This is a genomic window from Burkholderia torrens, from assembly GCF_984668525.1.
On sequence record NZ_OZ480213.1, the window covers coordinates 171,875 to 285,320 of the forward strand.

Here is a 113,446-nt window from a genome sequence, read left to right on the forward strand (position 1 = left end):
TCCTGTTCGAAGTGCCAAGCAACCTGATCCTGCATCGCGTCGGTGCGCGCCGCTGGCTCGCGCGCATCATGCTGACGTGGGCCGTGATTTCCGCGAGCTTCGTGTTCGTGAAGTCGCCCACCGTGTTCTACGTGCTGCGGTTTCTGCTCGGTGTCGCCGAAGCGGGTTTTGCGCCGGGCGTGATCCTGTACCTCACGTACTGGTTCCCGGCGGCGCGTCGCGCAAAGGCATTGTCGCTGTTCTTCATGGCGATTCCGCTCGCCGGGATCATCGGCGGCCCGCTGTCCGGCGCGATCATGCACTCGCTGCACGGCGCGATGTCGCTGGCCGGCTGGAAATGGCTGTTCCTGCTCGAAGCGCTGCCTTCGCTCGTGCTGGGTGTCGCGATCCTGCTGTATCTCGACGACGGCATTTCCGGCGCGAAGTGGCTGACCGATGCCGAAAAAGCCTTGCTGGCGCGCAACGTGTCGGCCGATGCCGAACACACCACCGCCCACCTGTCGATCCGTACGTTCGTCGCAGACCGCCGCCTGTGGCTGATGGCCGCGATCTACTTCTGCGTCGTGCTCGGGCAGTACGGCCTTACGTTCTGGCTGCCGACCATCATTCGCAAGGCCGGTGTCGCCGATCCGCTGTGGGTGGGGCTGTTCACTGCGATTCCGTATGCGTGCGCGATCGTCGCACTACCGCTGATCGGCATGAGCGCCGATCGCCGTCGCGAGCGCCGCTTCCATCTCGCGGTGCCGATGCTGGTCGCGGCGGCCGGTTTCGCGACGTTGCCGGTGCTCGGCAGCGTCGGCGCGTCGATCGTGTGCCTGAGCATTGCGTCGGCCGGCATCCTCGCGTCGTCGTCGCAGTTCTGGTCGCTGCCGACGGCGCTGCTGGGTGGAATGTCGGCGGCAGCGGGAATCGCCGCGGTCAACTGCTTCGCGAACCTGGCGGGCTTCTTCTCGCCGGCGATCGTCGGCTGGCTGAACGACCTGACCGGCAAGTCCACCGCGGGGCTGCTCTTCATCTCCGTCGCGATCACGGTCGGCGCACTGCTGGTGTTCTTCGTGCCCCGAACCGTCAATCGCTGATTCGTTTTCCATACCCGTTTCTTTCGACCCGATACTGGAGTTATCGATGGATACCGAAACCGTCCATGAAGCGGTCACGCTTGCCGAGCGCGCGTACCGCATCCGCAGAAACGCCGTGCTGATGGGTGAAGTGCAGGGCCAGGGCTATGTCGGCCAGGCACTCGACATCGCCGACGTGCTGGCCGTCGCATACTTCGGCGCGATGCGCTATCGCCCCGACGATCCCGAGTGGGAAGGGCGCGACCGCTTCCTGCTGTCGAACGGCCACTACGCGATCGCGCTGTACGCGGCGCTGTTCGAAGCCGGCATCCTGCCGGCCGACGAACTCGAAACCTACGGCAGTGACGACAGTCGTTTGCCCATGTCCGGGATGGCGAGTTATACACCCGGGATGGAGATGTCCGGCGGCTCGCTCGGGCAGGGGCTGACGATTGCGGTCGGTCGTTGTCTCGGTCTCAAGCGCAATGGCTCGGATGCATTCGTTTATACGCTGTTCTCGGACGGCGAACTCGACGAAGGCGCGATCTGGGAAGGGTTGATGTCGGCCGCGCACTGGAAGCTCGACAACCTGATCGCGATCGTCGACGTGAACAACCAGCAGGCCGACGGTCCGTCGACGCAAGTCATGGCGTTCGAGCCGCTGGTCGACAAGCTGGAAGCGTTCGGCTGGTATGTGCAACGCGTGGACGGCAACGACATCGACGCGGTGAAGCGCGCGTTCGACAACGCACGCCTGCATGACGCGCCGCAGCCGCGCATCATCGTTTGCGACACGAAGATGGGGTGCGGCGTGCCGTTCCTCGAAGCACGCGAGAAGAGCCATTTCATTCGCGTCGATGCGCACGAGTGGAAGCTCGCGCTCGACGCACTCGAAGCAGGGAGACACGCATGAGCACCGTCGACAACAAGCCGCGCCTGAAGACTTCCGCGATGATCGCGTCCATCGCAGCCGACGGGCAGGCGACTCGCGCCGCGCCGTTCGGCCATGCGCTCGTGAAACTCGCGCGCACGAACGGCAATGTGATCGGCATGACCGCCGATCTTGGCAAGTACACCGACCTGCACATCTTCGCGAAGGAATTTCCCGAGCGTTACTACCAGATGGGGATGGCCGAGCAGCTGCTGATGGGGGCCGCTGCCGGATTCGCGCACGAAGGTGCGCAGCCGTTCGTCACGACCTACGCGGTATTCGCGACGCGCCGCGCGTACGATTTCATCCATCAGGCGATCGCCGAGGACAACCTCGATGTGAAGCTGGTGTGCGCATTGCCGGGGCTCACGACCGGCTACGGACCGAGCCATCAGGCCGCCGAGGATCTCGCGCTGATGCGTGCGATGCCGAACATGACCGTGATCGATCCGTGCGACGCGCTGGACATCGAGCAGATGGTGCCGGCGATTGCGGCGCATAAGGGGCCGGTGTACGCGCGCCTGCTGCGCGGCAACGTGCCGGCCGTGCTCGACGAGTACGACTACCGGTTCGAGCTCGGCAAGGCCAAGCTGCTGCGCGACGGCAACGATGTGCTGCTGATCTCGTCCGGGATCATGACGATGCGTTCGCTGGAGGTTGCGAAGGCGCTCGAAGCCGATCGCGTCGATGTGGCGGTGCTGCACGTGCCGACGATCAAGCCGCTCGATACGGCGACCATCGTTCGCGAGGCGGCACGCAAGGGGCGCATGGTAATCGTTGCGGAGAACCATACGGTGATCGGCGGGCTCGGCGAAGCGGTCGCGACGGCGTTGCTCGAGGCCGGTGTCGTCGTACCGTTCCGCCAGATCGCGCTGCCGGATGCGTATCTCGCCGCGGGTGCGTTGCCGACGTTGCACGACCGCTACGGGATCTCGGCCGGCGCGATGCGAGCGAATATCAGGTCCTGGCTCGGATGAGGGTGCGGAATCGCCGGTGTGCCGGGGGAGCGGCGTCTCGCGCGGCGGCGATGTGGCGTGGGTGCCCGGCAGCGCCGAGTTAAAGCGATGCACCGCCGCACATGACGATCTGTTGGCCGGTAATTGCGCTTGCGTCGGGGCTCAGCAAGAAGCCGGTCAGCGCGGCGACTTCCTCGGGCGTGATGAATCGCCCGATCGGTGGAAGCTTCGGGGGGGTTGCCGCGCGCGCCGGACCACGCAGGAACGGCGTGTCCGTTGCACCGGGCGCGACGACGTTGACGGTGATGCCCTTCGGAGCGAGTTCGGCCGCCCACGATCGCGCGAGGCCCACCAGCGCGGATTTGGTCGCCGCATACTGGCTGCGCGTGGCCGCGCCGTTGGCGGTGCGGCTGCCGAGCAGCACGACGCGTCCGCCGGCCGGCATTCGAGGCACCAGGCGATCGGCAAGAAAGGCGGCGGACTCGACGTGCAGGCGCCACATGGCCGCGCCGTCCTCGTGCGAAAGCTGACCGAGCGACGCCGTGCGCATGAAGCCGGCCGCATGCACCAGCGCATCGACCGCACCGAGCTCGTCGCAGACGGGCCCGAGCGCCGCAAAGTCGGTGACGTCGACCGGCTCGATGTTCAATGCATCGTGAGTCGTCGAAACGGGCGAGCGGCACAGTCCCGTGACACGCCAGCCGTCGGCGAGCAGCCGATCGACGATCGCGCGCCCGATTCCCGACGACGCGCCCGTGACCACGGCATGGCGTGAAGCCAGGCCCGACTGCTCTCTTTGACCCACAATCGCTCCTGCTACGTTTGAACCTGCGCCGAATCGCCGGGTAGCGACGTCGACTTCGTGCTGACGGCATGCACGGTAATCCGCGCCTGTGAATGGAACGGTTCGAGTTGCGCCTGCCCGGCTGCATCATCCGTCACGAGCGTCCAGTCGCGCTCGAGAGGCGTCCAGTGTTGCTGGCTTGCGCGCCCGAGCTTGTCCGCCGTCACGAGCACGAAGACCTCGGCGGCCTGCCGCATCACGCACTCCTTCAGATACGACTGCTCGCTGCTTGCCTCGCACAAGCCCAGTTCGGCGACCACGCCGTCGGCGCCGAAGAAGGCCTTGTCGACGCTCAGCCGGCTCAGCGCGATCTGCGCGAGCGGCCCGAGCGTGCTCATGCTGGACGACCGCACGTCGCCGCCAATCACCGTCACTGGCACGCCCGACGATGCGAGCGGACTCACGACGAGCAGGTTGTTGGTGACCACGTGTACATCTGTCCTGCCGGCAAGCAGGCGCGCGAGCGCCGCCGTCGTGGTGCCGCCGTCGAGGAACACGGTGTCGCCGTCTTCGACGAACGCGCTCGCCGCGTGCGCGATCGCTTCCTTCTGCTCCTGCGAGCTGATGCGCCGTTCCTCGAGCGACGCCTCCGGCTCGTGGCCGCCCACCGCAGCGGCACCGCCGTACGTGCGAAGAATGCGGCGGTCGCTCGCCAGCGCCCGCAGGTCCCGGCGCACCGTCGCTTCCGACATCCCGAAGTGCTCGCACAACGTCGCTACGTCCGTCATGCCACCGAGCACGGCTTGCAGCATCGCCTCCCGGCGCCTGGTCACTTTCATGTGCGTGAATTCCTGGTCTGATCGAATGGGCGCGCTGGTCCGCGCCTCGCGACCGACAAGTTTATCCAATTGCCGCAGTGACCGACCAGTTGCCGAGGCGGGCATCATCGACCGCGAACCCACGCTTCTTCGACCCGCACGTACTTGATCTTCTGGCGGAACCAGGTGAACGCGACGTGCAATGCGCCGTCGTGCGACTGCACGATCGATGGATACGAATATTCCCGGTTGCGCCGATCTGCCGAATTGTTGGTCATGCAGTACCCGTCACCGATTTCCAGGTTGCGGCGGCGCCGCCATGTCCTGCCTCCATCGTCGGAGATGGCCAGCGACATCGGAGCACGCGGCGCGCCCCAGAAGGCGGCGCCGCGCGCGGACGCCTTCTGGTCGCGCAGCTCGCCGCCGTCCTCGGAGTCTTCGATATCGTCGTACAGTGACGCCCGACGTGCGTTGCCGTGCGACGCGTCGCTCTCGTTGAACACGAGCGCGAGGTGACCGTTCTGCAGCACGGTGAATTGAATCGAAGAGTTGTTGTTCGGGACGTCGGTCGGCTCGGGCACGCTCCATGTGCGGCCGTCCGTCGAGCGGCTCGCATAGATGAAGTCGGCCCAGCGGCTGCGGTAGAGCGCCAGCAGCGAGCCGTCGTGCAGCACGTGAACGTTCATGTGCACGCACCCGACGCTGTCCGGCACTTCGTGAAGCGTCCACGACGCCCCTTCGTCATCGGACACCATGACCGCGCTGACGTCATTGTTGCCGACCCAGCGCTCGCCGGGCTCCGTGCGGCACAGGAAGATCGGGCAGATCCATGTGCCGTTGTCGAGCGCTACGATCGGCTGGCGCACGAACGTGCCCGGGCGGTCGAACAGCGTTTCGACCGGGCCCCACGTGACGCCGCCGTCCGTCGACACGCGGCGGCGAACGATGGCGGTGTTCTGGTGGCCCGACAGTTGTGCGGTGTAGATCAGCCACAGGCGGCCGTCCGGTGCGGTGAACAGCACGGGATTCTGTTCCGAGCGGGTCGGGTCGTCCGACAGTTTCCGGGGCCGCGACCACTCGCTCGTCCCAGTCGGGAGGCGCGACATGTAGATGGACACGTCGGGAATGCCTTCCTGGGTGCCGCCGAACCAGACGCACAGCAGGTCCCCGTTCGCGAGGGGGTGGAGGTTGGCCGCGTGGTTCTGCACGCAGTCGGTAGGCAGAAACGCTTCTTGCCGTTCCGCGTCGGCATACGCCGTGCGAACGCAATGGTCCGACGCGGCGCTCGCCGCTTCAACGAGGTGCATGCTCATGAAATATCCCTGAGGTTGCGAGGTTAGTGCGATTCGCGATGCGTGAGGCGCTTGTCGCGCAGGTTCGCTTCCTCGCCATGAAACAGCAGCTTGCCGATGACCAGCGCGATGGCGGGCGTCACGAGTGCGATGTACATGTTGTCGATGCCGAAAGGATTGCCCAGCAGGTACCAGAGCGTCGTGGCGATCGTCGCGGCGACGAGGGCCGACACGGCGCCGCGCTTGCCGCTGAAGAACGGCAGGTAGATGCCGATCAGCGCGACGATCGAGACGGACAGGCGAAGCGCGCGGCTGAAAAAAGACAGAGCAAGGATCTGCGGGACGAACAGCACGAAGATCAGCGGCAGGAAGCCGACGACCAGCGAGATCCAGCGCGTCATCCTCAGCTCGACGTCGGGCGTCGGATGAAAGCGAGGTACGTAGAAGTCCTTGACGATCAGCGACGCGATGGCCAGCGCCACGGTGCAGACGCTCACGAAGATCGATGCCACGAGCGATGTCGTAACGATGCCGGCCAGGATCGGGTTCATGTGCTGCAGGAACACTGGCAGCGCGTACAGGCTCTTGACGCCGGGGTACAGGTACTTGGCCGCCACGCCGATAAAGCCGAGCGCGAGGCCGATCGGCACGCACAGGAACGCGGCGATCAGCGACGACGCGCGTGCGCCCTCGGGGCTGCGGGTGGCCGAGATGGCCTGGATGATGAACTGCGTCGAGAAGATCGCGCCGGCCGTGCCGATGATCCAGGCGCCGATCGTGCCGCCCGACAGCGCACCGCTCCACGTGAAGTAGTGCGCGGGCATGTGCTGCGCCATCGGCGCGATGCCGCCCGACAGCTTCCACGCAACGCCCACCAGGATCGCGATGCCGAGCAGTTTCACCGCGCTGTGGACGACCGTTAGGTATGCGACGCTCTTGAGTCCGCCCCAGACGAAGTAGACGGTGCTGACGATCGCGGTGATGACGGCGGCCGTCGGCAGGTTGATGCGCATGACCGTGGAGATCGCCGCCGCACCGCTCACGTAGTTGCCGACGTTCACGACGAACAGCGCGTAGATCATGATCGCCGAGACGGCGAGCTTCGCGCCGCCACCATACCGCTGCGCGATGAAGCCGGAGATCGTGAACTCGCCGGACGCATACAGACGCTTGGCCATGAACAAGCCGAACAGCAGAAAGCCGATGGCGGCCGCAAGGACCGACCACGATGCCGCGATGCCGGCCGAAAAGGCTTCCTGCGAGGTCCCGACCGTCGATTTGGCGCCGATGAATTCGGACATCAGCAGGATGGCGACCACCAGCGCCGGCATCGATCGCCCGGCCACCATGAACTGTTCGGAATTGCGACTGCGCAAACGAATGCTGATCAGGCTGGTAATCACGATGTAGGCGACAACCATGCCGATGATGGTGGCTGTATCCCAATAACTGAAGGTGGCCATCGCTTGTCTCCACGTTACCTTCGGTTGATGTACGTTCGGGTGCGTCGATCGATCCGGCATGTGTCTGCCGGTATCGCTCGCGGGTCGATGCGTGTCTTGCTCGCGCCGCTTACGCGGCGGTGGCGACAGGCGATGCCTCGTTGCGGCGCGTGGCGAGATCCACGGCCTGGCGGAAGGCCTCCAGCAGGCTGCGTTCGTCGGCGATGCCCTTGCCCGCGATATCGAACGCGGTGCCATGATCGACCGATGTGCGGATAACGGGCAGGCCGACCGTCACGTTCACGCCGGCTTCGAGGCCCATCACCTTCACCGGTCCGTGTCCCTGGTCGTGATACATCGCGACGACCACGTCGAAATCGCCGCGGCCCGCGCGGAAGAACAGTGTGTCCGCCGGCAGTGGGCCTTCCACATCCCACCCGCGCGCTTGCAGGCGCTGCACGGCCGGTACGATCTTCTCTTCTTCCTCGCCGTAGCCGAACAAACCGTTCTCGCCGGCATGCGGGTTGATCCCGCACACGCCGATGCGTGGATTTGCGATGCCCGCGCGAACCAGCGTGTCGTGCGCACGTTCGATCGTGCGTTGCACGAGGCCCGGCTCGATCTTGCGAATCGCGTCGAGCAGGCCGATGTGCGTCGTCACGTGAATCACGCGCAGATTCGGCGCGACCAGCATCATCGACACCTCGTCGATGCCCGTGAGATGCGCGAGCATTTCGGTGTGGCCGGGGAAGATATGGCCGCCGGCATGCAGCGCTTCCTTGTTCAGCGGCGCTGTGCAGATCGCATCGAGCTCGCCTCTCGACGTCAGCTCGACGGTGCGGGCGATGTATTGATAGGCTGCATCACCCGCGATGGGAGAAAGCTTTCCGTACGGCAGGTCTGCCGGAATGAGCGCGAGGTCGATGCAGTCGACGATCCCCACGCGGAACGCGCCTTCGGACGGCTGGGTGACCGTGCGGACCTCGAGATCGACGCCCGCGCGGCGACCGGCGTCGCGCAAGCGCGCGGCGTCGCCGATCACGACAGGCTGGCACTGCTCGTACACGGACGCATGCGCGAGGCTCTTCATGATGATTTCCGGTCCGACGCCGGCCGCGTCGCCCATGGTAATGCCGATAATGGGACGGTTGTCCATGGCAGTTCCCTTTACTGATTGGATTGCGCGGTGTCGGCCGTCTTGCGCGCATTCGCAAGCCGACACCAGGCGTGATGGATCGACTCGGGCCGGCCGAAGCCGCCCGCCTTGGTCACGACGGGAAGCGTCTTGCCTTGCAGGTGGCATTCGAGCAACGGCATGCCGTCCTCGATTTCGCCGACGACCCGCAACGCACTCGCGCCGGCCGCGGTGAGCAGTGCGCGCGCCGTCTCGCCGCCCGTTGCGATGATTCCGCCTGCATAGTGCACGGCGGGCGCCAGCAAGGTCGCGAGACGGTTGCAGAACAGCAGCCCGTCCTTCACGTCGCCGCGCCGTGCCTGGCTCAACGACACCACCACATGCCGGCCGCGACGAAGGGCCTCGCATACGGCCGTCGTCACGTTGTTGCGCGGGTCATCGAGCGCGGACAGTGTGATTTCGAACGCAACGAGGCCGGTGCCGGTGTTCGCCTTCAGGCGCTCCAGTTGCGCATGCGAGATGCTCGACATGCTGCCGACTACCGTGAGCACGGGACCTTGCGAATCCTGACTGTCGACCGCGTTGCCCGTCATGCCTCGGGGCGGCTCCAGCGCTTCGATGACGGCAGGCGCCAGGCCCGCCGAACCCACCCAGAAGATGTGCTCGAGCGTGACGGAGGCCCGGGCAATGCGGCGCAGATCGTTGTCGGACTCGGCGTCGCATACGACGGCTTGTGCGCCATCCGATTGCAGCTGCCGCAGGTGTGCCGCGAGCGCGTCCGGTTCGCCGCGCACCGTGCCGATTGCCGCGTATGCGACGCGCAGATGTTCGGCGGACAGCATCGCAACCAGATCGGCGTCGCCGGGAATGTCTTCATTGCGCCAGTATTCGCTTGCTTCGACCGGCATGCCGCGCACCCATTGCCGTCCATCGAGCGTGGTGCGTCCGGATGCCGGGTAGGCCGGGCACACGATTGCCATGCCGAGATGCGACGTCAGAGCGGCGACCTCCGCCGCGACGTTGCCGCGCAGCGTGGAGTCCACCTTCTTGTAGATGCGCGTGCCGGTATCCGCCAGCGATTCGACGGCCGCGACGGTGCGTCGGGCTGCGACTTCCTTCGACGCGCGGCGCGAGTCCACGTCGACCGACAGGATGTCGATGCCGTTTGCAGGCGCCGATGCGCGCTCCGCGTCGAGCAGGACCATCGCCGTCAAGCCGTGACGCAATCCGGCCACCGCGCAATCGGCCGCGCCCGACAGGTCGTCGGCGACGATCAGGAGCCGTGCTGCGTGTTGTACGACCGCGCTCATGGCAGCAGGCGGCTGTAGATGGACTTCATGTCTTCGAGCGTCAGCGCCTTCGGGTTGTTGCCGAGCAGGCGCTTGACCTTCGATGCGGCGACCGCGAGCGCGTCGAGGTGTTCCTCGGACACGCCGAACTTGCGCAGGTCCTGCGGAATGTCGACGGCCGCCGTCCATTCCTCCATCTTTTCGATCAGCTTGCGTGCCGCGACCGGATCGGAATCGGCTTTCGACGCCAGGTCGAGTGCGCGTGCGACGTTTGACAGCCGGCCTTCGATCGCATCGAGATTGAACGCCATCACGTGCGGCAGCAGCATTGCGTTCGCGACGCCATGCGTGACGTTGAACATGCCGCCGAGCGGATAGGCGAGTGCATGCACCGCTGCCGTGCCGGCGGCGGTGAGTGCGAGGCCGCCGTACATCGACCCGAGCATCATCGCCTCACGTGCTTTCAGCGACTGGCCGTTTTCGTACGCTTCGACGATGTTCGCGCCGATCAGGCGCATCGACTCCATCGCATACATGTCGCTGACCGGGTTCGCCTTCGTCGAGATATACGACTCGAGCGCGTGCACGAACGCGTCCATGCCGGTTGCGGCCGTAATCGGCTTCGGAAGACCGAGCGTCAGCTCCGCATCGAGAATGACGATCTGCGGCAGGAGGTGACGGCTGACGATTCCGACCTTCAGCGATTCGTCCGGCAGCGTCACGATCGCATTGGGCGTGACTTCGGAGCCGGTGCCGGCCGTCGTCGGCACCAGGATCATCGGCACGCCCGGGCGCTTGATCAGGTCGATGCCCAGCCAGTTGCGCAGCGGTTCGTCGTTGGTCAGCCGCACCGCGAACAGTTTCGCTGCATCGAGCACGCTGCCGCCGCCGATCGACAGAATCGCCTGTGGCGCAAACGGCTCGATCTGCTCTTTGTATACCGTCTCGACGTTGCCGATGGTCGGCTCCGGCTCGACGCCGCGAATGATGCGAACCTCGACGTCTTTCGCGTTGAGCGATTCGATCACGCGAGCGGCGATGCCGAGTTTCTCCATCGCAGGTTGCGTGATCAGTGCAATGCGCTCGACCGGCGTATCAAGCAGCGACAGCTTGCCGGCAAGCGTGTCGAGGCTGCCGGCGCCGTGGACGATGTGCTTGACGGTCTGGAAGTGATAGGTAGTCATGCTGGTGACCCGTTTCAGTGGCCGCGCGCGGCGTCGTGGTAAATGGAGAGCGCTTGCGCCAGGCGTTCCCGGGTGCTGGCGTCGAGCGGCTGGGCGGGTGACCGCGCGGGGCCGGCAGGCATCCCTAGCATCTGTGCGGCGGTTTTCAGCACGACGGGCATCGTGCCCAGCGCGAACGCATCGCGCAGCGCCCGCAGCGATTCCTGTGCGGCGCGTGCGCCCGCGATATCGCCAGCCTGGAACTTGTTCCAGATCGACATGACGACCTGCGGGACCGCATTGGTCGTCGCGGCCACTGCGCCGTCGCCGCCCGCGATCAGTGTCCAGAGAATCATCGAATCGGTGCCGGTGAAGACGGCGAAGTCGTCGCGCCGCAGGTTGATCAGTTGCAGCAGGCGGTCAAAGTCGCCGCCGCTGTCCTTGATGCCGCGAATGTTCGTAATCTCGGAAAGGCGGCGCACGGTATCGACGGTCAGCGTGATGCCCGCTTTCGCGGGAATCGTGTAGAGCATGACCGGTAACGGCGTCGCGTCGGCGATCTGCTTGTAGTGTGCGTAGAGTTCCGGCTGCGTGGCGCCGTTGAAATACGGCGTGATGACCGATACGGCGTCTACGCCGACATCGCTCATCTTCCGGTTCAAATCGACCACGTCACGTGTCGCATAGGCGCCGGTGCCGGCGATCACAGGCACGCGCGAACGGGCCTGGTTGACCGCGATGCGGGCGATGCGCAGCTTCTCTTCTTCGTTAAGCGCGATGAATTCGCCATTGGTACCGAGCACGAATAGGCCGTGTACGCCCGCTTCGATCAGCCGGTCGACCAACGCGCGCAGGCCGTCTTCATCGACGTTCTCGTCGGCCGTCATCGGCGTGATCAGCGCGGGAACGATTCCCTTGAACGAAATTGACATGCTTGCTCCATCGCGGCTGGGACGGCCGGCGGAATTGCCGTCTCCATGGGTTGTGTCGACATCGGCGGAGGCTGTGCGCCGGCGGTCGGGATTGCACCGCCGGACACGTCATCCGGCGCAACGCGTGGGGGAAACACGCCGCCCGATATCCTTCAATTTATTTGCTCGGTCCAATCACAAAACTGATCGATGTGCGCATTTTAGATGAATATATGAGCGTTTCAGTCAATGAAAACCCTAATGTGACCGAATCGGTCATTCTGTGGTGCTGGGGCGCGACAGGGTTCAGCGTCGCACGCGGCGTGCCGTGCACTGCCGCAATCGGGGGGCCAGAAGGGTGGCCCGTGACGGTGGGCGCCCGGACTAGCCGCGCTCGACTTGCCGGACCCACTACGGGTAAACGCTCTCCTTCAGTCTGTTGACAGCGAAATTTGAAGCGCAGAGCATTTGACTTATACGTATAAGTCGCTGTTCAGTCTCGTGGCCGTCTCAGGGCGACTGCCGGAGGCCGAGCCCCCATCATGCTTTGAGCAACGAAGTGGAAGGATGTCTGGAATGGAAAGTCATATTTCGCGCCGATCTGGAAGTCAGGCCGCTATTTCGTCAGCAGAGTTTGCTGGTGCGAATCCGCCTGAAAAAAACGCCGGGAAAAATGAGTCATCCTTGAAATTGAGCCGCGAACTAAGTGTGCTCGATTTGATCGTCTACGGCATGGTGTACATGCTTCCGATTGCGCCATTCGCACTTTACGGAATCATCTCCGATGTGAGCGGCGGTATGGTGCCGCTGGTATACATCGTGAGTGTCGTGGCCATGATGTTTACGGCCCGTAGTTACCAGATACTCAGCAAGGAATTTCCGGCAGCCGGGTCGGCATATACCTATGCTCAAAACGGCATCGGCGATCTTGCCGGCTTTCTGGCCGGGTGGCTGGTGTTTCTCGACTACATCATCGCGCCGGGATTGCTCGCGGTTGTCAGTGCGGTTGCGATGAACAGCCTGGTGCCGGAGATCCCCCGTTCCATCTGGGTGATCGGATTCGTCGGCCTCGGAACGATTCTGAATCTCGTCGGTATATCGGTAACCGCGAAAGTGAACCAGGCATTCCTCGTGATCATGCTGGTCATTCTCGCCGCGTTCGTCGGTGTCGGTCTCTTTGCGCTTTACAGCGGCATGGGGCATGGCCGGCTCACGTTCGGTTCGCTCTTCAATGTCCATACTTTCACATGGGCGGGGCTCGGAACCGGCATCCTCATCGGTTCGACGAACTTTCTCGGCTTCGACGCGATCACGACGCTCGGAGAGGAAGTCAAGAGCGAGAAGCGGCATCTGGCCAGCTTTGCCGGGTTGGCATCCCTGGTCATCATCGCGATCCTGTTCGTGCTGCAGACGTGGATTGCCGCCGATCTCGCGCCCGGCGCGAGGGTACTGTCGCCGGATAGCGCTTTTTACGACATATCGGGCTACGCAGGCGGCCACTGGCTATTCGCGATGACGTCCATCAGCACCGCACTGGCATTCGGCGTACCGTGCACGATCGTCTGTCAAATGGCAATCGCCCGCATCATTTTCGCGATGGGGCGCGACCGGCAGCTTCCCAAAGTGTTTTCCCGGCTGTCCCGCAGATCGAAGCAACCGTATGTGGCGAACATTTTCGTTGCGTCCATCTCGCTGATCATCGCACTGGTCTTTCAGGATCGTCTCGACGACCTGGCCTTGTTCCAGAACTTCGGCGCATTCTCTGCATTCATCCTGGTCAATCTTTCCGTCATCGGCTACTTCAAGATCAAGAAGAGGTCGAAGGACACGTGGAATCACGTGGTTCTGCCGTCGATCGGATTTCTCGTCATCGTTGCACTCATGGTCGCAATGAGGGCCGCCACGTTGAAGATGGGCATCATCTGGCTCGTGCTGGGGCTCGTCTATTACTTTGTCATGCGTCATGTATTTGGCCGCAGTGCGGCACTGAAGATCTGAGTTCGGCATCGATGATTCCGTCTATCGGGTGAAGTCATCGATTGCAGGCCTGATGTGCGATGACTCGACGCCGGCCCCTCGTGACAAGGGGCTCGTCGGGTCATTTTTCGTTGTCGATGCGTGACAGGACATGTCTATTTCATGAGCACTTTCGCAGTCGGTGGCCGGTCTGGCGGTGGCGTCCGGGAACGCCTCTCGACAAGAGCCGGCTTTTATTCGTTTGGCTTCGTTCTTTCCGCGTGGGCGCCGCTCGCCCCCCTTGCGAAATCCCGAATTGGCTTGAGCGATAGCGGCTTCGGTCTCGCGTTGCTGTGGTTCGGGGTGGGCAGTCTTGTTGCGATGCCCATCGGTAGCGCAGCCGTCGCGCGCATGGGATGCAGGCGGATCATCCTGTTGGTTGGTCCGATCACGTGTGCATGCCTGTTTGGACTCGCGTCGACCGACCGTGCTGACATCTTGTCCGCGTGTCTCTTTCTATTCGGTTTCGGTATCGGCGCCACGGAGTCGGCGATGAACCTGCAGGCTGCCGTGGTACAGCGTATGCACGACGAGCCGCTCATGTCGGGATTTCACGCATGGTGCAGTGTCGGGACGATCGCCGGTTCTGCCGGCGTCAGCACGCTGTTATCCCTGCAGATTTCGCCTGTCGGGGCGATAGCGTGCGTCTTGGCGGTCATGGTAGTCCTTTGGTGTGTCGTCGGTCGGCATTTCATCGGACGGGTTAGTGCTTCGCAAGCGCATGGACTCGCACTTCCTGCGTTGCATATCGTCTGGATCGGAATACTGTGCTTTGTCGCATTTCTGGCGGAAGGGGCCGTACTCGACTGGAGCGGTGTGTTCCTGGTAACCGAAAAAGCGTTCCCGCAGGCCAGTGCGGGCTACGGTTACGCTGCGTTCGCCTTGGCGATGGCGATCGCCAGGTCGACGGGCGACCGCCTGACTCGCGTATTCGGAGTGCGATCGATTCTCGTCGCCGGTTCGGTCGGGACCGCGGCTGCCCTTGTCGCGCTGGTTTTCGCGCGACACTGGATGATTCTGATCGGGCTGTTTGCGGCGGTCGGTTTCGGCTTGGCCAATATCGTCCCGCTGTTCTTTTTACACGTCTCGCGGCAACGCCAGATGCGGGTCGAGCTGGCAATGCCGATCGTCGCGACACTAGGCTATGCCGGCATGCTTGCCGGGCCGGCCGTTTTGGGCGCGATAGGAGAGATGGCGGGGCTTTCGGTTTCGCTTCTGACGATCGCCGCGATGCTTCTGCCGATAGCGTTGTCGGCGCACACCATCGTCGTGCGCGACGCAGGCTAGGAGAGCGGCCTGCCGCGCGAACACGATCGCCGGTGTTCAAGCGGTGGTGACCCGGTGGACCACCGGGCACTTGCTTATCCCTCGCCGCCCCACAGAACGGTCGATTGATCGCCGGTCATGTAGTCGCGGATCTCCACAGGCAGGGATCTGTCCGACGGCAGCAGTACCGTCGCGTTGCGCAGGTGCTTCCTTTGCATGTGTCCGCGGTCGGCAAAATTCAACGCGATTCGCGTCGAAAAGGGCTGGCGAAACGACGACGACGCCACACCGGTGACCACGCCGTACAGGAAGCGAATCGGGCGACGGTGTTGAGGCGTCAGGACCGAGAACGTCATTTCGTTCTTCTGCCGCCCTTCGAAATCGATCATGAAGATCCGGTCTCCCATCAGGAAACAGAAGCCGTGGTATTTGAACGAATAGCCGACCTTGCCGTCCTGATCCAGTAACGGGAAACGCTCCACGGTCACGTACTGCACCACCGAATCGCGCTCGTAGAGGCACGTCACCGAGCGCAGGATGCGCCCCTTGTAGATCGACGAGTTGTGGTACCGGTAGTACACCCCGAGAAAATCCTGCAGCGCGGCGCTCGACGACTTGATCAGCGGCAGAAACCGCAGAAAGCTCGGTGCGGACTTCAAATCGAACGGCAGTTCGTATTCGAGTCCTTCATAAAAACTGCGGAATTCCGGCGGCGCCCGGAACAGGTCGGCCGGCTCCATCAGAAAAAACTTGGCGATCTTCAGAAGAACCTTCTGCGACGGAACGTGGTGGCCCGCCAGATATTTGTTGAACTGCTGACGATTGATGTTCAGCTTCCGGCAGAAATCCGCGATGGAGTCGAAAGACGCCACGAGCAGCGACAGATTGCTGGCCAGGTTTGAAAGGTCGTGCTGACGATCCATGTTGTTTCTGAAGAAGTGATCGAGGGGACCAGCGATGAACGGCGACCCGGCGCGCAGCGCGGTCGACCGTGCGTCGATTCGCCGATTCCCGTGCGGGATTTTCCGTATGGAAACCGAAGGAATTACGGCTTCAAGCGCATCGGTGCGGCATCTGAAGCGTGGGCCGTCGCACTGCATTCACGCATGATCGAGTGTACTGCGTTTTGTGCGTCACTGTGCGTCTCTTTTGAGTGCTCCGCGAAATTGAGCACGTGTTTTTAGCGGCAAATACTCCAGCCACCGATCGCATGATCCTCACACGGTCATGCACGGAACGAGCGGCACCATCGGGATATGACACGTGGTGATGCCGCAAGCATCGCGTGACCGTATCAGGAGAAGGGGGAGCGCATGAAAGCAGAAACCACACGGAGATTCGAGATGTCTTTGTCCCCAGGAGGCGGCATCCATGCCGGATCGCTCAGGCCGCGACGCCGCCGGTTACGCGCGAGCCCGGCGGCACTTACGCTGGCGCCGAGTGTCGTCGTACTGTTGATCGCCGTTTACGTATTCATCGGATGGTCGATCGTCATCTCGTTTACCAATTCAAAGTTCGCGCCGAATTACGACTTCGTCGGTCTTGCGCAGTATGCGCGGCTATGGGATTCGGATAGATGGAATGTCGCGGTGACGAACCTCGGTGTGTTCTCGATTGCATTCATGCTGATCTCGCTCGTGCTGGGGTTACTGCTCGCGATTTTTCTCGACCAGAAAGTACGGGGCGAGGGGGCGTTCCGGATGATCTATCTGTATCCGATGGCGGTGTCGTTGATCGTCACCGGCACGGCGTGGAAGTGGATCCTGAATCCTGGCCTCGGACTGGAAAAGCTGCTGCAGGATCTCGGCATGACCGGCGTCCATGTCAACTGGCTGATCGACCCGCAGATGGCGGTCTATACGCTTGTCGTCGCCGCCGTCTGGCAAACCGCGGGCTTCGTGATGGCGATCTTCCTGGCGGGCCTGCGCGGGATCGACGGCGAAATCATCAAGGCGGCGCGCATGGAAGGCGCCGGCACCCTGCGCATCTACCTGACCATCATCATCCCGATGCTGCGCGCGTCGGTGTTCAGCGTCGTCGTGATCCTGATCTACCAGGCGGTGCGGTCGTTCGACCTTGTCGTTGCGCTGACGAACGGCGGGCCGGGTTTCTCGAGCGATCTGCCGACGACGTTTATGTACAACCTGACGTTCAGCCGCGGCCAGCTCGCGCAGGGCGCCGCCAGCTCCGTCATGATCCTGTTCGTCGTGATCGCCCTTACCGTCCCGTATCTCTACTCGGAGTTCAAGCGTGAACACAACGACAGTCTCTGACCTGACCCGGCATGCGCTGCGCGTGTCCCGCCCGTCGAGCACGGCGATGCGTTATGCCGCGCGTACGCTGATCTATGCGATCCTCGTCGGCAGCGCGGCCTTCTTCGTGATGCCGCTGCTCGTGATGGTCTTCGCTTCGTTCAAGGACATGGCGGAGATCCGGTCGACGTCGATTCTGTCCTTTCCGCTCGCGCCCACGGTTCAACCGTGGATCGATGCATGGCAAAACGCATGCGTCGGCATCGACTGCGTGGGGTTGAACGGGTTCTACGTGCGAACCGTGCTGATCGTCGTGCCCGCCGTCGTGTTGTCCACGCTTCTTGGCGCATTGAACGGCTACGCGTTGACGAAATTCAATTTCAGAGGATCGAAGTTCGTCTACGCGGTGATCCTGTTCGGCACCTTCACGCCATATCAATCCGTGTTGATACCGCTTGCGAAGACGCTCGGCGTACTCGGCTTGTCGGGCAGTCTTGCAGGGCTCGTGCTCGTTCATACGGTCTACGGCCTGCCATTCACGACGATGTTCTTTCGCAACTACTTCATGACGGTGCCACAGGATCTCGTGAAGGCGGCGCGGGTCGACGGAGCGGGTTTCTGGACGACTTTTGGATACATCATCCTGCCGCTGTCGGTACCGATGATCGTCGTCACCGTGATCTGGCAGTTCACGTCGATCTGGAATGACTTCCTCTTCGGCGTGTCGTTCACGAGCGGTCAGAACACGCCCATCATGGTTGCGCTGAACAACATGGTGAGCGCGAGCGCGGGCGAACGTCCGTACAACGTCCATATGGCCGGTGCGTTGCTGGCTGCTCTTCCAACGCTCGTCATTTATTTCCTGGCGGGCAAGTATTTCGTGCGCGGCTTGATGGCCGGCGCGGTCAAGGGGTAATCATGGCTTCTCTCCATATTCGCGATGTCCGCAAGAACTACGGCAGCGTTGCTTGCCTCAAGGAAATCAATATCGATGCCGATGACGGCGAGTTCCTCGTGCTGCTCGGTCCGTCCGGCTGTGGGAAGTCGACATTGCTGAATGCGATCGCGGGGCTCGAACCGGTCAACGACGGCGAGATCGTCATCGACGGCTCGGTCGTCAACGACGTGGAATCCGCGAAGCGCGATATCGCGATGGTGTTTCAGTCGTATGCGCTTTACCCGACGATGACGGTGCGCAAGAACCTGACGTTCGGGATGCGTGTGCGTGGGGCATCACGATCCGAGCAGGAGGATGCGGTCAAGCGGGTCGCGGCGATCCTGCAGCTTGATCAGTTGCTCGACCGCAAGCCCAGTCAGCTGTCGGGCGGGCAGCGCCAGCGCGTCGCAATGGGGCGCGCGATGGTACGGGAACCCAAGATCTTCCTGTTCGACGAGCCATTGTCGAATCTCGACGCGAAACTGCGCACGGAAATGCGCGCGGAAATCAAGAAACTGCACCAGCGTGTCGGCACGACGACGGTCTACGTGACGCACGACCAGATCGAAGCGATGACGCTTGCGACGAAGATCGTGGTCATGCGGGGCGGCGAGGTGCAACAGATCGGCACGCCGGAAGACGTCTACGACCGCCCGGCGAACCTGTTCGTCGCGCGCTTCATCGGGTCGCCCGCGATGAATTGCCTGAAGGGCGTGCTGCGCGGCGGCGACACCCGCGCCGTGTTCATCGGCGGGGACGGCAGCGGGCACACGCTCGAGATCGCGCTGGGCTCGCTCAGCGACGCGCAACGATGCTACCTCGATCGGGAAGTCGTACTGGGCGTTCGCCCGGAATGGCTCGCGCCAGGCGTAGGGTCCGCAAGCTTCCAGGCAACGGTCGACGTCGTGGAGCCGACGGGCGCTGACAACTTCGTGCTGTTGTCGGTCGCGGGAGAATCGATCATGGCCCGCTTTGCGCCGGGTGTCGGGCGCGTTGGGGACGTGATGCAGCTCGTCGTCAATGCCGACAAGGCACTCATTTTCGACCCGGCGACCGAACAACGCGTCGTATGAAGGGGCATGCCGGTCGGTATTGCGGTGTGCCCGACCGGCCCGTCTCGGGACGATGAACGTTGAGCGGAATGAGGAACATTCGATGACGGGACCGATGTCGAGTATCGACGAACAGTACTATCGGGACACGGTGATCGATCTCTGCGACCTGGCTCGCACGCTGTGCGGTGCCGTGGCGCATGACACGCTCACCATTACGCGAAAGCGCGATGCGTCGCCCGTCACCGAGCTCGACAGGCGTATCGAGCTGACACTACGCACCCATATTCAGGCGCGGCACCCGCTGGATTCCATCGTCGGCGAGGAATTCGGCGTGATCGAGGGACGAGCGGGCGGGGCAACGAACCGGAGATGGGTAATCGATCCGCTTGACGGGACGCGAGCCTTCGTGACGGGCAGTCCATTATGGGGAACGCTCGTCGGCGTACTGTGCGACGGTGTACCATGGCTCGGCGCGATCGACATGCCGGCTCTCGGACGGCGGCTGATCGCAAGCAGCACCGATGCCGCGACGCACGTCGAGCCGGCTGCCGGCACGGCTGTGCCGCTGTCGGCGGCGCGCATGTGCACGACGACGCCGGACAAGTTCACGCCCGACGAGAAATCGGCATACGCCCGGCTCGTCGCGCGAGTCGCCGTCCATCGATATGGCGGCGATTGCTTCAATTACGCGGCACTGGCCAGCGGGCGGTGCGACCTCGTCGTTGAATCGGGACTCGCCCCGCACGATTTCCTGCCGATCGTCCCGATCGTCGAAGCGGCCGGCGGCCGGATGACGGACTGGCGCGGACAACGTTTGAGCGAGCGCTCGGCCGGCGATGTCGTCGCGGCGTCGAGCGGAGCGCTTCATGCGAGCGCGATTGCATTGCTGGCCGGATCGAATGCGTGAAGGATCTGGCGTGTATCCCTGTAAAATGCGGCATTGCCAGTCCACAGGCGGATGCCTTCCCATCGATGAAGCGTGCCGTATCAATGAAGGACGTCGCATTGGCCGCCGGCGTCTCTCAGCCCGCGGTCTCCTATGCGTACAACAAGCCGTCGGAAATATCCGAGGCGCAGCGCGAGCATATTTTCGCCGTGGCGAAAAAGCTCGGCTATCCCGGGCCCAACGTACGCGGGCGCAGCCTGCGCTCCGGGCGGGTCGGTGCCGTCGGCCTGATGATCATGGACGAGTTGCCTTACGCATTCGCCGACCCGGCGACAACCTGTCTGCTGCGCGGGATCGGTGAAATCAGCGAACTCGCGAACGTCGCGCTCGCGCTTTTCCCGCTGCAGAAGGATCTGGCGAATCATGCCGGCGACGCCGAGAACGGCAGCCTCGCGGTACGCGGGTTCGTCGACGGCCTGATCGCCTACTCGCTGCCGGACCGCTATCCTGTCATCGAGGTCGCGCGCCGGCAGGGCATCCCGGTTGTGATCGTGGACGCACCGATCATCGACAAGGTGCCGTTCGTCGGGATCGACGATCTGCAGTCCGCCATCGTCCAGATGCGTCACCTGATCGAGCTCGGCCACCGGAAGATCGGCATCGTGGCCGACCGGTTGCGGCCGGACGGCATCAAGGGCATCGTCACCAGGCAGCGCTTCCAGGAAGCCACGGAAAACGTGGTGCGAGCCCGCATCGACGGCTATCTGCACGCGGCCGAAGCAGTGGGGCTCGGCTTTGACGACCTGTTGATCGTCGAGGCTGGTGGATTCGATCGTGCATCGGCCATCTGGGCGGCAGCACAGATCCTGCAGCATACGAACCTCACGGCTGTGGCGGCGACGTCGGACGTGATGGCGCTCGCGCTGGTGCAGGCGGCGCGTGAGCGCGGTGTGGCGGTACCCGATCGCCTCTCCGTGGTCGGTTTCGACGATATACCGGAAGCAGCCGGTGCAGGGCTGACGACCATCCATCAACCGCTGATCGAGAAAGGCCGCCAGGCCGCGCAACTTCTCAGCGAACTCCTCAGTGGCGCCGCCTCCCGCAAGCCGCGGGTGCCCAGGGTGCTCCTGCCGACGGAGCTGGTGGTGCGATCGACGACGAAGGCGCCGGCCGCGGCAAGATGAGCGCGGCCGGCGTAGCGCGACGTATGGGCAGGCTACGCTTCAGTGACCGACGAACTGCCTGGCCACACGAAGCGCATTCGCGGCGATCGTGAGCGCCGGATTGACCGCCGCGGATGACGGGAACCACGAACTGTCGACGATCCAGGCGTTTTCCACGTCGTGAAGCCTGCAGTTCGTGTCGAGCACGCTCGTACGCGGATCGTTGCCCATCACGGCCGTGCCGCATTGATGCGAGTTGGTCGCAATCCCCATGCGCTTCGTCAACACGAGCGGATACCCGGCCCGCCGCATCATCGCGACCGTCTTCTTCACGAGCGCCCGGTGTGCCCGCAGATTGTTGGCGCGCCACCTGATGCGGATGCGACCCGACTGCGGGTCGACGGTGATGCGGTTCTCCGGATCGGGAAGATCCTCGCTGGTCAGGTACAGATCGACGCTATGGTTGGTCATGTAGCGCGAAATGGCCTTTGGCAGCCATGGATACATGCCCGTCACCATCGGTTCGCGGATCTTGCCGAGCATCTGCACGTTACCGAGCGGGAACGCGTTCTGCGGGGAGCGCAAATACCAGTCGTTGACCGCGAGCGTTTTCTGGAAAAGCACGTCGTTGGCTCGACGCGGATCGACGGCGAGCATGAACGTGCTGTTGTGAACCATATAGTTTCGGCCGAGCATGCCCGAACGGTTGCCGATGCCGGCCGGATGCGCGCGATCGGCCGATCGCAGCAGAAGCGCCGCCGAGTTCACTGCGCCGCACGCAAGGACGAACCGCTTGGCGCGGATGCGAACCGGTTGCCCGTCGCGAACGCCGACTGCCTCCTCGATGCGCGTGCCGTCGGCCGACATGACGAGACGATCGATACGGGTGCGCACCATCAGCCGTGCGCCGCCTCCGCCGACGAGCGGCCTCAGCACGGACACTTCGGCATCGCCTTTCGCATCGACGAGGCATGGATAGCCGTCGCAGGTCGAGCAGAGCACGCACGGCCGTTCGCGGCCGTAGTTGACGGCCGCTGGCATCACGAACGGACGAAGGCCTTGCGCACGCATGGCCGCATCGAGCGGCCACAACGCAGGGTCGTGTTCCAGCGCGGGAAACGGATAGTCGCCGGAGCGCCACGGATCGGTCGGATCCTGGCCGCTCGCGCCATGGACGTTGTAAAGCCGCTCCGCGGCCGCGTAGTACGGCTCCATGTCGGCGTAAGTGATCGGCCACGCGGGCGAGATCCCTTCGGCGTGCTGAATCGCGCCGAAATCGGCTTCCCTGAACCGTGGAAGCATGGCACCGAAGACCTTCGTGTTGCCGCCGACGTAGTAGAAGACCCCGGGTGAAAACGGCTTGCCGGCGTCGTCGACCCACGACTCCGCGTTGCGGTAGCGTCCTTCGCGAAATACGGCCTCGGCCTGCCAGTTCTGGATTTCACGAGGCAGGAAATCGCCACGCTCGACGATAAGCACGTCGAGACCGTGACCCGAGATGCCCTGCGCGAAACTCGAGCCGCCCATGCCGGATCCCACGATGACCACGTCGCAGGTAATGATTCCATCGCTGCCGGGCACGACCGTCGGGACTTCGCGCCGGAGAACCGGCGCGAAGCTGGACAGATCGGACGCCGGGCGATGAACAAGCGTTGCATCGCTCATGCGCTGACTACCTTACAGATGTTGCTCTGATTTGCGGAATTGTGCGTATTCTTCCTGTCGCTCGTCGTCGATATAGGCCGGAATCGGGAAATCCCACCAGCCCGGCACCCACGGGCCGGCCGCGTCGCGATCCGTCGGAATCTCGATCAGGCATGGCTCGTTGCTTTCAAGCGCCTGCTGGAGAATCGGCTCGAGTTCGTCATTGCTGTTGACGCGCCACGACTTGAGACCGAACGCCTTGCCGACTGCCTCGAAGTCGGGCGAGTACGGGCGTCCGTCCGGATAGTTGAACTCGGTACCGATATGACGGCTCGTCTGCTTGCGCTGGCCGCCGCGAATCGACATATACCCGGCATTGTTCTGGACGATGAAGATCACCGGCAGGTTGTTGGTGACGCAAATCGCGATTTCCTGCGACGTCATCAGGAAGTCGCCGTCACCGAGGATGCATACCACCGGGCTTTCCGGCTTCGCGAGCTTCGCCCCGATGGCCGCGGGAACCGCCCAACCCATCGACGAAAAGCCGCCGGAGGTCAGGTGGGTACGCGGCGTGTAGACCGGGAAGGTCTGTTTGACCGCGCCCTGGGTGTTGCCTGAGCCGACTACCACGATGGTGTCGCGCGGGAAGATCTTGCGCAGCGCGCCGAGCGGCCGTTGCGACGTGAACGGGAAGCGGTCGGAATCGCGGCGCGTGGCGAGCTTGGCTTCCCATTCCGCCTTGTGTGCGGCGACCTCGGACAGATATGCGCCGCGGTCAGCCGAATCGCCTTCGAGCGCCTCGACGATGTGTGCGAGCGCGTACTTGGCGTCGGCCACGATGCCGACGGCGACCGGATAGTTCTTGCCGATCTCGTGCGGATCGATGTCGATGTGGATCAGCTTGCCGGGCGGAATCGAGAACGTGACGCCTTTCGCGTAGCTCGACGACGACCAGTCGGTGAAGCGGCAGCCGACCGCGATGATCACGTCCGCGCTCGACGCGACCTTGTTGCCGCACATCGTGCCGGTTTGGCCGACACTCCCCGCGAACAGCGCATGGTCTTCGGGGAAACCGCTCTTGCCGTTCCAGGTGGTGACGACCGGAATCTGCCACTTCTCGGCGAGCGCAAGCACTTCCGCAGCCGCTTCGCCGGTGATGACGCCGCCGCCGATGACCATCACCGGGCGCTTGGCCTGCCGCAGCACGTCGGCTGCCTTGTCGACCGCGACGGGATCCGGATACACCTTGCCGAGCGGCACGCGTTCCTCGAGCTGGTGCAGCGTGACTTCCGCGGCCTCGGCCTGCGTGTCCATCGGAATCTCGACGTGAACCGGTCCAGGGCGGCCGGTCAGCATCGAACTGAATGCACGATGCATGATGAACGGCAGCTCCTCGACGCGCTGTGCCACCCAATGGCGCTTGGACACGGCTTCGGCGATCTTCGGAAAATCGTTGTCGACGTAGCGTTCGAGTTCCTGAAGCAGGCCGTGACCGCGCATGTGCGTGGGCGGCCCGCCGGTGATGAGCATGACGCTCGTCGAATCGGTAAAGGCCGTTGCCATCCCGATGACCGTATTGCTCGCGCCTGCGCCGATCGACGTGACCGCCGCCATCGGCTTGCCCGACACGCGGTAGTAGCCGTCGGCCAGATGGACCGCACTTTGCTCGTGAAATACCTGGATGAAGCGAATCTCCGAGTCCTTCTCGAGGAACGCATCCGTCAGCGTCCAGATGCCGTGACCGGGAATGCCGGCAACGTATTCGACACCGTAGTTCTTCAACGTCTGGGCGACGATTTGACTTCCGGTAAGCTTTGCCATTTTTCTATCCTGACTGGAATTTGAGGACACCCGCGCGCGACAACGGCGGCCCGCGCGGAACTTCACTGACTACGTTACGCAGCCGGTCGCGCGGCCCATTGCAGGCCTTGCATCGTGAGGCGGCGAACGTTGATGTCGGACAGGTTGCCGACGTCGTGGCCGATCGAGTGGTAGAAGACGCGACCGCGTCCCCACTGCTTGACCCATGCGACCGGGCTGCGATTGCCGGCCAGCCACGGGAACGGCTTGCCGTCGAAGGTCGTTTCGGCCAGCACGTGATTGTTCGGATCGACCTGCATGTAGTACTGCTCCGAACGGACTTCGAAATCTTCGACGCCGTGCGTGACCGGATGGTCGTGATCGATCACGTTGACCATGTACGGATGCGGATAGCCCTCGCCGGCAGGGTGCTCGATGAAAGACCCGCCGAGCACCATGTGATACCGAAGGCTTGCGCGAAATGCCGCGGCGGCGCCGTGCCAGGCGGCGAGACCCGTGCCGTTCTCGACGGCGTCCAGCAGATGCTTCTCCTGGGACGCCGTCAGCGTCTCGGTCGTGACGGCGTTGTTCCAGCCGATCACGATCAAATCGAAGGCGGACAGATCGCGATCGAGCGTAAAGATGTCGGTCGAACCTTCGACCTCCCAGCCCAGTTCGTCGAACAGTCCGCGCGTCCATGCAGCGACTTCATACGGGTAGTGCCCCGGCCAGCCGCCGTACAGATGAAGAACTCGAGTCATGACTTCACTCCTTATTCAATGGAACTTATACGTATAAGGTGACGAAATGCTGCGCGCCCAAAATGACGATGTCAAGCACTGGAAAGCCCTCGATCCGGAGCACGGCAGAAGAGGGCGGCCGAGCGCCCCGGGTCTCGCGTCGCGCGGCGAAACGGGGGAGGGGACGCGCATCGGCATGTGCGTCGGCGCGGTGCGTCATGTCGCGTCAGCTTCGACGCGGATGCGAAATTGTGTCGGCAAATTCGGACCGCGAAAATTTGCTCGTGTGATCGAACTCGTTCGGATCGTGCACCGTCGCAACGCGAGCATCGCGCTGCATGATCGGGAACCACTCTTGGAGATTTTTGTGATCCAGCATCTTAAGAAAAGCAAGCCGATGGAGGCACAACTCGAGATCGCGAAGCAGGTGCGCGATACGGTCGAACAGATCATCGCGGATGTCGCCGCCAACGGAGACGCTGCCGTGCGCGAATACTCGATGCGGTTCGACAAATGGAATCCGGCCTCCTTTCGTCTGTCGGACGCGGAGATCAGCGCGTGTGTCGCGACCCTGTCGGAACGCGAACTGGACGACATCAAGTTCGCGCAGCAGCAAGTTCGCCGGTTTGCCCTGGCGCAGAAGGATGCGCTGCGTGACATCGAAGTCGAGACGCTGCCGGGTGTCGTGCTCGGTCACCGGAACATTCCGGTGAATTCCGTCGGCTGCTATATCCCGGGCGGGAAGTATCCGCTGCTGGCTTCTGCTCATATGAGCGTGCTTACGGCCAAGGTTGCCGGTGTCAAGCGTGTGGTGGCCGTGGCGCCGCCGTTCGACGGAAAGCCGCACCCGGCGATCGTCACGGCGATGCATCTCGCGGGAGCGGACGAGATCTATTGCGTCGGCGGCGTTCAGGCGATTGCCGCATTGGCACTCGGTACGGATCAGTTCGAGCCCGTCGACATGATCGTCGGCCCGGGCAATGCCTACGTGGCCGAAGCGAAGCGCCAGCTGTTCGGCAAGATCGGGATCGACCTGATCGCGGGCCCGACGGAGACGCTTGTCATCGCTGACGATTCGTCGGATGTCGAGATCGTTGCAGCCGACCTGCTTGGCCAGGCCGAGCATGGCGTGAATTCGCCGGTCGTGTTCCTGACGAATTCCGGCAAGCTCGCGGATGGCTTGCCGGCGGAAATCGAGCGCCAGCTCGCGGTGTTGCCGACCGCGGCCGTCGCCTCGGTCGCGTGGCGCGACTATGGCGAGATCATCCTGTGCGACACCGTTGACGAAATGGTCGAAGAAGCCGATCGGATCGCCTCCGAGCACGTTCAGGTCATGACGCGCGATCCGCTTTATTTCCTCGAGCACATGACGAACTACGGTGCGCTGTTCCTCGGCGACCGTACCAATGTGTCGTATGGCGACAAGGTGATCGGCACGAACCACACGTTGCCGACGACGAAGGCCGCACGCTATACCGGTGGGCTGTGGGTCGGCAAATTCATCAAGACCTGCACTTATCAGCGGGTGCTGACCGATGAAGCATCGGCCATGCTCGGTGAATACTGCTCGCGACTGTGTGCAATGGAGGGCTTTGCGGGGCACAAGGAGCAGGCCGATATCCGCGTCCGTCGCTTCGGAAGGCGAGCGGACTGACATCGGGCGGCAAGGTCGGGCAGCGATTCGGCACTCGAAAGAGTGCCGTTTTTTTTGGCGTTGAAGCGATCGGATTGGTGCGGCTCCAGGGCGCGCGAAAGCCCTATTCACGGCGTGAGTGCAAGTGCGTCGTAGTGCGACACAAATTATGTCTTTGCGAAATTGAGCGGCCTTTATTGGACTTCAATACTGCGTCGCGGGTGAGGAGGCAGTGAGCGGGTTTTCGTCCGACGCAACGCGTGCCGGACGGCAGCCCGACCGGAACACGCGGCAATCGTCAAACGGCAGGAGGGGTGACGATCAGCCGCCGCATGACGGCCTCCGCACCGTACGCCCGTCGTTCAGGATGGTTTTCATGGCGACGGCAAGAAACGGAGCGGTATGCGGGAGACGCATCAACACCGCTTTGATCGATGTGTACTTCGTGGACGGACAAGTGAAATGAAAAGAAAAGTCATCTCGGCGATCTCCCTGTCGATTACCGCTTACGCGGCCGGCGTGCATGCGCAAAGCTCGGTCACGCTTTACGGCATCGTCGATACCGGCATCGCGTACATTCACAACAGCGGCGGACAATCGTCGCAATGGAAGATGTCGGCCGGAAATCTGTCCGGAAACGAATGGGGGCTCAAGGGCACCGAGGATCTCGGCGGCGGCTTGTCCGCGAGCTTCCAGCTCGAGAACGGCTTCGATCTCGGCTCGGGTCAGTTGCAGAACGACGGCCGCATGTTCGGGCGGCAGGCGTTCGTCGGACTCGGCAGCACGCGTTTCGGAACGGTCACGTTGGGTCGGCAATACGATCCGGTGACCGATCTGATTCAGCCGATCACTGCCGATTCATACAGCGGCCTGTTCGCGCCGCCGGGCGATATCGACAACTACGACGACAGCGCGCGTTTCAATAGCGCGGTCAAGTGGACGAGCCCGTCGTGGGGCGGTGTCACGGTCGAGACCATGTATGCGTTCGGCGGCGTCGCGGGATCGACAGGCTCGGGGCAAAGCTGGTCGGCCGCGGCGGCCTACAGCGGCGGCGCGCTCAGCGTGGCGGGCGGGTTCCTGCACGTGGACAACGGCAACGCCAGGACGTCGGCACGCGGCACGACGAGCGCGGACAGTTTCTTCAACAGCGCCGTCAATGCCGCGTACGCAACTGCCCGCGGCATCGATATCGGGCGAATCGGTGCACAGTACGTCGTCGGGCCGGTCACGGCCGGCGCGGCGTACTCGTACACGCGATATACGTCGGACGGCGCGTCGACGTTCGCGGGTTCGCAGCACTTCCAGAACGGCTCCGTGTTCGCGAGCTGGATGGCGACACCGACATTCCAGGTGATCGGCGGCTACAACTACACGCGCTCGGGCGGCCATTCGTCGGCGACCTATCACCAGGCCAATCTCGGCGTCGACTATCTGCTGAGCAAACGGACCGACCTCTATGCGACGGCCGGCTATCAGCACGCGAGCGGCGACAACGGCCAGGGCAGCGCTCAAGCGGTGATCGGCTCTTACGACGTCAATTCGGGGGCGAATTCCCAGATCGTCGCGATCGTCGGCCTGCGCCACAAGTTCTGAGCTGCCTGTCACCTGCTCTGGACACATGAATCGGGCCGTTCCACGGCGTGCTGATTCCGACCGCGACATCGATATGGTCGGACGCCTGCGCGCGCAGGTGGCAGCACGGCGCGGACGGCCCGTCGCATTCGCTAATTGGGGATCAGGCGGATGACGGCGGCTTGCAGGTTGCCGCGCACGCGCATCGGCCATTCGATTGAAGGGAAATCCAGCGGATAGACGGGTCCCGCCCCGGACGGAGCGGGACAACACCGGCGACGTCAGTTGTTCTTTGCTGCGGTTGCCAGCTTCTTGACGGCAGTGGCGGAAGTCATCGACGGCGTGTTCACGAATTGCGTAATCACGTCGACGAATGACGCGCGAATGTCACGTTCCAACGCGGCATTCTCGATGAACGACGGGACCACTGCGCCCGATTTAGCGGCTGCAGCACGGTCGGCGAAATTCAGCTTGGCGCAGTCGTCGAATTTCGATTGCGGCACATCGAGCCGCGCGGGGATCGAACCTTTGCGCAAATTGAAGTTCTCCTGCACGTCGGAGCTGATGGCCAGATTGGCGAGCGTCGCCTGATTGGCCGCTGCGGCGGGATTCTTCTGTTTGAAGAACGTCATTGTGTCGACGACCCACACGAATGCGTGACCGCTTCCCGGCGTCGCCGCACATACGAAGTCGACGCCGGGTTTCTTGCCTGCCCGGAGGAACTCGCCCTTTGCCCAGTCCGCATGGATCTGCATCGCTGCCTTGCCATCGATGACCATTTGCGTTGCCACGTTCCAGTCTCGACCGGCCCGGTTCGGATCCGTGAAGCCGATGATCTTGCGCAATTGATCGAATACCTTGAGCATGGTGGGGCCCTGGATCGTCGCGGGATCGTGATCGATGATCGCCTTCTTGTAAAAGGCGGGGCCGCCGATGCCGATGACGAGATCGCTGAAGATCTCCGCTTCCTGCCAGTCCTCGCCGCCCAGCGCGACCGGGATGATGCCGTCCTTCTTCATGCGCTCGGCCAGCGCGTTGAATTCATCCCAGGTGGTCGGGACTTTGCCGCCGTACTTCTGCAGGATCTTGGCATTGATCCAGAACATGTTCTCGCGGTGCTCGTTGACCGGGACGCCATACCAGTCGTTCTTGTACTTCACGTAAGGAATCAGCTCGGGGGCGATCAGCTTGTCCCAGTTGCCGGCCTTCGCGAGGCTGTCGAGATTCGTGAGCTCGTTTTGTTCGGCATACGAAAAAAGCAGCTGCGGCTGGGCCTGTGCCGCTGCCGGGGCGCTCCCGGCAGCCAGCCGCGCCTGCAACGCCTGTTGTTGATTGGCACCGTCGTTGCCGGCGATCGCGCTGTCTTTCCATCCGATCCCCTTCTTCTGCAAGGCGTCCTTGAGCGCCTGGAGCGCATAGGCTTCGCTGCTGGAGGTCCATTGATGGACGACCTCGACCGTTTGCGTTTGTGCGCCGGCCATGCCGACCATGGAAAAGCTCGCGACGGTCGATGCGACCGCCCGTGCCGAAATACGCCGCAATATTGTTTTTGCCTTCACAATCCACTCTCCTCAGATGACATCGACCTTCGCCGGTTCCCGCTCGTGCGTGGCTATGCATGAGCGCCCGGCGAGTATCGGAAGGCAAATTGACGTATGCAATTTCGCGATTGTCCGTTTCGAGACGCACGATGACGCTACCAGGAGGCGCAATGGGTATGTCGGGATATCTCGCCGCGGGCGATCGACGCGGTTCAAAGCCTCGCGCATCTCGAGGATGCGCAGACCGACGCTCGATCTGCTTCGCTGTGCGTCGCAAAATGGCGAATAGCGAACTTGCCCGGACATTTTTCTATGGAGAGCATGCCGGCATGCAATCCGCCGAGCGCCTTGCAAGTGAAAACCGCCGGTTGTGTCAACCGTATCGACCATAACGACCGCATAGCGCGAATTCGTGTGGGCTCGGCGACCGTCGTAGCGAAATTTGCACCTTATACAGGGGAGTCCTGCTGTGAACGATTACGATCGAGACGCTTACGCCGTTCTGTTACCGGCATTCGCGGGCCTGACGCTCAGCGACGACGTGTGCCGATATCTCGACCGGGGCGGCGTGTCGATACTGCTGGGCGAGACGCGCGACGAGTACGTCGGCCGCGTGATGAGCGCGAAGCGCCGAACCGAGGAGACCGCCGCGCACTTCACGGACGTCGTCGAAGCGACCCGGCGGCGGGCAGGGGCAGGCGTTCTGGTCGCCGTCGATCAGGAACTCGGCGGGATACGACGATTGCATGATCTCGTGCCCGCACTTCCGTCGCTGGAAGAAGCACTGCGCGCCGGCACCGATACGATCGAGGAACGATCCGCCGCCGTCGCGGCCGCGGCGCGCGAACTGGGCATCAATCTGTTTCTGTCGCCGATCGCCGATGTCGTGACGGGCGCGAATCCTTGGCTCGACGGGCGACATCTCGGCGCTGCCGCCGATGTGCTGCGCATTGCCCGCGCGTTCGTGCAGGGCGTGCAATCGGCGGGTGTTGCGGCAACCGCCAAGCATTTTCCCGGGCATCCGGTCACGGAACTCGATCCGGCGCTCGATGAGGCAATCGTGGGCGGTGTGCTCGCCGACCTTGAGCCGACACTTGATGTATTTCGTGCATTGATCGCCAGCGGCGTCAAGGCTGTCATGGCGGGGCCCGCGCTGGTGCCTGCCATCGATGTCGCGCATCCATCGAGCACGTCGCGCGATACGCTTTCGTTGTTGCGTCACGAATTCTCGTTCCACGGGCTCATTATTTCCGACGATCTCGATGCGCCCGGTATCTTGCGCGGCAGAAGCATCGAGGCCACGGCCGTCGCCGCGCTCGATGCCGGTGCCGACTTGTTGCTCGTGTCGAGCGAAGCGGGGCTCGACCGCATTGCCGGCACCATCGTCGAAGCCGTCAGGAGCGGCGCTCTCGACGCGTCGCGGCTGGCGCAGGCGGCCAACCGCGTGCGTGCGCTCGCACGCGAACTGGATTGCGTGCAGGCCACCGGCCGCAACAAGAGCGAGTGAGGCGAATCGATGAGCGAACTTTCGCGCCAAGCGCATGCGGTGTTGTTTCCGGTGCTCGTGACACTCGAACTCGACGATCACATCGGCCGATTTCTCGATAACGGCGGAAAGAGTCTCCTGTTCGGCGAGACGGGCGAGGAATATGCGTCGGGCCAGATGAATGCGGAGCGCCGGCGCGGCGAGACGCTCGATGCATGGCACGGCACGGTCGAGCAAGCGACAGCCCGTGCGGGGCACATGCTGCTCGCGGCTGACGCGGACATCGCGGCCGTACACCGGCTGCAATGGCTGACGCCGCCCTTGCCGAGCCGGGACGACGCTCAACGGATGCCGCCACGCGAGCTGGAGGACATCTGCTTTGAAATGGCCACGGGTGTCGCGCGAACCGGAGTCAATCTGGTGCTGTCGCCGACCGCCGATGTCGTGACGGGCCGCAACCTGTGGCTAAGCGGCAGGACGCTGGCCGACGATCCGCTTCTGGCGGCGCGGATGGTCCGTGCGTACGTGCGCGGCGTTCGCCGCGCTGGTCTGCAGACCACCCTCAAACATTTTCCGGGGCATCCCCAACTGGTGGGCCACCCGGCCACGAGCGATGCCACCGTGCCGCTTTCGCTCGCCGAATTGAGGTCGCTTTGGGCGCCGTTCGAGGCGGGGATCGACGAGGGTGTCGATGCGGTGATGATGGGGCCGGCCCGCTTCCCGACGGTTCAGCCGGCGGTGGCGGCTTCGCTTTCGCCTGAACTGATTTCGGTCCTGCGCACGGAGCTGGGTTTTTCCGGCCTGGTGATGACCTGCGACCTCGATCACCGGGCGACCCAGGGCGATCGCGCGCTCGGCGACGTGGCTGTCGCTGCGCTGGCGGCCGGCGCGGACTTGCTGTTGCTGTCGCCCAAAGCGGTGCCGCGGATCGGTGAGGTTGCCGATGCAATCGCACGCGCGGTAGCGGACGGGCGACTGGAGGCGAGCCGCCTGCAGGCGGCCTTCGACAGCGTAAATGCCGCCGCCGGGAGGCGGCCCGCATGAACGCCGGGATCGTCGTACGCTTCCGTCGTATCCCGTCTTCACGCCGATACCGGAAGGTGGGCGTCGACGTCGGGACAGCGCCCGCGACTCGTCTGTTCACGCGTGTCGCGGCATGACTTCACGTCGACCGGCAGCGCGGGTCGCGACGCGCGTCGCATTCTTCGTGGCCGGATTCGGCGCTGCTTGCTGGGCGTCGCTCGTTCCGTTCATCAAACAGCGGGCGGCCATCGACGAGGCGACACTCGGCATGTTGCTGCTGTGTGTCGGGGGAGGCTCGGTGATCGCAATGATGTTGACGGGCACACTCGGCACCCGGTTCGGCAGCAAGCCGATCGTCGTCGGAGGTTGCGTCGGGCTGGCCGTGATGCTGCCGCTCCTGGCGATTGCTAACGACGCTGTCACGTTGGGTATTGCGCTGTTCGGATTCGGTGCGGCGCTCGGTTCGCTGGATGTCGCGATGAATATCAATGCGGTCGAGGTCGAGCGCATGGAAGGACGGCCGCTGATGTCGGGTTTCCATGCCCAGTACAGCATGGGGGGATTCGGTGGCTCGGCGTTGGCGACCTTTCTGCTGACCGCGCATACAGGTGTGCTCGCGAGTATGTTGTTGTGCTCGACGCTGATGTTCGCCGGGGTCCTGATTGCACGGCCCAACCTGATAGAAACGCCGCGGGGACGGGGCGGTCCGCTCTTTGCGGTGCCGCGCGGCATTGTGCTGTTGCTGGCGAGTCTAGTGGCCATTTCATTCCTTCTCGATGGAGTGTTGCTCAGCTGGGGCGCGTTGCTTATCTCCGGCAAAGGACTGGTTCCCGCCACGCAGGGTGGGCTGGGCTACATGCTTTTTTCGATCGCGATGATGGTCGGTCGGTTGAGTGGCGACATACTGACCACGCGCGTCGGAGACCGGTCGATGATGTTCTGGGGCGGATCGATCGCCACGGCGGGCATCGTCGTTCTGCTCGTTGCGCCGGTCGCTCCAGTCGCCCTCGCAGGCTTCCTGTTGATCGGGCTGGGTGCCTCGAATGTCGTGCCGATCATGTTTCGCCGGGCCGGGGCCCAACGCGCGATGTCGCCGTCGCTTGCCGTCGTGGCGATCACGATGACCGGTTATGGCGGTAGTCTCGTTGGCCCGGCCGGCATCGGCTTCGTCGCCAGTAAAGCAGGGTTGTCGACCGCGTTCTGGCTGCTGGCCGGCTTGATTTGCGTGATTCCGTGTTGTGCCGGCTTTGTCACGAATCCGCAAGCGGCGAGTGCTCGGCCGGCCGCGTGAATGGTCGGTCTTGTCTCGCGACGATTCCGGATTTTTGCAGGCAGCTAGACAGATGCAACGCGACGGAAGTCATACCGGCCGGGCGCCTCCTGCCCATCGCGCAGGAAAGGCGCTTGCACACAGCGCAGGGTCACAGCATTGGATGTCGAAGGTCGCCAGCCGGAGAGTATCGAACGGGTCTTCGGCGATCATTTTCTCGATATCGCTCCGGTGGTCCGCGTAGGCGAGAAAAAAACCGGCGGCCTCTCCCTGCAGCGGCCCCGCGAACAGAATGCTTCCCGCCTGAACATGTTTGACGAGCCACGCCTTGTGGGATTCCAGGTGAGCGTGAACCTCTTCCGCGGGACGCGTGTAGTTCAGCTTGATGGCAAACAGCATGGAGGACTCCTGTTACTTGACGGGCTGTTCATCGGGCGTGCGTACGTCGGCGATGGCGGCCCTGGCGCGTGCGATACCTTCGTCCCGTACCGGCTGGCCTTTCGATGCCCCCTCGGCACGGACAAACCGGACATCGGTTATACCCAGGAAGCCGAAGAAACTTTTGAGATAGTTTTCCTGGAAATCCATGCGAACCAGCGGTCCTTCCGCATAAAACCCGCCGCGGGCGGACACGACGACGACGCTTTTGTCGGTGGCCAGGCCCACCGGGCCATGCTCGGTGTATCTGAAGGTTCGTCCGGCCTGCGCGACACGATCCAGCCATGCTTTCAGTTGACTCGGCACCGAGAAGTTGTACATCGGCGCACCGACGACAATGACGTTGCTGGCCAGAAACTCCGTCACCAGCGTTTCTGATACCCGATGCTCGCGAGTCGCATCGTCGTCGAATTTGTCTGTCGCGATGTCGCGGAACCCGGCAGCGATCGGTCCGGTCAAGTGGGCAATTTCGTCGCGGACGAGATCGCGGTAGATCACTTCGGTCGATGGATGTCGTGCACGCAAATGGGCTACGACGGCAGCGGACAGTGCTCGCGTGATGGAGTTGTCGCCCAGAATGCTGGAATCGAGATGCAGGATTTTCATTTCAGTCTCGCAGTGATGAAGAGATAAACGTCTTCGGATTCCGAAGATCGTTATGGCAGAACCGTTCGTGCGGCCCGATCGATCAGTCTTGCGACGTCGTCGGGGTGAGACAGCATCGACATGTGACTGGAGCGAATGGTCGTTACCGTTGCCCCGATTCGCTGGGCGATGGCCTGCTGCACGGTTTCCTTGAGCGCGTTGTCGCCAGTCGTTTGCAGATACCAACGGGGCTTGTCATGCCAGGCCGCATGCCGCACCTTGCCGGTGAAACAGGCGATCGCGATCGGCTGTTGAGTCGAAGTCAGCGCCTTGACCTGTTCAAAAGGAAGGTCTCCCGCCATGACGTGCTGGAACTGGCGGGCATCGTCCAGCCATACCAGTCCTCGGGCGTCTGGTGACAGGCCCGTCATCGGCGCGTCGAGCTTGTGCAGCAGGTCGTCGACTGACTCGCCGTCGTCCGGAACCAGTGCCGACAGGTAAACAAGCCCCTTCACATTGGCGGCATTGCCGGCTTGCGTAATCACCGCGCCTGCCCACGAATGGCCGACCAGGAGCACGTCTCCGGTTTGTCGGCGCAGCACGTTCTCGGTCGCGGCAACATCATCGTCGAGGGAAGTGAGCGGATTCTGCACGGCCGTCACGTGATAACCCATGCGCTGCAGCCTGCTGATGACCGGCTGCCAGCTCGACCCGTCGGCGAACGCGCCATGGACGAGCACGATGTTGCGCACCGCCGGCGCTGTGGCCGCCATCGTGTGACTGCTTGCGAGCGTCGTCGTGAATGCGACGGCCGCGAGCAATCGGCCGAACCAACTGGCCGGGCAGCGGGGCTTTCGCGTCTGAAAGTAATGCGGATGGCCCTGACGGGACGGGAATGGCATGAACGAGTCGCTCCGACGATTGCAAACACGGGACAAATTTATACGGCTCTTGTCGACAATTGCAGAGGGCAGACCGGACATTGTTCATGCAAAATTCGCCACGCGGGTCACCGTCGATGGGGGGGGCGCCGGCGCGTGTGGCGAACGTCGCAGTCGAACGGAGAGCTGGCGGGCGTGACCGATCAAACCGGACGATGTGCGGTTCGCGATCGGACCGCGACGCCACGCCGAATGGTGGCGCCCGACGGGCGCCACGGGCGAGTCACGCCACGAGCCGCGCCATCAGGCTCTTGAGCTGTGCGGCAACGGATGCCGCGTTCTGTTGCTGCTGCTTTTTGCAGAACAGCTCGCAACTCCACCATCCGCGATAACCGGTTGCCTTGACTGCATCGGTCCATTGCTGCAGGTCTATTACGCCTTCTCCGGTCGGGACATCGCGGAGCACTTGTTCGTCCGGAATCCCGCCGGTGAAGGGGAGTGAATCGCACACATGCACGCCATAGATGACGCGCGAATCTAGCTTCGCGATGTCGTCGGGTGTCACGCCGGATGTGTGGCAGTGCCAGTAGTCGATGACGATTTTCACGTTATCCCGGCCGGCCGCATCAATCAGCTGGATCGATTTGTCGATGCCGTTGATAGGCGCCCACGACAGCGCTTCCAGGTACAGCACCAGGCCGCGCTCGGCGGCCATGTCGGCCAGTCGAGCGAGATTTTTCGCGGTGGCCGAGATCTGCCGCGCATGCGGCAGGCCGAGTACGCCGGCGTAGCGGTCGGTCCTGCCGTTCTGCGTCCACTCGACGACCAATCGAACGTCGACCGGTCCGGTCAGTACCTGCACGCCTTGCGCGCCGGCGAGCGATGCCAGCTCGAACAACTCGTTGGCACGCGCGTACATTGCCGATGCCTGCTGACCTTGCCGCTCGATATCGATCAGAAATCCCATTCCGGGGACATAGATGTTTTCGAGCAGCGCTTTCAGGTCCTCGGGGCCGTAGCCCGAGGCTAGGTACGCTTCCAGCTTGTCCGCCCCCAGCTCGATACCGTCGAACCCGATTGCGGCGATTGTGTCTAGGTCGGTGATCAGGTTGGAAAACCGCGAAACCGTGGTATGAAAAATCAGAGCATTCGTTTTGCTTTGTGCGGCCATTTTCAAGTATCCAGTCAAGAACGGGATGATTGTGTTGCTCAAGCGTAGGATCACGAAGCTACTTGAGACGGCTCGGAATCGATCGGTACGGATGCATGCTTGACGCGCGTCATCGGCGCTTTACCCAAAATGAGATCAGCGGCTTTCTCGCCGATCATGATGCAGACGGAGTTGAGATTGCCCGAAATGATATTCGGCATGATGGAAGCGTCCGCCACTCTAAGCCCATCGATACCATGTACGCGTAGCGCCGGGTCCACCACTGAGTCGCTGTCGGTGCCCATGCGGCAAGTCCCGCACGGGTGAAGCGCTGCGTGCGCGTCCTGCTGGACAAATTTCCTCAATCCGTCGCGACTGGCTGTCTGTTTACCCGGTACGATTCGTTGTGCGATGTACTTGCTGATCGCGGACTGTCCCATGATGTCGATAGCCTTTTCGCAACCGTCGACTACCGCTTCGAGGTCATATGGATCGCTGAAGTACTCGGGGAAGACTCGAGGAACATCCATCGGATTGGGGCTTGACAGCTCGACGAAGCCGCGTGAGCGAGGACGAATCTGTCCGAGATTGATGGTGCAGCCGTTTCCTCCCGGCACGCTGTCGACGCCTTCCTCGATCCCGGCGCCGACAACGAGGAAATATTGAATGTCAGGCGTTGACGCTTCCTTGTCGCCCCACCAGAACGCGCCGCCCTCAATCAAGTTGGACACGGCCGGTCCGTTTCTGAACAACAGATAGTTCAGGCCGGCAAGCGCTTTCCAGTGCGGCTTCTTGTACTTGTCATAGCTATAGGGTCCGTTCAACTGGTAGATAAGCGAAATTTCAATGTGGTCCTGAAGATTCCTGCCCACGCCTGGGAGGTCCTGCGTGACGGTAATTCCGTGCCTTTGCAACTCGGCGGATGGCCCAATCCCGGACAGCATCAGCAGCTTCGGGGTACCGAGCGCGCCTGCCGAAACGACGACTTCGCGATTTGCTCGCATCTGCTCGATTTTTCCGTTCCGCAGGAATTCGACACCAACGGCACGGCCGTTTTCGATGAGTATTCTCGTGACACGCACGCCGGTACAGACTGTCAGGTTGGGTCGATTCAATGCCGGATGAATGTATGCAACGGCAGCACTGCTGCGACGGCCATCGCGTGCAGTAATCTGATAAAGGCCGCAGCCGGCCGGTTGCCCGCTATTGAAATCTTCGTTGTACGGCAGGCCGGATTGCTGGCAGGCCTTGAGCCATGCCTTGGTCAATGGATGAATATGCGGGATGTCGGACACGCGCAGCGGGCCGCCGATGCCGTGGACATCGTTGCAGAAGCGCTCGTTGTCTTCCGCGCGTTTGAAGTAGGGCAGGACGTCATCGAAGCCCCAGCCGCTCGCGCCGGAATCTCGCCATTGGTCGTAGTCCGATGGAACACCACGTATGTAGATCATCGCGTTCACGGAGCTTCCGCCGCCAAGCACGCTTGCCTGGACCATCGTCGGCATTTCGGTACGCGCTTGGCCCTCGGTTGGATGCCACGGGAGGCGCTTGAGGAGCGGTCCTTGTGCAGTCTTGTAGTAGGCGCCGGGGATATGGATATATGGACTGCGGTCCCATGGCCCTTCCTCGAGGAGTGCGACGCTCGCGTCTTTGTCTTCGCTGAGGCGCCCTGCGACAACGCAACCGGTCGATCCCCCGCCAACAACGATGTAGTCCGCCGACTTATTGTCTCGATTCGTCATTTTCCTTGTACTCGTTCACGATGTGGCGCGCGCTCTGCGCTGAATCGGCTGCGCTTCAATCCGTCGGGCCGCAAACCGCCGCTGTTCGCCAGCAAATATCTTCCGGCGCCGAACCTGTTCTGACAATTTCGCTGTGGCCTGATTGATGACGCAAAGTGGCGCAATGAATTTGCTGATTGAGGATGGGACGGCGGCCGTCGTGCAAGATGGCTCCGCTCGGCGCGTTTCGGTTGGCAGGTGGAGCACAGTTCGTGCAAAATCCGCCAACTCGGCCGAATTGACGGAGTACACTGTGCGCATAGGAATCGTTGCAGTCGAAGGGAGTCTGCTGTCTCCCATCACGGGCCTTGCCGACCTGTTCTGGATGACCGCCCAGGCATTGCGGTCGCCGCCCGGCGGCGGCGTCCACGGGGAGTCGACCGTGTCCGGATTCGAGACCATCATCGCGAGCGCCGACGGACGGGCGCTACGGGATCCTCAGGGCCGCCTGATTCCGGTCGATGCGTCGTTTGATGAGTTGACGCAATGCGATGTCGCACTCGTCACCGGCATGGCGCTCGGCCCGGACCGGCTGCCGCCGGTGTCGGACTCGACCGGGCAGGCAGCGGCGTGGCTGCGAGCGCGTCATCACGAGGGCGCGCTGGTGGGCGCAGCATGTGCGGGGACCTTCGTCCTGGGCGAGGCCGGCTTGCTGAACGGCAGGCGTTGCACCACGACCTGGTGGCTACACCATGCGTTCAGGCAGCGGTTTCCCAAGGCGCGCCCGGCGTGGGGCACCGCAGTGGAAGAACAGGATCGCATCGTCACGACAGGCGGGCCCTTGTCCTGGGTCGATCTGGCGTTGCACGTAATCAGGCGGGAAGCAGGGGCCGAAGTCGCTCGCCTCGCCGCCGATATTTCGGTAGCCGACACGATGCCGCTGCCACAGCTGGCGTACGCTCCTCGGGGATACATCAATGCTACCGATCCGCTCCTTCATCAAGCGGAGCAGATCGTCCGCCACACCATTCCCGGATTGACCGCGGAAGCGCTGGCTGGCGCACTGGGTCTCAGTGAGCGAACCCTGCATCGGCGACTGAAGAGCTTGACCGGCGAATCGCCAAAGGGGTTCATTACGCGCGTCAGAATCGAAATGGCTTGCGTGCTGCTTGAAACACCGGGGGCCAGCATCAAGCAGGTCGCGTCGCAATGCGGTTATGGAGACGAGACTTCTTTTCGGCGTGCGTTCGGCCAGCTAATAGGCATGACCCCCGCGGATTACCGACGATGGTCTATCCGGCGGAACACCAGCGCGAGCATCACTCCTGAGCCCGAGGCTGGTCCCGATTGATGCAGGGTCTGGGAGAATCCGCCGGAATGTCGAAGGCTGTCATGTTCCGGCGGACGTGCCTGGTGCACATCAGCGTGCCAGTCGCCCGGCGTCCCGTTGCCGTTACCCAGCCGATATCCGTGCTTCGCGCGACGCCGTGTTACGGTCGGGCGCCGGCTCCCTCCTCTTCAGCGGTCCAGCTTTGCGACACGCTCGCTGAGCGTCCGCGCATGCTGCGCACGGAAGCGTGCGACGTACCGCCGGGCTTGTGACGCGCATTCGCCGCCGCCCGTCACGCGCGGCGTCCATCTCCCCGCGCCGGATCGACAACGAATCGATCACACTGGCGCAAACCTGCCTGCTGCTCCACGCATCGAACCGGAACGTATCGATCTCGTCGTGCGAATTGCCGTAGAAGCGCGATTCGTTGGGTGAATGACGTCAGTTCGACGGATATGAATTTGGACACGTGCCGGACCCACACGGGCGGCATATGACCCGATCAGATATTCATCGAAAAAATAACCATTTGGTACACGCCTCGGCAGGCACTACAGTCTCGCATCCTGCTGCCGGCTGCGAAGCCGGTCGTTCCGACGTTATTCCGGAAATTCGCCACATGAATCGTTTGATGCGTTCGAGGGTCCGCCGTGCCGCGGCCGCGCTGTTCGTATTCGGCCTCGCGCCGGTTTCCCATGCGGCCCAGCCGACACTGCGCGTCGGCATCGACGCCGAGTCCTATCCGCCGTTCTTCTCGAAGGACGCTGCCGGCAAGTGGAAGGGCTGGGAAGTCGACGTGCTCGATGCCGCATGCGGCAAGCTCAACGTGCGGTGCGAGCTCACCGACATTGCGTGGGACGGCCTGATTCCGGCGTTGCAGAACCGCAAGATCGACGTGATCTGGTCGTCGATGACGATCACCGGCGAACGGCAGAAGGCGATCGATTTCAGCCGTGCGTACTACGAATCGCCGACGGTGTTCGTCGGTGCGAAAAACGACCGGCGCCGCGTCGACTGCGCGGTGCCCGCGAGCTTCAAGGGCCGCGTGATCGGCGTCGAGGCCGGTACGAATTTCTCGGCGTTCCTCGATTCCCGCTTCAAGCAGGACGCGCAGATCAAGGCGTTCGACAAGTTCGACAATGCGCTCGCGGATCTGGTGTCTGGCCGCGTCGACTACGTGCAGGAAGGCAAGGGGCTGTTCACCGCGTTTCTCGCGTCGCGCGACGGCAAGGACTTCGAGGTCAAGACCGCGTGCGCGGACAATCCGGTGCTGGGTCTCGGCATCGGCGCGGGCGTGCGCCACGGCGATGCGCTGCGCGGCAAGTTGTCGACCGCGATCGCGCAACTGCAGCAGGACGGCACATGGGATGCGATCACCGCCCGCTACCCGAACCTGAAGGGAACGATCGAGAAGGGCCGCTGACCCGATGGCCGCGGACGATTCGCTGCTCGCGCTGCTCGCATTCGGCGACGGCGGGTATGGCCGCGTGTTCGCGAGCGCGTTCGCGCTGACGTTCGGCGTCGCGGCGTCGTCGTTTTGCACTGGCACACTGCTCGGCGTCGCCGGCGCGCTCGGCAAGCTGTCGCGATACGCAGCGCTTGCATGGTTCGTGCGTCTCTATACGACGCTCGTGCGCGCGCTGCCCGAACTGTTGTGCCTGCTGCTGGCGTTCTACGCGGTTGCGCCTGCCGTCGAAAATGCGCTGCGCGGCAGCGGTCTCGTATCCGCCGACTTCGCGTTCGACCCGTTCGTCGTCGCCGCACTGTCGCTCGGTTTCATCCAGGGCGCGTATCTGACCGACATCTTCCGCGCGGCGCTCGTCAACGTCCCGATCGGCCAGATCGAAGCCGCGCACGCGTACGGGATGACGCCATGGCAGACCTTGACGCGCATCCGGCTCCCGGCCGCGGCGCGGCTCGCGTTGCCGGGCGTCGGCAACGTGTGGCTGAACGCGACCAAGGACGCGTCGTTCATCAGCGTGCTCGGGTCGTTTACGGATCTGCTGAAGGCGAGCCAGCTCGCGGCCGGTGCGACGCGGCACTACGTTTTCTTCTATCTCGTCACGGCCGCACTGTTCCTGCTGCTGAGCATCACGTCGACCGGCATCTTCGCGGCGCTCGAACGGCATGCGAATCGTGGCACGAGGCGCGCGACTCCATGATCTTCTCGCTGCCGTTCCTGCTCGACACGGTGATGCCGAAGCTGCTCGCCGCGGTGCCGACGACGCTGGCACTGACGCTTTTGTCGGGTGCGGCCAGCATGCTGCTGGGTGTGCCGCTCGCGCTCGCCGCCGGTGCACGCCACACGCCGCTGCGCTGGTCCGCGCGCAGCTGGCTGATGCTGATCCGCGGCACACCGCTACTCGTTCAACTCTATCTGCTGTACTACGGATTCGGTCAGATCGTCCCGCGCGAATGGATGCGCGACAGCTGGGCGTCGCCGCTGCTGCGCGACGCGTTCTGGTATGCGGTCGTCGCGTTGAGCGTGAACGAGAGCGCGTATGTCGCGACGATCCTGCGCGGCGCGATCGCCGGTGTGCCGGCCGGCGAGATCGAGGCCGGCCATGCATACGGGATGACGCGCGTGCAGGTGCTGCGCCGCATCGTCGGCCCGCGTGCGTGGCGGCTCGCGCTGCCCGCGCTCACAGGAGAGGCGATCCTGCTGCTGAAATCGACCGTCCTCGCATCGACCGTTACCGTGTTCGACGTGATGGGCACGGCCAATACGCTGCGCTTCGAGACGTTGCGCGTGTACGAACCACTGGTCGGTGCGGCCATTGTCTATGTCGTGCTGGTCGCGCTGCTGACCATTCCCGCCGCCCGTCTCGAGAAGCGCGTCAATCGCTACCTGACGCGCGCGCCCGACGACCGCCTGCCCGCACGGCGCCGCCGCGCGTCGTCGGGTGCGTGGGCGGCACCCAACTGATGACTGCCCTGGTAACGAATTCCACGATGTCCGATCCTCGCCCCTTGCTGTTTTCCCTGTATGAACAAGCCAGCGTCGGCTGCGGCGGCGCGCCGAGCCTGTGGACCCATCCGGCCGACGAACGGCTGCGCGCGAATACGCTCCCGTTCTGGTCGAACCTTGCGCGCACGGCCGAACAGGCCGATCTCGACATGCTGTTCTTCGCGGACGTGCTCGGCCTGTACGACGTCTATGGCGGGTCGGCCGACGCCGCGTTGCAGTGGGCGGTCGAGGCGCCCGCGAACGATCCGATGATGCTGATTCCGGCGCTCGTCGCGCAGACCGAGCGGCTCGCGTTCGGCGTGACCGCGAGCACGACCTACGAGCATCCGTTCGCGCTCGCGCGCCGCTTCAGCACGCTCGATCATCTGAGCAACGGCCGGATCGGCTGGAACATCGTGACGTCCTACCTGACGAGTGCGGCGCGCAACTTCGGTCTTGACCGAATGATCGGTCATGACGAACGTTATGCGCGCGCGGAGGAATTTCTCGACGTCGTCTACAAACTGTGGGAAGGGAGCTGGGCGGACGACGCGGTGGTCGCCGACAAGCGCTCGCCGCGCTATGCGCGTGGCGATCGCGTACGGCCGATCGCGCACGAAGGGACGCACTATCGCGTGCAGGGGCCGCACGTCTGCGCGCCGTCGCCGCAGCGCTCGCCCGTGCTGATCCAGGCCGGCTGGTCGGGGCGCGGGCGCGAATTCGCGGCGAAGCACGCGGAGGTGGTGTTCGTCGCGAAATCGAATCCGCACGAAATTCGCGCAGGCCTCGACGAGATTCGCCGGCTGGCGGCCGAACGCGGCCGGGCGGCGGACGACGTGAAGTCGCTGACGGTGCTGCGGATCGTGACGGCGCGCTCGTCGAGCGATGCGAAGGAGAAATATCACACGCTGCAGCAGCATTATCACCAGCACGCGCAACTCGTCAGCTATGCGGGCGACACCGGCATCGACATCGACCGCTATGCGGACGACGAGCCGCTGACGACGCAGACGGAAGGGCTCACGTCCTACGTCGTGCGGCCCGACGGCAGCGGCAAGCCGCTCACCGCCGGCGACGTGCGGCGCAAGTTCGCGAGCGTCACGCGCGGCACCGACCTGATCCTCGTCGGCTCGCCGGACGAAGTCGCGGACCAGCTCGCCGAGCATGCGCGGCTGTCGACGACAAGCGGCTACATGCTCAATCCGCTGATCAGCCCGGGCACGCTCGACGATTTCGCCGAACTGGTCGTGCCGGAACTGAAGAAGCGCGGCCTGTACCGGACGACTGCGCCGGCCGGTACTTTCCGTTCGCGCCTGAGCGGACGCGATCGGTTGCCTGACAGTGCGTATGGTGCGTCGTTCAGGCACGCCCCTGCAGAGGCGGGCTGATCTCAAACCGTTTCGTGCCGGTCTCTTCAGTAGCGATCCGCACGAGATTTCCGGGTTGTTTGGCTTCAGCCGTGCAAATTGTCCACTAAATTGAGACAGCGAATCATGTTTTGACGGATTGATGATTTCCGGCGGGACAGTAGACTGCACCCGTGCTTCGCCAGAACCGATTCGAAGCGCGCCGCGAGCGGCGCGACCGGACGGATTCTTCGGCAACTGGCCGTGGTATCGGCCAGCGATCCGATCGAGCGAGGAGTGGGCCGTTGCCGGCCACGCGCGCCGCTCCGGCGCGCATTGGCAGCGGCCGCATCAAACCGTCAATTCAAGGGTGATTGCTATGCGTTACGTTTCGCTGGAGTCGAAGAAGGACGAGCTGCTGCTGGCGGCTCGCGTGCTGATGATGATCCTGTTCGTGCTGTTCGGCTGGCAGAAGCTGAACGGCTTTTCGGGCACGGTCGCGTACATGGCGTCGACGGGAAACCCGGCGCCCGAACTGGCGGCCGCGATCGCGGTGGCGGTGGAACTGGCCGGCGGCGCGCTGATCGCGATCGGCTTCTATACGCGTCCGCTCGCGCTGGTGTTTGCCGCCTATACGCTCGCGACCGCGCTGATCGGCCATCGCTACTGGGCGCTGCAGGGGATGGAGCAGTACATGGCGATGATCAACTTCTACAAGAACGTGAGCATCATCGGCGGGTTGCTGTTGCTCGCGCTGACCGGGCCGGGGCGGTATTCGGTTGACCGGAAGTAACGCAGGGCGAAGTTTCCGTTCAGTGTGACTGGCGCGGTGCACGGATGTGTACCGCGCGCTGCGTTTTGGGGCGGGCGATGGCGCGGGCATGGCGCGTGTCGTCCGCAACGCCTCGTGTCGGTCGTGTCCGCTGCCAAACTCGGCTATCCTCGGCACGTTCATCGTTCGAACGTCGACCCTGACATTCGAACGTGGGTCGCGACCTCGCGCTCCACCACGTCACCCGAATCGCCGCTCATGCCAAGCCCAACTCCGTCCACCGAACGCAAGACCATCCTCCTCATCGGCGCCTCCGGCCTACTTGGCCGCGCGGTTGCCGCATCGCTGGCGAGCGAATCGTCGTTGACGCTACTGGCGACCATCCGGAACCCGCAAAGCGCTGGCGCAAAACTTCTGGCATTGCCGCCGGAAAACATCGCGGAGCTGGACGTCCTCGACCAACCGGCCCTCGAACACCTCTTCGACACACGCAAGCCGGCCGCCGTCATCATCTGCGCCGCCGAGCGCCGCCCGGACGTCTGCGAGCGCGACCCGGATGCCGCCCGCGCGATCAATGTCGACGCGCCGGCCCGCGTCGGCGCGCTGGCCGCCCGATACGGCGCATGGACACTCGGCATCTCGACCGACTACGTTTTCGACGGCAAGGCGGCCCCGTACCGTGAAGACGCCGCACCGAACCCGCTGAACATCTACGGCCGCACCAAGCTGGAAGGCGAGGCGGCACTCCTCGCGGCATCGTCGCTCTCCTGCGTGCTGCGTCTGCCGCTGCTCTTCGGCCCGATCGCCGACTGGAACGAATCGGCGGTCACGAGCCTCGTCCCGGCCATTGCCGCGTCCGCGCGTCCGGGTGCCCGCGCGGTCGGCATGGACGCCTGGGCGATCCGCTATCCGACCTACACGCCGGACGTCGCGAAGGTCATCCGCGACCTGACGCTGCGCCATCTCGCGGGCGAATCCGTCACGGGCATCCGTCACTGGTCGGGCGAGGAGCCGATGACCAAGCACGACATCGCGCAGCGAATCGCCGCCGCGCTCGGCATCGACGCGTCGCTCACGCGGATCGACCAGCCGACCGACGCGACGCCGCGCCCGTACGATTGCCATCTGGACGCGTCGCGCGTGCGCGCCCTCGGGATCGATTACGCGACGCCGTTCGATACCGCGCTGCGCGCCGTGCTGCGCGATGCACCGCAGGCGCCGTAGGATCGGCACCGAAAAGCCCGGGTTGAAGCCGATTTCCGTTCGATAGGGCGCGTGACCGGCGCCCACCGGGTGGCGGGCACCGTGCCTGTCGTCCCGTCATCGAAAGGCGATACACTGCGCGGGTTCCCGATCCAGCCGGGAGCGTCAGGGTACCGGGCGAACCGGCGGCGACGGCGCGGATTGCGCCACACGCCCTGACTCATTCGAACAAATCGAGAGAGAAAGAGAGGGCCCATGCTGACACGTCTTCGTAACGGACTCGACCGCGCACGCGACCTGCGCGAGTCCGGACCCGCTTCACCGATCCCGTTCCGGCCGATGGCGTGCGAACTGGTCGACCTGAGCGCGAAGCGCGCGATATGGCGCGTTCCCGTACCCGGCCAGGTCGACTGCTATCTGGCGGCCGAGCCGGCCGGGGTGGAGCGTTTCGTCGTCCATCTCGATGCCGAGGCGTTCTATCGCCGCTGGCTCGAAACGAGCCCCGCGTTTCCGAAACAGGATTCGCAGGACTGCGTACCGCGCCGGGCCATGCCGCTCGACAGCAAGTTCGCGATGGCTGCCGCTGCGTTCAGGGGCGGCCGCGAGGCGCCGGTGGCGCTGCCGCCGGTCGGCTACTGGCCGGCGGGAAGCGGGTACGAGGTTGCGATGAGCGACGGCATGACGCGGACCTTCTGGCTGCTCGCCAATCGCGTGCGGTCGTTTCCCGTCAGCGTGGCCGACGCGACCTGGGCGACGATGCTGAGCGGCATGGCCGGCATCGGCGTGACGCCGATCGCATACAGCGCGCTGTTCGCGCGGGGCGTGTAAGCGCGTCAATGCGATGCGGAGCGCGGGCCGGCGACATGCGCGGCCCGCAGCACAACGAATGCCGTTCCGCCTGATTTGACACGTGGCGTGCGCGCCCATTACAGTCGCGACGCGGGCCGGTGGGTCAAGCACATACCCGGAACAGGCCGTCGATGTTCCTGGACCACGGGGCTACCCCGTGGATCGGATCGATACACCGATGCGTCGCAAGGGGCCCGGTTTCGCGTTGCGCAACGTATCCCCTCGCAGCACCAGCCACGTTGACTCATCGTCCCGCCCATTCCTGGCCATGTATTCATCCCTGCGCGGCACCACACGCACGATCGCCGAGGCGATGCTCGCCGGATCGCCCGAGCGCGACGGCGTCGTCGCGCGGATGGCGGCCGTGCTCGGCGACGCGCCGGCGTGGACGCATGAGGTCGCGGATGCATCGCTCGCGCGCTTCGGCGCGCATTGGGGCGACACCGGCATCGATGCGCTGGCGGACGTCGTGGCCGAGGCGCCCGGATTCGTGCGCGCGTGGTATGGCGACGCTCGGCCGGCCGTGATCCGCGTCGTGCGGCGGCCGCCCGTCCAGCGGCCGTTGCCGGCGCCGCTCGCCGGGTGCGACGTGCCGCAATGGGCGACGCCCGGCGATCTCGCCGGCTGGCTCGGCGTGAGCGTGCCGGAACTCGACTGGCTGTCCGATCACTGGCGCGTCGATGCGCGCAGCAGCGCCACGCCGCTGCATCACTACACGTACGTCGCGGTCGACAAGCGCAGCGGCGGATGCCGCCTGGTCGAGATCCCGAAGGGAAGGCTGCGCGAAGCGCAGCGCCGTATCCTGCGCGGGCTGCTCGATCGTATTGCGCCGCACGGCGCCGTGCACGGTTTTCGCAAGGGGCACGGGATCGTGTCGTTCGCGGCACCGCATGCCGATCGCGATGTCGTCGTCCGCTTCGACCTGGCGGACTTCTTCGTCTCGGTGCGCGCCGCACGTGTCCATGCGCTGTTCGCCACGCTCGGGTATCCGGTCGAAGTCGCGCGCACGCTCACCGGGTTGTGCACGAACCGCGTGCCGTCGGCGCGGCTGCTCGCGCCGGACCTGCGCGACCGGTTCGACTGGATCGGCCGCCAGCGCTATCGCGAACGGCATCTGCCGCAGGGCGCGCCGACGTCGCCGGCGCTCGCGAACCTGTGCGCGTTCCGGTTCGACATGCGGCTCGCCGCGCTCGCGCGTTCGCTCGATGCGACCTACACGCGCTATGCGGACGATCTCGCGTTCTCAGGCGGCGGCGCGCTTGCGCGCAACGTCGAGCGCCTGCAAATCAGGGTAGCCGCGATCGCGCTCGAGGAGGGCTTCGCGCTGCAACTGCGCAAGACGCGCGTGATGCGGCGTGGGGGGCGGCAGCAACTGGCCGGTGTGGTCGTCAATCGTCATCCGAATCTGGCACGCGATGAGTTCGATCTCCTGAAGGCCATCCTGACCAATTGCATCCGGCGCGGCCCGGCCTCGCAGAATCGGGACGCCCATCCGGATTTCCGTACGCATCTCGCCGGACGCGTGGCGCACGCCGCCGCGCTGAATGCGGCGCGCGGCGCGAAGCTGCGTGCGCTGTTCGACCGGATCGCATGGGATGCGCACGACGCGGGGCGGTGAGCCGCCTGCTCCGCATCCGTTCCGTTGCACGACTTCTCCAACACGATGTCGCGCACTGCTATCATTCGCGCCATGCCGCACCCGTGCCAGGGGCGGCGCCTGACTTGCCGCAGCCGTTCGCCATGCCTGTTGGTGTGCGACGCGCCGCGTGTCGCCGGCCCGGCCCTGCCTGCAATGACGCACGACGTCGTTTAGTGCGCATCACGCAAGCCATGCCGGCTCAGGGAAACGATTCACATAGTTGACAGACCCGATCGGCGGAACTTCGTGGTAGGTTCGGCCATCGGAGTTTTTTGCAAAAACATGCCCAAAGAGGATGAATACATGACCCAGGCCCTGCAGGAGCTCGAAGCACAACTTCGGGACCTGAACATCAAGCTGTCGGATGCGAAGCAGAAGGAGAAGCAGGCCGCGCTCGCGGCTTTCAAGGAACAGGTCGAGCTTTTGGGAATTTCGCAGCAGGAAGTGCTGAGCGCGCTCGGCTACATCGTCCAGCGGAAACGCAAGGCGCCTGCCAAGTACTACGATCCGACGACCGGCCGCTCATGGTCGGGGCGCGGCCCCCGGCCGAAATGGCTCGAAGGCAAGGATCTCGATTCGCTCGCCGTCGACCGCGAGGCCAAGGCCTGGTGGCCCGGCGAGGATCAAGGCTGAAGCAGGCCGTGTCTCAAGGCCGCGCGGTGCCGTCCGGTTCGCGCCGGCGGGGCCGCCCGTAACACTCCGTCCCTCCGCAATCTTTCATCCGGTGTCCGGCCTGGCCGCGACATCGCCGGCCAGGCCGCCGACACCGGATCGACGTTTTCCCCGTTCATTGCCCGTCATGTCCCGCCTGCCGTTCCGGCAGCGGCGCCGATGCGCGCCCGCGCCCGTCGTTCGCGGGCACAGGCCTTAAAATGTCGCCGGACATTCGTGGCGGGACACCATGGCAGCAAACATGAAATCCTCGACGCTCGGCGGCCCGTCGGCCACGCGTGTAGAGCAGGCCGGGTCGTACGCGTGGAAAGCGCTGGCCGGATCGGCGATCGGCTATGCGATGGACGGCTTCGACCTGCTGATCCTCGGCTTCATGCTGCCGGCGATCACGGCGGCGCTGCAGCTGTCGCCCGGGCAGGGCGGCGCGCTCGTCACGTGGACGCTGATCGGTGCGGTCGCGGGCGGCATCCTGTTCGGTGCCCTGAGCGACCGCTACGGGCGCGTGCGCGTGCTGACCTGGACGATCCTGCTGTTCGCGATCTTCACCGGCCTGTGCGCGTTCGCGCGCGGCTTCTGGGACCTGCTGGTCTACCGCACCATCGCGGGCGTCGGGCTGGGCGGCGAGTTCGGGATCGGCATGGCGCTCGCGGCGGAAGCGTGGCCGGCGAGCAAGCGCGCACGCGTGTCGTGCTACGTCGCGCTCGGCTGGCAGGCCGGCGTGCTGCTGGCCGCGCTGCTGACGCCGTTCCTGCTGCTCCACATCGGCTGGCGCGGCATGTTCCTGGTCGGCGTGCTGCCTGCGCTGCTCGCGTGGGCGATGCGCAACAAGCTGCACGAGCCGGAGGCGTTCGTGCAGCGCGCGATGCAGCCGAAGTCCAACACGTTCCGCATGCTCGTCGCCGACAGCCGCACCGCGCGCACGAGCCTCGGCATCGTGATCCTCTGCTCGGTCCAGAACTTCGGCTATTACGGGATCATGATCTGGCTGCCGACCTTCCTGTCGAAGCAGATGGGTTTCTCGCTGACGAAGTCGGGGCTGTGGACGGCGGCGACCGTGGTCGGGATGATGATCGGCGTGTGGGTGTTCGGACAACTGGCCGACCGCATCGGGCGCAAGCCGACGTTCCTGCTGTACCAGCTCGGCTCGGTCGTCACGGTCATCGCATATGCGCGGCTGACGGACCCGACCGCGATGCTGTGGGCCGGCGCGCTGATGGGCATGTTCGTCAACGGGATGGTCGGCGGCTACGGGACGCTGATGTCGGAAGGCTATCCGACTGCCGCGCGCGCCACCGCGCAGAACGTGCTGTGGAATATCGGCCGGGCGGTCGGCGGCTTCGGCCCGGTCGCGGTCGGCGCGCTTGCCGCGCACTACTCGTTCCAGACGGCCATCGCACTGCTCGCGGGCCTCTACGTGCTCGACATGGTCGCGACGCTGTTCCTGATCCCCGAGCTGAAGGGCGTCGAACTCGAATGAGCGTTGTGCGCGCGCGCTCCGCAACGACTTCACCGGAAACCACGATGCAACGGAAGAACATGACGATCGGCGTGATGGGTTCGGGCAAGGAGCCGTGGCTCGCGTTTTCGGAACCGCTCGGCGCATGGCTCGCCCAGGCCGGCTTCAACTTGCTGACGGGCGGCGGGCAGGGCGTGATGCTGGCCGTCGCGCGCGCGTTCGCCGGCGTACCGGGGCGGGCCGGCCGATCGATCGGCATCCTGCCGACGCAGGCCGATCCGGTCGCGGGCTTCGTGCCGCTCGACGGCTATCCGCATCCGTTCGTCGACATCCCGATCCTCACGCCGCTGCCGCGCCGCGAACCGGATGCCGATCCGCAGGCGATCAACCGCAATCACGTGAACGTGCTGAGCAGCGACCTGATCGTCGCGTTGCCGGGCGGGCACGGCACGGCGCAGGAAATCTCGCTGGCGCAACGCTGGCGCAAGCCGCTCGTCTGCTTCGGGCCGGACGGCGCGTTTCAGGCGCTCGCGGCCGATGCCGTGTGCACGTCGTCGCTCGACGACGTGATCCGGTTCGTGGAGGCGGCGTTTGCGGAGGAGTACGCGCGGCGCGCGCGATAGTTCGAGCGACCGATTCGGCGGCTACGGATGCGCGCGTGCCTGCGGCGCGAGCTGCTGCAGGCACGGTTCGGTTCTGCCGACCATCAGCTGCCGGTGGGCCCGGGCCGGCTGAAACGCTGCTCGACCACCTCGGTTCCCCAGTGCGTGCCTGCCGACTCGTGCGTCAGCGTAAAGCCGAACGACTCGTACAGGTGGCGCGCCGAATCCAGTCCCTTGAACGTCCACAGGTAGGTCTCGTGAAACCGGTGCGCGTCGACGAAGCGCATTGCCAGCGTCATCATCCGGCGCCCGATGCCGGACCCGCGCAACGCGTCGTTCACGATGAACCAGCGCAGGTGCGCGATACCGCTTGTGGGGTCGCCGTCGATCGCGAGCGACGCGAGCGTCCGCCCGTCTTCCTGGCAGAGCCACAGCGCCTTGCCGTCGGCCGGCAACGTGCTCGCGAACTCCGCCAGCTCGGTCGCCACCCGCTTCTCGAAAAAGGCGCCGAACCCCCAGTGCTCCGAATAGAAGCGCGCATGCAGGCTCGCGATGTCGCCGATACAGCCCGGCTGGTAGCCCTCGAGGATCGACGGCGCGTCGGGTGTCGCCGCGGGCGCCTTGGCCGCGTTGTCCTGCGCGAGGGCATCGGCATACAGCGCGAGCGAACGCAGCAGCGCCTGCTGATCGGCGGGAATCATGCGACGCAGCGCATTCGACACCTGATCGGTCGCGAACGTGTCGATTCTTTTCTGGAGTTTTTTCCCTTCGGCGGTCAGGTACAGCTCGATCGCACGCGCATCCTCGCTCGACACGCGCCGCTCCACGACACCGGCCGCCTCGAGCCGCGCGAGTTGCCGGCTCGTGTTCGATTTGTCGAGCCGCAGGATGTTGCCGAGATCCTTCGCGTTGATGCCGGGCGCCATCCCGATCTCGAGGATCGCGTGAACGGCCGACGGCGCCCAGTCGCTGTCGGCGAGCGTCGCGCGCATGAAGCCGAGCTCGCGCACCAGTTTGCGGGAGAAGTCGCGCAGTTCGAGGATGGTCGCGTCGCGAGGCTTGGCGGGCACGTCGATGAGGTCCATGGTTTGCCCCAGATGGTTGCGTATCGCAATCGATAATAGTTGCGCATCGCAACTTGTCAAGGTGAATGTGCTGGCGAACGGGAGCGGTATCGGCGAGGATGGCGGCGTGCCGTCGGGTGGACGCATACTGCGTGGAGCGGGCGACCTGCAAGCGGGGGCGTTGCTCGGTCGTCGATCCAGGTCCGCGGGCCACGGAGACCACCATGAACAAGCTGTTGCCGATGTCGATTGCACTGCTTGCCGGATGCGGCATCGGTGCCGGATCGCTTCACGCTGCCGGCGACCTGGATGCGCCGCCCTGCAGTGCCGCGCATGCGGCGGACCCGGGCGGCAACGCGGCGATGCCGGGCACGTCGGTCCGCAGCTTTTCCACCGCCGGCTGTTCGGGCGCGGTGCTGCAGGGCGACCGCGCCACCGCGACGGTCAACGGCGACCGGATCGAACTGCGCGACGGCGTCGTCTATGTGAACGGCCGCTCGTACGGCGCCGTCACGCCCGCGCAAACGGTCGAATACGAGGCCGCGCGCGACAGGCGCACGTTGAAGGTCGACGGAAAGATCCGCACGCCGCCGCGCTGAGCGCCGGCCCCTTCGACACGTCGTCGGGCGCTTATTCGACCAGTGTCAGCCGGCCGTCGCTGAGCCGCACTTCGCGCCCGATCCACGCATCGTCGACGCGCGGCAGCACGGCCGACGGCTTGCGCAGCTCGCGCAGCAGCGTCGCGCCGTGCGACAAGCGGCCACCCATGCGCGCGATCACCGCGCGGGCGGCCTGGTACTGCGCGTGCCGGCCTGGATCGAGCGAGTCTTCGAGCAGGATGTCGTGGCCGAGCACGCCCTGCGTGTGGCCCGGATAGATCATGAAGCCGGCTGCCTCGTCGGTGCCTTCGCTGCCGTCCTGCCAGAAGCTGCCGTTGCGTTCGCGGCGCTCGGGATGCGGCGCGAACCACGTGTCGCGATCGGCGGCCGGCATCGCGTGATGCAGGCGGAAGAACACGCGCATCAGGTTGTCGCGATACCACTCGCGCACCTGCAGATACCAGCCGCGCATGCCCGGCGCGCCGAGCGTGTGCAGCACGCGAACCGGCAGCGGCCAGTCGGGGAAGGGCTGCAGCGGCAGGTCGGCGGCCGCGGGCCGCGCGGTGCCCGGATCGGTTTCCCATGGCAAGCGGTGCGGGCTGTCGTCGAGCTGGCCATAGGCGGTGGGCGGACGTCCCCACAGTGCGCCGCCGCTGCTGGCGAGCGATGACGCGATGCACAGGTTGCCCTGCACGACGAATACGTAGAAGCGCGTGAACCAGTCGGCCAGTTGCAGGCCGTCGGCGCGCTGTTCGACGAGCGTGGCGAGCTCGGCGTCGAAGCGCTGCAGGCCGCGCGCAAGCGTCGGCAGGTGACCGCGGGCGACGCGCAGCATGCGCCAGAACACCGGCAGCGAGCGGAGCAGGCGCAGCGGACGCCAGCGCAGCGGCGGCGTCGCGCCGCCGATCTCGCCGCTGTAGTTCGCGGCCGATACGCCCCAGTCCGCGAGACGCGCGAGGAACAGGTCGTTGTTGATGTACGACGCGCCGCCGTACAGCGCGGTGAACGGTTCGTTGTCGCGCAGTACGCGTGCATCCCAGCGCGCCATGATGGCCGGGATGCTGCCGGCCGCGCGCCGTTGCGCGTACTCGACCAGCCGGCTCGGCTGCGGCGGCAGGATCTCGGCGATGTTGGCCGAGGTCAGGTGCCGGTGCCAGCCGTAGCTGCTGATCGGGCGGTACTGCAATAGCCACAGCTGCGTGCCGTCCCATGCCCATTCGACGTCGCCCGGCACGTAATGGAACGCGCGCAGCACCTGCTGCAGGAACGCCCAAAGCTGCTGCGTGGTCAGCCCGTGCGCGGGTGCGAACGTGCCGCGCTGCCAGGGTTCGCCGAGCCGCGACAGGATCGCGCGCCGTGGGCTCGCCTGCCCGTCGGCGAGCGACTCGAGGTGGCCTTCCACCCATTCGACTTCGACCGCGAGATGGCGCACGAATGCGATGCCGGACAGCACGGGCGTGATGAAGCGCTGCACGACCGCTTCCTCGAGGCCGCCGTCGAGCAGTTCGGCCACGCGAACGGCCGCATCCGATGCCGGTACACGCAGGAACGTCGTATGCAGGCCGGCGTTCGCCGCGTCGGCCTGGTCCTCGCCGTGGCTCGACGAGCGGATCGCCCATTCGGCGCCGGGCTGGCTCGCGAGAAAGCCGGGCAGGCGCGGGTCGTCGGCGCGGGTCAGCGACAGGGCGGGCGGCACGGGGAGGCCGGCCATCGTGGCCAGCGCCAGGCGCCCGCCTTTCGTGTGCGCGACGAAGCCGGTGTCGCCGGCTTCGAGCCACTGCGCGAAGGCCGCAGGCGCGTCGATCCACGGATAGTGTCCCCAGCCGGGCTGCAGCGTGACGGTGAGGTCGGCGCGGGCGAGGATCGCCGACCACGCGGCGGCCTGGCGTACGCCGAGCACGGCGTCCTGGTCGCCCCACACGAGCTCGATGCGATCGGCGACCCACTCGAGCAGCGGCAGTGCGGTATCGGCGCGCACGAGGTCCCAGTGCGGCAGGAATGCGCGGCAGCGCGCATAGCCGGCGCCCATGCGGCGGTATTGCGCGGGCGTCCAGGTCCGGTTCGAGAATTTGCGGGCGAACAGCGTCGGGTAGTGCGCGAGCAGCCAGTGGATCGTCTTGCGCAGCGGCTTCGGCGCCATCAGTTTCGGCAGGCGCCGTTCCCACAGGAACGCGCCGACGGGCGCGAGCAGCACGCTGCGGCCGAAGTGGCCGGGGCGCCGTTGCAACGCGTGCAGCACCAGCAGCGCGTTCACGCCAACCGCCATGATCGCGTGGCCCGGTTCGGTCGCGTCCAGCAGCGCCTGCGCATACGCGGCGAGGTCCTCGCACGGCGGCGCGGGGTGATCGCCGAAGCCCGGCAGTTCCAGCGGCACCGGTCGGTAGCGCCGGAAGTGGGGCAATGCATCGTCCCACCAGTCGGCCGCGCTGCCGTTGCCGGCGAGGAGGTACAGGATCGGTTTGCTCATGAATGCTGCGTCGGTCGACGATCGTCACGGTCGCGCGCGCCCGACCGGGGCGGCGACGGCGGAGGTCACGGCGCTCGTTGGTGTTGTTGTGCCGATGCGAGTGGAATGGAAGGGCGGCCCGCTCGGATGATTGTTGCGGGCATTCTACGCGAGTCGATTTCATTCGATTCGCGGTTCGTTCCGGTTCCGGATTTCTCGACGCGCGATCGAAGTACACGCCCGGTTGTCGATCGACGGAAAAGCCCGCAGCCGATTAGTCATCCGAAGCGAAGTGCGCATGTCACGCCGGCGCGGAACGAAGAGTGTGCAAACAATCCGGATGACGGAGACGGCGTTCGCCCGCTGCTTTCGGTTTTCCGTTTGACGGGTTTCTTGAACGACGCTTTGTCGTCAAACGTCGCTGCACATTTTCCGTACGGTGGGCGATCTCTGTTCCGTTCCCGGCGCCGGTGTGATGTCACACCGGCGCGGGAATGAATCAGTGCGTGGCCGCTGCGCCGACCGCATCGACAGGGCTGCCCGGCGGCTGCCCCGTTTGCCGGCGCGACCGGCCCGAGCTCAGGTACGCGGCGATCGAGTCCTGCGTGACCTCGCCGATCCACACGCCGTCGGGGTCGAGCACCGGCATCCACGACGCGCTGTACTGATACATCTTCGACAGTACGATGCGCAGGTTGTCGTCGGCCGAGACACCGGCCGGGAACGGCGTCACGCGTTCGCCGCATACGCCGCCGCCGTCGGCGCGTGCGGCGCGGCGCGTCACGTAGCCGAGCGCGCGGCCCGCGTCGTCGAGCACGGTCAGGTAGCGGCAGTCGGTTTCGTCCATCACCGCGAGTGCGTGCGCGAGCGGCGTATCGACGCGTGCCGTTTCGGGCTGCGTGGCGGCGTCGCCGGCCTTCACGAGCAGCAGGCGCTTGAGCGTGCTGTCCTGGCCGACGAACTGCGCGACGAACTCGTCGCGCGGGCGCGCCAGCAGCGTGTCGGGGTGATCGTACTGCACCAGCTGGCCGCGCCGGAACACCGCGATGCGGTCGCCCAGCTTGATCGCTTCGTCGATGTCGTGGCTCACCATGATCACGGTCTTGTTCAGTTGCCGCTGCATCTGGAAGAACTCGTTCTGGATCGATTCGCGATTGATCGGATCGACCGCGCCGAACGGTTCGTCCATCAGCAGCACGGGCGGATCGGCGGCCAGCGCGCGAATCACGCCGACGCGCTGCTGCTGCCCGCCCGACAGCTCGCGCGGATAGCGTTTCAGGTAGAGCTTCGGATCGAGCGCGACCATCGACATCAGGTCGCGTGCACGCTCGGCGCAGCGCTTCTTGTCCCAGCCCAGCAGGCGCGGCACGACGGTGATGTTCTCTTCGATCGTCATGTTCGGGAACAGCCCGATCTGCTGGATCACGTAGCCGATGTGGCGCCGCAGGTCGACTTCGTCGAGCTGCGCCGTATCCTCGCCGTTGATGAGCACGCGGCCCGAGGTGGCGGCGATGAGCCGGTTGATCATCTTGAGCGTGGTGGTCTTGCCGCACCCCGACGGGCCGAGAAACACGCAGATTTCCCCCTCGGGTACCGACAGGCTCACCGAGTCGACCGCGCGCACGGCCTGGCCGTCCTTGCGCGTGAAGGTCTTGGTCAGTTGGTCGAGTTCGATCATGTCTTCTGCACTCCCTTCGGTGTCAATGCCCGCTGCAGCATCTGCAGCAGCCGGTCGGCGACGATCGCGAGCAGGCTCACGAGCACCGCGCCCACCAGCAGTTTCATCATGCTGCTCTGCCCGATCGCGCGCAGGATCAGCGTGCCGAGCCCGCCCGCGCCGACCACGGCGGCGATCGTCATCACGCCGATGTTCATCACGACGGCGGTGCGCACACCCGCGAGAATCACGGGTACCGCCAGCGGCAGGTCGACGAGACGCAGGCGCTGCCATGAGGTCATGCCGATGCCGGTGCCGGCTTCCTTGATCCCCGCATCGACGTTGTGCAGCGCGAGGTATGTGTTGCGCATGATCGGCAGCAGCGAATAGAGGAACACGGCCGTGATCGCGGGCGCGGCGCCGATGCCCTGGCCGAAGCGCGAGAAGAACGGGATCATCAGGCCGAACAGTGCGATGGACGGCAGCGTGAGCACGATCGTGGCGATGCCGAGCAGCGGCCCGGCGAGCCAGTCGTGGCGATTGATGAGGATGCCGAGCGGCACGCCCGCGACGATCGCGCAGCCCACCGCGATTGCGACGAGCCATACGTGTTGCAGCGTGAGCTGCAGCAGCTCGGGCCAGCTCGAAGCGAGATAGTCGAATACGCTCATCAGGTCTCCTTCAAGGTAGCGGATGCGTGCGCAGGAACGCGTCGGCGACGTCGCGCGGCGACTGGCCGTCGAGGTCGACGGCCTTGGCCATGGCCTGCATCACGTCGTTGTCGAGCGCGGCAGACAGCGCGTTGAGCTGCGTCGCGAGTTTCGGATTGCGGTCGAGCGTGTCCTTGCGCACCACGGGCGTCGCGTTGTACGGCGGGAAGAAGTGCTTGTCGTCCTCGAGCGGCACGATGCCGAAGCCCTTCACGCGTCCGTCGGTCGTGTAGACGAGCCCGATCTTCAGCTGGTTGTTGTGCAGCGCCGTGTACACGAGCCCCGGGTCCATCTGCTTCAGCTGCGCGCGGCTGAACTGCATGCCGTACGCGGCCAGCAGCGGCTTCAGGCCGTCGGGGCGGTTCGCGAATTCCGCGTCCATGCCGAACACGTAATGCTTTGCGGCCGGGTCGGTCTTCAGGTGCTCCGCGAGCTGCGACACGGTCCGGATGCCGGTAGCCTGCGCGAGCTGGCTCGGCAGGCCGATTGCATAGGTGTCGTTGAGCGGCGAAGCGTCGAGCCACACGAGCCCGCGCGGCACGTCGAGCGCCTTGACGCGCCGGTACATTTCTTCGGGCGAGAGCTTGTCCTGAATCTTGTTGTAGACGAGCGCGGCGGTGCCCGTGTAGTCCCACATCAAGTCGAACTGGCCGTTCTCCAGCGCGCTGCGGGCGAGCGTGCTGCCGAGGCCCGAGCGGACTTCCACGTCGTAGCCGCGCGAGCGCAGGTACTGCGAGGTGACTTCCGCGAGCACGTATTGCTCGGTGAAGTTCTTCGCGCCGAGCACGAGCTTCGCGGCGAATGCCGGTGTGCCGGCCGCCATGCACAGCGCGACGGCGGCGCACAGGCGTACGATCGATCGGAGCGCGCGCATCATGCTGCCCCTCCGTGGCGTGCGAGCCAGTGGCGGCTGCCGGCCGCGACGATGCCGTCCAGCGCGAGCGCGAGGATCGCGGTGAGCGACGCGCCGAGCAGCAGCAGCGGCTGGTTGTCGAGGTAGATGCCGGGGAAGATCAGCGAGCCGAGGCTGTCCGCGCCGATCAGGTACGCGAGCGGCGCCGTTCCGACGTTGATCGCGAGCGCGGTGCGCACGCCGCCGACGATGATCGGCAGTGCATTGGGCAATTCGACGCGAACCAGCGATTGCCAGCCCGTCATGCCGATGCCCTTGGCTGCTTCGCGCAGCGCGGCCGGCACGTTCTTCATGCCTTCGTATGCATTGCGCGTGATCGGCAGCAGCGACGCGAGAAACAGCGCGACGATCGCGGGCACGTCGCCGATGCCGAAGATGCCGAGCGCGATGGCCAGCACCGCGAGCGACGGGATCGTGTTGCCGATGTTGAAGACCTGCATGAAGCGCTCGGCCTGGTGCTGGAACCGCGGCCGGCTCAGCAGCACGCCGGCCGGTATGCCCACGGCGATCGCGAGCGTCATCGAGTAGACGACCAGCAGCATGTGCTGGCCGGCGTAGTAGGCGAGATCGTCCGCGCGCTGGCGGAACGTGTCGGCGCCGATACCGCGCGCCAGTGCCCAACCGACTGCGATGATGGCTACCAGGCTGCCCACCTGCTGGACAGTGCGTCGAGTCATGAAGATACGCCTCCTCAATCCCGGTGCGGCACGCGCGCAGGCACGCGCCGCGATGACGCCGGATGGCGTCGCGATGGAAGTTCGTGATCCCGGCGTGGCCGCGATTGAACTGACGGAAACAGTACTGCCTGCTGCACCGAGGTGCGGCTGGCGGTCGGGTGAACGCGATGCTGCGTTCGTCTGATTGTCAGGTTCGGCCCGGCGGCGCCGTAACGGCGAGGCGCGTTCGAGCAGGGCACCGTCCTGCGAAGACGGCATGGATGCGGGTGGCTTGACGCCAACCGCTGGGGCCGGTGGCCCCTTTTGACGCGGCGAAACGGATGCATGCGCAACAAAGTGCGAAATGACATCACGTTGCCTGCGAGATCATGCGTTTTGTGATGAAGTTGGGGCGAGTATAGAGCAATCGAATGATCGCGTCTACCTCGGGCATGACACGCAATCTCGTCGCGGCATCGAGATCGATGAAGTCGAAGGCTTGCGCGGAAATGATTCGAACTCCGAATTCATGGATGGCGACGTCGTTCCGAAACGCCTTGCGCGAGCGGCGTTACATGTCGATGTCGGCGTCCGCGCGCGGCGTCTTGCCGGTCCAGCGCCGATATGCGTGACGGAAGCTGCGCGGCTCGCTGTAGCCGAGCCGTTCGGCGATCGCCGCGACCGTCAGCGAGTGGTCGTCGAGCATTCGCACCGCTTCGTCGTGCCGCACTTCGTCGAGCAGCGACTGGAACGTGATGCCGTCCTTGTCGAGCCGCCTGCGCAGCGTGCGCTCCGTCAGGTGCAGCGCATGCGCGAGCGACGTCATCGACTTGAAGCGCATGAGGTCGCGCGTCATCAGCTCCTTAGCGCGATCGGCGAAGCGCGTGCCGACCGACGCGGCCCACTGCCGTTCGAGCACTTCGCACTGGCCGTGCAGCGCATTGAAGCTGACTTCGTTCGCGAGACGCGGCGTTTCCGTGCCGTTCACGGACGTGAACACGAGACGGTTGTCGGCCGCGTTGAATGTGACCGGACAACCGAAGTGGCGTGTGTAGTCGGCTGCATTGCGCGGCGTGCGGCGTGCGAGTTGCAGTTGCTCCGGCCACACCGGCTTGCCGACGAGATCGGACACGATCAGCCGCAGGCTCGACAGGCACATGTCGACCTGGAATACCTCGAGATCGGGTTCGCCGTTGTAGCGGCTGATGGTCACGCTCATGCCGTCCGCGTGCGCGTCGATGCGCACATCGAAATACAGCCCCATGAACAGCGGAAACTGGCCCATGCAGCGGAACGCCTGCATCACGGAGCCGCTGATCAGCATCGCGTAGCCGGCGAGCCCGAGCGTCGACACGTGCAACCGCGCACCGATCGACAACCCGATCGACGGTACGCCGCTGCAGCGCAGCAGGTTGCGGAAGCAGCGCTGTTCCTGGCCGCGATTCACGTGCAGGTTCGGCGACGCGACTTCGTTCGCGCCGAGCCCGGTGCCTTCGAGCAGCGCGGCGCCGTCGATGTGCCGCACGCGGCACTCGTCCAGCGCGACCGCGATCGCATGGACGGTGGCCGGAATATCCTCCTGGCGCCCGGCCGGGCGTGCGAGGCCGAGCGACATGCGCAGGCTGCGCTCGGCCCGGCTCTGATTTCGTTGGGAGCGGCTGTCCATGGTGCCGATACGGTGACGGGGTCGCGTAGAACATAGCCGGAATGTCCGCAAAACGCCAGTGCGGCACAGCAGCATGCAGGGCGCGGATCGTGCAGTGCGCGACCTCGTGTCCGGAAATATCCCTCTATTACGTCCGCATTTCTCATTCGTTCTCGATTTTTTGGCGCACCACACTTTCTTCCAGCCGTGCCCCGCCGCCAGCGCCGGATGCACGCGTGTTGAGGTCATGGACGCCACCTACATGAGGACAGCATGGACAACGACAGGCCCGGTCGAACCGCATTCGCCGCCGCGACGCACGACCTCGGCGCGCCCGCGCATCGAGGCGATCCGGACGAACGCAGCAAGCCGCACCTGCTCGGCCTGTCGACGCTGGTGATCTTCGGTCTCGCGTACATGTTGCCGATGACGGTATTCACGACCTACGGCCTCGTCACGAGCGAGACGAACGGGCATCTGACGGCCGCGTATGCGGTCACGCTGGTCGCGATGCTGTTCACCGCGCGCAGCTACGGCCACATGGCGCGGCTGATGCCGAGCGCCGGTTCCGCCTATACGTTCGCGAGCCGCAATTTCGGCACGTCGGCCGGCTTCATGGTCGGCTGGGCGTTGCTGATGGATTACCTGTTCATCCCGATGATCAGCTATCTCGCGATCGGTATCTACATGAAGCAGATTTTCCCCGGCGTGCCGGCCAGCGTATGGATCGTCGGCAGCATCGCGCTGATTACGGGGCTGAACATCGTCGGCATCCGCCTCGTCAATCGCGTGAATCTGATCCTGATCGCGAGCCAGCTCGTGTTCATCGCGATCTTCGTCGTTGCCGCGGCGCGCGCCGCCGCGGGCGACGGGCTGTCGATGGCCGTCGCGTTGCCGTCGTCGGGCGATGCGCGAGCGATCTTCGCCGGCTCCGCGATCCTGTGCCTGTCGTTCCTCGGCTTCGATGCGGTCACCACACTGTCGGAGGAGACGCGCGAGCCGCGGCGCACGGTGCCGCGCGCGATCCTGCTCTGCACGCTGGCGAGCGGCCTGCTGTTCATGCTGGTCGCGTACGTCGGGCAGGTGGTGTTTCCCGACTGGCGCGCGTTCAAGGATCTCGATTCGGCCAGCCTCGAACTGATGCGGCGCATTGGCGGCGGCACGCTGTCGGCGTTCTTCGTCGCGGTGTACGTGGCCGGCTGTTTCGCGAGCGCGATGGCCGGCCAGGCGAGCGTGACGCGCGTGCTGTTCGCGATGGGCCGTGACCGCGTGCTGCCCGAATGCGTATTCGGCCACCTGCATGCGCGGTTGCGTACGCCGGTGCGCGCGACGCTCGCGGTCGGCGTCGTGTCGCTGTCTGCGCTGTTCATCACGCTCGACCTCGCGTCGACGATGATCAGTTTCGGTGCGCTCGTCGCGTTCGCGATCGTGAACCTGTGCGTGATGCGCAGCTATCTGGCCCGGCCCGAGCACCGTCATGTCGCGGGCTGGATCGCGTTCGGCGTGATGCCGGCGATCGGCTTCGCGATGAACGTGTGGCTCTGGTCGGGACTGTCGCGCCAGACGTTCTACGTCGGCATAGGCTGGCTCGTGCTCGGACTCGGCCAGCTCGTGTGGCTGACGCGCGGCTTCACGCGCCCGGCGCCGACGCTGTCGATGAATTGAACGACCGGCCGCGCGGTGCCGGTTCTGAAACCCTGAAGGAGGAGTGACCCATGAACGCTGTTGACGTCAATCTCGATGCGGACCTGCAGGCGCTCGGCAAGCGCCACCTGCTGATGCACTTCACGCATGCCGATGCGTACCGCGAGAACGCGTTGACCGTGTTCGACCGGGGCGAAGGCTGCTGGCTCGTCGATCGCAACGGCAAGCGCTATTTCGACGGGCTGGCGGGGCTGTACTGCGTGCAGGTCGGCTACAGCCACGGTGCGGAGATCGGCGATGCGATCCGCGAGCAGATGGGGCGGCTGCCGTTCGCGACCAACTGGGGCTATGGCCACGAACCGGCGATCCGGCTCGCGCACAAGCTCGCGACGCTCGCACCCGAAGGCCTGAACCGCGTGTTCTTCACGTCGAGCGGCTCGGAGTCGAACGAAGCGGCGATCAAGCTGGTGCGCCAGTATCACCAGTCGCGCGGCGAGCCGCAGCGGCGCAAGTTCATCGCGCGGCGCGTTGCGTATCACGGCACGTCGTTCGGCGCGCTCGCGCTGAACGGGATGACGAACTTCCGCAAGCACTTCGAACCTTTGATGTCGGGCGTGCGGCACGTGGGCAACACGAAGCGCTACGGGCGCCCGGCGGACGAGACGGAAGCGCAGTTCACGCGCCACCTGCTCGACGAAATCGAATCGCTGATCGTGCAGGAAGGGCCGGATACGGTCGCCGCGATCGTCGTCGAGCCGTTGCAGAACGCGGGCGGCAGCCTGACGCCGCCGGCCGGCTACGCGGCGGGGCTGCGCGATATCTGCGACCGGCACGGCGTGCTGCTCGTCGCGGACGAGGTGATCTGCGGGTTCGGCCGGCTCGGCGAATATTTCGGGTCGGCGCGCTATGGACTGAAGCCGGACATCATCACGTTCGCGAAAGGCATTGCATCGGGCTACGTGCCGCTCGGCGGTGTGATCGCGAGCGACGCGGTCGTCGACGCCGTGCTCGACGGGCCGCAGCAGATGTTCCTGCACGGCGCGACGTACGGCGGCCATCCGGTCGCGTGCACGGCCGCGCTCGCGAACCTCGAGATCATGGCGCGCGAGCGCGTCCTCGAGAACGTCCGCGGCAACGAAGCCGTATTCCGCCAGACGCTCGACGGGCTGCTCGAATTGCCGTGCGTCGGCGACGTGCGCGGCGACGGCTACCACTATTCGCTCGAGCTCGTGACCGACAAGGCCGCGCGTCGCTGGGCGGCCGGCATCAGCGCGCAGGCGTTCGTGTCAACGATGCTCGCGCCCGCGATCTTCGACGCGGGGCTGCTGTGCCGCGCGGGTGTCGATCACGAAGGCACGCCGATCGTGCAGTTCTCGCCGCCGCTCGTGATGTCGCGCGACGAGATCGTCTGGTTCGTCGCGCAGATCCGCGACATCCTCGTCGACACCTACGCGCGGGCAACGCGCTGAGCGCGGCATCCCTCATTTCAGGAGTATTCGATGCGAACGTCACAACAGTCCTATATCGACGGCCAGTGGCTCGATCCGGCCGATGCACGATCGATCGACGTGATCGACCCGGCCACCGCGCAGCCGTATGCGCAGCTCAGGATCGGCGTCGCGGCCGACGTCGATCGCGCGGTCGGTGCGGCGAAACGGGCCTTCGACACTTACTCGCGCTGGTCCGTGGCCGAGCGCGTCGCGCTGTTGAAGCGCGTGCTCGAGATCTACCAGCGGCGCTATGAAGAAGTCGCGCAGACGATCAGCCGCGAAATGGGTGCGCCGATCGCGTTTGCGCGCGCGGCGCAGGCCGCGGTGGGCACCGCGCACCTCGAGCAGACGATTCGTGCGCTGCAGTCGTTCCGCTTCAGCACGCAGACCGATGGGTTGCTGGTGTCGCACGAGCCGATCGGCGTGTGTGCGCTGATCACGCCGTGGAACTGGCCGATCAACCAGATCGTGTGCAAGGTCGCGCCGGCCCTCGCCGCCGGCTGCACGATGGTGCTCAAGCCGAGCGAGATCGCGCCGTTCAGCGCGATCCTGTTCGCGGGGATCCTGCACGAGGCCGGCGTACCGCCCGGCGTGTTCAACCTCGTGCACGGCTACGGGCATGAAGTGGGCGACGCGCTGTCGCGGCACCCGGATGTCGACATGGTGTCGTTCACGGGTTCGACGCGCGCCGGTATCGAGGTCGCGAAGGCGGCCGCCGATACCGTGAAGCGCGTGCACCAGGAGCTCGGCAGCAAGAGCCCGAACCTGATCCTGCCCGATGCCGACATCGAGGACGCCGTAACGCGCGGCGCACGCAGCTGCTTCAGCAACAGCGGCCAGTCGTGCAATGCGCCGACGCGCATGCTCGTGCATGTCGGTCATCTGCCGCTGGCCGAGCAGGCGGCGCGGCGCGAAGCCGAACGCACCGTCGTCGGCGATCCGCGTTCGACGGAAACCGGCATCGGGCCGGTCGTCAGCCGTACTCAATTCGACCGCATCCAGCACTTCATCCGGCTCGGGATCGAAGAGGGCGCGACGCTCGTCGCCGGCGGCCCCGGCCGGCCGGAAGGGCTCGGCGACGGGTTCTACGTGCGCCCGACGGTGTTCTCGAACGTCACGCCGGACATGACGATCGCGACCGAGGAGATCTTCGGTCCAGTGCTGTCGATCATGACCTACCGGACCGAAGAAGAGGCCATCGCGCTCGCGAACGATTCGGTCTACGGGCTCGCGGCCTACGTGCAGTCGACGGATCTCGAGCGGGCACGCCGGGTCGCGGCACGGCTGCGAGTCGGCAACGTGCACATCAACTATCCGGCGTGGAACCCGGCCGCGCCGTTCGGCGGTTACAAGCGTTCAGGCAACGGGCGCGAGTATGCGGAGTTCGGCCTCGTCGAATATCTGGAGACGAAGGGCACGACGGGGTACGTGTGAGCGGCGTGCAATGACGCGCTGATCGCCCCGAGGAACCGCGCGGCGAATGCGTTCCGGCCGGCAGCGGCGCCGCGCGCGGCGGTCGGCCTTGACTCCACGCCGCGGATGCCGACGTTCAGCGATCCTCCGGATCCACCGCGGCCGCATCGGATCCCGCAACGGAAGCGGCGGCGCGCCTGCGAATCTCGGAATCGAGGATCAACCGCCCGCGCAGTTTGCCTTTCATCCGCTTCACATGCTTGGGCGCCTCGGTCATGTGCTCGACCATCAGCGCACGGACTCGCTCGGTATCGCGCTCGCGCGCGGCCTGCAGGATCGCCTTGTGGATCGACACGTTCGCTTCGCCGAAGCGCTTGTGCTCGGCGAGCGGTGTATCGTTCCGGAATTCGATCAACTGCCGGATCATCTCGTTGATCAGTTCGCAGCTGAAGCGCAGGAACGGATTGGGATTCGCGGCCGCGAGGATGTCGTGGAACGTCGTGTCCTCCTGCCGCTGACGCAGCATGTGGCCGCGATCGTGCACGCCCGACGCGCCGTCGCAGCAAGCAATGTTCGATTCCAGGGCCGCGAAGTCGCGCTCCGTCAGGTGCGGTACCGCGCCGGCGGCCAGCTCGGGTTCGAGCAGCTTGCGCACCGTATAGATGTCGTCGATCGTCACGTCCTTGAAGAACAGATAGTTCTGCAGGAGCTGAAGCGTACGGTCGAGCGGCACCTCGACGACCATCCCGCCGCCCGACGGTCCCGTCGTGACCTTGATGAGCCCCTGCACCTCGAGCGACTTCAGCGCCTCGCGGATCGTGCTCTTGCTCACCGCGTAGAGCTGCTGCAGCTCGGCTTCGCGCGGCAGGCGGTCACCGGGTTTCAGGTCCTTCTCGGTGATCAGCCGCTTGATCTCCTCGGCGACGAGGTCGGCGCGCTTCGGCTGCTTGATTTCGACCGCGAGGCCTGCCCTGGCTCGGTCCATGACCATCTTCAAGACTCCTTTGTGTGGCTGCGCGCCGCGTCATCGTCGACGACCGGTCCCGGCGCGGGTACGGAATTTTGCCTGATTGACACCAATTTTGATCAACTCTAGCATCAGGTTCATTCTATTTATCATGATAAATAGGATCAACCGGCGGCGCGCATTCCGGAGTGGCGTGGGCACGGTTTGGCAGTCGGTCGTATCGCGTGTGTCCCCCCATCATGAGGAGCGTCAACTTGAATCGCCGAGAACTGTTGAAACTGGCCGCGCTGTCGGCCGTGCCGGGCGCGCTCGGCAGCATGTCGTCCCGTGTCGCGTTCGCGCAGGGGTCGTCCATCCAGCTTGCATGCCCGGTGCCGATGTCCGGCCCGTTTGCCGCGAACGGCAAGTACGCCGATCTCGGCATGCAGCTCGCCGTCAAGCAATACGGCACGGCGCTCGGCGCGCCGCTCGCGTATACGGCGCTCGACACCGAGGGCAAGCCGGCGACGGCCGTGCGGCGCGTGCAGGAAATCGCGCAGCAGAAGGGCGTGCGTTTCTTCGCGGGCGGCATCCTGTCGTCCGAATCGCTGGCGATGGGCAAGGAAGTGCAGAAGGCGGGCGGCGTGTTCATCACGACGGCCGGCGCGGACGAGATCACCGGCAAGGACTGCAACGCGGCGACCTTCCGCTGGTCGGTGCCGACCTTCGGCGCGATCGAGCAGACGGTGCGCCCGCTGATCCAGATGCTGCCGAAGGCGAAGCGCTGGTACACGATCACGCCGCAATACGTGTTCGGCGACGGCCTGTTGTCGGCCGCGAAGGCGGTCTTCAAGGAGAAGGGCATCGAGCACGTCGGCAACAGCTATCACTCGCTCGCCGAGAAGGAGTTCAGCGGTTACCTGACGAACGCCGCGGCCGCACAGCCCGACGTGCTGCTGATCCTGAACTTCGGCTCGCAATCGTCGGACACGCTGCGCCAGGCCGTCAGCTTCGGAATGAAGCGCAACTGCACGATCCTGCTCGCGTGGGCATCGGGCCTCGAGCAGTTCGAGGCGCTCGGTGCGGACATCTGCGACGGCGTGTATTTCGGCGCGCAGTACTGGCACGGCATCGATTCGCCGCTGAACCGCGATCTCGTGAAGCGCGCGAACGCCGCATTCAAGGCAAACCCGAACTACAGCCTCGCGGGTTCGTACATCTGCTCGAAGATACTGATCGACGCAATGGTGAAGGCCGGCAGCGCCGATCCGAAGAAGGTCGTCGCGGCGATGGAAGGGATGAAGTACGACGGCCTCACTGGGCCGGAGGAAATCCGCAAGGGCGACCACCAGGTGCTGAAGAACTACTACCTGCTGAAGGGCAAGCCGAAGGGCCGGATGAAGAACGCGGACGACTATGCCGACATCGTCAGTTCCGGCCAGTCGTTTCTGCCGCTCGACAAGACGGGCTGCAAGCTCGCATGACGCCGTGCATGCGTTCGCGGCGCATCGCGTGCCGCGGACGTCCGTTACCTTCCTTTCCGACACGGAAGCCATGAACGTCTATCTGCTGCAGATCGTCAACGGCATCGGCGTGGGCATGCTGTATTTCCTGCTCGCCGTCGGCCTGTCGATCGTGTTCGGCCTGCTGCGCTTCGTGAATTTCGCTCACGGCGCGTTCTATCTGCTCGGTGCGTACCTCTGCTACCAGGCGCTGCAATGGTCGGCGAATTTCTGGGTCGCGCTCGCGATCGTGCCGCTCGTCGTCGGCGCGTTCGCATGGATCGTCGAGAAGCTGGTGCTGCGTCACGTGTACGCGCAACAGCATGAATTCCACATCCTCGCGACGGTCGGGCTCGCGCTCGTGCTGCAGGAATGCGCGATTCTCGCGTGGGGGCCGCTCGGCGACAACGTACCGCCGCCCGATGGGCTGAATGGCGTCGTGATCTGGGGCGCCTTCGTCTACCCGAAGTACCGACTGTTCGTGATCGCGTTCACGGCCGTCCTCGCCGCGTTGCTGTGGTGGGTACTCGAAGGCACGCGGCTCGGCAGCACGGTGCGCGCGGGCAGCGAGTCGGCGGAAATGGTGTCGCTGCTCGGCATCAACGTGACGCGCGTGTTCAGCCTCGTGTTCGCGCTCGGCGCGGCGACGGCCGCGCTGGCCGGCGTACTCGCCGCGCCGATTCGCGGCGTCGATCCGTTCATGGGCATCGAGGCGCTCGGCGTCGCATTCGTCGTGGTCGTCGTCGGCGGGATGGGGAATTTCCTCGGCGCGCTCGTCGGCGGGCTGTTGGTCGGCATCGTGCAGAGCCTGATGAGCACACTGTGGCCCGAAGGCGCGCGGCTGATGATTTATGTCGCGATGGCGGCCGTGCTGCTGCTGCGTCCGAACGGTTTGCTGGGGAGGGCCGCATGATCGATTCGTCGAAACCGATGCCGCCGGACGCGGCAGCGTCGCAACGCCCGCAGCCGTGGCGCGGCGTGCTGCAGCGGCCGGAAGGCTGGCTCGCGGTGGCGGCCGCTTGCGTGTTGCCGCTCGTGTTGAGTTCGGGCTCGCTCGCGACCGAAGTACTGGTGTTCGCGCTCGCCGCGCTCGGCTGCAACCTGCTGCTCGGCTACACGGGGCTGTTGTCGTTCGGGCAGGGCATCTTCTTCGGACTCGGCAGCTACGCGGCGGGGCTGGTGCTGACGCGCGGCGTCGCATCCGTGACGGCGGCGCTGGTCGCGGCCACGGTGCTCGGCGCCGTCGCGGCCGCACTCGTCGGCTGGTTCTCGATCCGGCAGCGCGGCACCTATTTCGTGATGCTGACGCTCGCATTCGGGCAGCTGTTCTACTTCCTCGCATACACGACGCCGGATGTGACGGGCGGCGACAACGGTTTGCTCGACATTCCGCGCCCCGCGCTCGCCGCATTCGGGCATTCGCTCGTCTCGCTCGATTCGCCGTGGCGTTACTACGGCTTCGTCGCGGTGCTGTTCGTCGCGGTGTTCTGGCTGCTGCTGCGCGTATCGCACTCGGTGTTCGGCCGGACACTGCTCGCGATCCGCGACAACGAGGCGCGTGCGGCGGCAACCGGCTACGACGTGAAGCGCTTCAAGCTCGCCGCGTTCGTGATATCGGGCGCGGTCACGGGCCTGGCGGGGGCGCTGCACGCGTTGATGACGGGCATCGCGCCGCTGTCGAACATCGACTATCACACGAGCGAAATGATTCTCGTGATGACGGTGATCGGCGGCACGGGCAACCTGTTCGCGTCGGTGCTCGGCGCGGCGTTCTACGTACTGTTCGCGGACTGGCTGTCGACGTTGTGGCCGCGCTGGCTGCTGCTGCTCGGCCTCGTGCTGATCGCGGTCAGCCTGTTCATGCAGCGCGGGTTGTGGGGGCTGGGCGAACGCATCGTGGCATCGCTGCGGCGTAGCGAGCGCGCGGCGGCCCCGGTCGAGGAGCGGAAATGAGCGAAGCAATTCTCGAAGCGCGCGGCATCGTCAAGCGCTACGGCAAGTTCACGGCGCTGGCGGGCGTCGATCTGCGGATCATGCCGCGCACCGTGCATTCGGTGATCGGCCCGAACGGGGCAGGCAAGACGACGCTGTTCCATACGCTGACGGGCACGCTGCCGATCACGTCGGGCTCGATCCTGTTCGACGGTCACGACGTGTCGCACGAACCCGATCACAAGCGCGTGCGGCGCGGCATCGCACGCTCGTTCCAGGTGACGAGCCTGTTTCCGAACCTGAGCGTGCGCGAGAACCTGCGCGTTGCCGCACAGGGCGTCGAATCGCGGCGGGCGCTGAATCCGTGGACGCCGCCGCGCGGCGTGCTCGCGCATGACGACATCGTCGATGACGTACTCGAGCGGCTCGGCCTGCAGCGCTTCGCCGACACGGCGGCCGGCGTGCTGTCGCATGGCCAGCAGCGCCGGCTCGAGGTCGGCATGGCGCTGGCGGCGCGGCCGCGCGCGATCTTCCTCGACGAGCCGACGTCGGGCATGGGCATCGACGATCTCGACGATATGAAGGCGCTGATCCGCGGGCTGCGCGACGACTACACGGTCGTGCTGATCGAGCACAACATGGGCATCGTGATGGACATCTCGGACACGATCACGGTGATGCAGCAGGGGCGCGTGCTGGTCGAAGGCAAACCCGACGCGATTCGCGGCGACGCGCGCGTGCGCAGCGCGTATCTCGGCAACATGATCACCGGAGGCCGCGCATGATGCTCGACGTGAGGGAGGTGCACGCGTGCTACGGCAAGAGCCACGTGCTGCAGGGCATTTCGCTGAACGTGAACGAAGGCGAGACGGTGACGCTGCTCGGCCGCAACGGCGCGGGCAAGTCGACGACGCTCAAGGCGATCGCGGGTGTCGTCGCGCCGACCGGCGGCACGGTGACGTTCGCGGGCCGGCCGGTGTCCGGGCAGCCCGCGCACCGGATCGCCGCGGGCGGCCTGTGCTTCGTGCCCGAGCATCGCGGGATTTTCCGGCTGCTGTCGGTCGAGGAAAACCTGCGGCTCGGCGCGCGTCGCGATTCGCCGTGGCAGCTCGACGATATCTACCGGATCTTTCCGCGCCTGAAGGAGCGCCGCCGCAACGGCGGCGCGCAGTTGTCGGGCGGCGAGCAGCAGATGCTCGCGATCGGCCGCGCGCTGATGAATCATCCGCGGCTGCTGATGCTCGACGAACCGGTCGAGGGGCTCGCGCCGGTTATCGTCGAGGAGATCGTCGAGCAGTTGAAGCGGATCAAGGCGGCCGGCGTCGCGATCCTGCTCGTCGAACAGAACCTCGAAGTGTGCACGCAGCTCGCGGATCGCCACTTCGTGATCGAGCAGGGCGTGATCGTCTACGAAGGCAGCAACGCGGCGTTCGCGGCCGATCATGACGTGAAGGACCGGTACCTGGGCGTCGGCGTCGCATGAGCCGTGCCCTTTCAATGCGAGGAATGGCAACGATGCAAGTACAGGATTTGACTCCGGGCGTCGCGGCGTCCGGCTTGCGCGTCGATGGTGCGCGACTGTGGGACAGCCTCATGCGTCTGGCGCGGATCGGCGCGACCGAGAAGGGCGGAGTGTGCCGTCTCGCGCTCACCGAACTCGATCGCGAGGCGCGCGACCTGTTCGTCGCGTGGGCGAAGGAAATCGGTTGCACGGTGCGTGTCGATGCGATCGGCAACATCTTTGCGCGGCGTGCGGGCGAACGGGACGACCTGCCGCCCGTGGCGACGGGTAGCCACATCGATACGCAGCCGACAGGCGGCAAGTTCGACGGCAACTACGGCGTGCTGGCCGGCCTCGAGGTGCTGCGTACGCTCGATGACGCCGGGGTGCGGACGCGCGCGCCGCTCGAGGTGGCCGTCTGGACCAACGAGGAAGGTTCCCGTTTCGTTCCGGTGATGATGGGTTCCGGCGTGTTCGCGAGCGCGTTCACGCTCGACCATGCACTCACGCAATGCGACCGCGATGGCGTGTCGGTGCGCGATGCGCTGGACGCGATCGGCTATGCGGGCGACGCGAAGGGCGCGCATTCGGTCGGCGCGTATTTCGAGGCGCACATCGAGCAGGGGCCGGTGCTGGAAGCGCACGACACGACGATCGGCGTGGTCGAGGGTGCGCTCGGGCAGCGCTGGTACGACGTGACCGTGCACGGCATGGAGGCGCACGCCGGCCCGACGCCGATGGCGCTGCGGCGCGACGCGCTGCTCGTCGCGTCCGATCTCGTGCGCAAGGTGAACGAGATCGCGTGTGCGCATCCGCCGCATGGGCGCGGCACGGTCGGCTGGGTCAACGTGCACCCGAACTCGCGCAACGTGATTCCGGGCCGAGTGACGCTGACCGTCGACCTGCGCGCGGCCGACGACGCGACGCTGGCGGCGATGGATGCGGAGTTGCGCGCGGCCTGCGCCGACCTGGGTGCGGCGGCCGGGATGCGGATCGACATCGAGCCGGTCGTGTACTTTCCGCCGCAGCCTTTCGACGCGGCGCTGGTCGAGCAGGTGCGGGCCGGCGCGAACGCGCTCGGGCTGTCGTCGATGAACGTGATCAGCGGCGCGGGCCACGATGCCGTGTATCTCGCGCGTGTTGCGCCGACCGCGATGATCTTCGTGCCGTGCAAGGACGGCATCAGCCACAACGAGATCGAGGACGCCGATCCGGCGCATCTGGAAGCCGGCTGCAACGTGCTGCTGCAGGCGATGCTGGGTGCTGCCGGGATCGCGGAGGGCGCTGCGCGATGAAGATCCTGATCGCCCGGATGAACCACGAGACCAACACGTTCTCGCCGGTACCGACGCCGCTCGCGGCATTCGGCCGCAACGGGCCCGACTGGGGCGGCGATGCGTATCGCGCGAATCGCGGGATGCGTACCGCGATGGCCGCGTTCATCGACGCCGCCGAGCGCGAAGGCGCCGACATCGTGACGCCCGTGTCGGCGGCCGCGAACCCGAGCGGGCCCGTCGCGGCCGACGCGTATGCGGCGATTTGCGACGCGATCGTCGCGGCCGCGCCCGGTTGCGACGCGGTGATGCTCGACCTGCACGGCGCGATGGTTGCCGAGCAGAGCGCGGACGGCGAGGGCGACCTGCTCGCGCGCGTGCGCGCGGCGCTACCCGGTGCGCCGATCGCGGTCGCGCTCGACCTGCACGCAAACGTCACGCAGAAGATGGTAGACAACTCGGACGTGATCGTCAGTTTCAAGACCTATCCGCACGTCGACATGTATGAGACCGGCGAGCACGCGGCGCGGCTGCTGCTCGACCGGCTTCATGGCCGCGCGCGGCCGGTGCTCGCGTGGCGGCAGCCGCCGCTGATGGCGTCGACGCTGCGCAGCGCGAGCGCGGAAGGCGCGATGCGGCGCGCGGTGGAGGCCGCGCGCGCGGCCGAAGCCGGCGGGATGCTCGCGGTATCGGTGCTGCCCGGCTTCTCGCTCGCGGACATTCCCGCGCCGTGCATCAGCGTCGTGGTGGTGGCCGATGGCGACCGCGCGGCGGCCGATGCGGTGGCCGAGCGCATCGCGCGGCAGATCTGGGACGCGCGCGACGAATTCGTCTATCGCAGTGCGCCGCTGGCCGAATCGGTCGCGCAGGCCGCGGCGCTCGCGCGCGGCGCCGAGCGCCCCGTGCTGATGCTCGATCACGGCGACAACTGCATGTCGGGCGGCCCGTGCGACACGATGGACCTGCTCGAGGCCGCGCTCGCGCACGGGCTCGACGGCATCGTCAGCGGGCCGTTGTGCGATCCCGAGGCCGTCGCCGCGCTGATCGACGCGGGCGTCGGCGCAACGGTCACGGTGCCGGTCGGCAACCGGCTGCCGTCGCATGGCGGCGTGCGGCGCGAGCCGTTCCGTGCGACGGGCGTCGTGCGAGCGATCACCGACGGCGAATACGTGATCACGGGGCCGACGTATACGGGGCAGCGCGCGTACATGGGCCGCGCGGCCGTGCTCGACATCGGCGCGGCGACGCTCGTCGTCACCGAGCGCACGCAGGAGCCGTGGGATCTCGGCGTGTTCGAGAGCGTCGGCGTCGATCCGCGCCGCGCACGCTTCCTGCTGCTGAAGTCGCGGATGTATTGCCGGCCGGTGTTCGTGCCGATCGCGGCGGCGCTGGTCGAATGCGACAGCCGCGGCGTGACGGGCTCGGACTACGGGCTGTTCCGTTACGAGCGGCTCGCGCGGCCCGTGTATCCGCTCGACGACGTCGCACAGTGGGAGTCGGGCGCACGATCGGCAACGTGACGGATCGTGGCGCGAGATGCCGGATTCGCGCGCTTTCGGGCATCATGCGATGGCATCGACCCGTCGAGCAGCAGGGTCGTGCCATCCATTGCGTCCGCAACCGATCCGGAGAACCGACCGCCATGCATTCGAATCCCTTTCGCCCGCGCAGCGCGCGCCTGCTCGCCGCGCTGACCCTCGCCACGACGGCCGTCGCCGTGCAGGCCGCCGACTGGATCGTGTCCGGCAACGACGGCAAGTACCAGCGCGTCGAGGGCCGCGACACCTATCTGCCGTCCCCGCCCGCCGACACGCTGACGCTGCTCGACGCCAGCACGTTCCCGCCGAAGGTCGCGCTGCAGGTCGACGTCGAGAACGGCATCCAGGGCCCGCCGCAGGCCGTCGCGATCACGCCCGACGCGAAGCTCGCGCTCGTCGGCGCGCCGACGCGCTACGACACGGCCGCGAAGCAGCTCGTGTTCGATACGTTCCTGCAGGTCGTGGCGCTCGACGCCGCGCCGCCCGCGATCGCGCGCATCGAGCTCGGCACGCATCCGCAAGGGATCGCGATCGACCGCTCGGGCCGGCTCGCACTCGTCGCCAATGTCGACGGCAGCGTGTCGATCCTGCGCATCGACGGCACGCAGGTGACGCTCGACGGCAACCTGAAGATCGGCAAGAAGCGGCTGGCCGGGATCAGCTTCACGCATGACGGCAAGCACGCGCTCGTGTCGCTGCGCGACGAGCAGGGCGTCGCGGTGCTGAACGTCGACGACGGCAAGGTGACCGACAGCGGCACGCGCCTGAGCACGGGCGTCGCGCCCTACACGATCGACGTGTCGAGCGACAACCGCTGGGCCGTCGTCAGCAACGTGGGGCTCGCGGGGCTGCCGGGTTATACGGGCACGCTCGCGGGCGATGCCGATTCGGTCGCACTGATCGACGTGTCGCGCGTGCCGTTCCGCACGGTCCAGTACCTGACGGTGCCGTCGCTCCCGGAAGGCGTCGCGATCTCGCCGGACGGAAAGTGGATCGCCGTGCAGGCGATGGACGGCTCGAACCTGACGCCCGACAACCCGGGGCGCCACAAGCTCGGCAAGGTGCTGCTGTTCGCGATCCGCGACGGGCAGGCCGTGAAGGTGAGCGAACTGCCTGGCGGCGAAGCCGCGCAGGGCATCGTGTTTACCGCCGACAGCCGGCACGTGATCGTGCAGTTCAACGTCGAACGGCAGCTTGCGCTGTATGCGGTCGAAGGCGGCAAGCTGCGCGATACCGGCAAGCGGATCGCGCTGACGGGCGGGCCGTCGTCGTTGCGGACGCTGCCGCGCTGACGCGCACGGCGTTCCGCTCGTTCTTCCCGGTGAGTTCATGCGGCGCCCGGATTCGCGGGGCGCTGACCGGGCGTTACGGACGCAGCAGATCGAACCCGCCGAACACGACGACACCGCTGAGCGCGATCATTGCGACGGAGTGCTGGCCGAAGTAGAGAATCGCGGCGGCAAGCCACGTCGTGATGCAGAAGGCGCCGATGCGGGCCATCGTGTGTTCCTCGAATGCGTGATGAATGAAGCGCGCGCCGCACGGCGTTCGCCGCTCGAACCGGCGAGCGGGTCACGAAGGCGGACGGAAAAGGCGACCCGCTGCGCTGCGATTGCGGCGTCGGCACGCATGGCATGCGGCGCCGGACAGGGCGGGAGTCGATACCGGCGACGTTGCGCGCAGGCGCCCGAAGGCGGTCGGCGCGCGATTCCGGCCGGCGAATTCGCGATTCTACCAGCGCCGCCGCGGCGCGAATCTGGCCCTTTCGCGACCGGAATCGGGCGATCTGCAAAGCATTCGTCCGACCGCGGTACTCAAGTTTCGTGTGACGAATGCCGTAAACGAGTTGGAAGGCTTTCCCGCCCCGTCACGATTCGTATACCGACCCACGGACCGACACGATGCAGATCGATTTCTCCACGACGGCGCGCGCTTCGCTGGCCGACAGCAGCGCAACCGCAAACCCGTCGGCCGTCCCGGCCGCAACCTCGTCCGCCGACGGCACGACGTCTGCCACGGGCAGCACCGGCGCGACCGGCACGAGCAAGACCACCGGCACCCAGGCGGCCGGCGACACCGGCGAAACGCTCGGCGCGGCGGGTGCCGCGTCGGCGGAGGACCCGGCGGTCACCCAGTTGAAGGCATTGGTCGAGCGGCTGCAGAAACAGCTCGCGACACTGGAACGGCAGATGGCGGACGCGGCGCGGCGCGCGAAGGACGATCCATCCGCCGTCATCGAGCAGCAGACGCTGGGCGCGGAAGCCAGCTCGATCTCGGCGGCGCTGTCGACGGCGATCTCGCAGCTCGCGGCGGCGCTCCAGAAGTCGGGCAACTCGTCGTCGGGCGGGCTGGTGTCGACGCAGGCCTGACGGTTTCGCGCTGCGTAGCCGTCACGGCTGCGTCGCCCGCACGCATTACAATCGCAGCTCGTCTCATTCGAAAGGATGGCAGAACGATGCATGCGGAACTCGACGACGACGAACTCGTCCGCTTCGACGCCCACGGCGGCACGCCGCTGCCGCCGGCCGATGCCGAAGGCTGGCTGGAACACGACGGCGCGCGCATCTGGCACGCGTCGTTCGGCCATGGCCCGCCGGTCGTGCTGTTGCACGGCGGCCTCGGCCACGGCGGCAACTGGGGCAACCAGGTGCCGGCGCTGCTCGCGGCCGGCTACCGCGCGATCCTGATCGACAGCCGCGGCCACGGCCGCAGCACGCGCGACGCGCAACCCTATTCGTACGAACGCATGGCATCGGACGTGCTTGCGGTGCTCGATGCGCTGCACGTCGATCGCGCACGCTTCGTCGGCTGGAGCGACGGCGCGTGCATCGCGCTCGTGCTGGCGGCCCGCGCACCGGAACGCGTGGCCGGCGTGTTCTTCTTCGCGTGCAACATGGACCCGAGCGGTACGAAGGAGATGGTGCCGGGCCCGCTGATCGACCGTTGTTTCGCGCGGCATCGCAAGGACTATGCGCAGCTGTCCGCGACACCCGACCAGTTCGACGCATTCGTCGCGGCCGTCAGCGAAATGATGCGCACGCAACCGGATTACAGCGAGCAGGATCTCGCGGCGATCGCGGTGCCGGTGACGATCGTGCAGGGCGAGCATGACGAATTCATCCGGCCCGAGCATGCCGCGTATCTGGCGCGCACGATTCCCGGTGCAACGCTGACGATCTTGCCCGGCGTGAGCCATTTCGCGCCGCTGCAGCGCCCCGCGCGATTCAACGCGGCGATGCTGGCGTTTCTCGACCGGTTGCCGGGGTGACGCACGGACGGCACGCGCGGCCCGTTGCCGGGCGCGCGCGCATCGTCCGCGCTCAGACCATCGCGTTGTCGGCGCCGGGAATCTCGTGCGCCTTGATCTGCTTGCGCTGCAGCTTGTACCGCAGCTTCGAGAGCATGCCGTCCTCGTAGCTGATTCGCGTGATGGTGCGCACGAACTCGCTGTCCGGCGCGATGGCCTGGGCGCCCATGATCCAGCGCACACCTTCGCGATAGTCGTAGAGCGACTTGTCGCTGATGTCGGCGAGAAAGAACGACAGGGTGGCCATTGCCGCCGGATGCCCGCCGTCTGCATACTGGCGCAGTTCGTCGAGATAGCGATGGCGCGACGGAAGATCCTCGATGTCGCTGATGAGCGACAGCATCGCGTCGAGGCCGTCGGGATTGTCCATCTCATGCGCCTTGCGCGCGGCTTCGACGGATTCGATCCGCATGCGTGTGCGTTCGGCCGCGTCGGTGCTTTCCTGCGCGATGAGCGAGTAAGCGAACGCGAGCCGATAGGCGGCCATGTTGCCGCCACCCTCCATCGACTCGCGCAGGAAGTGGGCGGCGCGGTACAGGTCGCGTTCGACGAGCACGCCGTCCTTGTAGAAGCATCCGAGCAGATAGCCGCACGAATTGCCGCCGGCCTCGTAGCCGAGCTGGCAGATCGCGACCGCATCGGCCGGGCGGCGAGTCTCGAGCGTGGCCGCCAGTCCGTTCCACGCAAGCGAGCCGGGCTCGTTCTCGCGTGCGGCCTCGAGCCACGCGGCGGCGCGCGCCTCGTCACGCGCGAAGCCGAACGTGCCGGTACGGTGTGCGTAACCGCGCAGGATCATCGCCGCCGTGCATGTGCGCGCATCCGACGCGCGTTCGATCGCGCCGGTCAGCCACGTGCCTTGCGGATCGAGATCGAGCGCGAGGCGCACGCCCATCGCCATCGCGTGGTTGTCGTCGATCGGCTGATTGCGTTCGGCTTCCTGCAAGCGCGCATAGGCCTGTTCGTATTCGCTGCGCATGAAATGGCTGTGCGCGAGCCAGTGCAGCGTTTCCCAGCGGTGATACGGATGCAGCGCGGCCTGCGCGCGTGCGAGCGTCGCGGCCATCGCGCGGCGTGCGTCGTCTTCGTCGTCTTCCGAATCGAGCGTATTGCCGGCGTAGTCGTCGCGCCAGATCTCGTGGCGCAGCCGGTCCTTCTCGACCGCATCGAGGTGCGCGCATGCATCGGAATCGACGAACGCGCGGATGTGGTCGTGCGAGCCGCCCCAGCGCGGCTGCATGTACCAGATGAACGTGCGCATCGGGAAGAAGAGGCTCCGGTGGACGTGCAGCGTCGCTTCCATCCAGTACCACTTCTCCTTGCGCAGCTTCTTGCCCTGCACGGGGCCCGGCAGCGCGTCGGGAAATTCCGCCGGGCACGCGACCGGCACATCGGGATTCAATCCGGAGCGCGCGAGCATGCGCTGCAGGTCGGCGCGCGTGGCTTCGTCTTCCGCGCCGACGTTCAGATGCAGCTCGGTGACGGGCCAGCGGCGCTCGCGGACGAGCTGCGTGAGCCACTCGGGCTCGCCGAACGACGATACGCTCGTGAAGATCACCTTCGGCGCGCTCCACATCGTCGGCGCGAGCACCAGCGCGCGCAGCGCGGCGACGATCGTCATCGCGGCGCACGCATGCGCGCAGATCCAGCCGGCTTCGGTCACCGTCTCGGCCCAGCCGGAACCGCGGTATTCGTAGGCCCAGTGGTGCCAGTAATGCGCTTCGCACAGCCACGCGTGCGCGGAGCGCGGGTTCGCGGCCTGCCAGGCGCGCAGGCGCGCAAGGCCGTCGGCGCCGGCGTCGATGCACGGCTGCACGTCGGCCGGCAGTGCGTCGACGTACAGCGCTTCGGCCGTGCGGTCGGCGAAGCTGGCGGCGAGCGCGGCGTCGAGCTGCGCGTCGAGCGCGGCAAACTCGCCCGCGCGCAGCAGCGTGTCGACGTCGCAGATGAACCATCGGGACTTCGCGGGCGGAATCAGGTCGGCGGGAACGGAGGACATGTCGGTGTCGGCGGTCATGACGAAACGGGTTGGGGATCGAAGATGCGGTAGCGCTTCCACGGCAGCGAAAGCCAGTTTCCGGACGGGTTGCGCAGGTGCTCGCGCACTTCCTGCGTGGCGCGCGACGACGCGGGGCCGTCCTGGCCGCTGCCGCGCAGCCAGTGCTGGCGCGCCCGTGCATACGCGAGCCCGAAGTCTTCCCAGCTGTCGAAGCTGTCTTGCGCGCGCTGCGCGTTGAGCAGCAGCACGACCCACGCGTGCTGTTCGGATGCCCAGCCGAGCAGCGCGATGCAGCGCACGAGGAACGCGGTGCGCGCGCAGTCGAACGCCAGCGCGTCGCGCACGCGGCCGACGGCGGCGAGCTGTTCGTAGAAGCCTTCGTGCGAGCGGCCGACGCCGCGGATCCAGCCCGCGAGGATCGGCGGCACGCGCTGCACGATCTGCCACTCGGGCAGGTCGGCCGGCAGGTCGAGCTCGCGCCGCATCTGGAGTGCGAGCTTCTCGCGCTGTGCATCGGGCAGCGTATAGACGAGGTCGTCGCAATCGGAGCGCAGCCCGTTGCGGATCAGCAGGATGTCGGCGAGCGCCAGCGCCCAGCGGCGGCGGTTCGGCGGCGCCTGGTCGGCCAGCGAGTGCGCGAGCCTGACGGCCGTGGTCTGCCGCACCGCTACCGCGCCGTCGGCCCCCGCGGCCTGATCGGCGTCGACTTCGCGCACCATTCTCGCGGCGACCCGAAACGATCGCCACACGTACCACACGAGCCACAGCACGGCGATTCCGATCAGCAGTTTCAGCATGACGCGCTCCCGTCCGCCGGCGCAGGCAGTGCGAATGCCGCGCACAGCGCGGGATCGATCGCGATGCCTTCGATTTCGAAAGCGGCCGTTGCCGACGGCGCATCCGGCTCGCGTGCGGCCGGCAGCGCATCGACCGGCAACGCGTGGCGCGCGGCAGCCGCGACGGCCGGGTCGATTTGCCGGAGCTGGCCGAGCGCATACGGCGCGTTGCGCAGCAGCAGCCATTGCAGCACGGCCGGCGGCTGCGGGAAATGCTCGATCAGGTGGAAGTTCTCGCTCATCACGCTCAGCAGATGGTCGGGCGAGCGCACGTCGGTGACGAAGGTCCACGTGCCGACGGCCGCGCCCGGCGCGTCCGGTTCGAACACGAGCCCCATGCCTTCGCAATCGGGGTGACGCTCGCCGCGCGGCGCGAGCGCGCGCAGGAACTGGCGCACGTCGTCCGCATAGCGGCGCACCGGATGGCGGTTCTGCTTGCCCTTGATCTGGTCGATGCGCAGGCCGTCGCCGGCCACCTGCAGGCTGATCGTCACATGCGGCTGGTTGCCCGCGCCGCGCAGCGTGAACAGGCGCAGCCGGCCTTCCTGCGCGGCCTGCGCGTACTGCTCGCCGTAGCCGCCGCGCAGCCGGCGGCGATCCGCGAACTGGCCCAGGCAGTGCTGCATGTAGAACGACTCGTAGGCCAGCTCCTCGCGCAGCGCCGCGTGATCGCCGATGAACTCGAACACGATCCCGTTCGGCGTGCGCAGCACTTCGCGCAGCGCGAGGCCGCTGCTCGGCACCCAACCCTTGTCGCGACGCGCCTGCATCCGCTGATGCTCGCGCTCCCACATGTCGAGCGCCATCGTGCACGTGATGCGTTGCAGCTTCTGCGCGAGCCGCGTGCCGGCGCGCGAGCGCAGGAATTCGACCAGCGTGCGCTCGCGGTCGATCAGCAGCATGTGCTCGGGATCGATGAAGTAGAGCGGCGCCGGTCCGACGGCCGGCGGCGCTGCCGCGTCGACCGCCGTGCCGGATGCCGGTGATGCGCGGAACCGGCGCACGAGCCAGTCGGGCGCCGGCCGGTCGGCGCCGGCGAGCGCGCGGTAATCGGCGAGCGACTCGAGCGGCTGCGCCTGCTCGAACGCGCCGACGACCCACCGGAAGAAGTGGTTGCCGAGCCACGCGAGGATGTCGGCCGGGTCGCCGCGCTCGGCGCTGCGGCGCGCGATGGCCGCCTTGATGTCGGGTGCATTGACGACATCGCGCGGCCGATAGGCGGACGCGGCCACGGTTTCAGTCACGAGGTCACTCTCCGGTCAGGCGGGGCTTGCGCGGGCAGTGCGCGCGAGACCCCGGTGGTGCTTTCGGCTGGCGGGTGAAGCCGCGGACGTGCGCGCGAGCGATGCGCGGCAGCGTTGCGGTTTCCCGATACAGGTCGGTCGGTGCGTGAAAATCACGCGACCGGCCGGCAACCAGCGACGCGGGAGTGGGCGATCAACGAGTGGCGATTCATTGTTTCTCTCAGGATGGATCTTATTTTTTGCTTTCGCGAGTCTACTGCGATCCGCGCGGGTGAATCAATCGCGCGGCATGCCGGCGTCGGCGAATCTGACAAGAGTTATCTCTTTTTCATGGATTTTTTTACGCGGCGTTATTCGGCACCGGATTCGATGCTGTTAAAACCGACAGGTTTTCTCGTACAAACCGGTCGGTGGCCCGCGATTGCGGCGGTGCAATCCGGCGCCTTGCGTATCTCATAAGATTTTCTTTAGGCTCGCGCAACATATCGTCGATTGTTGGCGGCCGGCCCGCAGCGGATAGTCCTGCTTCGACAGGCCGGCCAACACGATCGCCATGTGGTGCGTGCCGGCCTGTTGCTCATGCAACCATCCGATACCAAAGGAACCGCAACCATGCGATTCAACGTGACACGCTTCGCTGCGACGCTGCTCGTCGCCGCGTGCGCCGCCGCAGCGGCCGGCCGCGCGGCTGCCGCTGCGCAGGACGACCTCCATGACACCGTGACCCGCCACATCGCGCCGCTGATGAAGCAGTACGCGATTCCCGGCATGGCGATCGGCATCGTCGCCGACGGCAAGCCGCACGTGTTCGACTACGGCGTGATGTCGACGCAAACCGGCAAGCCCGTCACCGGCGATACGCTGTTCGAGATCGGCTCGGTCAGCAAGACGCTGACCGCGACGCTCGCGGCGGATGCGCAGGAGGGCGGCGAGCTGTCGCTGGCGGACCCGGCCGCCAAATATCTGCCCGAGCTGCAGGGCAAGCCGTTCGGCGTCGTCACGCTGCTCCAGCTCGGCACGCACACGCCCGGCGGCATGCCGCTGCAGGTGCCGGACAGCATCCGCGACGACGCTGACCTGATCCGCTATCTCGATGCGTGGCGGCCCGCGTATGCGCCGGGCACCTATCGCACGTATTCGAACGTCGCGATCGGGATGCTCGGGTGGCTCACCGCGAAGGCGATGCACAAGGACTTCGCGGCGCTGATGGAGCAGCGGCTCTTTCCCGCGCTCGGGATGACGCATACGTACATCAACGTGCCGGCCGAGCGCCAGGCCGACTACGCGCAGGGCTATACGCAGGACGGCAAACCGATCCGCATGAAGGGCGGCATGCTGTGGCAGCCGGCATACGGCGTGCGGACGACGGCGGCCGATCTGCTGCGCTTCGTGCAGGCGAACATGGGGCTGGTCGACACGGCGCCGCGGCTCAAGCGCGCGCTGGAGCGCACGCACACCGGCTATTTCCGTGCGGGGCCGCTGACGCAGGACCTGATCTGGGAGCAGTACCCGTATCCGGTCGCATTGCCAACGCTGCTCGAGGGCAATGCACCGAAGATGCTGTTCAACGCCACGCCGGCCAGCGCGATCAAGCCGCCGCTCGCGCCGAGCGCAGGCATGTGGATCAACAAGACGGGCTCGACCAACGGCTTCAGCACGTATGTCGCATTCGTTCCGGCGAAGCGGATCGCGATCGTGATGCTCGCGAACCGCAGCTTCCCGATCGAGGACCGCGTAAAGGCCGCGTACGGGATTCTCGGCGCGCTCGGCGACGTGCGGTAACGTTTCCGCGGGCGCCGCAGCCTATTCGGGCGGATGCTCGTCGTACGCGACGAAGATTTTCCGCGTGCGTTCGACGACTTCCCACGTGCCGCTGAAGCCCGGCGGAATCATGAAGCGATCGCCGGCACGCACGGTTTTCGTGTTGCCGTCCGGATCGGCGATCACGGACGTGCCTTCCAGGATCTCGCAGTACTCGGCTTCGGTGTACGTGACGTGCCAGCGGCCGGGCGTGCTCTCCCAGATGCCCGTCGAGAAGCGGCCGCACGGGCTCGTGAAGCCGGGCGTGAGCGTCTGCAGCGGGTCGCCGGCAATCAGTTTCGCGGGCGGCACGCGGTATTGCAAGGGTTCGCCGTTCGGGGCGAATGCGTCGGTGATGGTGGAAATGTCGAGCACGGCTGGCATCCTTCGTCGAATGGAAATGAACGCGCCGACGGCGCGTTCGCATGATTTCACAGTTGCGGACGGCGCGGTCAGTTGCCGGTTTTCAGTTGCTGCCACAGGCGGTTCTCGAGCCGCGCGATGTCGGCCGAACGCGGCTTCGACAGCGTCATCCTGTCGAGCACGTCGGCGGACAGGTACACGTTCGGATCGTGCGCGACGGCCGGCGTCACGTACTGATGGGCCGCCTGGTTCGCGCTCGGGTAGTAGATCTCGTTGGTGATGCTCGCGTTGACTTTCGGGTCCTGGATGTAGTTGATCCATTGCAGCGCGGCTTCCGGGTGCGGCGCATCCTTCGGAATCGCCATCACGTCGAACCACAGGATGCCGCCTTCCTTCGGGTTCGCGTAGCGGATCTCGTAGCCGCGTTTCGCCGCTGCCGCTTCGCGGCGCGCGACGCTGATGTCGCCCGACCAGCCGAGCACGACACAGACGTCGTTGTTCGCGAGATCGTTGTTGTAGCCCGACGAGTTGAACTGCGTGATGTACGGACGCACCTTCTTCAGCATGTCGAATGCCGCGTGGTAGTCGGCCGGGTTCTTGCTGTTCGGGTCCTTGCCGAGGTACTGGAGCGCGGCCGCGAACACGTCGTCCGGCGCATCGAGGAACGACACGCCGCAGCGCTTCAGCTTCGACATGTTGGCCGGATCGAACACCAGCGCCCAGCTGTCGAGCGGCGCACCGTCGCCGAGCGCCTTCTTGACCGCCTGCACGTTGTAGCCGACGCCGTCCGTGCCGTAGGCCCACGGCACGCCGTACTGGTTGCCAGGGTCGGATTCGGCGATCTTCTTCATCAGCGCGGGATCGAGGTTCGCGAGGTTCGGCAGTTTTGTCTTGTCGAGCTTCTGGTACACGCCGGCCTGGATCTGCTTGGCCATGTAGTTCGAGGTCGGCACGACGATGTCGTAGCCGGAACTGCCGGCCAGCAGCTTCGACTGCAGTGTGTCGTCGCTGTCGTAGACGTCGTAGCGCACATGCACGCCGGTCTGTTTCTGGAAGTCAGGGATCGTCGTTTTCGCAATGTACTCGGACCAGTTGTAGACGTTCAGCTCGGTGTCGGCCGCGCGGGCCGGCGACACGGACAGCGGCGCGAAGCACGCAACGGTTGCGATTGCAACGGGGAAGGCGAGACGAAAAGCGCGGACGATCATGGTCACTCCCTGTCGGAACGAAGGCGGCGCACTGCGTGGCGCATGCGCGCCGCGGGTCGGACGGCGAGGCGCGCGGCGGCTCGTGTCGAACCTGCGATGCGCCGACGGGTCTCGCCGGATATCGGGGATGACTGTATGGGGCGGCCGGCCGGATGTCTGTCCATGAAATCAGTACAGCCGCGCGGCCGCGCGGACCGGAACCGGCGCGAGGGAATTGGCAACGTACTTTTGGCGTGGTAACGATAATCGTCCCGTTCTCCCGTGCACCGTATGACCGACCATGACGCAACCGCGACGATCGATATCCAGTTGAACCAGCTCGTGTTCATCTCCGACGCGCTGTCGGCCGTGGCCGGTGCGATCGGATCGCCGGATTTCGTCGCGGTCGTGTTCGAGAACCTGACGCGCATCGTCGATTGCGATTCCATTCATCTGGATTACGAGGACGAGTCGTTGCTCGACCGCCGGGTCGGCTGGATCGGCAGCTACGGCACGTATCCCGCCCAGATCGAGCGCACGATGACGCGCTATTACCGCGATTTCGCGCAGGTCGACACGACATTCGACTGCATCCGGGGCGAACGCGATACGCAGTTGCTGCAGCTGTCGACGCTGCGGTTGAACCCCGAGATCCGGCGCGCGTTTTACGACACCGAGGACATACACGACGAATGCGTCGTCACGTATCGTGTGGACGAGCTGACCTATGCGTTGTCGGTGTGCCGCGCGCGCCGGCTGCCGCCGTTCTCGCTGAAGGAGCTGAGCGTCGTCCGGCACGTCGCGCTGATCGTGTTGCCGCTCGCGGTCGCGCATCGGCGCATTGCCGGCGACCGTTCGTCCGATGCGGGAGCGCCCGCGCCACGCGCATCGGAAGGCGGGACCGCGCAACGATTGAACGACGTATTCGACAAGCTGACGTCTCGCGAATCGGAGGTATGCGCACGGCTCATTCGTGGCCGGAAAACGCAGGATATCGCGCATGAACTCGGCATCCGGCCGTCGTCGATCGATACCTACGCGCGGCGCGCGTTCGCGAAGCTCGGCATCGAATCGCGCCGCCAGCTGCTGAATCTGCTCGTCGATCATGATGCACTCGACGCGTCGTCGGCGCGGAGAGGCGATGCGTGATCGCCATGATGCGCAGGTGCCGCGCGATGAGGAGGGGAGCCACTTGAGCCTTGTATGGGACGGCATCACGGGCGCCGACGTGCTCGGCGATGCACAGGTCGCGAGCCGGCACGCGCTCGCCGACGCGGCACGCAACGGCGAATGGTCGACGATGCTCGACCTCCTGACGCAACAGCCCGGCCTCGTCAACGCGACGCGGCCTGGCGGGACGTCGCTTTATGCACCGTTGCATCAGGCCGCTTACGGAGGTGCACCGGAAGAGGTCGTCACCGCACTGCTGCGGCTCGGTGCGTGGCGCCTGCTGCGCGATGCACGACGTGAGCGCGCGATCGATATCGCCGTGCGGCGCGGGCATCGGCATCTGGTCGGGTTGCTGACGCCGCAGCCGCGACGCTTCGTATCCGACGACACGCTGCGCGCCATTCAGAGCCATTTCCACGACATGATCCTCGGCCGCATTTCGCACCTGCGCGTCGACGCGCTGCGTCTGCCCGAACTCGAACCGCTGCTCGAGCTCGATGCGCAGGCTCGAAGCACGTGGTTCGCGGTGCCAGGCATGTACGGCGGCTTCAGCTATGCGCTGCACACGGACGGCGACGCGGTCATGCTCGTGTCGGCGAGCTGGAGCCGCGTGGTCGGCGGCTCGGGCCAGCGGCACGAAATCACCGCGAATGGCTGTACGCTGGTCGAAGAGGGATTCGTCTGACGCGGCCGATCACATCGTCGAATGGGAGGTGGAGATAGAAGCACGGCGCGATGCTCGACTGGATTCGCGATTCGCGATTCGCGATTCGCGATTCGCGACGAGATGCCCGTCGCGACGTGAAGCCGGCGCATCGACCTCGAGGAAGGAAAGTGTGCGAGCACGGGGAAAAACGGTCGCCGGCTCAAATGACTTTTGATCTGGAATCGTGAATCGAGTGCCGATTCGGTCGGCAGCGTTTCCGCACGGGCGTCTCGCCGGAACGGTGTGTCGGTGCCACTGGGCGAAACGGGCATCAAACAGGCCGATCAGACCTCCTGGGACTCAAGTGTGTCGAATTCCGTCTTGGACAGACTTAACCTGCCTCCATAGACTGGACTCGCTTTCCCTCATTCCCTGGAGAAAATCATGAGTCTCAAAGACAAGCTGCCCGGTAACAAGATCCTCGGTTTCGGTACTGCGCCGCTCGGCAACATGTTCCGCAACATTCCCGACGCGGAAGCCGCGGCCACCGTCGAGGCGGCATGGCAACACGGTATCCGTTATTTCGATTCTGCCCCGTTCTACGGCGCCGGCCTCGCGGAAATCCGCCTCGGCGACGCGCTGGCGAATCACCCGCGTGACGAATATGTCCTGAGCACGAAGGTCGGCCGCGTGATCCTCGACGAAATCGAAGACGTGACGGCGCGCGATCTCGGCGAAAAGGGCGGCCTGTTCGAACACGGCCGGCCGAACCGCATCGTCAACGACTACACGGCCGACGCGACGCTGCGTTCGATCGAGGACAGCCTGAAGCGCCTGCGCACCGACCGACTCGACATCGTCTGGGTGCACGACATCGCACAGGACTTCTACGGCGACGAATGGCTCGCGCAATTCGAAGTGGCGCGCAAGGGTGCATTCCGCGTGCTGAGCAAGCTGCGCGAAGAAGGCGTGATCAAGGCCTGGGGCCTCGGCGTGAATCGTGTCGAGCCGATCGAACTGGTGCTCGACCTTGCCGAGCCGCAACCGGACGGCATGCTGCTGGCCGGCCGCTACACGCTGCTCGATCACGAGCGCGCGCTGCAACGCGTGATGCCGGCTGCTGCCGCGCAGAACGTAGGGATCGTCGTCGGCGGCCCGTACAGCTCGGGCGTGCTCGCAGGCGGCACGCACTTCGAATACCAGAAGGCGTCGCCGGAAATCCTCGCGAAGGTCGAGCGGATCAAGGCGATCGCCACGCGTTACGACGTGCCGATCAAGGCCGCCGCGCTGCAGTTCTCGATGTCGCATCCGGCCACGGTCGCGGTGATTCCGGGCGCGAGCCGTCCTGAGCGGATCGCGGAAGACCAGGCTGCGCTGAACGTGGCGATTCCGGCCGACTTCTGGCGCGAGATGCGTGAACAAGGCCTGATTGCGGCCAGTGCACCGCTGCCGGCCGGTCGTTGATCCTGACAGGTGATGACATGGCACAGGCAAATGCCGGCATCGAACTCCCTGCTTCGGCCGGGGCCGTCTGGCAACTGATTGGCGGCTTCGGGTCGCTGCCCGACTGGCTGTCGTACATTCCGGCCAGCGAGCTGAGCGAAGGCGGGCGCGTGCGGCGTCTCGCGAACCCGGCCGGCGAGGCGATCGTCGAGCGGCTGGTCGCGTTCGACGAAGCGGCACGCAGCTACACGTACGCGATCCTCGAAGCACCGTTCCCGGTCGTGAACTATCGCTCCACGCTGCGCGTGCGTGAAAACGGCCCGAACGCGTCGACCGTCGAGTGGTCGGGCACGTTCACGCCGCACGGCGCGACCGACGACGACACCGTCCGGCTGTTCCGCGGGATCTACGAAGACGGCCTCGCGGAACTGGCGAAGCGGTTCGCGGCGGCCTGACGGCAGCGTATCGCTTCGTGCGAGCAGGAGTCGGCTGATATCAACTTCCGCCACGCCGTCGTCGCAGGCTCAGGCCCGCGGCGACGGTGTGGCGCATTCGTGCCGAGCGTCGATCGCAAGTCGCGCGCAGCGTTAAGAAGATCAGGTTTGCGAAGCAATCGGCGCGCTCGCTACCAGTGCGTGGGGCGCCGCGATGCGATGGCGTCCCGTGCTTTCACGGATTCATTTTCCTGTCGTCGCGACGACTTCCTCGCCGGTCAGGATCTCGCGGAAGATGCCGACCAGCGGCCGCAGGTTGACCTTGTGCCACGCGGCCCACAGCGGCGTGCGGTAGCCGAACCACGGCAGCTCGCGCAGCACGACGCCTTCCGGTACCTGGTGGCGCAGGCTCTGCTGGATCATCGTCACGCCGAGCCCGGCGGCGACGAGCCCGAGCGCCGCGAGCGGCTCGGTCGCTTCCACCGAGATGTCCGGCGAGAAGCCGGCCTTCGCACAGGCCGCGACGAACGCGCCATGACGCGGCGCGCTTTCCTGCTGCGTGACGCCGATCCATGCCTGCGCGGCGAGATCGTCGGCGACGAGCGTCTTTTTCTTCGCGAGCGGATGTCCGTCGGGCATTGCGAGCAGCATCGGATCGTTCAACACCATCGTCGAATCGAGTTCGGGATCGTCCGGCGCGGGCGGCTCGGTGACCAGCGCGATGTCGAGGCTGCGCTCGCGCAAGCCCTCGAGCTGCGCAGCAGACTGATAGTTGTACAAAGCGATGTGAACGGCCGGACGATCGGCGCGCAGTGCCTTGAGCGCGCGTGGCAGCACGCCCGAGTGCGTGGCCGTTTCCAGGTAGCCGATGCAGAGGCCGCCTTCGTCGCCGCGACCGAGCCGGCGCGCGAGCGATTCGAGCCGGTTCGCATGGCGCAGGAACGCATACGTTTCGCTGAGGAACGTGCGGCCGTCACGCGTCAGACGAATGCGCTGCTGGCTGCGTTCGAACAGCGTCAGGCCGAGCTTTTCCTCGAGCTGCGCGATCTGCCGGCTGAGCGGCGATTGCGAGATGTGCAGGCGTTCGGCCGCGCGGCCGACGTGTTCCTCTTCCGCAACCGCGATGAAATACTGAAGCTGGCGGATGTCGAGCATGTAAGACCTTGTGGGACTCAAGTTTCGAGAATTATGTCGCGAAATGACTGATTTGTGCAACCCGGACTGGGGGCGCTTTCCTGTCAAACCTGGAGCAACCCATGAGTCCCAAAGACACGCCAAGTCGCGCCTCGGCGACGCGCTCGCCGGCCATCGTCGCGACGCTGCCGGTCGATCGTCGAGCGTTGCGCGATGCGTTCGCGACGATGAGGGAGAAGGGGGGCGAGTGATGCGGCGGGGAGGGGGATCCTGTAACGACCGCGCCGGGTGCCATCGGGCACCGCGGCGCGCGGTCGATCAAGCGACTGCGGTGTCGGTTGCTTCCACTGCGGCCGCAGCCGCAGCACCCGCCAGACGCCGGTAACGCGCGAGCGCCCACAGCGGGAAGTACGCGGTATAGCCGTGATACTTCAGGTAGAAGATGCGCGGGAACCCGGGCGCATTGTGCGAGCGGTGCCACCAGAAGCCGTCGTCCTGCTGCACCGACTGCAGATACGCGATGCCGCGTTTCACCGAATCGGATTCGTAGTCACCGAACGCCATCTGTGCGAGCAGCGCCCACGCGGTGAAGTTCGACGTGCTCTCGCCGCCATTCGTACCGCCCAGCTCCGGGTCGATATAGCTGTCGTTCGTTTCGCCCCAGCCGCCGTCCGCATGCTGCCGGGCGCGCAGCCAGTCGATCGCGCGCGCGATATACGGCTGCGACTTGTCCTCGCCGGCGAGCGCGAGGCCGGCCAGTACGCTCCACGTGCCGTAGATGTAGTTCGTGCCCCAGCGGCCCCACCAGCTGCCGTCGGGCTGCTGCGTGCGCTTCACGTAGTCGATGCAGCGCGCGAGCGAAGCGCGTTCTTCCGCGCGTTTCGTCACGCCGAAACACAGCAGCACGCGGCCCGACACGTCCTCGGTCGGCGGATCGAGCAGTGCACCGTGATCGGCGAACGGGATCGCGTTCAGGTACATGCGGTCGCAATCGGCATCGAACGCCGCGAAGCCGCCGTTGCGCGATTGCAGCCCGCGCATCCAGTCGAGCGCGCGTGCGACGCGCGCCGCATGCGGGTTCGTGCCGTCCGCGTTGCGATGCGTGCGGCCGCGGCGGTCGAGCATCGCGGTGACGACCGCGGTGTCGTCGATGTCGGGATAGTACGGGTTCGCATACTGGAACGCCCAGCCGCCCGGCTCGACGTCGGCCGGCACGTTCTCGATCCAGTCGCCGCGCAGGTCGTTGACCTGGCGCGCGGCCAGCCAGTCGTATGCGCGTGCGATGCGTTCATCGAGTTCGCGCAGCGCGCCGTCCGGGTCGCCGGCTTCCGGCGCCGCGACGCCGCGCGCCTGCTCGAGCGCCATCGTGCTCCATGCGGTGTCCCACACCGGCGACAGGCACGGCTGGCAATACATGCTGCCGTCCGGCCGCGTGACCAGCAGCTTCTCCAGCGCGTTTTCGCAATCGCGACGCAGCGGATGGTCGTCCGGGTAGCCGAGCACCTGCATCATCTGGTAGCTGTAGACGATAGGCGGGAAGATGCCGCCGAGGCCGTCCTCGCCGTTCATCCGTTCCGCGCACCACGCTTCCGCATGCCGGATCGCGCGCTGCCGCAGGCGCTTCGGCATCAGCGGCTCGATATGGCGAACCGTGCGGTCGAGCGCGAGGAACACCTTGCGCATGCCGTTCGCGGGCGGGAAGTACTGGCGCTCCTCGTCCGGCGGCGTGACGAACAGTTCGCGGATCGAGATGTTGCGCGGGTTGCGCGCACGCGCCTTCAGCGAGCACAGCACGAGCAGCGGCACCATCGTCGTGCGCGCCCAGTACGCGACCTTGTACATCGAGATCGGCACCCACTTCGGGAACAGCACGAATTCGATCGGCATGAACGGCGCCGCGCGCCACGGCACCTGGCCGAACGTCGCGAGCAGGATGCGCGTGAACACGTTCGCGCGCGCCGCGCCGCCGAGCTTCAGGATCGCGTCGCGCGCACGGATCATGTGCGGTGCGTGTTCGCTGTCGCCGGCAGCCTTCAGCGCGAAATACGCCTTCACGCTGCATGACACGTCCGGTGCGCCGTCGACGTACAGCGCCCATGCGCCGTGCGTGTCGAGCCGTTGGTTCGCGCGCAGGTAACGCGCCATCTTCTCCTGGCGATCGACGTCGATCTTGTCCATGAAATGCATCATCAGGATGTATTCCGCGGTGATCGTCGCGTCGGATTCGAGTTCGAAACACCAGCTGCCGTCGGGCTGCTGAAGACGCACGAGCGCATCGCGTCCACGGGCGATTGCGGTGTCGAGTGCGGACCAGGGAGAGGAGGCGGATTTGTTCATGCGGCGGATCATACCATCCAGCCGGAATGTTTATCTCGAGACGCGCGGGTGCTACCATCCGCACCATGAAAAAACGCCTCGAACCCGCGCCGCAAGACGTGTCCGCGCCTGTCGAACCGGCTGGAATGGCCGGCGCACGGGCGTCTGAAGGATCATCGGCGCCGGCCGTCACTGCCGGCGGCGTGCGGCGAAAAAAAGCGCCGGATCAAGTGCGCGCGCAGTTGCTGGCAGCTGCATCGGAAATCGCGACACATCACGGCGTGGCCGCGCTGACGCTCGATGCGGTGGCCGAGCGTGCCGGCGTGACGAAAGGCGCATTGCAATATCACTTCGCGAACAAGCAGGGGCTGCTGGATGCGCTGTTCGGGCAGGCGACCGCGCGGTTCGGTGCGCAGATGGACGCGCGGATGGCGGCGGATCCGAACGGCGACGGCGCGGCGGCGCGCGCGTATTTGCATGCGGTGCTCGATGCGGCGAATCCGGCGGCGAGTACCGATGTGCTGCGCGTGCTCGTCGCGTCGATGATTACCGAGCAGGACACGCGCGAGCGGTGGTCGGTGCCGATGCGCGAATGGACGCGGCCCGATCCCGTGCCGCTCGAGCAGGCCGCGACGCTGATGATCTGCCGGCTCGCGGCCGACGGGTTGTGGATTTCGGAATTGCTCGACAGCGTCGAGGTATCGACCGAACTGCGCGCGGAGATCGTGCGGCAGCTCGATGCGATGAGCAGGGGAGTGTTTCCGAAGGGCGGCTGAAGCAACCTGTATTACACCGGCGTGTTCGCGCCCGGACTGTTCGTCATTCCGGTGCGCATGAATCGATCGCACACCTGTTCGATTGTTCGCGCCGCACTTTTGCCGTCGGAGTCGCCATCGACTGCGACACCGACGGCAAGCACGGGTCAGAGATCTCCGCGAACTTCCCCGGTTCCCAGCGCGTTCCGCTGCCGGTTGACTTCCGTCCAAAGCTCATCGCTGTCGTCATCGCGCAGCAGGACCATCCAGTCCAGTTGATCGTCGGTCACGCCGAAGTATTCCAGGATTTCCTGGCGAACCGCATCGATGAACTGCGCGTATTCCGGGGTTGCCTGGGCCTGCGCGTGCAGGGCGTCGTATTCGGCATCGTCCGCACCGCCGCCATGCTCGTCGATGTAGCGCGAGATCCACTGGTCTCGTTCGTGGTCGTAGTCGGCCTCGGCGCGCATCGCTTGCACGGCCGTGTAGAAATCCAGTTGGGCAAACGCGGCGATCGCCGCCGTTGTCGCCTCGTCGAAGGTAGTGGTCATTCCATCTCTCATGTTGGTCAGGGCGCATGATCGCACGGACCGCGCCCGGACATGCCGTTTGGCATCGACGTTTGCGCTCGTGCGAAGGCGGCATACCGGAGGCTCAAGCCGTCGGGTGCGATTCTCATCGGAGCCGCATGGGCGACAGGGCACTCGTTTTGCTGCATCGCAAGCATCGCGATGAAAGTAACCGGGCGCCGTAGATCGCAGAACAAGCTTCGCGCCTATCGGCGCGAGCGTCACGCCTGCTCGTAAGCGCCAATGCGGGCGCTGGTCATGAATTGTTCGTAATGGCCGAATTTGGCCGGATACCAGCGGCTCAAAACGACCCAGAACGGCCCTTCAGATTTATCCAAAGCGGCCAATCGTTGCGACCTGCGGCGGGATTTTATAGCCACGCTCGATGAGTATCTTGGCCTCGGCGCGACTGCGGAATCATTCCCGATTAAATCGCTTCTCCCGCAACGTGCCGTTGGAACCTTCAACGGAGTCGTTCTGCCAAGGGCGGCAAGAACGGACACAGCGTGTACGATCTGGTCTTCAAGAAAACCATCCAAGGAGAGAGGAATGAATCCGGAACAGGCCCGAGCCGAAGAAACCGAGGCGATGGAGCGCATGGTGGCCGCCACGCTGCGCGTGCAGAGTACGTTCGCCTCGATGCAGAAGCAATTTCCGCCGCAAGGCAGCGGCGAGCCTTCGCCGTTCGCGCTGCAAACCTTTGATGCCGCCCTGCAGGAACTTGAAGACGCACAGGCCGCGTTCGATGCGCTGCTGAACGATCTGATCGACGGTAACCGCTAAAGGCTACGCCCTTATCCGCACCGATTGTCGACGATCTAAAAAGCTGTGTCGAACGGCCGTTTGTGGCCGGATGCCGCCCTACGCGGTCGGTTGAATCCGCCACTCCGAAGGGGCATTCGGGAATCTCGAAACCTGCCGTTGAAACCCGGCGGCTAAAGACTTGTAGTTTGCTATCCCCACTTCGAGCAGACGTTGCCAGTCGTATTTTTACGCGGCAACATCCTTGAACGTAGTTGGCGAACGTTACGAAAGGCAGTTACGAAAACTCGTTCCCTTACATCGTTGAAACTACCTTTACCAGCCCTCGTTCGCTTTCCAGTGTTGCTGCAACGTCGTTGCGAGTTTTGGAGCCATTCACGTTGTTGGAGCGCACCCCTGGCGTAGCGCACGAGCGTATAACCACCGGCGGCTGACAATACCGCCACATGCTCGACCTTACACACCGAAGAACGCCAGCCCTGCCAGGACGACACCGATCGCGGCAGCACCCATCGACAGCCGTGCCATCCATGTCCGCCGCGTGAGAATCGTGATCGCAGCAAGCGCGATCGAGATCTGGATGATGGTAGTGGCCTGCGCCCACCGATGGTGCCGGTGAAGCCGCTCCTCGCTTGCAGCATTGCTCTTCACGACTTCCTGCTCGAGCGCTTCGGCGCGGGCGCGGATCGGCTCCTTCTCTTGGCGATACCGCGCGGCGTCTGCTTCGAAACGCTTTCGTTGCGGCGACGCTTCCTGGCTCAAGGCCGCACCGAGCTCGGCCAGATTCTGCTTTTCGCCCTTTGCCTGGTAATAGGCCCACAGGTTAGCGGCCTCGGTTTTCTGGATCGCGGCCTCGTTCTTGTGTAGCAATGCGAAATTCTCGTCCGCACCGCTCTGGTACGCCGAAATCGCGCCAACGCAGGCCAGGACAGCCGTCATCACGGCGATGCGTGCCGCTCCGTGGTCTTCTCCATGCGCCGCAGGATGCTCTACTGCATGATCGTGCGGGCCGTGAACTTCGAAATCTTCTGGCATAACAGGGAGGTTCGCATGAGTTGAAGGGTTTATACGCGCTTCGCACACCACTTGCTCGCTACGCTAACGGGCTTTGAAAAACGTCGCAAGTATGTCGTTTTCCGGCCCCGCATGCTGCGCCACGGGCCGCTTTCCCGATCGCCCACGTGACCGCGGTCGCCCCGAGCCTGCATCGACATCGTTCGGCCGAACGCCTGTATACACCGCACGAGGCCTGATCAACTCGGGATGTCCGCGTTGCTCGAGCCCGTGCGCGATCCAGCCGATCGAGCGGCCGAGCGCGAACAAACCGAACGCGGCGCCGACGGGAAGCCGCAAATGCCTGCGCAGCGCGACGAGCGCGAGATCCACCGAAGGCTTGTGGCCAACCAGCGAACTGCCTGCATCGATCATCGTTTTCCATTGCGGATGGCGCGGCAGGATGCGCGACAGCAGGGTTGCCGCGCGCACGTCGCCACCGGGATAGAGCGAATGTCCGAACCCCGGCAGATCGTCGCCTCGGTGCAGACGCTCGCGCATCTTTCGCTCGACGTCCCGGTTGCCGATTTCATCCCACATCGCTTCGACACGCGCGGTGGTGGCGCCGTGCCGCCCGCCCGACAGGGCGGCGAGGCCGCCGATCACGACCGCGCGCAAGCTCGCATTCGTCGACGCCACGCATCGGCCCGTGAAGCTCGATGCGTTCAGTTCGTGATCCGCGCACAGCACGAGCGCGATCCGGATGAGGTCCGCGCCCGACGGTCCGACGCCCCATGCACACGCGCATTGCTCGTGGACGGGCGCCGTATCGAAGCCGGTTCGCAACAGGCATGCCGCGAGGATCCGTACCAGGTCGCCGCAGCCCTGCGCTTGGCTGTCGACCGATTGCTGCCACGCTGCCGTCGGCGCGTCGTCGGTGGCGACGGCGAACAACGACAGGAGCGCTTGCTCCGCGCGTTGATCGCCGTAATGTTTGAACAGGGTCCGCAATACCGCGGGTGCGCGGGGAACGCGAGGGCCGAACGCAGTCCGCTCGTCGCATTGCCACAGCAGCGCGGCGACTTCCTCGAGACTCGCGCGGCCGGCGAGCTCGAGTGCGTCCACGCCGCGATAGAAAAGCCGGCCGCCCTCGATCAACGTGATGCTCGATTCGAGCACGGGCGAGCCCCAGTTCAGCGCGGCTTTCGCGACTTCTTTCGGTTTGCGGCCGCGCGCACGTTCGGCCGCGAGCCGGTCGACGTCCGCTGCGAAGTAACGGCTTTCACGCGGATGGCCGGAGGGTTCCGCGCGCAGCAGGCCGCGGCTGACGTAAGCGTAAAGCGTCTGCCGCGAGACGCCGAGCCTCGCGGCCGCTTCGGTCGAATTCAGGTAGGGCGACATGGCGCGAGACTCGATTCGTTCGGCAGGTTGATCAGGATAATCAACGTTGACAATAAATGCGAGCAAGCCGATCTTTGCGTCACCCAAACGATTCGAGGCGAACATGCGTGTCGATCAAATTTCCGGTGGCGCGGCTGAGGCCGACGAGGGGCTCACGTCGCGTCATCTGCAGGAATTCTGGGCCGCGCTGGGTGGCGCGCCGCAACGTCTCGAGCATTGCAGCTTCAGCGGGACGAGCGAACTGCTGTCGGCGTTTCGCGTGACCGACCTGGCCGGTGCGGCAATTGGCGCGGCGGGTGCGGCCGTAGCCGAATTGCTGCGCGAGTCGACCGGTATATTGCCGGCGGTTCACGTCGACCGGCGCATGGCTTCGCTGTGGTTCGGCATTTCGCTGCGCCCGTCGGGATGGACGTTGCCGCCTCAATGGGATCCGGTGGCCGGCAACTATCGGGCGCGCGATCGCTGGATCCGGTTGCACACCAACGCGCCGCATCATCGGCAAGCCGCGTTGGCGGTGCTCGACTGCGCGGCAGACGCCCAGGCGGTCGCGCGAGCGGTCAGCCGCTGGGATGCCCATGCGCTCGAAGACGCAATCGTCGAGCGCGGCGGGTGCGCGGCGGTGATGTACTCGCGGCAGGAATGGGCCGCGCATCCGCAAGGCAAGGCCGTTGCGTCCGAACCGTTGCTGCACGCTCACACCACGCCGGCGGTTGCGGCACGCGACTGGCAGCCGTCGCGAAACCGGCCGTTGCAGGGCATTCGTGTGCTCGACCTGACGCGCATACTCGCCGGCCCCGTCGCGACGCGATTCCTGGCGGGCCTCGGCGCCGACGTGCTGCGCATCGATCCGTATGGCTGGGAAGAGCCGGGCACGGTGCCCGACGTCGTCCTGGGCAAGCGCTGCGCTCGGCTTGATCTGAAGCAGCCCGCGGATCTCGCGACGCTCGAGCGGTTGCTGCGCGACGCGGATATCGTCGTGCACGGTTACCGGTCCGACGCGCTTGCACGTCTCGGGCTCGATGCCGCGCAACGGCGCGCGCTCAATCCCGCGCTCATCGACGTATCGCTCGACGCATATGGCTGGACCGGCGCGTGGCGTTGCCGGCGCGGCTTCGACAGTCTCATCCAGATGAGCACGGGAATCGCCGACGCGGGCATGCGCATGACGGGTAACGACGAGCCGGTGAACCTGCCCGTCCAGGCGATCGACCATGCGACGGGCTACCTGATGGCGGCGTCAGCCATACGTGGATTGACGGCGCGACTGAAGGGCGGCGTGGGCACTGAAGTTCGTGCTTCGCTGGCGCGTACGTCGGCCGTCTTGCAGTTGCGTGCTGAGCCGATGAGCGACGTGGTTGTCGTGGCTCCGGATACGCAACATGATCGCGCGGAGCACGTCGAAACGACGTCATGGGGGCCTGCCACGCGGCTTCGCGCGCCGCTCGAGATCGAGGGCGCGCCGCTCGCGTGGTTCCATCCGGCGCGCGCATTGGGAGCCTATGAACCGCGGTGGCTGGAGTCGAACGCCAGCCTTTGACGAGCGGCAAAGGAGGCGCGGTACTTGATCAATCCTTCGCATTCCTTTGCAGGACGTCGGTGCGCGGAGCACAATACCGCTGACACCCGCATCGGAGGTTGCGTACCATGGCCATGTTCCAGCCCGATGGATGGCATACCGTCACGCCGCGCATTGTCGTTCCGGATCCGCAAAACCTGATCGCATTCGTGCGGACGGTGTTCGACGCACGCGGCGAATTTCGCACCGGCTTGCCTGCCGAGATCCGCATCGGCGATTCCGTCGTGATGATCAGCGGCGCCGACGGCCTGCGCGAGCCGATGCCGGCGTTCCTGTACGTGTATGTCGAGGATACCGATTCGATTTATCGACGGGCGATCGCGGCGCAGGCGGTTTCGCTGGAAGCGCCCGCCGACCTGCCGTACGGCGACAGGCGCGCGATGGTAAGGGACCCGTGGGGCAACGTCTGGCAGATTGCCACGCACCGGTACGACCTGTCGGCCGACGAGATCAGGGCGAGGCTGGCCGACGGCAGGTAGCGCATCCGGCTTCCGCGTCGCCTCCATCTGTCGCAATCGTCAAGATTCACGTCGCGTACAGGTAAAACCTCGCCGTTTCCCCCGCCGTTAACCCGTTCGCAGCCCCCGCGCCGCGTATTGCGATGCGGCGCCCGTCTTTCGTGATCCGGAATCCACATCCGCCGCTGGCCGCACCGGGCCCGCGCAAGGGAACGTCATGCGAAAACAATTCACCATCCGCGGTGGACTCATCGCGACCATCGCCGGCTATACCGTGCTGCTCGTGCTGGTGGTCGGCGCCGGCATTGCTGCGCTCTACATCGGCAACGGTTCGCTCGAGGCGATGTACCGCGACGACACCGCGTCGCTGCTGCACCTGAAGACCAGCTCCGAGCGGATGCTCGTGCTGCGCGAACGCATGAGCGACGTCGCGCAGATCATCAGCGCGGGTCAGTCGGGCAAGGAGGGCGCCGCGCAGCTCCACACGCTCCTCAAGCAGAGCAACGACGAACTGGATGCCTACACGCGCCTGCATGCGCGCGACGCGAACGAGCAGGCGCTGTTCGACACGCTGCAGCGCCACCGCCGCGCGCTGCTCGACCGTGTGTTCCTGAAAGCACTGTCGCAGCTCGACGGCGACGACGCGTTCAATTTCCTCGATACGCAACGCACCGCACCGCCGGCGCTGTTCGCCGCCTACCAGGATGCGATCGACGCGCTCGAATCGTTCCAGGTCGCGCGCCAGAAGGCCCGTTACGATGCGGCCGGCGTGCATTTCCACCGGATCGTGTGGGGGATGGCGGCGGTCGCCGCGCTGGCGCTCGTCGTCGGCTTCTTTGCGCAGCGCGTGCTTGCGAAGGCGATCATCGAACCGATCAATCTCGCGGTCGGCCAGTTCGAGAAAATTTCGAAAGGCGACCTGACGGGCACCGTCGTCATCGCGGGCGAAAACGAAATGGCCTATCTGCTCAATGCGCTGAAGCGGATGCAGGACGGCCTCGTCGACACCGTGAACCAGGTGCGCGCGAGTACCGAAACGATCGTCGGCGACGTCCGCACGATCGCGAGCGGCAACGTCGACCTGTCCGCGCGCACCGAGCAGCAGGCCGTGTCGCTGCAGCAGGCGGCCGCGAGCGTCGAACAGCTGACGGCGGCCGTGCGCCAGAACGCGGACAACGCGCGCGATGCGCGTACTTACGTCGAGGGTGCGGCCGGTATCGCGTCGCGGGGCGGCGAGGCGATGCAGCGCGTCGTCGAGACGATGTCCGCGATTTCGACCAGCTCCGCGCGGATTTCCGGCATCGTCGGCACGATCGAAAGCATCGCGTTCCAGACCAACATCCTCGCGTTGAATGCAGCCGTCGAAGCCGCGCGCGCAGGCGAGCAGGGGCGCGGGTTTGCGGTGGTCGCGACGGAGGTGCGCGGGCTCGCGCAGCGTTGCGCGTCGGCGGCGAAGGAAATTCGCGACCTGATCGGCAATGCCGCACGGCGTGTCGAAGACGGCAGCGGCCTCGTCACGCTGGCCGGCTCGGCGATGAGCGAGCTCGTCGCCGCGGTCGAACGCGTCAACGCGATCATGGGCGAGACCAGCCACGCGTTCGAAGAGCAGTCGTCAGGCATCGAGCAGGTGAATGCGGCGGTCATCCAGATGGAGCAGACGATGCAACGCAATGCGGCGCTGGTCGAGGAGGCGGCGGCCGCGGCGTTGTCGCTCGATGAACAGGGTTCGCGACTGAGCGCGGCGGTCGCGCAGTTCCGTCTGCACGACGAGGCGTTCGCGTGATGCGGGAACGCGTCAGCGCCGCGAGTCTAGTGGCATTTCTTTGAGCGACTCACTGCGCAGCATCGGGCAATTCATAGTCGAAGCTGTACGAATGCAGGCCGTTGTCGATATGGATGATCATCGAACCGGAAAGCCCAAGCAGTTCTCCCGTCCCGGAATCGGGCACGACGGTGATCGACTGCTTTGGCTCCCCACGCGTCATCGTGGAGCTGTGCTGCAGGACGAAGCTGCCGCGGCGCCCGCCGAGCACACCCTGTACCGTTTCCATCGCCACGTAGCCTGCCGAGCCATGGACGCTGCTGCGAAACGCGAGCATTTCTCCATGGCTGACGGCTTCCAGGTCGCCTTGAAATTGCTTGTTCAGCGACATGCGCCCGAGCCCGGAATGTTCGGCGACGGCGCTCAGGGATTCCGGATTCAGCTTCACTTCGAACGGACCGTTGGCCAGCAGTTTCATTACAGCTCTCCTCGTTGAATGGACAGTCCGCACTATAAGTCAGTGGGCCTGCCCGAGATAGCTGTTTGCTTTACGAGCTGGCATCGGGGAAACCGGATTCGACATCGGGCCGTGAACGCGGCTCGGTTGCAACCCCTTGTCGACGCGTTTCCGACGAGACCTGATGGCGGCGCTTCAAGCATCAGCAGATGGATAAAGCGCCGATACCTGCGATAACTCTTCGATGAACCGATCCTTGAGCGCCTGCGGCCCGAGGATTTTTACGTGTGCGCCGAAGCCCAGCAGCTTGCGCGCACCGTGCTCGATCGATTCGATCGGCATCAGGAATGCTTTCCATCCTGGCGGCACATCCGTGCCAGGTGACGTTTCGGGGATCGGTGCGGTCTTGATCCGCGCGTTGGCAAGCCAGGTTTCGCCGCGCGGCGATACGGCGATATGGGCGGTCAGCTGATGGAGATCGGCTTCGTACCGCTTCATCGCGTCGCGCCAGTGCGCGGCCAGGTCGAATCGCGCCGGGCGCCTGAAACGGCGGCGCGTTGCGTTGAATTCGAGGATGTTGGCGAGCCTGAAGGTGAGCGCACCGCGCTTGCCGGCCACCTTCGCAATCAGGTACCAGGCACCGCCCTTGAGCACGAGGCCGAGCGGTTCGAGCGCGCGGCGCGATATGCCGCGCCAGCTCTGGTACGTCACGTCGATCCGGTACGCGCCCCACACGGCGTCAGCCACTTCACGCAGGAACGCGGGCGTTTCCTGCGCGCGGTACCAGTCCACGGTATCGATGTGCAGGCGGCTGGCGACGCGATCGGCCCGCTCGCGCGAGGCCGGCGGCAGGCTCGCGATCATCTTCAGCCGCGCGGACGCAGCCATGCCGTCGAGACCCAGTTCGCTCGCCGGCCCGGGCAGGCCCGCGAGAATCAGTGCGTGCGCTTCGTGTTCGGTCAGCCCCGTGAGATCGGTGCTCCAGCCGTCGCGCAGTTGGAATCCGCCGTTGCGGCCGCGGTCGCCCCAGATCGGCACGCCGGCCGTGGAGAGCTGGTCGATATCGCGCAGGATCGTGCGCTCGGATACTTCCAGCGCTTCGGCCAGCGCCGGCGCGGTCATCCGGCCGCGCGCTTGCAGCATCATCATGATCGACAGCAGGCGGCTCGCTTTCATGCATGACACATTACCGCAAATACCTGACATAAGGTGTCATGTTTTTGGGATTATGCTTTGCCGCATCCCTGACCCGTTCCATTGAAGCGGAGACGAACCATGAAGATCATTTCAGGACTGCTGAGCATGTTCGGCGCCAAGGTCGAGATTGCAGCGCACGAGAAGGGCATCGACTTCGAACGGGTGATGGTGCCGTTCAGTCAGCAGCGCGGCTACGAGCCCAGGCATCCGGACGTGTTGCGCATCAATCCGAAGCGCCAGGTGCCGGTGCTGATCGACGGCGATCTGGAGATCTTCGATTCGACGCAGATCTTCGAGTATCTCGAGGACCTGAAGCCGGCGCCCGCGTTATGGCCGGCGCAACCGGCAGCGCGCGCCGTCGCGCGTCAGCTCGAACACTGCAGCGACGAAGTCTATTTCCCGCACGTCGTCCGGCTGATGGGGCTCGAGGGCACGCCGGACGATCCGGCGGCGCAGGCCGCGCGTGCCGAAGCGGCGCGATATTACCGGCAGATGGAGCGTGTGCTCGACAATCGGGATTTTCTGGCCGGCGCTTATTCCTACGCCGACATCGCGTTCTACATGGCGCAGTTGTTCGGTGCGCGCAAAGGTGCGCCGATGACTGCCGAAACGCCGAACCTGCTTGCGTGGCGCGAACGGATGACGGCGCGTCCTGCCGTGCGCAAGGTGGCCGGTGCGATGGCGGCATATCTTGTGTCGATCGGCGAAGTGGTTCCCGATTTTCTTCGCGAACTTCACTAGCTGCGTTCGGCAGCTGCTCGGGAAGGCCTTCAGCCTGCGACTCCGGTTGAAGGCCGCACCGTCGTCCGCCGGGTTCAGCCGCGGATGAACGCGAGCAGGTCGGCGTTGATCGTATCGGCGTTCGACGTCGGCATGCCGTGCGGAAAGCCCGCATACACCTTCAGTGTGCTGTTCCTCGCCAGCTTCGCCGACAGCAGGCCGGAATCGGCGTACGGGACGATCTGGTCGTCGTCGCCGTGCATCACGAGCACCGGGATCGAGGTGCGTTTCAGGTCTTCGGTGAAATCGGTCTGCGAGAACGCGACGATGCCGTCGTAGTGCGCTTTCGCGCTGCCCATCATGCCCTGCCGCCACCAGTTCCAGATGACGCCTTGCGACGGTGTCGCGCCGTCGCGGTTGTAGCCGTAGAACGGGCCGGCCGGCACGTCGTGGTAGAACTGCGCACGGTTCGCCGCGAGTTGCGCCTGCAGGTTGTCGAACACCTCTTTCGGCAGCCCGCCCGGGTTGCTGTCGGTCTTGACCATCAGCGGCGGCACGGCGCTGATCAGCACGGCCTTGGCGACGCGGTCCTCGCCATGGCGCGCGACGTAGTGGATGACCTCGCCGCCGCCGGTGGAGTGGCCCACATGGACGGCGCCCTGTACGCCGAGGTGGTTCACGACCGCAGCGACGTCGTCCGCGTAATGATCCATGTCATGGCCGTCCCAGACCTGGCTGGAGCGCCGGTGGCCGCGACGGTCGTGCGCGATCACGCGGTAGCCCTGCGCGAGGAAGAACAGCATCTGGGCATCCCAGTCGTCGGCGCTGAGCGGCCAGCCATGATGAAAGAAAATCACCTGGGCGTCGCGCGGACCCCAGTCCTTGTAGAAGATGTCGACGCCATCTTGCGTAGTGACGTATCCCATGTCTGCTCCTGTTCGGTGAACGATATCGATCCGTGGCGGCCTTGCCGCGTGTCGCGATCGCCAGGCCCGTGCAACGTGCGCGGCGGCATCGGCCGTCCGCCCGGCTTGGCGATGCGGTTACTCTAGGTTTAATGTTAGGTTTAATGTCAACACGGGTACGAGGTAGGGATGAGAATCGGGGAACTCGCGAAGCTCAGCGGCCTGTCGGCATCGCGGATCCGCTTTTACGAGGCCGAAGGGTTGATCACGGCCGTCGAACGCAGTACGAACGGCTATCGCGACTACGCCGATGATGCGGTGTGGATGCTCGAGATCATTGCCAGTGCGCAAAGCGCGGGTTTTTCGCTCGAGCAGATCCGCCATCTGCTGCCGGTGAAGGCCGGCAACTGGCAGCACGAGGGGTTGGTGGAGGCGCTCGAACGGAAAGTCGCCGAGATCGAAGCGATGCAGAAGCGCCTCAAGGAGAACAAGGCGCAACTCCGCGTCGCGATCGACAGCATCAAGAACCGGCCGACCGCACTGGATTGCGCCGAACGCACGCGCTGGGTGATGGACCGGCTGCGCGATCACGGCGTGGTATCGATCCGCGGCAAAGGCCGCCGCACGATGGCCAAATGATCCGCCGATGCGACGGCGATCGCCGCAAGGTCACTCGAACGCAGCCGGACGTGCTCCTCTATTCCGAGCCTTGACCTTAAAGTTGACTTAAAGCTTAGAGTGCTTGCTGACGGCAGTGAATCAGCAGGCTCCGGGTGTTGCCTGCCACGGTCAATCATCGACGAGAGGCGACGAGCATGGACAGGCGTTTTACACAGGTCGAATTCGGGCCGCATACGGTCGACGTGCCGGAAGGCGGGTACTACGACCGGTTCCGGATGAATCCGGACCTGGACGAGGTGGCGCGCGATCCCGCGGCGGGGAACATCGATTTTTTCCGCCGGATTCCGAAGCGTCAGGTTGCGTCGCGGGTCGGCCCGACCTGGGCGCCGAACTTCTATTACCGCTCCAGCAGCATCCAGCTGCTGTTTCTTGCGCCGCTCGACCGCCTGCGGGCGACGCTGCCGGCGCCGCTCGAACCGCTGCGGGCGCTCCCCGGCTACGGGCTGGTCGCGCTGACGTTCTTTTCGTATTCGGTGTGCGACAACGATCCGTACGACGAAGTCTCCGTCGCGGTAGTGATTCGCCGGCCGGGCGCGACAGGGTCGCCGGCACGCGAGCTGATCGACTCGATGCGGCGCCGCAGTTTCTTCGCGCACGTGCTGGCGCTGCCGGTCACGACGGAGATCGCGCGGGTGCGCGGCGTGCATGGCTATCAGCTGCCGAAATGGCTCGCCGATATCGACGTGGACATCGGCGCTACCGCACGTGCGCGCATTGCCGGCCCCGGCGGCCGGCCGGACCTGAGCCTGAGCGTGCCGCTGCCGGCGCTGACCACCGTGCCGTCGCAATCGCACATGGGCACGACGACGATGGTCAACCGCATCGACGGCGAATGGCATCAGTCGTCGGTGCAGACCAACATGCTCTCGTTCGCGCAGCGCCTGCTGCCGCGCAACGTCGAACTGGTACGGCACGGCGGGCCGTTGAGCCAGCTGCTCGACGGGCTCGGTGCGTCGACCATCATGCGGCTCGACGTGGTCAAGGACGCGCAACTGGTCCTGAACCTGCCGACGCCTCTGAAGACCTTCGATGAACCCGGAAAGCCACGCTGACGATACGGATGCGCGCGACACGCGTGCACCGAAGGAGATGCCCATGTCGCAACCGACCTACGATCTCGTCGTATTTGGCGCCACCAGTTTTGTCGGGCAGATCCTGGCCCGCTATCTGTCCGACTACCTGGCGGGCGCCGGCGAGACGCTGCGCTGGGCGATTGCCGGCCGGTCCGAGGCGAAGCTCAGGCAGGTCAGGGATACGCTCGGTGCGGCCGGGCAGGCCGTGCCGATCATCGTCGCGGACGCGGCCGACGAAGCGCAGCTTCAGGCGCTTTGCGCGCAAACGCGGGTGGTCGTGTCGACAGTCGGACCCTACGCCCTTTACGGGGAGCCGCTGGTCAGGGTCTGCGCGCAAACCGGCACCGACTACTGCGACCTCACCGGCGAGACGCAGTGGATCAAGCGGATGATCGACCGGTACGAACCCGCGGCGCGGCAATCGGGCGCGCGCATCGTGCACTGCTGCGGTTTCGATTCGGTGCCGTCGGACATGGGTGTTTTCTTCCTGCAGCAACAGGCACGGCGGCAGTGGGGCGTGCCGGCCGGGCAGGTGAAGATGCGCGTGCGGACGCTGAAGGGCGGCGCATCGGGCGGTACCGTCGCGAGCGTGATCAACGTCGTGCGGGAAGCGGCGGCCGATCCCGCGTTGCGCCGGGAACTGCTCGATCCTTATTCGCTGTGTCCGAAAGGGCATGGCTTCACGGTGCGGCAGCATGCTGTTCGGTCCGCCGAATTCGATCGCGACTGCGATGCGTGGATCGCACCGTTCGTGATGGCGGCGATCAACGAGCGTGTCGTGCATCGCTCGAATGCGCTGGCCGGCAATGCCTACGGCAGCCGCTTCACCTACGATGAAGCCGTGATGACGGGCGCGGGCCTCAAGGGCCGCTTGACCGCGCTGACGATGGTCGCCGGCCTCGGCGCATTCATGGTGGGCGTGCTCGTCAAGCCGGTGCGCAGCCTGATGGAACGTTTCCTGCTGCCGAAGCCCGGCGAGGGGCCGAGCGTCGCGGCCCAGCAGGCCGGCCGCTACGACCTGCGATTCTTCGGCCGGGCCGACGACGGGCGGATCTTGCGCGTGAAAGTCACCGGCGACCGCGATCCGGGCTACGGCTCGACCGGCAAGATGCTCGGACAGGCTGCGATCAGTCTCGCGCTGGATTGCAGTAGTGACGGAGTCAAGAGCGGGCGCGGCGGCGGCTTCTGGACACCCGCGACGATGTTCGGCGAACGCTATGTCGAGCGTCTGGTACGCCATGCCGGGTTGGGCTTCGAGGTGATTTGAGCGCAATCCTGCCTGCCATTGGCGATGCAAGGATAAAGATCGGATTGCGAATCGACGTGAGGAGACGGCTGACTGTCACGGTGGATTGAATGGCCGGATCCGTTCCGGCCGGGGAGTACCGGAACATGAAGATCGGGGAACTGGCGGAACGCATCGGCCTTGCCCCTTCGCGCATCCGCTTCTACGAACGCATCGGCCTGTTGACGCTGGTCGAGCGCGAAGCGAACGGCTATCGCACGTATCCGCAGGAAGCGGTGACGGTGCTCGACCTGATCGCGGCGGCGCAGAAGGCGGATTTCAGTCTGGACGAGATTCGCGCGCTGATTCCGTCCGACTTTGCGCAATGGCAATGCGGGGTGTTGCTCGATGCGCTGTGCCGCAAGGTGAAGGACATCGAGGCGCTGGAGGCGCGGCTTGCGCGCGGTCGGGAGCCTGCTGGCGGGCGCGTCGAATGGAGTACGAAGCGTTGAGTCGGGCGGGGCACGAAGCGTGCCCCGTGTGTATTTTCGCGAGCGCCGTACGTCAGGCTCGGTGGCGTGTGCCGGCCGCTGCTCGAACGGCGGTTTCATCGGCGATCGTTGCGGCGAATTCGACGGCGGCCGGAACTGCGGTGTCGTGCATCATCACGAATTCCATGTCCGGCAGCGTCGGCAATCCTTCGGACACGCCCAATTCACGGAGCGTGTCGTCGAGTGCACTGCGCGGCAGCGGCGCGATCGCGATACCGGCGCGCGCGAACATCAGGATGCCGGTGACGCTCGGGCTTTCGCACGCGATCCGGTAGCCCATGCCGGCCAGAGCGAGCGTCTTGACGGCGGCGCCGCGGTACGGGCACGGATCGGGGAAGCACGCGAGCGGCACGTCACCTTCCGGAAGCGGCTCGTGGCGCGCGAATGCCCAGACGAGCGGCTCCTGCCACAAGGTCGTGCCCTGGCCAGAATGCGAGCACCGGCTGCCGATCACGAGATCGAACTCGCCGTTTGCGTGACGTCGAAACAGGCTGTCGCCGATGTCGACCACCAGATCCAGCCGCAAGCCGCGCCGCGCGGCGCAATGGCGGCGCATCACGTCGGGAAGCCAGTCTCCGGCAAAGTCTTCCGACGCGCCGATCCGCAGCTTGATGTCGACCGCGTTGCCGGTTCCGAGCCTCGCACGTGCTTCCTCGCTCAGATTGAGCATCGCGCGCGCATAGCCGAGCAGTGTCTCGCCATGCGCGGTGAGCGCGACGCTGCGCGTGTTGCGTACGAGCAGCGCGCATCCGACCTGCTCTTCGAGCCGGACGATCTGCGCGCTCACCGCGGATTGGCTGAGGTGCAGCCGGTGGCCGGCGCCGGTAAAGCTTCGCATGTCGGCGACCGCAATAAACGTATGAAGCAGCATCGTGTCGAGGGGAGCGCTCATTGATCACCAATCCAGGTTAAATCGATTCATTAATATCGTTTCCTGATTGTAAGCCGTCCCGATACGCTGCGAATCGCAGTGGGCGACCGCGCATCCCGTGCGGCGCCGTCACTCGACGCAGGGATCGGCTCCATGACACGCGTGCTCTATATCGAAGGTTCCCCCAACAAGGCATATTCGGCGTCCATCGACGTGTGCCGTGCATTTCTCGATGCGTACCGGCACGCGCATCCCGATCATGAGATACGGACGCTCGACATCTGGGACGTGGCGCTGCCGGAATTCGATGCAGCCGCGCTGGCCGCGAAATATGCCGGACTGAGCGGCACGGCGTTGACGCCGGAACAGGCTGCGGCATGGCAGCAGATCGAACGGCTCGCGGCGCCATTCCACGAAGCGGACAAGTTCCTGTTCGGCGTGCCGCTGTGGAATTTCAGTATTCCGTACAAGCTCAAGCACCTGATCGACGTGATCTCGCAGAAAGATGTGCTGTTCACGTTCGACGGATCGGGGTTCGGCGGCAAGCTGGCCGGGAAAAAGGCGGCGGTCGTGTACGCACGCGGGCTCAGCTACGAGGCGCCCGGTTCGTTTACGCCGGCCGCCGAGTTCGATCTGCAACGCCCGTACATGGAAACGTGGCTCAAGTTCGTGGGCGTGACGGATATCACCGGGATTATCGTCGAACGTACGTTGTTCGGTCCGGACGGGCAGGTCGATCGCAGTCGTGCGATCGAAGAAGCGCGGGCGATCGCGCACACGTTCTGACGTTGCCGTTCGTCGCGGGCGGCGAGGTCAGCGCCCGCCGCGCGCGATGGCGAGCGCGACGCCGAAGCCCACGAGCAGGCATCCGAAGGTGCGGTCGATCCAGTGACGCAGCGACAGCAGGCGATCGCGGACGGCCGTCGCCGAGAAGCAGACGGCCACCAGACTGAACCAGCCGGCGTGTGCGACCGCGATGAACGCGCCGTAGCCGAGCTGCACGATCAACGGCGTGTCGGGGCGGACGGCCTGCATGAACAGGCTGACGATAAACACCGTGGTCTTGGGATTCAACGCATTGGTCAGGAAGCCGGTGCGCAGTGCGGCGAGATCGGACAGCGGGGCTGCCGGTGCATCGGGTTGCCCGTCGGGGGCCTTGGTCATGAGCATCTTCACGCCAAGGTAGATCAGGTATATCGCACCGATCAGCTTGACTGCATTGAAGAGCCACAGCGACTGGCGGATCAGCAGCCCGACACCCAGCAGCGTGTAACTCACGTGAACCGTTACGCCCAGCCCGATTCCCAGCGCGGTGAGCACGCCGGCGCGACGCGACAGCATGAGGCTGTTGCGCGTGACCATCGCGAAGTCCGGGCCCGGGCTGATGACGGCCAGCAATGTGATGGTGACTACGACTATCAGTTCGGTCATTGCCTTTTCCTTGCGGAGGGAGTCTTGATGGCACAATGCTAGCAACCGTGTCACATCTTGAAAAACGATGATTTCTGACCAAAATGGTGAGATTGACTCACAATCGACTCGTACGAGCCTGCCGTCATTGATGGCGCTGCGTTGTTTCGAGGCGGCGGCGCGTCACGAGAATTTCAGTCGTGCCGCCGACGAGCTGTGTTTGACCCACGGCGCGGTCAGTCGCGCGGTGCGACTGCTCGAGGATGATCTGGGCGTCGCGCTGTTCCTGCGGCGCAGTCGTCGTGTATTCCTGATCGATGCGGGGCGCAAGCTGGCGCAGGCCGTCCATGACGGCCTCGGCCTGATGCGTCACGCCACGCAGGAATTGCGTAGCGAGGCGGCGCGTGCGCGGCGGTGGGTGTTGTCGTGCGAGCCGACGCTTCTGATGCGCTGGCTGATCCCGCGCTGGCCGGATTTCCAGGCGCGATACACGGGTGTCGATATCCACCTGGTTGCTGCGGGCGGGCCGTTTTCGTTCGACAGCGGGATCGACATGGCGATTCGCCGCAACGACTTTGCGTGGCCGGCGGGGTATCACGCGGAGCAACTGTTTGCCGAGCGGGTGGGGCCGGTCTGCCGTCCGGACAAAGTCGGTGCGTGGTTTGCTGCGCGTCGCGGTGCGCGTTCGTTGAAGCAGGATGCGCCGCTATTGCATACGCGGACCCGGCCGGATGCGTGGAAGGAATGGACGGTGGCGGCCGGTCAGCCAGCGGCGCGTGGGCGCGGGCAGGTGCTGGATCATTTTTACTTCAGTCTGCAGGCGGCTGTCGCGGGGCTGGGCGTGGCGATCGGGCCGTGGCATCTCGTGCGCGACGACATCGAAAGCGGAGTGCTGGTCGCGCCGATGGGGTTCGTCGAGGATGGTTCGCATTACTGCCTGTTGACGCCGGCGCCGGTGGTGGAGGGGAGCGCGCAGGCGGAGTTGTTGGGGTGGTTGAGGGCGGTGGTTTGATGGGGGAGTGATATTCGGATTTGAAGCAAATCGGGCAGATGCCTGGAGCGTGGTGATTGAGGGCTAACACGATCGGTTGTTGTCGATCCGAAGGAGACAGTCGACATTCCCGAAAGCTGCCGTTCCATCCAGCTTTGTACGTGACCATTGTTGACGGCTGACACCTCCCAAATTACGCTCCACCATGGGTTTCACACCACGGCAAATCAATGAACGACGCAGCAACCGAACTGGTGATTACACCGGCCAAACATGTCATCGGTCGGTTGCAAACTACCTTCCCTGGTTGGAGCAAGATCTATGTTCGCGTTGTGGCCTACACAGGCCGATCGCCACGAATCTTGGCCTGACAGTCCAATGCGGCGATAGTCCGCAAGGCTAAGGAGAAGACCATGACTCTGAGCCGTGACGGCTTCCTATCCACGCACATTAACGCCCTCGCGGATGAGGCGTTTCGGGACTATTGCCCCGACCATGCGGCGCTCGTAGAGCAGATCAACCGCTTCGCCATCGCCCTGCTGATCGTGCCGCGCGACATCCAACAGCGTGACGCCGACCTTTTCGCCGTCACCCTTTTTGGGCGAGCCGTTCAGGACTTCGAGGGTGCTGTGCTCCTGAGCGCCAGGGGGCTGCGTGCGCAGTCGCGCGCAATGGTGCGATCGACCTTCGAAACTGCGCTGTACTGCATGGCCGCCTCCCGCGACATCGTGCTGTCGCACGGCGCCAAAATCAAACTCAAGAAGGGCGAAGCGCCGACGACGCGGTTCGTCGAGGCGTTCGAGGGTGGGCACCAGCGATTCCGCGGGCACGTCGCGGCTGAGTTGCGGGATATGCCAGAGGTGCCAGCCGAAACGGGAGCGGCGCTCGACGCATTGCTCGACGAGATCGGCACGCCAGGGAAGCACCAAGACATTGACCTTTGCGGCTTGGCGAAAGACCTGAGCCTGTCTGATCTTTATACCGTCGTCTACCGCTCTCTCTCTCAGGATGCCCACCCGTCCGCCACCTCTCTTCAGCACCACGTTGAGGTGAGCGCCACAGGTAAGATAACCGGTCTGCGCATCGGCCCCGACTACTTGCAGTTTGCCGACACCTTGGCTCTCGCGGCCTGCTCCTTGCTGGTCGCGTTAGACGGGTTTGTGGGCCGCTTCGGGACACCAGAAGAGCAGGAGGCCCTGGGGGCGCTTGTGAATGCCTATCGAGAACTCCACGAGCCTCTTGGCGCCTCTCCCCGATAGTCCAGTAGGTCGCATTTCGAGCCCCGTATCAATGCCGTTACGGCCGTGGGGCTGAGGCTGAAGGTCCCTTCCTGGCCGCCAAACGCTTACAGCTTTGAGGTGACGCCCGTCGTGTCAACGGTGATACAGAAGTGTATTCGGTCCGTCGTTTCTGGATAAGTTTTCGACCACTCTAGTGCGGCGGCCCGAATTGTCCGCCGACAGAAGTCGGCAGCATCGGGTATCGAAAGACCCTCCAAACTCGTTGTTCCCTGCGGCGCATTGCCGTGACCGACCCGCCCATCCGCAGACTGAATCCATCCTTCCCAACCCAGGAGGTGAATCTGGTTGATCGCGCACCAATCAATTGCGGCAATAGCCGCATTGAGCGGAAGGACAATCTCCCTACGTGAAATTGAGTGCCGCGCGATCTCGGGCGGCAATATTTCCAGCTGGGACATTTGACACACTCAACAAGTTTCGAGATAGCAAGATTTTCAGCAGTCTTGCCTCGTATGTCGAGCGTCCGTTCCTGGCCGGATGCCGCCCGACGCAGTCGGCTATAGCCGACCCACGGGGGACCTTCCCCTTCCTCGATTGCGGTCATCCGCGCCTGACGCAGTCCTACCGCCTATTCTTCAGTTCACCTCAGCCAACGACTGTCGAGCCTGTTAGCGAGACTAGACCGCTGGCCCCTCCGGCGGCTCCTCCCGAATCGCGACAGCGATCGAACTCCCGACGATCGCGACGATTCCGAGAACTGAAACGACGCTTGGCGTTTCGCCCCACAGGAAAAAGCCGAAAAGCGTTGCCCAAATGATGCTCGTGTAAGTGTAGGGAGCCAGTTTCGCAGCACTGTCACGCCTTACCGCGACCGTAAAGAAAAGCTGGCCGGCTGTCGCGAACAGTGCCAGTAGCGCCATGACGAGCAAGTCTTTGAGCGTCGGCGTGCGCCAGGCAAAAAATAAGGAAACGCCGGTAACGGTGGTTCCGAAGGCGGTGAAGAAGAGCACCGTGATGCTCGAGTCGTCGCTGGCTTTGAGTTTGCGAATCTGAATCATGGAAAGCGCACCACACAAAGCACTGAGCAGCAGCAGGCCCGGGCCAATGAGATTCGACAAGCTACCGTGAGGTCGAACCACTAGAAGGACCCCTATAAAGCCCACGAGCGCGGCCGCGGCATTTCGCGCGAGTAAACGTTCCCCGAGCAAAATTGGCGCGAGGAGAACAACAAAAATCGCCTCCGAATAGACGATCGCCACGGCCTCACTCAACGGCAGATACGGCAAGCCAGCGAAAAAAGTCCGGAGGCACAGAGAAGCGTGAGCGCGCGGGTTGTCTGTCCGCGAAGGTCGAGCTTTCGGATCCGAGCGCCAAACGACCCACCACGA

At 65.3% G+C, this 113,446-nt stretch carries 103 protein-coding genes and 2 pseudogenes (2 of these 105 cut by a window edge); 61 read left to right on the plus strand and 44 right to left on the minus strand.

Translation table 11 applies throughout. The annotated features are described in order from the left end of the window. The 3 genes in view from AC5LXX_RS31230 to AC5LXX_RS31240 are tightly spaced (at most 46 nt apart) and all read left to right on the plus strand, a layout consistent with a single transcriptional unit that may run on beyond the window. Positions 1-1,079: the 3' portion of an MFS transporter gene (locus AC5LXX_RS31230; protein ID WP_493413988.1), read on the plus strand. It extends 247 nt beyond the left edge of the window; 1,079 of the gene's 1,326 nt are visible here — the last part of the coding sequence; its start codon lies beyond the left edge, outside the window; its stop codon occupies positions 1,077-1,079. A 46-nt stretch (positions 1,080-1,125) separates the two neighbouring features. After that, the gene (locus tag AC5LXX_RS31235) at positions 1,126-1,971 is read left to right on the plus strand and encodes a transketolase (RefSeq protein ID WP_493413989.1); all 846 of its coding nucleotides are present in this window, start codon (positions 1,126-1,128) and stop codon (positions 1,969-1,971) included. After that, positions 1,968-2,966: a transketolase family protein gene (locus AC5LXX_RS31240; RefSeq protein WP_493413990.1), complete on the plus strand. Its 999-nt coding sequence runs from the start codon at positions 1,968-1,970 to the stop codon at positions 2,964-2,966. Before AC5LXX_RS31235 ends, AC5LXX_RS31240 begins: the two co-directional genes overlap by 4 nt. Before the next feature lie 79 nt (positions 2,967-3,045). Here the strand turns inward: AC5LXX_RS31240 and AC5LXX_RS31245 are convergent, their stop codons facing one another. The 8 genes from AC5LXX_RS31245 to dapA all read right to left on the minus strand — a co-directional run bounded on the left by AC5LXX_RS31245 (position 3,046) and on the right by dapA (position 11,800). Next, positions 3,046-3,750 (minus strand): SDR family NAD(P)-dependent oxidoreductase, encoded by a 705-nt coding sequence (locus AC5LXX_RS31245; RefSeq protein WP_493413991.1) that lies wholly within the window; start codon positions 3,748-3,750, stop codon positions 3,046-3,048. 11 nt (positions 3,751-3,761) lie between these two features. Further along, positions 3,762-4,568 carry a DeoR/GlpR family DNA-binding transcription regulator gene (locus AC5LXX_RS31250; protein WP_493413992.1) on the minus strand — a complete coding sequence of 269 codons (807 nt, stop codon included), beginning with the start codon at positions 4,566-4,568 and terminating at the stop codon, positions 3,762-3,764. Between the two features lie 104 nt (positions 4,569-4,672). Then, the gene (locus tag AC5LXX_RS31255) at positions 4,673-5,860 is read right to left on the minus strand and encodes a sialidase family protein (RefSeq protein ID WP_493413993.1); all 1,188 of its coding nucleotides are present in this window, start codon (positions 5,858-5,860) and stop codon (positions 4,673-4,675) included. Between the two features lie 23 nt (positions 5,861-5,883). Beyond that, entirely contained in the window at positions 5,884-7,302 is a 1,419-nt protein-coding gene (locus tag AC5LXX_RS31260) for a sodium:solute symporter family protein (RefSeq protein WP_493413994.1), read from the minus strand. A gap of 109 nt (positions 7,303-7,411) precedes the next feature. Continuing rightward, the gene (gene pdxA / locus AC5LXX_RS31265; protein WP_493413995.1) at positions 7,412-8,437 is read right to left on the minus strand and encodes a 4-hydroxythreonine-4-phosphate dehydrogenase PdxA; all 1,026 of its coding nucleotides are present in this window, start codon (positions 8,435-8,437) and stop codon (positions 7,412-7,414) included. Positions 8,438-8,448: 11 nt separating this feature from the next. Further along, the gene (locus tag AC5LXX_RS31270; RefSeq protein WP_493413996.1) at positions 8,449-9,726 is read right to left on the minus strand and encodes a four-carbon acid sugar kinase family protein; all 1,278 of its coding nucleotides are present in this window, start codon (positions 9,724-9,726) and stop codon (positions 8,449-8,451) included. After that, positions 9,723-10,889: an iron-containing alcohol dehydrogenase gene (locus AC5LXX_RS31275; RefSeq protein WP_493413997.1), complete on the minus strand. Its 1,167-nt coding sequence runs from the start codon at positions 10,887-10,889 to the stop codon at positions 9,723-9,725. The genes AC5LXX_RS31270 and AC5LXX_RS31275 overlap by 4 nt, the downstream gene beginning before the upstream one ends. A gap of 14 nt (positions 10,890-10,903) precedes the next feature. Beyond that, positions 10,904-11,800, minus strand: coding sequence for a 4-hydroxy-tetrahydrodipicolinate synthase (gene dapA / locus AC5LXX_RS31280; protein WP_493413998.1), 897 nt, complete (start codon positions 11,798-11,800; stop codon positions 10,904-10,906). Between the two features lie 555 nt (positions 11,801-12,355). Here dapA and AC5LXX_RS31285 point away from each other — a divergent pair. Beyond that, positions 12,356-13,777 carry an APC family permease gene (locus tag AC5LXX_RS31285; protein WP_493413999.1) on the plus strand — a complete coding sequence of 474 codons (1,422 nt, stop codon included), beginning with the start codon at positions 12,356-12,358 and terminating at the stop codon, positions 13,775-13,777. Positions 13,778-13,918: 141 nt separating this feature from the next. Then, positions 13,919-15,082 (plus strand): MFS transporter, encoded by a 1,164-nt coding sequence (locus AC5LXX_RS31290; RefSeq protein ID WP_493414000.1) that lies wholly within the window; start codon positions 13,919-13,921, stop codon positions 15,080-15,082. A gap of 74 nt (positions 15,083-15,156) precedes the next feature. Here AC5LXX_RS31290 and AC5LXX_RS31295 read toward each other — a convergent pair whose 3' ends face one another. After that, positions 15,157-16,161 (minus strand): helix-turn-helix domain-containing protein, encoded by a 1,005-nt coding sequence (locus tag AC5LXX_RS31295; RefSeq protein WP_493414001.1) that lies wholly within the window; start codon positions 16,159-16,161, stop codon positions 15,157-15,159. A 213-nt stretch (positions 16,162-16,374) separates the two neighbouring features. Between AC5LXX_RS31295 and AC5LXX_RS31300 the strand changes: the two genes are divergently transcribed. The 5 genes from AC5LXX_RS31300 (at position 16,375) to AC5LXX_RS31320 (ending at position 21,375) form a co-directional block, all read left to right on the plus strand. After that, positions 16,375-17,334 carry a carbohydrate ABC transporter permease gene (locus tag AC5LXX_RS31300; RefSeq protein WP_493414002.1) on the plus strand — a complete coding sequence of 320 codons (960 nt, stop codon included), beginning with the start codon at positions 16,375-16,377 and terminating at the stop codon, positions 17,332-17,334. Then, complete coding sequence (locus AC5LXX_RS31305; RefSeq protein ID WP_493414003.1) at positions 17,312-18,229, plus strand: carbohydrate ABC transporter permease; 918 nt, start codon at positions 17,312-17,314, stop codon at positions 18,227-18,229. Before AC5LXX_RS31300 ends, AC5LXX_RS31305 begins: the two co-directional genes overlap by 23 nt. Before the next feature lie 2 nt (positions 18,230-18,231). Continuing rightward, the gene (locus AC5LXX_RS31310) at positions 18,232-19,323 is read left to right on the plus strand and encodes an ABC transporter ATP-binding protein (protein WP_493414004.1); all 1,092 of its coding nucleotides are present in this window, start codon (positions 18,232-18,234) and stop codon (positions 19,321-19,323) included. After that, the gene (locus AC5LXX_RS31315) at positions 19,271-20,212 is read left to right on the plus strand and encodes an inositol monophosphatase family protein (protein WP_493414005.1); all 942 of its coding nucleotides are present in this window, start codon (positions 19,271-19,273) and stop codon (positions 20,210-20,212) included. Before AC5LXX_RS31310 ends, AC5LXX_RS31315 begins: the two co-directional genes overlap by 53 nt. Before the next feature lie 65 nt (positions 20,213-20,277). Further along, entirely contained in the window at positions 20,278-21,375 is a 1,098-nt protein-coding gene (locus tag AC5LXX_RS31320) for a LacI family DNA-binding transcriptional regulator (RefSeq protein WP_493414006.1), read from the plus strand. A gap of 39 nt (positions 21,376-21,414) precedes the next feature. Here the strand turns inward: AC5LXX_RS31320 and AC5LXX_RS31325 are convergent, their stop codons facing one another. From AC5LXX_RS31325 to AC5LXX_RS31335, 3 genes are all read right to left on the minus strand, one after another. Then, a complete protein-coding gene (locus AC5LXX_RS31325; protein WP_493414007.1) occupies positions 21,415-23,019 on the minus strand; it encodes a GMC oxidoreductase in 1,605 nt (534 codons plus the stop codon). 12 nt (positions 23,020-23,031) lie between these two features. Beyond that, on the minus strand, positions 23,032-24,819 hold the full coding sequence (locus AC5LXX_RS31330; protein WP_493414008.1) for a thiamine pyrophosphate-binding protein: 1,788 nt from the start codon (positions 24,817-24,819) through the stop codon (positions 23,032-23,034). A gap of 74 nt (positions 24,820-24,893) precedes the next feature. After that, positions 24,894-25,559 (minus strand): ThuA domain-containing protein, encoded by a 666-nt coding sequence (locus tag AC5LXX_RS31335; protein WP_059708513.1) that lies wholly within the window; start codon positions 25,557-25,559, stop codon positions 24,894-24,896. 346 nt (positions 25,560-25,905) lie between these two features. Here AC5LXX_RS31335 and hisD point away from each other — a divergent pair, with 346 nt between their 5' ends. Then, positions 25,906-27,192, plus strand: coding sequence for a histidinol dehydrogenase (gene hisD, locus AC5LXX_RS31340; RefSeq protein WP_059708614.1), 1,287 nt, complete (start codon positions 25,906-25,908; stop codon positions 27,190-27,192). 441 nt (positions 27,193-27,633) lie between these two features. Continuing rightward, a complete protein-coding gene (locus AC5LXX_RS31345) occupies positions 27,634-28,764 on the plus strand; it encodes a porin (protein WP_493414009.1) in 1,131 nt (376 codons plus the stop codon). Between the two features lie 260 nt (positions 28,765-29,024). Here the strand turns inward: AC5LXX_RS31345 and AC5LXX_RS31350 are convergent, their stop codons facing one another. Beyond that, complete coding sequence (locus AC5LXX_RS31350) at positions 29,025-30,302, minus strand: ABC transporter substrate-binding protein (protein WP_493414010.1); 1,278 nt, start codon at positions 30,300-30,302, stop codon at positions 29,025-29,027. 451 nt (positions 30,303-30,753) lie between these two features. On the opposite strand from AC5LXX_RS31350, the gene AC5LXX_RS31355 reads away from it, so the two are divergent. The 3 genes from AC5LXX_RS31355 to AC5LXX_RS31365 all read left to right on the plus strand — a co-directional run bounded on the left by AC5LXX_RS31355 (position 30,754) and on the right by AC5LXX_RS31365 (position 34,084). Next, complete coding sequence (locus AC5LXX_RS31355; RefSeq protein ID WP_493414011.1) at positions 30,754-31,791, plus strand: glycoside hydrolase family 3 N-terminal domain-containing protein; 1,038 nt, start codon at positions 30,754-30,756, stop codon at positions 31,789-31,791. Positions 31,792-31,800: 9 nt separating this feature from the next. Next, positions 31,801-32,814: a glycoside hydrolase family 3 N-terminal domain-containing protein gene (locus AC5LXX_RS31360; protein ID WP_493414012.1), complete on the plus strand. Its 1,014-nt coding sequence runs from the start codon at positions 31,801-31,803 to the stop codon at positions 32,812-32,814. Positions 32,815-32,926: 112 nt separating this feature from the next. Further along, positions 32,927-34,084 carry an MFS transporter gene (locus AC5LXX_RS31365; protein ID WP_493414013.1) on the plus strand — a complete coding sequence of 386 codons (1,158 nt, stop codon included), beginning with the start codon at positions 32,927-32,929 and terminating at the stop codon, positions 34,082-34,084. A gap of 69 nt (positions 34,085-34,153) precedes the next feature. On the opposite strand, the gene AC5LXX_RS31370 is transcribed toward AC5LXX_RS31365, so the two are convergent. The 5 genes from AC5LXX_RS31370 to AC5LXX_RS31390 form a co-directional block, all read right to left on the minus strand. Beyond that, positions 34,154-34,462 (minus strand): YciI family protein, encoded by a 309-nt coding sequence (locus tag AC5LXX_RS31370; RefSeq protein WP_493414014.1) that lies wholly within the window; start codon positions 34,460-34,462, stop codon positions 34,154-34,156. Between the two features lie 12 nt (positions 34,463-34,474). Next, on the minus strand, positions 34,475-35,107 hold the full coding sequence (locus AC5LXX_RS31375; protein WP_493414015.1) for an FMN-dependent NADH-azoreductase: 633 nt from the start codon (positions 35,105-35,107) through the stop codon (positions 34,475-34,477). Positions 35,108-35,157: 50 nt separating this feature from the next. Next, the gene (locus AC5LXX_RS31380; protein WP_493414016.1) at positions 35,158-35,988 is read right to left on the minus strand and encodes an alpha/beta fold hydrolase; all 831 of its coding nucleotides are present in this window, start codon (positions 35,986-35,988) and stop codon (positions 35,158-35,160) included. Between the two features lie 262 nt (positions 35,989-36,250). Beyond that, positions 36,251-37,138 (minus strand): sugar phosphate isomerase/epimerase family protein, encoded by an 888-nt coding sequence (locus AC5LXX_RS31385; protein ID WP_493414017.1) that lies wholly within the window; start codon positions 37,136-37,138, stop codon positions 36,251-36,253. 50 nt (positions 37,139-37,188) lie between these two features. Next, positions 37,189-38,859: a GMC family oxidoreductase gene (locus tag AC5LXX_RS31390; RefSeq protein WP_493414018.1), complete on the minus strand. Its 1,671-nt coding sequence runs from the start codon at positions 38,857-38,859 to the stop codon at positions 37,189-37,191. Positions 38,860-39,022: 163 nt separating this feature from the next. Here AC5LXX_RS31390 and AC5LXX_RS31395 point away from each other — a divergent pair, with 163 nt between their 5' ends. The 12 genes from AC5LXX_RS31395 to AC5LXX_RS31450 all read left to right on the plus strand — a co-directional run bounded on the left by AC5LXX_RS31395 (position 39,023) and on the right by AC5LXX_RS31450 (position 51,675). After that, positions 39,023-40,189 (plus strand): GlxA family transcriptional regulator, encoded by a 1,167-nt coding sequence (locus AC5LXX_RS31395; protein ID WP_493414019.1) that lies wholly within the window; start codon positions 39,023-39,025, stop codon positions 40,187-40,189. 598 nt (positions 40,190-40,787) lie between these two features. Then, entirely contained in the window at positions 40,788-41,591 is an 804-nt protein-coding gene (locus AC5LXX_RS31400) for a transporter substrate-binding domain-containing protein (RefSeq protein WP_493414020.1), read from the plus strand. A gap of 4 nt (positions 41,592-41,595) precedes the next feature. After that, a complete protein-coding gene (locus tag AC5LXX_RS31405; protein WP_493414021.1) occupies positions 41,596-42,330 on the plus strand; it encodes an ABC transporter permease in 735 nt (244 codons plus the stop codon). Next, positions 42,327-43,094 (plus strand): ABC transporter permease, encoded by a 768-nt coding sequence (locus AC5LXX_RS31410; protein WP_493414022.1) that lies wholly within the window; start codon positions 42,327-42,329, stop codon positions 43,092-43,094. The genes AC5LXX_RS31405 and AC5LXX_RS31410 overlap by 4 nt, the downstream gene beginning before the upstream one ends. A gap of 26 nt (positions 43,095-43,120) precedes the next feature. Then, positions 43,121-44,503, plus strand: coding sequence for an LLM class flavin-dependent oxidoreductase (locus AC5LXX_RS31415; protein WP_493414023.1), 1,383 nt, complete (start codon positions 43,121-43,123; stop codon positions 44,501-44,503). A gap of 337 nt (positions 44,504-44,840) precedes the next feature. Continuing rightward, positions 44,841-45,254 (plus strand): DoxX family protein, encoded by a 414-nt coding sequence (locus tag AC5LXX_RS31420; protein WP_124448768.1) that lies wholly within the window; start codon positions 44,841-44,843, stop codon positions 45,252-45,254. Between the two features lie 237 nt (positions 45,255-45,491). Next, on the plus strand, positions 45,492-46,457 hold the full coding sequence (locus AC5LXX_RS31425; RefSeq protein WP_493414317.1) for a dTDP-4-dehydrorhamnose reductase family protein: 966 nt from the start codon (positions 45,492-45,494) through the stop codon (positions 46,455-46,457). A gap of 234 nt (positions 46,458-46,691) precedes the next feature. Beyond that, positions 46,692-47,264: a plasmid fertility inhibition factor family protein gene (locus tag AC5LXX_RS31430; protein ID WP_493414024.1), complete on the plus strand. Its 573-nt coding sequence runs from the start codon at positions 46,692-46,694 to the stop codon at positions 47,262-47,264. A 289-nt stretch (positions 47,265-47,553) separates the two neighbouring features. Continuing rightward, the gene (locus tag AC5LXX_RS31435) at positions 47,554-48,903 is read left to right on the plus strand and encodes a reverse transcriptase family protein (protein WP_493414025.1); all 1,350 of its coding nucleotides are present in this window, start codon (positions 47,554-47,556) and stop codon (positions 48,901-48,903) included. A gap of 324 nt (positions 48,904-49,227) precedes the next feature. Beyond that, positions 49,228-49,557 carry an H-NS histone family protein gene (locus AC5LXX_RS31440; RefSeq protein ID WP_124448758.1) on the plus strand — a complete coding sequence of 110 codons (330 nt, stop codon included), beginning with the start codon at positions 49,228-49,230 and terminating at the stop codon, positions 49,555-49,557. Positions 49,558-49,825: 268 nt separating this feature from the next. Further along, complete coding sequence (locus AC5LXX_RS31445) at positions 49,826-51,073, plus strand: MFS transporter (RefSeq protein WP_493414026.1); 1,248 nt, start codon at positions 49,826-49,828, stop codon at positions 51,071-51,073. Then, the gene (locus tag AC5LXX_RS31450; RefSeq protein ID WP_493414027.1) at positions 51,070-51,675 is read left to right on the plus strand and encodes an SLOG cluster 4 domain-containing protein; all 606 of its coding nucleotides are present in this window, start codon (positions 51,070-51,072) and stop codon (positions 51,673-51,675) included. The genes AC5LXX_RS31445 and AC5LXX_RS31450 overlap by 4 nt, the downstream gene beginning before the upstream one ends. An 83-nt stretch (positions 51,676-51,758) precedes the next feature. On the opposite strand, the gene AC5LXX_RS31455 is transcribed toward AC5LXX_RS31450, so the two are convergent. Continuing rightward, on the minus strand, positions 51,759-52,739 hold the full coding sequence (locus AC5LXX_RS31455) for a bifunctional helix-turn-helix transcriptional regulator/GNAT family N-acetyltransferase (RefSeq protein ID WP_493414028.1): 981 nt from the start codon (positions 52,737-52,739) through the stop codon (positions 51,759-51,761). A 203-nt stretch (positions 52,740-52,942) separates the two neighbouring features. Here AC5LXX_RS31455 and AC5LXX_RS31460 point away from each other — a divergent pair, with 203 nt between their 5' ends. Next, positions 52,943-53,317: a sugar ABC transporter ATPase gene (locus AC5LXX_RS31460; protein WP_493414029.1), complete on the plus strand. Its 375-nt coding sequence runs from the start codon at positions 52,943-52,945 to the stop codon at positions 53,315-53,317. A gap of 31 nt (positions 53,318-53,348) precedes the next feature. Here the strand turns inward: AC5LXX_RS31460 and AC5LXX_RS31465 are convergent, their stop codons facing one another. The 6 genes from AC5LXX_RS31465 to AC5LXX_RS31490 form a co-directional block, all read right to left on the minus strand. Beyond that, entirely contained in the window at positions 53,349-55,784 is a 2,436-nt protein-coding gene (locus AC5LXX_RS31465; protein WP_493414030.1) for a PEP-utilizing enzyme, read from the minus strand. Positions 55,785-56,262: 478 nt separating this feature from the next. Continuing rightward, positions 56,263-57,441, minus strand: a complete 1,179-nt coding sequence (locus AC5LXX_RS31470) for an ABC transporter ATP-binding protein (protein WP_493414031.1) — start codon at positions 57,439-57,441, stop codon at positions 56,263-56,265. After that, entirely contained in the window at positions 57,438-58,091 is a 654-nt protein-coding gene (locus AC5LXX_RS31475) for an ABC transporter permease (protein WP_124448748.1), read from the minus strand. The genes AC5LXX_RS31470 and AC5LXX_RS31475 overlap by 4 nt, the downstream gene beginning before the upstream one ends. A gap of 10 nt (positions 58,092-58,101) precedes the next feature. Next, positions 58,102-59,007 (minus strand): glycine betaine ABC transporter substrate-binding protein, encoded by a 906-nt coding sequence (locus AC5LXX_RS31480; RefSeq protein WP_493414032.1) that lies wholly within the window; start codon positions 59,005-59,007, stop codon positions 58,102-58,104. Continuing rightward, a complete protein-coding gene (locus AC5LXX_RS31485; protein ID WP_493414033.1) occupies positions 59,004-59,720 on the minus strand; it encodes an ABC transporter permease in 717 nt (238 codons plus the stop codon). The genes AC5LXX_RS31480 and AC5LXX_RS31485 overlap by 4 nt, the downstream gene beginning before the upstream one ends. A 550-nt stretch (positions 59,721-60,270) precedes the next feature. Further along, positions 60,271-61,365, minus strand: a complete 1,095-nt coding sequence (locus AC5LXX_RS31490) for an AraC family transcriptional regulator (protein WP_493414034.1) — start codon at positions 61,363-61,365, stop codon at positions 60,271-60,273. Positions 61,366-61,617: 252 nt separating this feature from the next. On the opposite strand from AC5LXX_RS31490, the gene AC5LXX_RS31495 reads away from it, so the two are divergent. Genes AC5LXX_RS31495 through AC5LXX_RS31505 form a run of 3 tightly spaced genes read left to right on the plus strand, consistent with a single transcriptional unit; the run spans position 61,618 to position 65,912 of the window. Then, a complete protein-coding gene (locus tag AC5LXX_RS31495) occupies positions 61,618-63,009 on the plus strand; it encodes an APC family permease (protein WP_493414035.1) in 1,392 nt (463 codons plus the stop codon). Between the two features lie 50 nt (positions 63,010-63,059). Beyond that, on the plus strand, positions 63,060-64,457 hold the full coding sequence (locus AC5LXX_RS31500; RefSeq protein WP_493414036.1) for an aspartate aminotransferase family protein: 1,398 nt from the start codon (positions 63,060-63,062) through the stop codon (positions 64,455-64,457). A gap of 30 nt (positions 64,458-64,487) precedes the next feature. Next, complete coding sequence (locus AC5LXX_RS31505) at positions 64,488-65,912, plus strand: aldehyde dehydrogenase family protein (RefSeq protein ID WP_493414037.1); 1,425 nt, start codon at positions 64,488-64,490, stop codon at positions 65,910-65,912. Between the two features lie 115 nt (positions 65,913-66,027). Here AC5LXX_RS31505 and AC5LXX_RS31510 read toward each other — a convergent pair whose 3' ends face one another. Next, complete coding sequence (locus AC5LXX_RS31510) at positions 66,028-66,882, minus strand: FadR/GntR family transcriptional regulator (protein WP_124448734.1); 855 nt, start codon at positions 66,880-66,882, stop codon at positions 66,028-66,030. 230 nt (positions 66,883-67,112) lie between these two features. Here AC5LXX_RS31510 and AC5LXX_RS31515 point away from each other — a divergent pair, with 230 nt between their 5' ends. The 8 genes from AC5LXX_RS31515 to AC5LXX_RS31550 all read left to right on the plus strand — a co-directional run bounded on the left by AC5LXX_RS31515 (position 67,113) and on the right by AC5LXX_RS31550 (position 75,876). Further along, a complete protein-coding gene (locus tag AC5LXX_RS31515) occupies positions 67,113-68,321 on the plus strand; it encodes an ABC transporter substrate-binding protein (RefSeq protein WP_493414038.1) in 1,209 nt (402 codons plus the stop codon). 70 nt (positions 68,322-68,391) lie between these two features. Then, positions 68,392-69,252, plus strand: a complete 861-nt coding sequence (locus tag AC5LXX_RS31520; protein ID WP_493414039.1) for a branched-chain amino acid ABC transporter permease — start codon at positions 68,392-68,394, stop codon at positions 69,250-69,252. Beyond that, positions 69,249-70,292, plus strand: coding sequence for a branched-chain amino acid ABC transporter permease (locus AC5LXX_RS31525; RefSeq protein WP_493414040.1), 1,044 nt, complete (start codon positions 69,249-69,251; stop codon positions 70,290-70,292). Before AC5LXX_RS31520 ends, AC5LXX_RS31525 begins: the two co-directional genes overlap by 4 nt. Then, a complete protein-coding gene (locus tag AC5LXX_RS31530; RefSeq protein ID WP_493414041.1) occupies positions 70,289-71,056 on the plus strand; it encodes an ABC transporter ATP-binding protein in 768 nt (255 codons plus the stop codon). Before AC5LXX_RS31525 ends, AC5LXX_RS31530 begins: the two co-directional genes overlap by 4 nt. Next, on the plus strand, positions 71,053-71,754 hold the full coding sequence (locus AC5LXX_RS31535) for an ABC transporter ATP-binding protein (RefSeq protein WP_493414042.1): 702 nt from the start codon (positions 71,053-71,055) through the stop codon (positions 71,752-71,754). The genes AC5LXX_RS31530 and AC5LXX_RS31535 overlap by 4 nt, the downstream gene beginning before the upstream one ends. Before the next feature lie 32 nt (positions 71,755-71,786). Continuing rightward, a complete protein-coding gene (locus tag AC5LXX_RS31540; protein ID WP_493414043.1) occupies positions 71,787-73,067 on the plus strand; it encodes a Zn-dependent hydrolase in 1,281 nt (426 codons plus the stop codon). Further along, on the plus strand, positions 73,064-74,566 hold the full coding sequence (locus tag AC5LXX_RS31545; RefSeq protein ID WP_493414044.1) for a M81 family metallopeptidase: 1,503 nt from the start codon (positions 73,064-73,066) through the stop codon (positions 74,564-74,566). Before AC5LXX_RS31540 ends, AC5LXX_RS31545 begins: the two co-directional genes overlap by 4 nt. 122 nt (positions 74,567-74,688) lie before the next feature. Beyond that, positions 74,689-75,876, plus strand: a complete 1,188-nt coding sequence (locus AC5LXX_RS31550) for a YncE family protein (RefSeq protein ID WP_493414045.1) — start codon at positions 74,689-74,691, stop codon at positions 75,874-75,876. Positions 75,877-75,949: 73 nt separating this feature from the next. Here the strand turns inward: AC5LXX_RS31550 and AC5LXX_RS31555 are convergent, their stop codons facing one another. Then, entirely contained in the window at positions 75,950-76,084 is a 135-nt protein-coding gene (locus AC5LXX_RS31555; RefSeq protein WP_006405345.1) for a hypothetical protein, read from the minus strand. Between the two features lie 401 nt (positions 76,085-76,485). On the opposite strand from AC5LXX_RS31555, the gene AC5LXX_RS31560 reads away from it, so the two are divergent. Further along, positions 76,486-76,953 (plus strand): hypothetical protein, encoded by a 468-nt coding sequence (locus tag AC5LXX_RS31560; protein ID WP_493414046.1) that lies wholly within the window; start codon positions 76,486-76,488, stop codon positions 76,951-76,953. Between the two features lie 86 nt (positions 76,954-77,039). Beyond that, on the plus strand, positions 77,040-77,852 hold the full coding sequence (locus AC5LXX_RS31565; RefSeq protein ID WP_322081123.1) for an alpha/beta fold hydrolase: 813 nt from the start codon (positions 77,040-77,042) through the stop codon (positions 77,850-77,852). 52 nt (positions 77,853-77,904) lie between these two features. Here the strand turns inward: AC5LXX_RS31565 and AC5LXX_RS31570 are convergent, their stop codons facing one another. The 3 genes from AC5LXX_RS31570 to AC5LXX_RS31580 are packed head-to-tail and all read right to left on the minus strand — an operon-like array spanning position 77,905 to position 81,967. Next, a complete protein-coding gene (locus AC5LXX_RS31570; protein WP_493414047.1) occupies positions 77,905-79,887 on the minus strand; it encodes a DUF4034 domain-containing protein in 1,983 nt (660 codons plus the stop codon). 14 nt (positions 79,888-79,901) lie between these two features. Continuing rightward, on the minus strand, positions 79,902-80,684 hold the full coding sequence (locus AC5LXX_RS31575) for a DUF1266 domain-containing protein (protein ID WP_493414048.1): 783 nt from the start codon (positions 80,682-80,684) through the stop codon (positions 79,902-79,904). Continuing rightward, on the minus strand, positions 80,678-81,967 hold the full coding sequence (locus AC5LXX_RS31580; RefSeq protein WP_493414049.1) for a hypothetical protein: 1,290 nt from the start codon (positions 81,965-81,967) through the stop codon (positions 80,678-80,680). The genes AC5LXX_RS31575 and AC5LXX_RS31580 overlap by 7 nt, the downstream gene beginning before the upstream one ends. A gap of 141 nt (positions 81,968-82,108) precedes the next feature. Between AC5LXX_RS31580 and AC5LXX_RS31585 the strand changes: the two genes are divergently transcribed. Both AC5LXX_RS31585 and ampC read left to right on the plus strand, forming a co-directional pair. Further along, positions 82,109-82,426, plus strand: coding sequence for a hypothetical protein (locus AC5LXX_RS31585; protein ID WP_493414050.1), 318 nt, complete (start codon positions 82,109-82,111; stop codon positions 82,424-82,426). Between the two features lie 153 nt (positions 82,427-82,579). Next, on the plus strand, positions 82,580-83,749 hold the full coding sequence (ampC, locus tag AC5LXX_RS31590; protein ID WP_493414051.1) for a class C beta-lactamase: 1,170 nt from the start codon (positions 82,580-82,582) through the stop codon (positions 83,747-83,749). A gap of 21 nt (positions 83,750-83,770) precedes the next feature. On the opposite strand, the gene AC5LXX_RS31595 is transcribed toward ampC, so the two are convergent. Together AC5LXX_RS31595 and AC5LXX_RS31600 are read right to left on the minus strand one after the other, a co-directional pair. After that, positions 83,771-84,151 (minus strand): cupin domain-containing protein, encoded by a 381-nt coding sequence (locus AC5LXX_RS31595; RefSeq protein ID WP_493414052.1) that lies wholly within the window; start codon positions 84,149-84,151, stop codon positions 83,771-83,773. Between the two features lie 68 nt (positions 84,152-84,219). Beyond that, entirely contained in the window at positions 84,220-85,338 is a 1,119-nt protein-coding gene (locus AC5LXX_RS31600; protein ID WP_493414053.1) for a polyamine ABC transporter substrate-binding protein, read from the minus strand. 270 nt (positions 85,339-85,608) lie between these two features. On the opposite strand from AC5LXX_RS31600, the gene AC5LXX_RS31605 reads away from it, so the two are divergent. The 4 genes from AC5LXX_RS31605 (at position 85,609) to AC5LXX_RS31620 (ending at position 89,031) form a co-directional block, all read left to right on the plus strand. Next, the gene (locus AC5LXX_RS31605) at positions 85,609-86,466 is read left to right on the plus strand and encodes a helix-turn-helix transcriptional regulator (RefSeq protein ID WP_493414054.1); all 858 of its coding nucleotides are present in this window, start codon (positions 85,609-85,611) and stop codon (positions 86,464-86,466) included. Then, positions 86,459-87,172: an ankyrin repeat domain-containing protein gene (locus tag AC5LXX_RS31610; RefSeq protein ID WP_493414055.1), complete on the plus strand. Its 714-nt coding sequence runs from the start codon at positions 86,459-86,461 to the stop codon at positions 87,170-87,172. Before AC5LXX_RS31605 ends, AC5LXX_RS31610 begins: the two co-directional genes overlap by 8 nt. Positions 87,173-87,577: 405 nt before the next feature. After that, positions 87,578-88,597, plus strand: coding sequence for an aldo/keto reductase (locus AC5LXX_RS31615; protein ID WP_493414056.1), 1,020 nt, complete (start codon positions 87,578-87,580; stop codon positions 88,595-88,597). A gap of 17 nt (positions 88,598-88,614) precedes the next feature. Beyond that, complete coding sequence (locus AC5LXX_RS31620) at positions 88,615-89,031, plus strand: SRPBCC family protein (protein ID WP_322081116.1); 417 nt, start codon at positions 88,615-88,617, stop codon at positions 89,029-89,031. Positions 89,032-89,253: 222 nt separating this feature from the next. Here the strand turns inward: AC5LXX_RS31620 and AC5LXX_RS31625 are convergent, their stop codons facing one another. Then, on the minus strand, positions 89,254-90,165 hold the full coding sequence (locus tag AC5LXX_RS31625; RefSeq protein ID WP_493414057.1) for a LysR family transcriptional regulator: 912 nt from the start codon (positions 90,163-90,165) through the stop codon (positions 89,254-89,256). Positions 90,166-90,266: 101 nt separating this feature from the next. On the opposite strand from AC5LXX_RS31625, the gene AC5LXX_RS31630 reads away from it, so the two are divergent. After that, positions 90,267-90,395 (plus strand): hypothetical protein, encoded by a 129-nt coding sequence (locus AC5LXX_RS31630; protein WP_493414058.1) that lies wholly within the window; start codon positions 90,267-90,269, stop codon positions 90,393-90,395. Positions 90,396-90,462: 67 nt separating this feature from the next. Here AC5LXX_RS31630 and shc read toward each other — a convergent pair whose 3' ends face one another. Next, entirely contained in the window at positions 90,463-92,493 is a 2,031-nt protein-coding gene (gene shc, locus AC5LXX_RS31635; RefSeq protein WP_493414059.1) for a squalene--hopene cyclase, read from the minus strand. 53 nt (positions 92,494-92,546) lie between these two features. Here shc and AC5LXX_RS31640 point away from each other — a divergent pair, with 53 nt between their 5' ends. Next, a complete protein-coding gene (locus AC5LXX_RS31640; protein WP_493414060.1) occupies positions 92,547-93,236 on the plus strand; it encodes a TetR/AcrR family transcriptional regulator in 690 nt (229 codons plus the stop codon). 146 nt (positions 93,237-93,382) lie between these two features. Here AC5LXX_RS31640 and AC5LXX_RS31645 read toward each other — a convergent pair whose 3' ends face one another. Beyond that, positions 93,383-93,766 carry an ATP-dependent protease gene (locus AC5LXX_RS31645; protein ID WP_493414061.1) on the minus strand — a complete coding sequence of 128 codons (384 nt, stop codon included), beginning with the start codon at positions 93,764-93,766 and terminating at the stop codon, positions 93,383-93,385. A gap of 567 nt (positions 93,767-94,333) precedes the next feature. Between AC5LXX_RS31645 and AC5LXX_RS31650 the strand changes: the two genes are divergently transcribed. After that, complete coding sequence (locus tag AC5LXX_RS31650) at positions 94,334-94,567, plus strand: hypothetical protein (RefSeq protein ID WP_006487081.1); 234 nt, start codon at positions 94,334-94,336, stop codon at positions 94,565-94,567. A 435-nt stretch (positions 94,568-95,002) separates the two neighbouring features. Here AC5LXX_RS31650 and AC5LXX_RS31655 read toward each other — a convergent pair whose 3' ends face one another. Both AC5LXX_RS31655 and AC5LXX_RS31660 read right to left on the minus strand, forming a co-directional pair. Then, the gene (locus AC5LXX_RS31655; RefSeq protein WP_493414062.1) at positions 95,003-95,581 is read right to left on the minus strand and encodes a DUF4337 domain-containing protein; all 579 of its coding nucleotides are present in this window, start codon (positions 95,579-95,581) and stop codon (positions 95,003-95,005) included. Between the two features lie 63 nt (positions 95,582-95,644). After that, the gene (locus tag AC5LXX_RS31660; RefSeq protein WP_493414063.1) at positions 95,645-96,940 is read right to left on the minus strand and encodes a citrate synthase family protein; all 1,296 of its coding nucleotides are present in this window, start codon (positions 96,938-96,940) and stop codon (positions 95,645-95,647) included. 103 nt (positions 96,941-97,043) lie between these two features. On the opposite strand from AC5LXX_RS31660, the gene AC5LXX_RS31665 reads away from it, so the two are divergent. The 3 genes from AC5LXX_RS31665 to AC5LXX_RS31675 all read left to right on the plus strand — a co-directional run bounded on the left by AC5LXX_RS31665 (position 97,044) and on the right by AC5LXX_RS31675 (position 100,757). Beyond that, positions 97,044-98,477 carry a CoA transferase gene (locus tag AC5LXX_RS31665; protein ID WP_493414064.1) on the plus strand — a complete coding sequence of 478 codons (1,434 nt, stop codon included), beginning with the start codon at positions 97,044-97,046 and terminating at the stop codon, positions 98,475-98,477. Positions 98,478-98,584: 107 nt separating this feature from the next. Further along, positions 98,585-98,995, plus strand: a complete 411-nt coding sequence (locus AC5LXX_RS31670) for a VOC family protein (protein ID WP_493414065.1) — start codon at positions 98,585-98,587, stop codon at positions 98,993-98,995. A gap of 196 nt (positions 98,996-99,191) precedes the next feature. Continuing rightward, positions 99,192-100,757, plus strand: a complete 1,566-nt coding sequence (locus tag AC5LXX_RS31675) for a methyl-accepting chemotaxis protein (RefSeq protein WP_493414066.1) — start codon at positions 99,192-99,194, stop codon at positions 100,755-100,757. A 49-nt stretch (positions 100,758-100,806) separates the two neighbouring features. Here the strand turns inward: AC5LXX_RS31675 and AC5LXX_RS31680 are convergent, their stop codons facing one another. Next, complete coding sequence (locus AC5LXX_RS31680) at positions 100,807-101,214, minus strand: DUF3224 domain-containing protein (RefSeq protein WP_493414067.1); 408 nt, start codon at positions 101,212-101,214, stop codon at positions 100,807-100,809. 174 nt (positions 101,215-101,388) lie between these two features. Further along, complete coding sequence (locus AC5LXX_RS31685; protein ID WP_493414068.1) at positions 101,389-102,369, minus strand: helix-turn-helix transcriptional regulator; 981 nt, start codon at positions 102,367-102,369, stop codon at positions 101,389-101,391. Between the two features lie 99 nt (positions 102,370-102,468). Here AC5LXX_RS31685 and AC5LXX_RS31690 point away from each other — a divergent pair, with 99 nt between their 5' ends. Beyond that, on the plus strand, positions 102,469-103,131 hold the full coding sequence (locus AC5LXX_RS31690; RefSeq protein ID WP_493414069.1) for a glutathione S-transferase family protein: 663 nt from the start codon (positions 102,469-102,471) through the stop codon (positions 103,129-103,131). Positions 103,132-103,205: 74 nt separating this feature from the next. Here the strand turns inward: AC5LXX_RS31690 and AC5LXX_RS31695 are convergent, their stop codons facing one another. Continuing rightward, complete coding sequence (locus AC5LXX_RS31695; protein ID WP_493414070.1) at positions 103,206-104,036, minus strand: alpha/beta fold hydrolase; 831 nt, start codon at positions 104,034-104,036, stop codon at positions 103,206-103,208. 168 nt (positions 104,037-104,204) lie between these two features. Here AC5LXX_RS31695 and AC5LXX_RS31700 point away from each other — a divergent pair, with 168 nt between their 5' ends. From AC5LXX_RS31700 to AC5LXX_RS31715, 4 genes and pseudogenes are all read left to right on the plus strand, one after another. Further along, the gene (locus AC5LXX_RS31700; RefSeq protein WP_493414071.1) at positions 104,205-104,654 is read left to right on the plus strand and encodes a MerR family transcriptional regulator; all 450 of its coding nucleotides are present in this window, start codon (positions 104,205-104,207) and stop codon (positions 104,652-104,654) included. A 176-nt stretch (positions 104,655-104,830) separates the two neighbouring features. Continuing rightward, positions 104,831-105,748, plus strand: a complete 918-nt coding sequence (locus tag AC5LXX_RS31705) for an acetoacetate decarboxylase family protein (RefSeq protein WP_493414072.1) — start codon at positions 104,831-104,833, stop codon at positions 105,746-105,748. Positions 105,749-105,791: 43 nt separating this feature from the next. Then, positions 105,792-107,036 (plus strand): saccharopine dehydrogenase family protein, encoded by a 1,245-nt coding sequence (locus AC5LXX_RS31710; RefSeq protein ID WP_493414073.1) that lies wholly within the window; start codon positions 105,792-105,794, stop codon positions 107,034-107,036. A 125-nt stretch (positions 107,037-107,161) separates the two neighbouring features. Then, positions 107,162-107,464 (plus strand): annotated as a pseudogene (locus AC5LXX_RS31715) (MerR family transcriptional regulator); the annotation flags it as partial. Positions 107,465-107,558: 94 nt separating this feature from the next. Here AC5LXX_RS31715 and AC5LXX_RS31720 read toward each other — a convergent pair. Then, complete coding sequence (locus AC5LXX_RS31720; RefSeq protein ID WP_493414074.1) at positions 107,559-108,437, minus strand: LysR substrate-binding domain-containing protein; 879 nt, start codon at positions 108,435-108,437, stop codon at positions 107,559-107,561. Positions 108,438-108,569: 132 nt separating this feature from the next. Here AC5LXX_RS31720 and AC5LXX_RS31725 point away from each other — a divergent pair, with 132 nt between their 5' ends. Then, entirely contained in the window at positions 108,570-109,202 is a 633-nt protein-coding gene (locus tag AC5LXX_RS31725; protein WP_493414075.1) for an FMN-dependent NADH-azoreductase, read from the plus strand. A 27-nt stretch (positions 109,203-109,229) separates the two neighbouring features. Here the strand turns inward: AC5LXX_RS31725 and AC5LXX_RS31730 are convergent, their stop codons facing one another. Next, positions 109,230-109,847, minus strand: coding sequence for a LysE family translocator (locus AC5LXX_RS31730; protein ID WP_493414076.1), 618 nt, complete (start codon positions 109,845-109,847; stop codon positions 109,230-109,232). 67 nt (positions 109,848-109,914) lie between these two features. Here AC5LXX_RS31730 and AC5LXX_RS31735 point away from each other — a divergent pair, with 67 nt between their 5' ends. After that, entirely contained in the window at positions 109,915-110,838 is a 924-nt protein-coding gene (locus AC5LXX_RS31735) for a LysR family transcriptional regulator (RefSeq protein WP_493414077.1), read from the plus strand. Between the two features lie 392 nt (positions 110,839-111,230). Continuing rightward, positions 111,231-112,076 (plus strand): DUF5677 domain-containing protein, encoded by an 846-nt coding sequence (locus AC5LXX_RS31740; RefSeq protein ID WP_493414078.1) that lies wholly within the window; start codon positions 111,231-111,233, stop codon positions 112,074-112,076. A gap of 86 nt (positions 112,077-112,162) precedes the next feature. Here AC5LXX_RS31740 and AC5LXX_RS31745 read toward each other — a convergent pair whose 3' ends face one another. Further along, positions 112,163-112,516, minus strand: coding sequence for a hypothetical protein (locus AC5LXX_RS31745; protein ID WP_493414079.1), 354 nt, complete (start codon positions 112,514-112,516; stop codon positions 112,163-112,165). A gap of 219 nt (positions 112,517-112,735) precedes the next feature. Further along, positions 112,736-113,446 (minus strand): annotated as a pseudogene (locus AC5LXX_RS31750) (DMT family transporter); it runs 188 nt beyond the window's last position.

Bases quoted from the DNA above. Each gene is read 5' to 3' on its own strand.
- AC5LXX_RS31685 (WP_493414068.1), bottom strand. From the start codon at position 102,369: ATGAAAGCGAGCCGCCTGCTGTCGATCATGATGATGCTGCAAGCGCGC.
- AC5LXX_RS31525 (WP_493414040.1), top strand. From the start codon at position 69,249: ATGATCGATTCGTCGAAACCGATGCCGCCGGACGCGGCAGCGTCGCAA.
- AC5LXX_RS31295 (WP_493414001.1), bottom strand. From the start codon at position 16,161: ATGCAGTGCGACGGCCCACGCTTCAGATGCCGCACCGATGCGCTTGAA.
- AC5LXX_RS31735 (WP_493414077.1), top strand. From the start codon at position 109,915: ATGATTTCTGACCAAAATGGTGAGATTGACTCACAATCGACTCGTACG.
- AC5LXX_RS31670 (WP_493414065.1), top strand. From the start codon at position 98,585: ATGGCCATGTTCCAGCCCGATGGATGGCATACCGTCACGCCGCGCATT.
- AC5LXX_RS31740 (WP_493414078.1), top strand. From the start codon at position 111,231: ATGACTCTGAGCCGTGACGGCTTCCTATCCACGCACATTAACGCCCTC.
- AC5LXX_RS31710 (WP_493414073.1), top strand. From the start codon at position 105,792: ATGTCGCAACCGACCTACGATCTCGTCGTATTTGGCGCCACCAGTTTT.
- AC5LXX_RS31320 (WP_493414006.1), top strand. From the start codon at position 20,278: ATGAAGCGTGCCGTATCAATGAAGGACGTCGCATTGGCCGCCGGCGTC.
- AC5LXX_RS31600 (WP_493414053.1), bottom strand. From the start codon at position 85,338: ATGATCGTCCGCGCTTTTCGTCTCGCCTTCCCCGTTGCAATCGCAACC.
- AC5LXX_RS31545 (WP_493414044.1), top strand. From the start codon at position 73,064: ATGAAGATCCTGATCGCCCGGATGAACCACGAGACCAACACGTTCTCG.
- AC5LXX_RS31270 (WP_493413996.1), bottom strand. From the start codon at position 9,726: ATGAGCGCGGTCGTACAACACGCAGCACGGCTCCTGATCGTCGCCGAC.
- AC5LXX_RS31380 (WP_493414016.1), bottom strand. From the start codon at position 35,988: ATGCCATTCCCGTCCCGTCAGGGCCATCCGCATTACTTTCAGACGCGA.
- AC5LXX_RS31250 (WP_493413992.1), bottom strand. From the start codon at position 4,568: ATGAAAGTGACCAGGCGCCGGGAGGCGATGCTGCAAGCCGTGCTCGGT.
- AC5LXX_RS31520 (WP_493414039.1), top strand. From the start codon at position 68,392: ATGAACGTCTATCTGCTGCAGATCGTCAACGGCATCGGCGTGGGCATG.
- AC5LXX_RS31655 (WP_493414062.1), bottom strand. From the start codon at position 95,581: ATGCCAGAAGATTTCGAAGTTCACGGCCCGCACGATCATGCAGTAGAG.
- AC5LXX_RS31360 (WP_493414012.1), top strand. From the start codon at position 31,801: ATGAGCGAACTTTCGCGCCAAGCGCATGCGGTGTTGTTTCCGGTGCTC.
- shc (WP_493414059.1), bottom strand. From the start codon at position 92,493: ATGATCCGCCGCATGAACAAATCCGCCTCCTCTCCCTGGTCCGCACTC.
- AC5LXX_RS31565 (WP_322081123.1), top strand. From the start codon at position 77,040: ATGCATGCGGAACTCGACGACGACGAACTCGTCCGCTTCGACGCCCAC.
- AC5LXX_RS31445 (WP_493414026.1), top strand. From the start codon at position 49,826: ATGGCAGCAAACATGAAATCCTCGACGCTCGGCGGCCCGTCGGCCACG.
- AC5LXX_RS31390 (WP_493414018.1), bottom strand. From the start codon at position 38,859: ATGACGAATCGAGACAATAAGTCGGCGGACTACATCGTTGTTGGCGGG.
- AC5LXX_RS31395 (WP_493414019.1), top strand. From the start codon at position 39,023: ATGAATTTGCTGATTGAGGATGGGACGGCGGCCGTCGTGCAAGATGGC.
- AC5LXX_RS31470 (WP_493414031.1), bottom strand. From the start codon at position 57,441: ATGATCGAACTCGACCAACTGACCAAGACCTTCACGCGCAAGGACGGC.
- AC5LXX_RS31410 (WP_493414022.1), top strand. From the start codon at position 42,327: ATGATCTTCTCGCTGCCGTTCCTGCTCGACACGGTGATGCCGAAGCTG.
- AC5LXX_RS31595 (WP_493414052.1), bottom strand. From the start codon at position 84,151: ATGCCAGCCGTGCTCGACATTTCCACCATCACCGACGCATTCGCCCCG.
- AC5LXX_RS31385 (WP_493414017.1), bottom strand. From the start codon at position 37,138: ATGGCCGCACAAAGCAAAACGAATGCTCTGATTTTTCATACCACGGTT.
- AC5LXX_RS31490 (WP_493414034.1), bottom strand. From the start codon at position 61,365: ATGGACAGCCGCTCCCAACGAAATCAGAGCCGGGCCGAGCGCAGCCTG.
- AC5LXX_RS31615 (WP_493414056.1), top strand. From the start codon at position 87,578: ATGAGTCTCAAAGACAAGCTGCCCGGTAACAAGATCCTCGGTTTCGGT.
- AC5LXX_RS31400 (WP_493414020.1), top strand. From the start codon at position 40,788: ATGAATCGTTTGATGCGTTCGAGGGTCCGCCGTGCCGCGGCCGCGCTG.
- AC5LXX_RS31430 (WP_493414024.1), top strand. From the start codon at position 46,692: ATGCTGACACGTCTTCGTAACGGACTCGACCGCGCACGCGACCTGCGC.
- AC5LXX_RS31660 (WP_493414063.1), bottom strand. From the start codon at position 96,940: ATGTCGCCCTACCTGAATTCGACCGAAGCGGCCGCGAGGCTCGGCGTC.
- AC5LXX_RS31315 (WP_493414005.1), top strand. From the start codon at position 19,271: ATGCCGACAAGGCACTCATTTTCGACCCGGCGACCGAACAACGCGTCG.
- AC5LXX_RS31705 (WP_493414072.1), top strand. From the start codon at position 104,831: ATGGACAGGCGTTTTACACAGGTCGAATTCGGGCCGCATACGGTCGAC.
- AC5LXX_RS31535 (WP_493414042.1), top strand. From the start codon at position 71,053: ATGATGCTCGACGTGAGGGAGGTGCACGCGTGCTACGGCAAGAGCCAC.
- AC5LXX_RS31540 (WP_493414043.1), top strand. From the start codon at position 71,787: ATGCAAGTACAGGATTTGACTCCGGGCGTCGCGGCGTCCGGCTTGCGC.
- AC5LXX_RS31240 (WP_493413990.1), top strand. From the start codon at position 1,968: ATGAGCACCGTCGACAACAAGCCGCGCCTGAAGACTTCCGCGATGATC.
- AC5LXX_RS31610 (WP_493414055.1), top strand. From the start codon at position 86,459: ATGCGTGATCGCCATGATGCGCAGGTGCCGCGCGATGAGGAGGGGAGC.
- AC5LXX_RS31345 (WP_493414009.1), top strand. From the start codon at position 27,634: ATGAAAAGAAAAGTCATCTCGGCGATCTCCCTGTCGATTACCGCTTAC.
- AC5LXX_RS31365 (WP_493414013.1), top strand. From the start codon at position 32,927: ATGACTTCACGTCGACCGGCAGCGCGGGTCGCGACGCGCGTCGCATTC.
- dapA (WP_493413998.1), bottom strand. From the start codon at position 11,800: ATGTCAATTTCGTTCAAGGGAATCGTTCCCGCGCTGATCACGCCGATG.
- AC5LXX_RS31405 (WP_493414021.1), top strand. From the start codon at position 41,596: ATGGCCGCGGACGATTCGCTGCTCGCGCTGCTCGCATTCGGCGACGGC.
- AC5LXX_RS31510 (WP_124448734.1), bottom strand. From the start codon at position 66,882: ATGGTCATGGACCGAGCCAGGGCAGGCCTCGCGGTCGAAATCAAGCAG.
- AC5LXX_RS31420 (WP_124448768.1), top strand. From the start codon at position 44,841: ATGCGTTACGTTTCGCTGGAGTCGAAGAAGGACGAGCTGCTGCTGGCG.
- AC5LXX_RS31480 (WP_493414032.1), bottom strand. From the start codon at position 59,007: ATGATGCGCGCGCTCCGATCGATCGTACGCCTGTGCGCCGCCGTCGCG.
- AC5LXX_RS31720 (WP_493414074.1), bottom strand. From the start codon at position 108,437: ATGAGCGCTCCCCTCGACACGATGCTGCTTCATACGTTTATTGCGGTC.
- AC5LXX_RS31745 (WP_493414079.1), bottom strand. From the start codon at position 112,516: ATGTCCCAGCTGGAAATATTGCCGCCCGAGATCGCGCGGCACTCAATT.
- AC5LXX_RS31690 (WP_493414069.1), top strand. From the start codon at position 102,469: ATGAAGATCATTTCAGGACTGCTGAGCATGTTCGGCGCCAAGGTCGAG.
- AC5LXX_RS31310 (WP_493414004.1), top strand. From the start codon at position 18,232: ATGGCTTCTCTCCATATTCGCGATGTCCGCAAGAACTACGGCAGCGTT.
- AC5LXX_RS31290 (WP_493414000.1), top strand. From the start codon at position 13,919: ATGAGCACTTTCGCAGTCGGTGGCCGGTCTGGCGGTGGCGTCCGGGAA.
- ampC (WP_493414051.1), top strand. From the start codon at position 82,580: ATGCGATTCAACGTGACACGCTTCGCTGCGACGCTGCTCGTCGCCGCG.
- AC5LXX_RS31455 (WP_493414028.1), bottom strand. From the start codon at position 52,739: ATGGACCTCATCGACGTGCCCGCCAAGCCTCGCGACGCGACCATCCTC.
- AC5LXX_RS31440 (WP_124448758.1), top strand. From the start codon at position 49,228: ATGACCCAGGCCCTGCAGGAGCTCGAAGCACAACTTCGGGACCTGAAC.
- AC5LXX_RS31330 (WP_493414008.1), bottom strand. From the start codon at position 24,819: ATGGCAAAGCTTACCGGAAGTCAAATCGTCGCCCAGACGTTGAAGAAC.
- AC5LXX_RS31570 (WP_493414047.1), bottom strand. From the start codon at position 79,887: ATGTCCTCCGTTCCCGCCGACCTGATTCCGCCCGCGAAGTCCCGATGG.
- AC5LXX_RS31695 (WP_493414070.1), bottom strand. From the start codon at position 104,036: ATGGGATACGTCACTACGCAAGATGGCGTCGACATCTTCTACAAGGAC.
- AC5LXX_RS31460 (WP_493414029.1), top strand. From the start codon at position 52,943: ATGAACAAGCTGTTGCCGATGTCGATTGCACTGCTTGCCGGATGCGGC.
- AC5LXX_RS31555 (WP_006405345.1), bottom strand. From the start codon at position 76,084: ATGGCCCGCATCGGCGCCTTCTGCATCACGACGTGGCTTGCCGCCGCG.
- AC5LXX_RS31235 (WP_493413989.1), top strand. From the start codon at position 1,126: ATGGATACCGAAACCGTCCATGAAGCGGTCACGCTTGCCGAGCGCGCG.
- AC5LXX_RS31370 (WP_493414014.1), bottom strand. From the start codon at position 34,462: ATGCTGTTTGCCATCAAGCTGAACTACACGCGTCCCGCGGAAGAGGTT.
- AC5LXX_RS31375 (WP_493414015.1), bottom strand. From the start codon at position 35,107: ATGAAAATCCTGCATCTCGATTCCAGCATTCTGGGCGACAACTCCATC.
- AC5LXX_RS31550 (WP_493414045.1), top strand. From the start codon at position 74,689: ATGCATTCGAATCCCTTTCGCCCGCGCAGCGCGCGCCTGCTCGCCGCG.
- AC5LXX_RS31605 (WP_493414054.1), top strand. From the start codon at position 85,609: ATGACCGACCATGACGCAACCGCGACGATCGATATCCAGTTGAACCAG.
- AC5LXX_RS31485 (WP_493414033.1), bottom strand. From the start codon at position 59,720: ATGACTCGACGCACTGTCCAGCAGGTGGGCAGCCTGGTAGCCATCATC.
- AC5LXX_RS31475 (WP_124448748.1), bottom strand. From the start codon at position 58,091: ATGAGCGTATTCGACTATCTCGCTTCGAGCTGGCCCGAGCTGCTGCAG.
- AC5LXX_RS31725 (WP_493414075.1), top strand. From the start codon at position 108,570: ATGACACGCGTGCTCTATATCGAAGGTTCCCCCAACAAGGCATATTCG.
- AC5LXX_RS31465 (WP_493414030.1), bottom strand. From the start codon at position 55,784: ATGAGCAAACCGATCCTGTACCTCCTCGCCGGCAACGGCAGCGCGGCC.
- AC5LXX_RS31255 (WP_493413993.1), bottom strand. From the start codon at position 5,860: ATGAGCATGCACCTCGTTGAAGCGGCGAGCGCCGCGTCGGACCATTGC.
- AC5LXX_RS31645 (WP_493414061.1), bottom strand. From the start codon at position 93,766: ATGACCACTACCTTCGACGAGGCGACAACGGCGGCGATCGCCGCGTTT.
- AC5LXX_RS31530 (WP_493414041.1), top strand. From the start codon at position 70,289: ATGAGCGAAGCAATTCTCGAAGCGCGCGGCATCGTCAAGCGCTACGGC.
- AC5LXX_RS31415 (WP_493414023.1), top strand. From the start codon at position 43,121: ATGTCCGATCCTCGCCCCTTGCTGTTTTCCCTGTATGAACAAGCCAGC.
- pdxA (WP_493413995.1), bottom strand. From the start codon at position 8,437: ATGGACAACCGTCCCATTATCGGCATTACCATGGGCGACGCGGCCGGC.
- AC5LXX_RS31675 (WP_493414066.1), top strand. From the start codon at position 99,192: ATGCGAAAACAATTCACCATCCGCGGTGGACTCATCGCGACCATCGCC.
- AC5LXX_RS31300 (WP_493414002.1), top strand. From the start codon at position 16,375: ATGAAAGCAGAAACCACACGGAGATTCGAGATGTCTTTGTCCCCAGGA.
- AC5LXX_RS31285 (WP_493413999.1), top strand. From the start codon at position 12,356: ATGGAAAGTCATATTTCGCGCCGATCTGGAAGTCAGGCCGCTATTTCG.
- AC5LXX_RS31335 (WP_059708513.1), bottom strand. From the start codon at position 25,559: ATGACTCGAGTTCTTCATCTGTACGGCGGCTGGCCGGGGCACTACCCG.
- AC5LXX_RS31575 (WP_493414048.1), bottom strand. From the start codon at position 80,684: ATGCTGAAACTGCTGATCGGAATCGCCGTGCTGTGGCTCGTGTGGTAC.
- AC5LXX_RS31495 (WP_493414035.1), top strand. From the start codon at position 61,618: ATGGACAACGACAGGCCCGGTCGAACCGCATTCGCCGCCGCGACGCAC.
- AC5LXX_RS31260 (WP_493413994.1), bottom strand. From the start codon at position 7,302: ATGGCCACCTTCAGTTATTGGGATACAGCCACCATCATCGGCATGGTT.
- AC5LXX_RS31665 (WP_493414064.1), top strand. From the start codon at position 97,044: ATGCGTGTCGATCAAATTTCCGGTGGCGCGGCTGAGGCCGACGAGGGG.
- AC5LXX_RS31435 (WP_493414025.1), top strand. From the start codon at position 47,554: ATGTATTCATCCCTGCGCGGCACCACACGCACGATCGCCGAGGCGATG.
- AC5LXX_RS31425 (WP_493414317.1), top strand. From the start codon at position 45,492: ATGCCAAGCCCAACTCCGTCCACCGAACGCAAGACCATCCTCCTCATC.
- AC5LXX_RS31275 (WP_493413997.1), bottom strand. From the start codon at position 10,889: ATGACTACCTATCACTTCCAGACCGTCAAGCACATCGTCCACGGCGCC.
- AC5LXX_RS31450 (WP_493414027.1), top strand. From the start codon at position 51,070: ATGAGCGTTGTGCGCGCGCGCTCCGCAACGACTTCACCGGAAACCACG.
- AC5LXX_RS31625 (WP_493414057.1), bottom strand. From the start codon at position 90,165: ATGCTCGACATCCGCCAGCTTCAGTATTTCATCGCGGTTGCGGAAGAG.
- AC5LXX_RS31630 (WP_493414058.1), top strand. From the start codon at position 90,267: ATGAGTCCCAAAGACACGCCAAGTCGCGCCTCGGCGACGCGCTCGCCG.
- AC5LXX_RS31640 (WP_493414060.1), top strand. From the start codon at position 92,547: ATGAAAAAACGCCTCGAACCCGCGCCGCAAGACGTGTCCGCGCCTGTC.
- AC5LXX_RS31620 (WP_322081116.1), top strand. From the start codon at position 88,615: ATGGCACAGGCAAATGCCGGCATCGAACTCCCTGCTTCGGCCGGGGCC.
- AC5LXX_RS31650 (WP_006487081.1), top strand. From the start codon at position 94,334: ATGAATCCGGAACAGGCCCGAGCCGAAGAAACCGAGGCGATGGAGCGC.
- AC5LXX_RS31325 (WP_493414007.1), bottom strand. From the start codon at position 23,019: ATGAGCGATGCAACGCTTGTTCATCGCCCGGCGTCCGATCTGTCCAGC.
- AC5LXX_RS31500 (WP_493414036.1), top strand. From the start codon at position 63,060: ATGAACGCTGTTGACGTCAATCTCGATGCGGACCTGCAGGCGCTCGGC.
- AC5LXX_RS31680 (WP_493414067.1), bottom strand. From the start codon at position 101,214: ATGAAACTGCTGGCCAACGGTCCGTTCGAAGTGAAGCTGAATCCGGAA.
- AC5LXX_RS31505 (WP_493414037.1), top strand. From the start codon at position 64,488: ATGCGAACGTCACAACAGTCCTATATCGACGGCCAGTGGCTCGATCCG.
- AC5LXX_RS31730 (WP_493414076.1), bottom strand. From the start codon at position 109,847: ATGACCGAACTGATAGTCGTAGTCACCATCACATTGCTGGCCGTCATC.
- AC5LXX_RS31560 (WP_493414046.1), top strand. From the start codon at position 76,486: ATGCAGATCGATTTCTCCACGACGGCGCGCGCTTCGCTGGCCGACAGC.
- AC5LXX_RS31700 (WP_493414071.1), top strand. From the start codon at position 104,205: ATGAGAATCGGGGAACTCGCGAAGCTCAGCGGCCTGTCGGCATCGCGG.